This window comes from Lysobacter sp. Soil_N_51 (assembly GCF_057655755.1).
This window is the reverse complement of the sequence record NZ_JBDGLR010000004.1, coordinates 1-115,343: the sequence shown is the minus strand read 5'-3', so window position 1 is coordinate 115,343 and position 115,343 is coordinate 1. Positions and strand designations below refer to the sequence as shown.

General features: G+C 66.5%; 83 protein-coding genes (1 of these 83 running past the window's edge). 31 read left to right on the top strand and 52 right to left on the bottom strand.

All coding sequences use genetic code 11. From position 1 onward, the window contains the following. Positions 1–1,812 carry the 3' portion of a M4 family metallopeptidase gene (locus AC3A4T_RS08290; RefSeq protein ID WP_487674949.1) on the top strand. Its footprint begins 81 nt before the window's first position, so the window shows 1,812 of its 1,893 coding nt (coding positions 82–1,893); its start codon lies off the left edge, out of view; it ends in the stop codon at positions 1,810–1,812. A gap of 376 nt (positions 1,813–2,188) precedes the next feature. After that, positions 2,189–2,533 (top strand): hypothetical protein, encoded by a 345-nt coding sequence (locus AC3A4T_RS08285; protein WP_487674948.1) that lies wholly within the window; start codon positions 2,189–2,191, stop codon positions 2,531–2,533. 143 nt (positions 2,534–2,676) lie between these two features. On the opposite strand, the gene AC3A4T_RS08280 is transcribed toward AC3A4T_RS08285, so the two are convergent. The 3 genes from AC3A4T_RS08280 to AC3A4T_RS08270 form a co-directional block, all read right to left on the bottom strand. Then, on the bottom strand, positions 2,677–3,030 hold the full coding sequence (locus tag AC3A4T_RS08280) for a DUF1428 domain-containing protein (RefSeq protein ID WP_487674947.1): 354 nt from the start codon (positions 3,028–3,030) through the stop codon (positions 2,677–2,679). A gap of 66 nt (positions 3,031–3,096) precedes the next feature. Further along, on the bottom strand, positions 3,097–4,563 hold the full coding sequence (locus tag AC3A4T_RS08275; RefSeq protein WP_487674946.1) for an MFS transporter: 1,467 nt from the start codon (positions 4,561–4,563) through the stop codon (positions 3,097–3,099). Then, positions 4,560–4,799 carry a hypothetical protein gene (locus AC3A4T_RS08270; protein WP_487674945.1) on the bottom strand — a complete coding sequence of 80 codons (240 nt, stop codon included), beginning with the start codon at positions 4,797–4,799 and terminating at the stop codon, positions 4,560–4,562. Before AC3A4T_RS08270 ends, AC3A4T_RS08275 begins: the two co-directional genes overlap by 4 nt. A gap of 450 nt (positions 4,800–5,249) precedes the next feature. Between AC3A4T_RS08270 and AC3A4T_RS08265 the strand changes: the two genes are divergently transcribed. Continuing rightward, positions 5,250–7,460, top strand: coding sequence for a S8 family serine peptidase (locus AC3A4T_RS08265; protein ID WP_487674944.1), 2,211 nt, complete (start codon positions 5,250–5,252; stop codon positions 7,458–7,460). 185 nt (positions 7,461–7,645) lie between these two features. On the opposite strand, the gene AC3A4T_RS08260 is transcribed toward AC3A4T_RS08265, so the two are convergent. After that, positions 7,646–8,227 (bottom strand): YceI family protein, encoded by a 582-nt coding sequence (locus AC3A4T_RS08260; RefSeq protein ID WP_487674943.1) that lies wholly within the window; start codon positions 8,225–8,227, stop codon positions 7,646–7,648. Positions 8,228–8,342: 115 nt separating this feature from the next. Between AC3A4T_RS08260 and AC3A4T_RS08255 the strand changes: the two genes are divergently transcribed. Continuing rightward, complete coding sequence (locus AC3A4T_RS08255) at positions 8,343–8,516, top strand: hypothetical protein (protein ID WP_487674942.1); 174 nt, start codon at positions 8,343–8,345, stop codon at positions 8,514–8,516. Positions 8,517–8,523: 7 nt separating this feature from the next. Here the strand turns inward: AC3A4T_RS08255 and AC3A4T_RS08250 are convergent, their stop codons facing one another. The 9 genes from AC3A4T_RS08250 to AC3A4T_RS08210 all read right to left on the bottom strand — a co-directional run bounded on the left by AC3A4T_RS08250 (position 8,524) and on the right by AC3A4T_RS08210 (position 20,272). Then, positions 8,524–9,834, bottom strand: coding sequence for a carbohydrate porin (locus tag AC3A4T_RS08250; protein WP_487674941.1), 1,311 nt, complete (start codon positions 9,832–9,834; stop codon positions 8,524–8,526). Positions 9,835–9,919: 85 nt separating this feature from the next. Further along, positions 9,920–11,443, bottom strand: a complete 1,524-nt coding sequence (locus AC3A4T_RS08245) for a CoA-acylating methylmalonate-semialdehyde dehydrogenase (RefSeq protein WP_487674940.1) — start codon at positions 11,441–11,443, stop codon at positions 9,920–9,922. A gap of 26 nt (positions 11,444–11,469) precedes the next feature. Continuing rightward, positions 11,470–12,267 carry a 5-deoxy-glucuronate isomerase gene (gene iolB, locus AC3A4T_RS08240; protein WP_487674939.1) on the bottom strand — a complete coding sequence of 266 codons (798 nt, stop codon included), beginning with the start codon at positions 12,265–12,267 and terminating at the stop codon, positions 11,470–11,472. Next, on the bottom strand, positions 12,264–13,181 hold the full coding sequence (gene iolE, locus AC3A4T_RS08235) for a myo-inosose-2 dehydratase (RefSeq protein WP_487674938.1): 918 nt from the start codon (positions 13,179–13,181) through the stop codon (positions 12,264–12,266). Before iolE ends, iolB begins: the two co-directional genes overlap by 4 nt. Beyond that, a complete protein-coding gene (gene iolD / locus AC3A4T_RS08230) occupies positions 13,174–15,117 on the bottom strand; it encodes a 3D-(3,5/4)-trihydroxycyclohexane-1,2-dione acylhydrolase (decyclizing) (protein WP_487674937.1) in 1,944 nt (647 codons plus the stop codon). Before iolD ends, iolE begins: the two co-directional genes overlap by 8 nt. Next, a complete protein-coding gene (locus tag AC3A4T_RS08225) occupies positions 15,114–17,069 on the bottom strand; it encodes a bifunctional 5-dehydro-2-deoxygluconokinase/5-dehydro-2-deoxyphosphogluconate aldolase (protein WP_487674936.1) in 1,956 nt (651 codons plus the stop codon). The genes iolD and AC3A4T_RS08225 overlap by 4 nt, the downstream gene beginning before the upstream one ends. Before the next feature lie 40 nt (positions 17,070–17,109). Further along, on the bottom strand, positions 17,110–17,901 hold the full coding sequence (locus AC3A4T_RS08220) for an ATP-binding cassette domain-containing protein (protein ID WP_487674935.1): 792 nt from the start codon (positions 17,899–17,901) through the stop codon (positions 17,110–17,112). Between the two features lie 10 nt (positions 17,902–17,911). After that, positions 17,912–19,021, bottom strand: a complete 1,110-nt coding sequence (locus AC3A4T_RS08215; RefSeq protein ID WP_487674934.1) for an ABC transporter permease — start codon at positions 19,019–19,021, stop codon at positions 17,912–17,914. A 171-nt stretch (positions 19,022–19,192) separates the two neighbouring features. Beyond that, positions 19,193–20,272, bottom strand: a complete 1,080-nt coding sequence (locus tag AC3A4T_RS08210) for a sugar ABC transporter substrate-binding protein (protein WP_487674933.1) — start codon at positions 20,270–20,272, stop codon at positions 19,193–19,195. Between the two features lie 217 nt (positions 20,273–20,489). Here AC3A4T_RS08210 and AC3A4T_RS08205 point away from each other — a divergent pair, with 217 nt between their 5' ends. The 3 genes from AC3A4T_RS08205 (at position 20,490) to AC3A4T_RS08195 (ending at position 23,432) form a co-directional block, all read left to right on the top strand. Continuing rightward, positions 20,490–21,356, top strand: coding sequence for a MurR/RpiR family transcriptional regulator (locus AC3A4T_RS08205; RefSeq protein WP_036104288.1), 867 nt, complete (start codon positions 20,490–20,492; stop codon positions 21,354–21,356). Further along, positions 21,349–22,341, top strand: coding sequence for an inositol 2-dehydrogenase (gene iolG / locus AC3A4T_RS08200; protein ID WP_487674932.1), 993 nt, complete (start codon positions 21,349–21,351; stop codon positions 22,339–22,341). The genes AC3A4T_RS08205 and iolG overlap by 8 nt, the downstream gene beginning before the upstream one ends. Positions 22,342–22,409: 68 nt before the next feature. Beyond that, positions 22,410–23,432, top strand: a complete 1,023-nt coding sequence (locus AC3A4T_RS08195) for a Gfo/Idh/MocA family oxidoreductase (RefSeq protein ID WP_487674931.1) — start codon at positions 22,410–22,412, stop codon at positions 23,430–23,432. A gap of 127 nt (positions 23,433–23,559) precedes the next feature. On the opposite strand, the gene gyrA is transcribed toward AC3A4T_RS08195, so the two are convergent. The 8 genes from gyrA to smc form a co-directional block, all read right to left on the bottom strand. Then, on the bottom strand, positions 23,560–26,328 hold the full coding sequence (gene gyrA / locus AC3A4T_RS08190; RefSeq protein ID WP_487674930.1) for a DNA gyrase subunit A: 2,769 nt from the start codon (positions 26,326–26,328) through the stop codon (positions 23,560–23,562). Between the two features lie 932 nt (positions 26,329–27,260). Next, complete coding sequence (gene mtnA / locus AC3A4T_RS08185; protein ID WP_487674929.1) at positions 27,261–28,319, bottom strand: S-methyl-5-thioribose-1-phosphate isomerase; 1,059 nt, start codon at positions 28,317–28,319, stop codon at positions 27,261–27,263. 162 nt (positions 28,320–28,481) lie between these two features. Continuing rightward, on the bottom strand, positions 28,482–29,261 hold the full coding sequence (locus tag AC3A4T_RS08180) for a DUF3011 domain-containing protein (protein WP_487674928.1): 780 nt from the start codon (positions 29,259–29,261) through the stop codon (positions 28,482–28,484). Between the two features lie 189 nt (positions 29,262–29,450). After that, a complete protein-coding gene (locus AC3A4T_RS08175; RefSeq protein WP_487674927.1) occupies positions 29,451–30,179 on the bottom strand; it encodes a DUF3011 domain-containing protein in 729 nt (242 codons plus the stop codon). A gap of 104 nt (positions 30,180–30,283) precedes the next feature. Continuing rightward, on the bottom strand, positions 30,284–31,282 hold the full coding sequence (gene epmA / locus AC3A4T_RS08170) for an EF-P lysine aminoacylase EpmA (protein WP_487674926.1): 999 nt from the start codon (positions 31,280–31,282) through the stop codon (positions 30,284–30,286). After that, positions 31,279–33,642: an NAD-dependent DNA ligase LigA gene (gene ligA / locus AC3A4T_RS08165; protein ID WP_487674925.1), complete on the bottom strand. Its 2,364-nt coding sequence runs from the start codon at positions 33,640–33,642 to the stop codon at positions 31,279–31,281. Before ligA ends, epmA begins: the two co-directional genes overlap by 4 nt. Positions 33,643–34,232: 590 nt before the next feature. After that, on the bottom strand, positions 34,233–35,003 hold the full coding sequence (zipA, locus tag AC3A4T_RS08160) for a cell division protein ZipA (protein ID WP_487674924.1): 771 nt from the start codon (positions 35,001–35,003) through the stop codon (positions 34,233–34,235). Positions 35,004–35,257: 254 nt separating this feature from the next. Further along, positions 35,258–38,761 carry a chromosome segregation protein SMC gene (gene smc / locus AC3A4T_RS08155; RefSeq protein WP_487674923.1) on the bottom strand — a complete coding sequence of 1,168 codons (3,504 nt, stop codon included), beginning with the start codon at positions 38,759–38,761 and terminating at the stop codon, positions 35,258–35,260. A gap of 326 nt (positions 38,762–39,087) precedes the next feature. On the opposite strand from smc, the gene AC3A4T_RS08150 reads away from it, so the two are divergent. The 8 genes from AC3A4T_RS08150 to AC3A4T_RS08115 all read left to right on the top strand — a co-directional run bounded on the left by AC3A4T_RS08150 (position 39,088) and on the right by AC3A4T_RS08115 (position 54,620). Further along, positions 39,088–39,480, top strand: coding sequence for a BlaI/MecI/CopY family transcriptional regulator (locus AC3A4T_RS08150; protein ID WP_487674922.1), 393 nt, complete (start codon positions 39,088–39,090; stop codon positions 39,478–39,480). After that, positions 39,480–41,027, top strand: coding sequence for a M56 family metallopeptidase (locus AC3A4T_RS08145; protein WP_487674921.1), 1,548 nt, complete (start codon positions 39,480–39,482; stop codon positions 41,025–41,027). Before AC3A4T_RS08150 ends, AC3A4T_RS08145 begins: the two co-directional genes overlap by 1 nt. Before the next feature lie 121 nt (positions 41,028–41,148). Then, positions 41,149–42,717 carry a serine hydrolase gene (locus tag AC3A4T_RS08140; protein ID WP_487674920.1) on the top strand — a complete coding sequence of 523 codons (1,569 nt, stop codon included), beginning with the start codon at positions 41,149–41,151 and terminating at the stop codon, positions 42,715–42,717. 174 nt (positions 42,718–42,891) lie between these two features. Beyond that, entirely contained in the window at positions 42,892–43,905 is a 1,014-nt protein-coding gene (locus AC3A4T_RS08135; protein ID WP_487674919.1) for a LacI family DNA-binding transcriptional regulator, read from the top strand. Between the two features lie 1,165 nt (positions 43,906–45,070). After that, the gene (gene pgmB, locus AC3A4T_RS08130; RefSeq protein WP_487674918.1) at positions 45,071–48,106 is read left to right on the top strand and encodes a beta-phosphoglucomutase; all 3,036 of its coding nucleotides are present in this window, start codon (positions 45,071–45,073) and stop codon (positions 48,104–48,106) included. 108 nt (positions 48,107–48,214) lie between these two features. Continuing rightward, entirely contained in the window at positions 48,215–50,599 is a 2,385-nt protein-coding gene (locus tag AC3A4T_RS08125) for a TonB-dependent receptor (protein ID WP_487675189.1), read from the top strand. A gap of 527 nt (positions 50,600–51,126) precedes the next feature. Beyond that, positions 51,127–52,383, top strand: coding sequence for an MFS transporter (locus AC3A4T_RS08120; protein ID WP_487674917.1), 1,257 nt, complete (start codon positions 51,127–51,129; stop codon positions 52,381–52,383). Positions 52,384–52,556: 173 nt separating this feature from the next. Further along, positions 52,557–54,620: a TerD family protein gene (locus AC3A4T_RS08115; protein WP_487674916.1), complete on the top strand. Its 2,064-nt coding sequence runs from the start codon at positions 52,557–52,559 to the stop codon at positions 54,618–54,620. A 414-nt stretch (positions 54,621–55,034) separates the two neighbouring features. On the opposite strand, the gene AC3A4T_RS08110 is transcribed toward AC3A4T_RS08115, so the two are convergent. The 5 genes from AC3A4T_RS08110 to AC3A4T_RS08090 all read right to left on the bottom strand — a co-directional run bounded on the left by AC3A4T_RS08110 (position 55,035) and on the right by AC3A4T_RS08090 (position 60,774). Continuing rightward, positions 55,035–56,057 (bottom strand): SDR family oxidoreductase, encoded by a 1,023-nt coding sequence (locus AC3A4T_RS08110; protein WP_487674915.1) that lies wholly within the window; start codon positions 56,055–56,057, stop codon positions 55,035–55,037. 88 nt (positions 56,058–56,145) lie between these two features. Continuing rightward, positions 56,146–56,718 (bottom strand): hypothetical protein, encoded by a 573-nt coding sequence (locus tag AC3A4T_RS08105; protein ID WP_487674914.1) that lies wholly within the window; start codon positions 56,716–56,718, stop codon positions 56,146–56,148. 17 nt (positions 56,719–56,735) lie between these two features. Further along, a complete protein-coding gene (locus AC3A4T_RS08100; protein WP_487674913.1) occupies positions 56,736–58,187 on the bottom strand; it encodes a phospholipase effector Tle1 domain-containing protein in 1,452 nt (483 codons plus the stop codon). 62 nt (positions 58,188–58,249) lie between these two features. Continuing rightward, positions 58,250–58,789 carry a hypothetical protein gene (locus AC3A4T_RS08095; protein ID WP_487674912.1) on the bottom strand — a complete coding sequence of 180 codons (540 nt, stop codon included), beginning with the start codon at positions 58,787–58,789 and terminating at the stop codon, positions 58,250–58,252. 890 nt (positions 58,790–59,679) lie between these two features. Beyond that, positions 59,680–60,774 carry an ABC transporter ATP-binding protein gene (locus AC3A4T_RS08090; protein ID WP_487674911.1) on the bottom strand — a complete coding sequence of 365 codons (1,095 nt, stop codon included), beginning with the start codon at positions 60,772–60,774 and terminating at the stop codon, positions 59,680–59,682. A 119-nt stretch (positions 60,775–60,893) separates the two neighbouring features. Between AC3A4T_RS08090 and AC3A4T_RS08085 the strand changes: the two genes are divergently transcribed. The 4 genes from AC3A4T_RS08085 (at position 60,894) to pgl (ending at position 66,192) form a co-directional block, all read left to right on the top strand. Next, positions 60,894–62,282, top strand: coding sequence for a GH1 family beta-glucosidase (locus AC3A4T_RS08085; RefSeq protein ID WP_487674910.1), 1,389 nt, complete (start codon positions 60,894–60,896; stop codon positions 62,280–62,282). Positions 62,283–62,839: 557 nt separating this feature from the next. Then, positions 62,840–64,267, top strand: a complete 1,428-nt coding sequence (gene zwf, locus AC3A4T_RS08080) for a glucose-6-phosphate dehydrogenase (protein WP_487674909.1) — start codon at positions 62,840–62,842, stop codon at positions 64,265–64,267. Beyond that, positions 64,264–65,274 carry a glucokinase gene (gene glk, locus AC3A4T_RS08075; protein ID WP_487674908.1) on the top strand — a complete coding sequence of 337 codons (1,011 nt, stop codon included), beginning with the start codon at positions 64,264–64,266 and terminating at the stop codon, positions 65,272–65,274. The genes zwf and glk overlap by 4 nt, the downstream gene beginning before the upstream one ends. A gap of 171 nt (positions 65,275–65,445) precedes the next feature. After that, positions 65,446–66,192, top strand: coding sequence for a 6-phosphogluconolactonase (pgl, locus tag AC3A4T_RS08070; protein WP_487674907.1), 747 nt, complete (start codon positions 65,446–65,448; stop codon positions 66,190–66,192). 208 nt (positions 66,193–66,400) lie between these two features. Here pgl and AC3A4T_RS08065 read toward each other — a convergent pair whose 3' ends face one another. From AC3A4T_RS08065 to AC3A4T_RS08015, 11 genes are all read right to left on the bottom strand, one after another. Further along, the gene (locus AC3A4T_RS08065) at positions 66,401–69,544 is read right to left on the bottom strand and encodes a discoidin domain-containing protein (RefSeq protein ID WP_487674906.1); all 3,144 of its coding nucleotides are present in this window, start codon (positions 69,542–69,544) and stop codon (positions 66,401–66,403) included. 165 nt (positions 69,545–69,709) lie between these two features. Continuing rightward, complete coding sequence (locus AC3A4T_RS08060; RefSeq protein ID WP_036112987.1) at positions 69,710–70,546, bottom strand: carbohydrate ABC transporter permease; 837 nt, start codon at positions 70,544–70,546, stop codon at positions 69,710–69,712. Continuing rightward, positions 70,543–71,421 (bottom strand): carbohydrate ABC transporter permease, encoded by an 879-nt coding sequence (locus AC3A4T_RS08055; RefSeq protein WP_487674905.1) that lies wholly within the window; start codon positions 71,419–71,421, stop codon positions 70,543–70,545. The genes AC3A4T_RS08060 and AC3A4T_RS08055 overlap by 4 nt, the downstream gene beginning before the upstream one ends. Continuing rightward, positions 71,418–72,731, bottom strand: a complete 1,314-nt coding sequence (locus AC3A4T_RS08050) for a sugar ABC transporter substrate-binding protein (RefSeq protein WP_487674904.1) — start codon at positions 72,729–72,731, stop codon at positions 71,418–71,420. The genes AC3A4T_RS08055 and AC3A4T_RS08050 overlap by 4 nt, the downstream gene beginning before the upstream one ends. Positions 72,732–72,918: 187 nt before the next feature. Further along, positions 72,919–74,598: a glucoamylase family protein gene (locus AC3A4T_RS08045; RefSeq protein ID WP_487674903.1), complete on the bottom strand. Its 1,680-nt coding sequence runs from the start codon at positions 74,596–74,598 to the stop codon at positions 72,919–72,921. A gap of 123 nt (positions 74,599–74,721) precedes the next feature. Further along, positions 74,722–77,778: a TonB-dependent receptor gene (locus tag AC3A4T_RS08040; RefSeq protein WP_487674902.1), complete on the bottom strand. Its 3,057-nt coding sequence runs from the start codon at positions 77,776–77,778 to the stop codon at positions 74,722–74,724. Between the two features lie 102 nt (positions 77,779–77,880). Further along, complete coding sequence (locus tag AC3A4T_RS08035) at positions 77,881–78,921, bottom strand: LacI family DNA-binding transcriptional regulator (RefSeq protein WP_487674901.1); 1,041 nt, start codon at positions 78,919–78,921, stop codon at positions 77,881–77,883. Between the two features lie 308 nt (positions 78,922–79,229). Then, a complete protein-coding gene (locus tag AC3A4T_RS08030; protein ID WP_036113238.1) occupies positions 79,230–79,514 on the bottom strand; it encodes a BolA family protein in 285 nt (94 codons plus the stop codon). A 2-nt stretch (positions 79,515–79,516) separates the two neighbouring features. Next, positions 79,517–79,816: a YciI family protein gene (locus AC3A4T_RS08025; RefSeq protein ID WP_487674900.1), complete on the bottom strand. Its 300-nt coding sequence runs from the start codon at positions 79,814–79,816 to the stop codon at positions 79,517–79,519. 301 nt (positions 79,817–80,117) lie between these two features. Next, positions 80,118–81,473, bottom strand: coding sequence for an XVIPCD domain-containing protein (locus AC3A4T_RS08020; protein WP_487674899.1), 1,356 nt, complete (start codon positions 81,471–81,473; stop codon positions 80,118–80,120). Between the two features lie 160 nt (positions 81,474–81,633). After that, a complete protein-coding gene (locus AC3A4T_RS08015) occupies positions 81,634–82,035 on the bottom strand; it encodes a hypothetical protein (protein ID WP_487674898.1) in 402 nt (133 codons plus the stop codon). A gap of 769 nt (positions 82,036–82,804) precedes the next feature. Between AC3A4T_RS08015 and AC3A4T_RS08010 the strand changes: the two genes are divergently transcribed. The 4 genes from AC3A4T_RS08010 (at position 82,805) to AC3A4T_RS07995 (ending at position 88,419) form a co-directional block, all read left to right on the top strand. Then, positions 82,805–83,773, top strand: a complete 969-nt coding sequence (locus AC3A4T_RS08010; protein ID WP_487674897.1) for a segregation and condensation protein A — start codon at positions 82,805–82,807, stop codon at positions 83,771–83,773. 165 nt (positions 83,774–83,938) lie between these two features. Then, positions 83,939–85,033 (top strand): SMC-Scp complex subunit ScpB, encoded by a 1,095-nt coding sequence (gene scpB, locus AC3A4T_RS08005; protein ID WP_487674896.1) that lies wholly within the window; start codon positions 83,939–83,941, stop codon positions 85,031–85,033. Continuing rightward, complete coding sequence (locus AC3A4T_RS08000) at positions 85,030–86,712, top strand: pseudouridine synthase (RefSeq protein ID WP_487674895.1); 1,683 nt, start codon at positions 85,030–85,032, stop codon at positions 86,710–86,712. Before scpB ends, AC3A4T_RS08000 begins: the two co-directional genes overlap by 4 nt. 492 nt (positions 86,713–87,204) lie before the next feature. Next, entirely contained in the window at positions 87,205–88,419 is a 1,215-nt protein-coding gene (locus AC3A4T_RS07995; protein WP_487674894.1) for a serine hydrolase domain-containing protein, read from the top strand. Positions 88,420–88,604: 185 nt separating this feature from the next. Here the strand turns inward: AC3A4T_RS07995 and AC3A4T_RS07990 are convergent, their stop codons facing one another. Continuing rightward, on the bottom strand, positions 88,605–89,072 hold the full coding sequence (locus AC3A4T_RS07990) for a nuclear transport factor 2 family protein (RefSeq protein ID WP_487674893.1): 468 nt from the start codon (positions 89,070–89,072) through the stop codon (positions 88,605–88,607). Between the two features lie 110 nt (positions 89,073–89,182). Here AC3A4T_RS07990 and AC3A4T_RS07985 point away from each other — a divergent pair, with 110 nt between their 5' ends. From AC3A4T_RS07985 to AC3A4T_RS07975, 3 genes are all read left to right on the top strand, one after another. Beyond that, positions 89,183–89,776 carry a TetR/AcrR family transcriptional regulator gene (locus AC3A4T_RS07985; protein ID WP_487674892.1) on the top strand — a complete coding sequence of 198 codons (594 nt, stop codon included), beginning with the start codon at positions 89,183–89,185 and terminating at the stop codon, positions 89,774–89,776. 294 nt (positions 89,777–90,070) lie between these two features. Beyond that, on the top strand, positions 90,071–91,219 hold the full coding sequence (locus tag AC3A4T_RS07980) for an NAD(P)/FAD-dependent oxidoreductase (protein WP_487674891.1): 1,149 nt from the start codon (positions 90,071–90,073) through the stop codon (positions 91,217–91,219). 192 nt (positions 91,220–91,411) lie between these two features. Continuing rightward, on the top strand, positions 91,412–91,963 hold the full coding sequence (locus AC3A4T_RS07975; protein ID WP_487674890.1) for a hypothetical protein: 552 nt from the start codon (positions 91,412–91,414) through the stop codon (positions 91,961–91,963). Positions 91,964–92,242: 279 nt separating this feature from the next. On the opposite strand, the gene AC3A4T_RS07970 is transcribed toward AC3A4T_RS07975, so the two are convergent. From AC3A4T_RS07970 to AC3A4T_RS07940, 7 genes are all read right to left on the bottom strand, one after another. Next, a complete protein-coding gene (locus AC3A4T_RS07970) occupies positions 92,243–93,040 on the bottom strand; it encodes an amidohydrolase (protein WP_487674889.1) in 798 nt (265 codons plus the stop codon). A 224-nt stretch (positions 93,041–93,264) separates the two neighbouring features. Continuing rightward, complete coding sequence (locus AC3A4T_RS07965) at positions 93,265–94,941, bottom strand: type IV secretory system conjugative DNA transfer family protein (RefSeq protein ID WP_056113708.1); 1,677 nt, start codon at positions 94,939–94,941, stop codon at positions 93,265–93,267. Between the two features lie 37 nt (positions 94,942–94,978). After that, positions 94,979–95,260, bottom strand: a complete 282-nt coding sequence (locus AC3A4T_RS07960) for a hypothetical protein (protein WP_487674888.1) — start codon at positions 95,258–95,260, stop codon at positions 94,979–94,981. A gap of 46 nt (positions 95,261–95,306) precedes the next feature. Continuing rightward, the gene (locus AC3A4T_RS07955; protein WP_487674887.1) at positions 95,307–95,840 is read right to left on the bottom strand and encodes an XVIPCD domain-containing protein; all 534 of its coding nucleotides are present in this window, start codon (positions 95,838–95,840) and stop codon (positions 95,307–95,309) included. A 933-nt stretch (positions 95,841–96,773) separates the two neighbouring features. Further along, positions 96,774–97,886, bottom strand: coding sequence for an XVIPCD domain-containing protein (locus tag AC3A4T_RS07950; protein WP_487674886.1), 1,113 nt, complete (start codon positions 97,884–97,886; stop codon positions 96,774–96,776). A gap of 35 nt (positions 97,887–97,921) precedes the next feature. Beyond that, a complete protein-coding gene (locus AC3A4T_RS07945; RefSeq protein WP_487674885.1) occupies positions 97,922–98,422 on the bottom strand; it encodes a hypothetical protein in 501 nt (166 codons plus the stop codon). Positions 98,423–98,458: 36 nt separating this feature from the next. Beyond that, positions 98,459–98,866 (bottom strand): hypothetical protein, encoded by a 408-nt coding sequence (locus tag AC3A4T_RS07940; RefSeq protein WP_487674884.1) that lies wholly within the window; start codon positions 98,864–98,866, stop codon positions 98,459–98,461. Here AC3A4T_RS07940 and AC3A4T_RS07935 point away from each other — a divergent pair. Beyond that, positions 98,865–99,179 carry a hypothetical protein gene (locus AC3A4T_RS07935; RefSeq protein WP_487674883.1) on the top strand — a complete coding sequence of 105 codons (315 nt, stop codon included), beginning with the start codon at positions 98,865–98,867 and terminating at the stop codon, positions 99,177–99,179. The genes AC3A4T_RS07940 and AC3A4T_RS07935 overlap by 2 nt on opposite strands. Positions 99,180–99,323: 144 nt before the next feature. Here the strand turns inward: AC3A4T_RS07935 and AC3A4T_RS07930 are convergent, their stop codons facing one another. From AC3A4T_RS07930 to AC3A4T_RS07905, 6 genes are all read right to left on the bottom strand, one after another. After that, entirely contained in the window at positions 99,324–101,291 is a 1,968-nt protein-coding gene (locus AC3A4T_RS07930; protein ID WP_487674882.1) for an XVIPCD domain-containing protein, read from the bottom strand. Between the two features lie 76 nt (positions 101,292–101,367). Then, positions 101,368–102,147 carry a hypothetical protein gene (locus tag AC3A4T_RS07925; RefSeq protein WP_487674881.1) on the bottom strand — a complete coding sequence of 260 codons (780 nt, stop codon included), beginning with the start codon at positions 102,145–102,147 and terminating at the stop codon, positions 101,368–101,370. A 286-nt stretch (positions 102,148–102,433) separates the two neighbouring features. Next, positions 102,434–103,732, bottom strand: coding sequence for an XVIPCD domain-containing protein (locus AC3A4T_RS07920; RefSeq protein WP_487674880.1), 1,299 nt, complete (start codon positions 103,730–103,732; stop codon positions 102,434–102,436). 78 nt (positions 103,733–103,810) lie between these two features. Beyond that, complete coding sequence (locus AC3A4T_RS07915) at positions 103,811–104,560, bottom strand: hypothetical protein (protein ID WP_487674879.1); 750 nt, start codon at positions 104,558–104,560, stop codon at positions 103,811–103,813. A gap of 740 nt (positions 104,561–105,300) precedes the next feature. Beyond that, positions 105,301–105,846 (bottom strand): response regulator transcription factor, encoded by a 546-nt coding sequence (locus AC3A4T_RS07910; protein WP_487674878.1) that lies wholly within the window; start codon positions 105,844–105,846, stop codon positions 105,301–105,303. Beyond that, positions 105,843–107,051, bottom strand: coding sequence for an ATP-binding protein (locus AC3A4T_RS07905; RefSeq protein ID WP_487674877.1), 1,209 nt, complete (start codon positions 107,049–107,051; stop codon positions 105,843–105,845). Before AC3A4T_RS07905 ends, AC3A4T_RS07910 begins: the two co-directional genes overlap by 4 nt. Before the next feature lie 208 nt (positions 107,052–107,259). Here AC3A4T_RS07905 and AC3A4T_RS07900 point away from each other — a divergent pair, with 208 nt between their 5' ends. Both AC3A4T_RS07900 and AC3A4T_RS07895 read left to right on the top strand, forming a co-directional pair. After that, on the top strand, positions 107,260–107,658 hold the full coding sequence (locus AC3A4T_RS07900; protein ID WP_487674876.1) for a hypothetical protein: 399 nt from the start codon (positions 107,260–107,262) through the stop codon (positions 107,656–107,658). A gap of 344 nt (positions 107,659–108,002) precedes the next feature. Beyond that, positions 108,003–108,446, top strand: a complete 444-nt coding sequence (locus AC3A4T_RS07895; protein WP_487674875.1) for a hypothetical protein — start codon at positions 108,003–108,005, stop codon at positions 108,444–108,446. A 187-nt stretch (positions 108,447–108,633) separates the two neighbouring features. On the opposite strand, the gene AC3A4T_RS07890 is transcribed toward AC3A4T_RS07895, so the two are convergent. After that, the gene (locus tag AC3A4T_RS07890) at positions 108,634–111,408 is read right to left on the bottom strand and encodes a TonB-dependent receptor plug domain-containing protein (protein ID WP_487674874.1); all 2,775 of its coding nucleotides are present in this window, start codon (positions 111,406–111,408) and stop codon (positions 108,634–108,636) included. Between the two features lie 478 nt (positions 111,409–111,886). Between AC3A4T_RS07890 and AC3A4T_RS07885 the strand changes: the two genes are divergently transcribed. Then, entirely contained in the window at positions 111,887–113,671 is a 1,785-nt protein-coding gene (locus tag AC3A4T_RS07885) for a DUF1800 domain-containing protein (RefSeq protein WP_487674873.1), read from the top strand. 24 nt (positions 113,672–113,695) lie between these two features. Then, a complete protein-coding gene (locus tag AC3A4T_RS07880) occupies positions 113,696–115,141 on the top strand; it encodes a DUF1501 domain-containing protein (protein ID WP_487674872.1) in 1,446 nt (481 codons plus the stop codon). Positions 115,142–115,343: the final 202 nt, after the last annotated feature.

Below are 115,343 nucleotides of genomic sequence, written 5' to 3'. Positions count from 1 at the left end.
CAGGACGTCGCCAAGCTCAACCAGCAGTACCAGTCCGCCGTCGCCAAGTCCGGCGCCGCCGCCAAGGCCAACGTGCGTCACGCCGAACTGATCTCGCTCGACGCCGACTCCGGCCTGAGCCAGATCAAGAGCAGCCAGGACGCCAACGGCACCCGCAACTACCGTTATCAGCAGACCTTCCGCGGCGTGCCGGTGTTCGGCGAGCACGTGGTGGTCAGCGAAGACGCCAAGGGCAACGTGAAGACGTTGTTCGGCCGCTCGGTCGCCGGCCTCGCCGCCGAACTGCCGGCCACCGCGCCGAAGCTGAGCAGCGCGCAGGCGCTGGATCTGGCCAAGGGCGCAGCGCTCGGCAAGCGCGCCGGCGCGCTGCAGGTGCGCAACGAAAGCAGCAAGCAGATGATCTACATCGACGACGCCGGCCGCGCGCACATGGCCTATGTCGTCAACTACTTCGCCGACTCCGCCAAGGGCGGCGAGCCGAGCCGTCCGTTCGTCATCGTCGATGCGAACAGCGGCAAGGTGCTCAAGCAGTGGGACGGCCTGAATCATGCCCTCGTCGGCACCGGCCCCGGCGGCAACGCCAAGACCGGCCAGTACGAATACGGCACCGACTTCGGCTTCAACGACGTCGCCCAGAGCGGCAGCACCTGCACGATGAGCAACGCCAACGTCAAGACGGTGAACCTCAACGGCGGCACCAGCGGCTCGACGGCGTTCTCGTACACCTGCCCGCGCAACACGGTCAAGGCCATCAACGGCGCGTATTCGCCGCTGAACGACGCGCACTACTTCGGCAAGGTCGTGTTCGACATGTACAACAGCTACGTCGGCACCCCGCCGCTGACGTTCCAGCTGTCGATGCGCGTTCACTACAGCAGCAACTACGAGAACGCGTTCTGGGACGGCTCGGCGATGACCTTCGGCGACGGCCGCACCACGTTCTATCCGCTGGTGAGCCTGGACGTGTCGGCGCACGAAGTCTCGCACGGCTTCACCGAGCAGCAATCGGGCCTGATCTACTCGGGCCAGTCCGGCGGCATCAACGAAGCGTTCTCGGACATGGCCGGTGAGGCCGCCGAGTACTACATGAACAACACCAACGACTTCCTGGTGGGCGCGCAGATCTTCAAGGGCAGCGGCGCGCTGCGTTACATGGCCAACCCGCCGCAGGACGGCCGCTCGATCGGTCACGCCAGCAACTACACCTCGGGCATGGACGTGCACTACTCGTCCGGTGTGTACAACAAGGCGTTCTACCTGCTGTCGACCACCGCGGGCTGGGACACGTCCAAGGCGTTCAAGGCGTTCGCCAAGGCCAACAAGGACTACTGGACCCCGAGCACCGACTTCAACAACGGTGCCTGCGGCGTGCGCACCGCGGCGACCGACCTGGGCTACAACGTGGCCGACGTGACCGCGGCGTTCACCGCTGTCGGCGTCACCTGCCCCGGCGGCCCGGGCCCGGGTCCGGGCACGACGTACACCAACGGCACCGACTACGCGATCAACGACAACTCCACCGTCGAAAGCCCGATCACCGTGTCCGGCCGCACCGGCAATGCCCCGACCAACGCCTCGGTGTCGGTCAACATCATCCACACCTACCGCGGCGACCTGAAGGTCGACCTGGTGGCGCCGGATGGCTCGCTGTACAACATCAGCAACCGCGCCGGCGGCAGCGCCGACAACCTCAGCGGCACGTTCACCTTCAACCTGTCGAGCGAACCGCTCAACGGCACCTGGAAGCTGCGCGTGAACGATAACGCCAATGCCGACGTTGGCCGCATCGACACCTGGAGCATCACGTTCTGATTGGTACGCAACAGGTAAGGCGATGCGCATGATCGCCCTGGAAACCCCGGCTCAGGCCGGGGTTTTCTTTTGCGCGTCGCCCGCTGCTGCGCAAGCACGGTGAACAGCGATCGGCCCGCGCCGCCGGGCTGCGCGGAAGCTCAGGCGGTGTGCACGCCGCGGCGCTTCCCGTGTCCGCGCCCAGGCCCACTCCCGATCGGTGGCGGGAAACGCGTGCTATCGACTTGGTTTACGCTCCGCGCCGAGGTAATTTCAGGCGAGCGCATGAGCAGGCCAAACCGCGAAGCCAGACCCGTCTCGCGCGGCGGCGTCGCTCAGACCTCAGCTGCGCGTACAAGCAAGACAGCCCACCCCGCAAACGCAACGGGATCGTGCCATGACCGATTTCGCTTCAAGCTTCGCCTCGCTGTCCGGCATTCTTCGCAAGCACACCGCCGGCATGTCCATCAAGACGGACGAACCCGGCAATTTCTACGTCGAACTGGCCGCGGCCACACCCAAGGCGAAGCCCAGGTTTTTCGGCGCCGTGCAGACGAAGAAGTCCTACGTCAGCTATCACCTGATGCCGGCGTATGAAAATCCGTCCCTGCTGGATGGCATCAGCGACGCCCTGCGCAAAAAGATGCAGGGAAAATCGTGCTTCAATTTCACCGCGAACGAGCCGTCGCTGTTCGAGGAACTCGATGCGCTCACGAAAAGATGCGCGGCGGCGGTCGAGTGAACCGCGCCGCGCCTGAGCATTCGTTCAAGCCGGACGTGCCTGGATTCCAGCCATAACGCGGCAGCAAGCGCCTGGCATGGGTTCGCTCGCGTGCGCGCCGCCTCGCCCGGGCGAAGGCGGCGCGCCTCGCGCGACGGACAGGATCAGAACTCGACCAGCTTCTTGAAGCCGCCGAAGATCATGCGTTTGCTGTCGAACGGCGCGGTTTCGCCCTGCATCTTCAGGCGCGGGTCGTCCATCACCTGCTTGTTGATGCGGTCGCGCGCCGCGCGGGACTTGTAGACGATCCACGCGAACACCACGACTTCGCCGGGTTTGAGCTTCACCGCCTGCGGAAACGAGGTGCTCTTGCCGGGCTTGACGTCGTCCTCGACCGCTTCGACATACGACAGCGCGCCGTACTCCATCCAGATCTTGCCGGCCTGGCGCGACAGGCGCCGGTAGGCGGCGAGGTTCTGCTTGGGTACCGCCACTACGAATCCATCCACGTAGCTCATGCGTCCTCCTTCGGGCCAGGCCCGTTGCTGGGATTGAAGCCGTTCGAACTCGTTCGCGGGCCGCGCTCAATGCAACGCCGGCTGCGCGCCCTCGGCGGCCTGGTTGGCCGGCGTGCGCAGCAGCAGGCCGCCGAGCAAGGCCGCGGCCAAACCGAATACCGCACCGACCGCAAACGCGAGGTGATAGCCCTCGGCCTGGGCCGCAATCAGATCAGTGCCCGCGGCGATCCGCGACGACGTGCGCGACGCGGCGAGACTGGCCAGGATCGCCAGCCCCAACGCGCCGCCCATCATGAAAGCGGTGTTGACCATGCCCGAGGCCAGGCCCGATTCGGCCGGCGAGACATCGCTCATCGCCGCCAGCAGCAAGGGATTGAAGGCGATGCCGGCGCCGAGCCCGAGCAACAGCATGCCCGGCAACACATCGCTGACGAAATCGCCGCCAACCGGCGCGCGCGCGAACAGCAGCAGGCCGATCGTCGCCAGGCCCAGGCCGATCGCGAGCGGCCAGCGGATGCCGAAGCGCATCACCAGCTTGGCCGACAGGCCCAGCGAGAACGCCGCCATGATCAGGTTGGACGGCAGGAACGCCAGCCCGACCTGCATCGGCGTGTACTTCAACACCAATTGCATATACAACGCCGACAGGAAGAACCAGGCGAACATCGCCGCCGCCCACAGCACGCCGACCGTATTCGCCACCGCGACATTGCGCAGGCGGAACAGGCTCAGCGGCATCAACGGCGCGCTGACCCGCGATTCGATCCACAAGAACGCGAGCAACAAGGCCACCGCCACACCGAGCAGGCCGAGCGTGGTCAGCGAGGTCCAGCCGGCTTCGTTGCCGTTGACGATCGCGTACACCGCGAGCATCAGCGACGCGGTCACGGTGATCGAACCGGCGATGTCCAACTGGCCCTCGCCCGGCCCGCGCGATGCCGGCAACAGCTTCATCGTCGCCGCGATCACGATCAGGCCGATCGGAATATTGACCAGGAAAATCCAGTGCCAGCTCAGCCCGCCGGTGAGCAATCCGCCGAGCAGCACGCCGACGCTGCCGCCGCCGGCGCAGACGAAGCTGTACACGCCCATCGCCTTGGCCCGGTCGGCCGGTTCGGTAAACAGATTCATGATCAGCGACAGCGCCACCGCGGTGACGACCGCGCCGCCAAGCCCCTGCACGCCGCGCGCGGCCACCAGGAAGGTCTGGCTGCCGGCCAGTCCGCAGGCCAGCGAGGCCAGGGTGAACACCGCGATCCCGATCAGGAACACGCGGCGATGGCCGAACAGATCGCCGAGCCGCCCGCCCAACAACAGGAAGCCGCCGAAGGTCAGCAGATAGGCATTGACCACCCAGGCCAGCGAGCTTTCACTGAAACCCAGGTCGGTGCGGATCGACGGCAATGCGACATTCACGATGGTCGAGTCGAGCACGATCATCAGCGCGCCCATGCACAGCACGGCCAACGCGGCCCAGCGATGGTCGTGGGGCTTGCGCTCGGGGTGCTCGGCGGAAGGCGATGGATCGGTCATGCGCGGTGGCGTCCTGTGGTGCGGGGTCGATCGATCCCGAAACGATGCTTCGTTCGGTTCGCACGCGCATCGATTGTGGTATTCGAAGCAAGCGGGCGCGGATTGCAATTGGCTGACGATTTCGCGGCGCGACGATCGCGGTCAGTGCCGGCTCGATCCGCAGCCGCAGCCAAATCCGCGGTCGAATCCTGCACCGGCGCGATGATGCCGCGCAAAGCCGCGGTCATCTTCAACATGCCTCGCGACCGAACCCGATGCGAGCCGCGCAGGCCCGCGCAGATCCCGATCCGCCGCCGGCTTGCAGGCGACTATCGCCCGCGTGCACAGCCGCTCACAGTGTGATTTGTCATGCCTGATCCTGACCGGAATCATGCGAATGCATGTGCTCTGGCAGTCGATGGCGCCGCGGCGACACACGCGTGGTCGCATCCGCATTCAGCCACCGTCGCCATCATCATCGTGGCGACGAGCGAAACCGACACCGCGCAATCGATACGATCGCGTATCGATGCGGAATTCGCGAACGATCTCAGTTTCATCGATCGCGGGCCTGCACAATCGGAAGCTCGCGTCGCTGCCGGCCGATCGGCTCGCAGTTCGCACGCGCCTCGTTCGTGGATCGACGAGTCCGACCGGTCCCGGATCGCCCCCCAACGCCTGGGGATGCTATTGGAGAAGGATTCTCTATGCGCTACGTCAACACCCGCTCCCAACCCACCCGCTCGCACGGCCTGAGCCTCGCCATCGCCGCCTCGATCGGCCTTTGCGCGCTCGCCGTCACGCCTGCGTTCGCCGGCGAAGCCCGGCTGTCCGGCCTGGATGCGCAGCCCTCGTTCGATCGCTTCATCGTCCGCTATGTGCCCGGCAGCGCCGCGCGCGGAGCCGCGTCGGCCAAGGCCGCCGCGTTGAATCGCGCCGCCGAACGGGTACGCCGCGGCGCCCAACCGGCGCTCGCGCTCAAGACCCTGCGCTCGACCGCGCTGGCCGGCACCGATGTCGTCGTCGCCGACCGCCGTCTCGACCGCGATCAGGCCGCCGCGTTGATGCGCCGGCTGGCCGCCGATCCGCAAGTCGATTACGTCGAGATCGATGCGCGCATGCACACCACCCTGACCCCGAACGATCCGAACTACCCGTTGCAATGGGGTTACAACGACGCCGACGCCGGCATCCGCGCCGAACAGGCCTGGGACATCGGCAACGGCGCGGGCGTGGTCGTCGCCGTGCTCGATACCGGCATCACCTCGCACGGCGATCTCAACGCCAACCTCGTCGCCGGCTACGACTTCATCAACGACGCGGCCACCGCGCGCGACGGCAACGGCCGCGATCCCAATCCGAACGACGAAGGCGACTGGGCAAGCGCGGGCGAATGCGGTCCGTTCGCGGCGGCCAATTCGAGCTGGCACGGCACCCATGTCGCCGGCACTGTCGCCGCGGTCACCAACAACGGCTCCGGCGTCGCCGGCACCGCGTTCGGCGCGCGGGTCCAGCCGGTGCGCGTGCTGGGCCGTTGCGGCGGTTATCTGTCCGACATCGCCGACGCGATCGTATGGGCGTCCGGCGGCGCGGTGGCCGGTGTACCGGCCAACGCCACGCCCGCCAACGTGATCAACATGAGCCTGGGCGGCTCGGGCGTGTGCAGCGCGACGTATCAGAACGCGATCGACGGCGCGGTCGCGCGCGGCGCCACCGTGGTCGTCGCGGCCGGCAACGGCAATGTCGATGCCGCCAACGCCAACCCCGCCAACTGCAACAACGTGATCGCGGTCGGCGCGGTCGACAGCAACGGTGCGCGTTCGGTCTGGAACGCCAGCCAGCAATCCAACTTCGGCGCCCTGGTCGATCTGGCCGCGCCGGGCACCGATATCTACTCGACGCTCAACTCGGGCGCGACCACGCCCGCGGCCGCGAGTTACGGCTATATGAGCGGCACCTCGATGGCCGCGCCGCATGTCGCCGGCGTGGTCGCGCTGCTGCGTTCGGTATCGTCGCAGCAACGCACGCCGGCGCAGATCGAAAGCCTGCTCAAGTCGACCGCGACGCCGTTCCCGAGCACGCCCTCGCAACCGATCGGCACCGGCATCGTCAATGCCGCCGCCGCGGTCAACGCCGTCGCAAGCGGCGCTGCGCCCGGCACCATCGTCGGCATCGGCAATAAATGCCTGGACGTGCGCGGTGGCGCCACCGCCAACGCGAGCGCGGTGCAGGTTTTCGGCTGCAATGGCTTTGCGCAGCAGAACTGGTCGCTCGGCGACACCTACGCCAATCTGCGCGGCGTGCCGAGCGGACGCATGCTCGACGTGGTCGGGATCAATCCCGAAAACGGCGCGCAATTGCAGATCTACGATGCCACCGGCGCGAGCAATCAGGCCTGGAGCTTCACCAACACCACCATCCTCAGCCTGGGCAGCAAGGCGGTGGATGCGATCGGCGGCAGCTCCGCCAACGGCACGCTGCTGCACCTGTGGGACAGTTCCGGCGTCGCCCAGCAGATCTGGAACTTCAATCCGCAGACCGGCGCCATCACCGGCATCGGCGGCAAATGCCTGGACGTGATCGGCGGCAACAGCGCCGACGGCACGCCGGTGCAGTTGTGGGATTGCAGCGGCGTGGCCCAGCAGAAGTGGCGGCTCGGACCCGGCGGCCGCATTCTCGGCATCGGCGACAAGTGCCTGGAAGCGGCCAACGGCAGCTTCGCCAACGGCACCCAGATACGGATCTGGAGCTGCAACGGCCTGCCCCATCAGTCCTGGCGTCTGCGCGGCGAAATCCGCAGCGGGCTCAACGGCAAGTGCCTCGACGATCCGAACCTGGGTCAGCAAGACGGATCGCTGGTGCATATGTGGACCTGCCACGGCGGGCCCAATCAGCGCTGGGAATATCGTTCGAACTGAGCCGGCCGCGCGCTTGCGGCGACTGGCGACATGCGCCTGGGCGAAACGCCCGGGCGCGACGCTCAAGCGTCATCCAAAACAACACGCGCCGCCCGAGGGCGGCGCGTCTTGTTTCTGTCTTGCGCGCTCACATCGCGCGGCTCCGATCGCGCGAACGCGACGCGGATCCACCGCGCCGCGCTGGATCACTCGGCCGCGACCGCCTCGATCTGGATGCGCAGGGTCACGTCCATGTTGAAGCCCCAGTCCTTGCCGGCGGCGATGCCGAACTCATCGCGCTGGAAGCTCGCGCTGGCGTCGGCGCCGCAGACCTCGCGCTTGCGCATCGGATGCGGCATGCACTTGAACTTGTTGATCTTCAGCTCCAGCGGCTTGGTCACCCCGCGCAGGGTCAGCTCGCCCTCGACCTTGCCCGGCGCGCCGTCCTTGAAATCGGCCAGCTTGCCCTTGTAGGTCGCGGTCGGAAACTTGGCGGTATCGAACAGATCGGCCTTGTTGGCGTGCTCGTTCATCGCGTCCATGCCGAAGTCGATGCTGGTGGTGTCGATGCTGACCTCGACCGTGCCGGCCCCGGCTTTCTTGTCGAGCGTCACCGTGCCCTCGGACTTGTTGAACTTGCCGCGCCAGGTCGACAGGCCGCCCATGTGGTCGGCTTCGAAGCTGGGATAGGTGTGGGACGGATCGATCTTGTAGGTGACCGGCGCGGCGAAGGCGCTACCGGCGAACACGGCCAGCGAGGTCAGAGCGCAAAGCATCAGCTTGTTCATGAGGCGGTCCCATTGGCGGAAGTCGGGGCACGCTACCACCGCGAGCCGGCGGCTCGCAATCGTGGCGATGCGTGGTGTCATCAGCGCACTTTCACGGCACTGCCATGGCGCCACGATGCGCCGCGACAAGGCCCGCGTGAGGTTTCGATGGACGATGATGCGCCGCAATCGGAACCTGCCGCGGCGCAGTATCGCCGCGGTCGGGCGCTCGATCTGGGCGCATCCGCCGCGCCGACGCGCGGCGGCGCTCGCCCATCCCGCGTCGCCGCGCATCGGCGACGCAGGTTGAACATCGATCAGAAGTCGATATTGGTCTTCAAGCCGATGATGAACGCATCGCGATTCGCATCGGTACCGCCCGGATGACGGATGTACTGCAGATTGGGCCGCAGCGACACCGACGCGATCGGCGACCAGTTGTAGAACACCTCGGTCACGTACTCGTTGCCGTCCTTGACCGGCGCCGCCGACTGCGGGTGCAGCCGATTGAACAGACGCTGGTGATCGGCCGCGCGCGGACCGGCGTGGGTGGCGCCGAACGCCAGGCCGACGAAGTCGTTGGGGCGCTGGAACACGCCCTTGTAGGTCACGCCGAGCGCGATCTGGCGATCGGTCGCCGAAGTGTTGCGATCGGCCTGGGTCAGATTGAAGAACACGCTGGCGCCGCTGCGGTCGTTGTCGCCGCTGAGCTGTTGCCGCAACGACAGGAATCCGCCGTAACGGCTGCCGCGCTGCAGGGCATCGCCGCCGGTCAACGCGCGCGGTTGCCGGTCGCGGTCGTAGAACAGGTCGGCGCCGCCGGCGTTGCTGTACCAGCCGCCGATCTTGTAGCTGCCCGGCCGGCCGCCGAGCTTCGGTGTCCAACCGAACTCGACCGGAATCAGCGCGCCGGTGGTGCCCGACGGGAAATCGAGCTTCCAGCCGTTGCGCTCGGCGTAGGCGTCGTCGACGTACTTCGGATTGAGCTGGTAGGCGCCGATTTTCAGATAGGTGTCGGCGCCGGTATCGAGCTTGATCCGCGCCGCCCATTGGCTGGTCGGCCAGTTCACCCAGTAATCGCCGGCGATGTTGCCCGGAGGCGCGCCGCAGAAGGTCAGGCTCATGAAATCGCAGCTGAAACCGGCGAAGTCCTCGCCGACCGGCAAGCGGCCGATGCGCAGATTGGCCCTGCCGCCGAACAGGTCCTGGCTCAAGGCGAACACGGTCAGATGCCAGGTCTGGCCGCGGCCATAGACTTCCTGGATGAGCTGGTTATTGCCGATGCCGGCATCGGCGCCGAGGTTGTCGCCGCCGCGATGAGTGAACATCACCTGGAACGCGCTGCCGGTCCAGCCCCAGGTCTTGTCGAGGTCGACCACGGCGCCGAGTTTCCATTGGTCGGTGTAACGGGTCAGTTCGCGCACGCCGCCGCTGCGGTTGCGCGCGGTTTCGCTGGTGTGTCCGAACTCGAAGCTCACGCCGCGATCGGCCAGCGCGCTGCGCTTGCCGCCCCAGTCGCCGAGCAGGTACGGACTGTCCTCCCCGGCGTTCGCCGGCGCATGCGCGACGACGCCGAACAGCGCCAGCAACAAGGAAGCGTGAAGCGGATTTTTGAGTAAAGCAGGCATAGCACGCCTCCTGAAAGGCATGGGTGGGAACAAGGATCGAAGGGCGCCTATCGCGGCGCGGACCGAAATCCGCGACGCGACAGCGTCAGTGGGTCGGCATGACGAACTGCGCTCCGCCGCTGGCGCCGCCGGCCAGCCAACGTTGGGTGACGGCTTTCTGCCGGGTGTAGAAACGCACCGCTTCCGGGCCGTGCGCGTGGTGATCGCCCATCAGGCTTTTCTTCCAACCGCCGAAACTGTGGAAGGCCATCGGCACCGGGATCGGCACGTTGATGCCGATCATCCCGACCTGCACGCGATGGGCGAACTCGCGCGCGGCCAGGCCGTCGCGGGTGAAGATCGCGGTGCCGTTGCCGAACTCGTGCGCGTCGATCAGCGCCAGCGCCGCGGCGAAATCGGGTACGCGCACCACGCACAGCACCGGTCCGAAGATTTCTTCACGATAGATGCGCATGTCGGTGCCGACGCGATCGAACAGACTGCCGCCGAGGAAGAATCCGTGTTCATGGCCAGCCACGCGATGGCCGCGGCCGTCGACCACGAGCTGCGCGCCGGCGGCGACGCCGTCGTCGATGTAGGCGACGATCTTGTCGCGATGCTGGGCGGTGACGACCGGGCCCATTTCGCTGGCCGGGTCCATGCCGTCGCCGATGCGCAGCGCGCGCACCTTCGGCGCGAGCCTGGCGACCAGCGCATCGGCGGTGGCCTCGCCGACCGCGACCGCGACCGAAATCGCCATGCAGCGTTCGCCGGCGGCACCGTAGCCGGCGCCGATCAACGCGTCCGCGGTCGCGTCCAGATCGGCGTCGGGCATCACCACCAGATGATTCTTGGCGCCGCCCAGCGCCTGCACGCGCTTGCCGCGCGCGCTGCCGCGGGCATAGATGTATTCGGCGATGGGGGTGGAACCGACGAAGCTGATCGCCTGCACGTCGGGATGGTCCAGCAGCGCGTCGACCGCGACCTTGTCGCCTTGCACCACGTTGAACACGCCGTCGGGCAGTCCGGCTTCCTTGAGCAGTTCGGCCAGACGCAGCGCGGTGGACGGATCGCGCTCGGACGGCTTGAGCACGAAGCTGTTGCCGCAGGCGATCGCCATCGGGAACATCCACATCGGCACCATCGCCGGAAAATTGAACGGGGTGATGCCGGCGCACACGCCCAGCGGCTGGCGCATCGTCCAGGCATCGATGCCGTTGGCGATCTGCTCGGTGTAATCGCCCTTGAGCAATTCGGGAATGCCGCAGGCGTACTCCACCACCTCCAGGCCGCGGATCAGCTCGCCGCGCGCATCGGACAGCACCTTGCCGTGCTCGCGGGTGATCAGCGCGGACAAGTCATCCAGTTCGCGTTCGATCAGCTGCTTGAAGCGGAACATCACCCGCGCGCGCTTGAGCGGCGGCGTGCGTGACCAGGCGGGAAACGCGGCGCGCGCGGCGGCGACCGCCGCATCGACCTCGGCCGCGGTCGCCAACGCGACCGCGCCGATCACCTCGCCGCTGGCCGGGTTGTAGCAGGCGGCGCTGTCGCCGTCGCCCGCATGCGGGCGACCGTCGATGTAATGGCCGATGCGCGCGGGGCCGGCGTGTGGGGACATCTGGGCGGACATGTTCGGTCTTCCTGTCGTAAGCGGAATCAGGGCTTCATCAGCCAGTCGTGAGCGGGATCGTTCTTGAAATGCCAGACCCGGCGCGGACCGGCCATCACGTTGAGGTAGTAGCCGCGATAGCCATGCGGCATCACCACCGGGTGGTAACCGCGCGGCACCATGACCAGATCGCGATCGCACACGGCCATGGATTCGTCGAGTTCGCGATCGTCGGTGTAGACGCGCTGGAACGCGAAACCCTGCGGCGGATCGATGCGGTGGTAATAGGTTTCCTCCAGCGAACTTTCCAGCGGAACGTTGTCGCTGTCGTGCTTGTGCGGGGGATAGCTGGACGAATGCGCGGCCGGTGTCACTACTTCCACCACCAGCAGGGATTCGGCCGCTTCGGTCTGCGGCAGGATGTCGCAGACGTAACGGGTGTTGCTGCCCTGCCCGCGCACGCTGCGCTGCATCGAATCGGCGGTGATCAGCCGCAGCGGATGCCGACCCTGGCCCGGCGCGGTGGCCAGCGCCAGTTCGACGTCGTCGTGCGCGTAGACCCGCAGCGGCGTCGCCGGCGGCGCGTACACCGCGTCGGGCGAACGCGGCTCGAACACGCTCGCGCGTCCGCCGATGCGTTCGAACACATGCGCGCCCGCGCTGAGGTCGATGGTGCCGGTCAGCACCACCAGGCAGCCTTCGCGGCCCGGCGGCAGATCCAGCGCGGCACTTTCGCCGGCGCGAAGCCTCAGGCTTTCGAAACCGACATGACGCCAGCCGGCGGATTCGGGCGTGACCTGGACGATCCGCCGCCCCTCGGGCTGGGCCTTGACCAGCAGGCTCATGCGACCTCCCGCATCGCGGCGCCGTCGACCAGCGCGCGCAAGGTCCGATAGCCGCGCTCGGCATAGGCATAACTCGGCGCCACCGCCGGATCCTGCTCGGCCTCGACCACCAGCCAGCCGGCGTAGCCGTGTTCGCGCAACACGCCGATCAGCGCGGCGAAATCGATCGCGCCGTCGCCGGGCACGGTGAACACGCCGTTGAGGACCGAGTCGAGAAAACTCCAGCGGCGATTGCGCGCGAGTTTGATCAACTCCGGCCGCACGTCCTTGCAATGCACATGACAGACCCGGCCGATATGACGGCGCAGCAGCGCCAGCGGATCGCCGCCGCCGAAATAGGCATGGCCGCTGTCGAACAGCAGGCCGACTTCCTCGCCGGTCGCCGCCATCAGACGGTCGATATCGTCGGACGACTCGATGTAGGCGCCCATGTGATGGTGATAGGCCAGGCGCACGCCGTGTTCGAGCAGATAGCGGGCGAACGCGGTCACCCGCTCGCCGTAACCGGCGAACGCGGCTTCGTCGGCGAAACGCGGACGCTTGTGCAAGGCTACATCGCGCTCGCCCTGGATCGCGTCGGCGACTTCGCCGTAGACCATTACCTTGCAACCGTTGCCGGCCAACAGGCGCAGATGCCCCTGCACCGCGGCGATTTCCTCCTCGACGCTGCGCTGCGCGAGGCGTCCGGAGTACCAGCCGGAAATCACTTCCAGCCCGTAGCCGGCCATGAGTTCGCGCAGCGCCTCGGGTTCGCGCGGAAACTTGTTGCCCAATTCGAAGCCCTGGTAGCCGATCTGGCGGCCTTCGAGCAAGGCCGTCGACAACGGGATTTCGCCGCCCAGCGAGGGCAGATCGTCGTTGCTCCAGCCGATCGGGTTGATGCCGATCTTGACCGCGAACGCGCCGTCAGACATCTGAGTCCACCTGTGCGGCCGGCGGCCGCGGTTGCTGTCGTTGTTTGGCGATCTCATAACTGCGCCGCGCTTGCCGCACCGCTTCGCGCTCGGACACTTGCGGCACCGCGACTTCCCACCAGCAACCGCCGTGCTCGGTGGTGCGGCGATGGTCGGTGTCGATCGAGATCAGATAGGTGCCGCGCGCGGCGCGCGCGCGCCGCATCGCCTGCTCCAGCGCGTCGATGTCGGCGACATGCTCGGCCTGCGCGCCCATCGCCCGGGCATGCGCGGCGAAATCGATCGCCGGGGCGCCGTCGCAGCCTTGCAGGCAGTCGTCCCACATATTGTTGAACGGCGCGCCGCCGCAGGCCTGCTGCAGGCGGTTGATGCAGCCGAACCCGCGGTTGTCCAGGACCACAATAATCAGCTTCATGCCCAGCATCACCGAGCTTGCGATCTCGGCGTTGAGCATCAGATAGCTGCCGTCGCCGACCATCACCACCACTTCGCGCTCGGGCCGGGCCATCTTCACGCCCAGGCCGCCGGCGATCTCGTAGCCCATGCAGGAGTAGCCGTACTCCATGTGATAGCCGCCGGGCGTGCGCGTGCGCCAGAGTTTTTCCAGTTCCGCCGGCAAGGTGCCGGCGGCGCAGACGACAATGTCGTCGCGGTCGGAGTCCGCGCCCGAGCGTTGCACCGCGCCGATCACTTCGCCGTCGTACGGCAAGGTGCCCGCGGGCAGTTCGCGCCGGCCGGTGACGGTGTCGACGATCGCGCGCCAAGCCTGCGCCTGCTCTTGCGCGAGCGCGTTCCACGGCGCGGGCGCGCGCCAGTCCGACAGCGCCGCCGACAGCGCGTGCAGGCCGAGGCCGGCGTCGCAGATCAGTTCCGGGCCGCCGCCTTTCAAGGCATCGTGCGGGTTGACGTTGAGCGTGGCGATGCGCGCTTCGGCGTACAGCGCATTCGAACCGGTGGTGAAATCCTGCAGCCGCGTGCCCACCGCCAGCACCAGATCGGCCTGCGCGAGCAATGCGTTGGCGGCGCTGGAACCGCACACGCCGGCCGCGCCCAGTTGCAAGGGGTGATCCCAGGCCAGCGCGCCCTTGCCGGCCTGCGTTTCAGCCACGGGCACTCGGTGCAGATCGGCGAAGCAGCGCAGTTCATCGCCGGCGCGGCCGTACAACACACCACCGCCGGCGATCAGCACCGGCCGCTGCGCCTCGCGCAGTGCAGTGGCGAGCGCGTCGACATCCTCGGCCTGCGGCGCCAGCGCGCGGAACGCATGCAGGCGCGGCGCGAAGAACGCTTCAGGCCAATCCCAGGCTTCGGTCTGCACGTCCTGCGGCAAGGCCAGGGTGACCGGGCCGCACAGGGCCGGATCGGTGAGCACGCGCATCGCCCGCGGCAATGCGCGCAGCAATTGTTCGGGCTTGACGATGCGATCGAAATAGCGCGACACCGGACGCAGACAATCGTTGACGCTGACCGTGCCGTCGGCGAAATCCTCCAGTTGCTGCAGCACCGGATCGGGCGCGCGCGAAACGAAGCTGTCGCCCGGCAACAGCAGCACCGGCAGACGATTGACGTGGGCCAGCGCCGCCGAGGTGACCAGATTGGTCGAACCCGGCCCGATCGACGCGGTCACCGCCATCATGCGCCGGCGCATGCACGCCTTGGCGTAAGCGATCGCGGCATTGGCCATGCCCTGCTCGCTGTGCGCGCGGTAGGTCGGCAGCGCGTCGCGGTGTTGATACAACGCCTCGCCCAGGCCCGCGACGTTGCCGTGGCCGAAGATCGCGAACACGCCGCCGAACAGGCGCACACGTTCACCGCTGTCGGGGTCGATCGTGTACTGCGCGGCAAGGTAGCGCACCAGGGCCTGAGCCATGGTCAGGCGCACCGCGCCGCCGGAACCGGATGCCGTTGCCGACGCGGGGGAGGACGTGGCGTTCATGCGGCATGCCCGACGGTTCCGGCGGCCGGCGCGGAACGGATTTGGCGCGACCGCGCCCACAGCGCGGCGAGTTCGGCGAAACCCGCGCAGGCGCGTGCCACCAGGGCGTCGTCGTCGATATCGCCGCGCAGCCAGGCGCGCGCGGGCTCGACGAAGATGCTGCGGCCCACCGCGAAACCGCGGCAGCTGCGGCTGCGCGAGGCGGCGGCGAAACCCTCGGCCAGTTCGGCGAACGGCGCGTTCAAGCCGAGCAGCAATACGCCGCGGCAATAGGGGTCGCGCTCTTCGATCAACGCGTCCAGCGCCTCCCAGTCGCGCATAGTCAGCGGCGCCAGTTTCCACCACTGCGGACGGATGCCGAGGTTGTAGATCCGCTTGAGCGAACGCAGCACCCGCTCGCCGCCTCGCCGGCCTTCGCTGTCGGCCGGCGGTATCACTTCCAGCAACAGTTCGTGCCCGCTCGCGCGCACCGCATCGTACAAACCGCGCAACTGGGTTTCCTGCTCGATCCGGACCAGCGCATCGCCATCGGGATCGAACTGCACCAGGCACTTCACCACGTGTTCGAGCGGCCAGCGCGACAACTGCGTGCCGACGCAGCGGCCGTACTCGAACTCGAGCGGGTTGGACCCGGGCATCTCGACCGGACGGCCGATCCACCAGCGGCGGCCGGTGGCCGCGTCCAGCGCATCCTGGCCATAGGTCTCGTCGCACAGCAGACCGATCCGGCCCCGCAGATCCAGACTGCGCTCGGCGCGATCCACCGCCTGCACCAGCAAGGACTTGAGCCGCGGCAGGCGCGATTCGGGCGCGCCGCATTCGCGCGCCAAATCGAACAACTGGGTGCGATGGTCGAACGCGAACACATGCAGATCGTCCCAATGCGCGCGCGCCACGCTGACCCGGTGCAGATGGGTCAACTGTTCGTCGCGATCGGGGCGCGGCAGGCGCTCGGCGTTGGCCAGGAAATAGTCGAGTTCGGCGCGGCTCGGCATGGCCGGCGCACAGCCGTGGCGCGAAACCACCAGCGCGCCGCAGGCGTTGGCATAAGCGCAGCAACGGTCGATCGGCTCGTCGCGCAGCCAGCCCGACAGGAAGCCGGCCATGAACGCGTCGCCGGCGCCGAGCACGTTGAGCACCTCCACCCGGGTGCCGCGACAGGTCGGCGCATCGTCGATATCCGCCGGCACCGCGGCTTCGATCACGCTGCAGCCCTGCGCGCCGCGCTTGACCACCAGCAAGGCGGAGGTGACCGCGCGAACCGCGCGCAAGGCCGCGATCAGATCGCTGCCGCCGCCGGCGACCAGGAATTCCTCTTCGGTGCCGACCACCAGATCGAACAACGGCAGCACCGATTGCAGATGCCGGGTCACGCCGTCGTCGGCGATGAAACGGGTCTCACCGTCGCCGCGTCCGGTCAGGCCCCACAGCACCGGCCGATAATCGATGTCGAGCACCGTGCGCACACCGTGGCGGCGCGCGTATTCCAGGGCGCGCAGGCTGGCCGCGTGCACGCCGGCGGTCGACAGATGGGTGCCGGTGATCGCCAGTGCACTGCTGGAGGCGATGAAGTCCTCGTCGATATCGGCCGCGCTCAGCGCCATGTCGGCGCAGTTTTCGCGATGGAAGATCAACGGAAACGTGTCGCGGTCCTTGATGCCGAGCAGCACCAGCGCGGTGAGCCGATCCGGGTCGGTGCTCAGCCGGCTTACGTCGCAGCCTTCGCGCGCGAGGGTTTCGCGCAGGAAGCGGCCCATATGATCGTCGCCGACGCGGCTGAGCATCGCGCTGCGCAAGCCCAGCCGGGCCAGCCCGAACGCGGCGTTGGCGGACGAGCCGCCCAGGTACTTGGCGAAACTGGCGACGTCCTCCAGACGCGCGCCGGTCTGTTGCGCGTACAGATCCACGGCCACGCGGCCGAGGAAGATGGCATCGAGAGCGCGATCGGTCATGAGCAGGTTCCGGAAAACGGTGGGGGCCGGCGTGCGCGGTTCATGCGGCGCTGCGTCCTTCGAGCCGGTCGAACAAGGTCTGGATCTCGCTGCCGCCGGCCATCATGTCGAGCACGCGTTCCTTGCTGATCTCGTGCTTGGCGAAACTGCCCATCGACTGGCCGCGGTTGAGCACGGTGAAGCTGTCGCCGATCGGATAGGCGTGATGGACGTTGTGGGTGATGAAGATCACCGAGATGCCGCGCTCGCGCGCCTGATGGATCAGCATCAACACGTTGCAGCTCTGCTTGACCCCGAGCGCGGCGGTGGGTTCGTCCAGGATCAGCACCTTGGCGCCGAAATGGATCGCGCGCGCGATCGCCAGGCATTGCCGCTCGCCGCCGGACATGGTGCCCACCGGCTGATGCGGCGAGCGCACGTGGATGCCCATCTCGGCGAGCTTGCTCATCGCCGTATCGGCGGCGAAGTCCATGTCCATCACCGGGATCAGGCCCATCAGCTTGCGTCGCGGCTCGCGTCCGGCGAAGAAATTGCGCGCCACGCTCATCAACGGCACCAGCGCGAGGTCCTGATAGACCGTGGCGATGCCGCGATCAAGCGCTTCGCGCGGCGACTTGAAGCACACCGGCTGGCCCTCGACCAGGTAGCGGCCCTCGCTCGGGCGGTGAACGCCGGCAAGCGTCTTGATCAGGGTGGACTTGCCGGCGCCGTTGTCGCCGAGCAGGCAATGCACCTCGCCGCGGCGCAGGCGCAGGCTCACGTCCTTGAGCGAGATCACGCTGCCGAAGTATTTGCTGACGTTTTCCAATTGCAGGATGCAGTCGTCGTTCATGGCCATACCCTCACTTCGCGCCGGTCGCGCGCAGGCGGATGTAGTGGTTCAACAACACCGCCAGCAGCAGCATCGCGCCGAGAAACACGCGGTACCAATCCGAGTTGATGTCGGTGTAGGAAATGCCGATCTGGACCACGCCGAAGATCAACGCGCCGATGCAGGCGCCGCGGATCGAGCCGTAGCCGCCGGTCAGCAAGGCGCCGCCGATGACCGCGGCGATGATCGCCTCGAACTCTTTCTGCAAGCCGCGATCGGCCGCCGCCGAACCGATGTCGGCCACCTGCAGCACGCCGAACAGGCAGGCGCACAACGCGGTGACCACGAACAGGCCGATCTTGACCTTTCGCACCGGCACGCCGACGTTCTTGGCCGCGTTGGCGTCGCCGCCGACGGTGAAGATCCAGTTGCCGGTGCGGGTCTGCGACAGCACGAAACCCGCGGCCGCGGCCAGCGCGCCCCACCACAGCAAGACCTTGGGAATGCCCTCGACCACCGGCTTGCCATTGGGCAGGCGATCGATCACGCCGCTGTTGGCGAGCCATTCGAACAGCCCCGGCAAGGCCGCGCCGCGGAACAAGGCGCTGATCAGCGGATCGCGCGCGACCGCCTCGCCGACGCCGCTGACCACGGTGCTGTTGGAGAAATGCGTGGACAGCACCAGGGTCAGGCCGCGCAGGATGAACATGAAGGCGAGCGTGACGATGAAACTGGGCAGGCCGGTGCGCACCACCAGATACCCGTTGAGCCAGCCCAGCGCGGCGCAGCACACGAAGGTGAACAACACCGCCGCCCACATCGGCCAGCCCAGAAACATCGCCGGCACCGCCATCAGCATGCCGGCGAAGCCGATCATCGAACCGATCGACAGATCGAATTCGCCGGCGATCATCAGCAGGCACGCGCCGACCGCGATGATCCCCAGATAGGCGGCGACCTGCGACCAGTTCATCACGCCGTCGAGATTGAACATGCCCGAATCGCCGGCGAACACCCCGAACAGAGCGAACACCAGCACGGCGCCGGCCAGGGACCCGAATTCGGGCCGGGCCGCGAACGCGCGCCAGAAGGGGATGGGCCGCACGCGCTCGTCCTTGCGTTGGCCGGTAAGGTCGTTCATGGAAGTCGCCATGTGAGGGAACGTCGTACTCATCGGGATCTCCGTGCGAAAGCGGACGAGCGCCGTCGACGCGACCGCGGCTCCAGGCCGGCTCGCACGCGGTGATCGGACACGCCAGGCGCTACGTATTCGGCGCCAGCTATTCAGCGCCATGAACTCAGCGATAGGTTCTCAGCGGTATTGGCCCGCGTACTTCTTGATCACATCGAGCCGCTCGCGGGTGACGAAGCCGGGGCCGGAACTGACGCCGTCGGCGGTGTATACGGGCTCCAGCGCGTACTGCTTCAGCCGCGCCTGGATCTTGGGATGGGCGCGCAGCTTGGCGACGATCACCGCCGGATCGCGGCTGCCTTCGTCGTGGGCGATCTTCAGCGCGGCGATCGCCAGATAGCCCTGCAGATACGGCTGCTGGTCGATGGCGAAATTCAGTTCGCCGTCCTCGATGCCCTGCACGATGGTCGGCGACAGATCGAAGGTGGCGAAGAAAATCTTGCCGGCCAGGCCCATCTGCTTGAGCACCTGCAGGGTCGGTTCGGCCGAGTTCGGGCCCAGCGCGAGCACCGCGCCGGTCTTGGGGTTGTTGCGCAGGTAGGCGCCGACCTTGCTCGAGACCACGGTGGGGTCCACGCCGGTGTCGAGCATCGACGCGCGCAGGTCGGCGCCGAGCGCGTCGGCGAAGCCCTTGCAGCGCTCCACCGAGGCCAGATTGGTCGCGTAGTGGTTCACGCACAGGAACGAGGTCACCCCGGCGGCCTTGGCGCGTTCGCCGGCGGCCTTGCCGGCGTCGTACTCGGGCTGGCCGATGTGCATGATCGCGTCGAGTTGCCTGCTCTGTTCGCGCGTGCCGGAATTGATCGTGACCAGGGCGATGCCCTTGCCGGTGACGCGCGAGGCGGCCTTGGACAGCACGCTGAAATCGGCGATCGAGGTGGCCACGCCGGCGTAATTGCGCGCGGCCGACTGCTCGATCAGCCGCGCCATGTCGGCCAAGTCGCCGTTGGGCGGATTGCGGTAGTCCACGGCCACGCCGAAATCCTCGCCGGCATCGACGACCGAGTTCTTGATCGTGTTCCACCACGAATCCGAATCCGGCGCATGGCTGACCAGCACATAACGTTCGTTGCTGTTGCCGCTGGCGGCGCCGCTGCCGCCGGGCGCCGCCGCGGACGGAGCGTCGCCGCCGCCCGAGCACGCGCTGAGCGCCAGCGCCAATGCGATCGAAGCCGAGCGCAGGCCGAATCGCCCGTTCACAAATGCCGCTACAACGTGCATACACCCCACTCCCCTATGGGCCGGCCAGGCCGGCTACGGACCGCCGCTGCGACCGCGGAACGGCAGCAACGACTCGATGGGGGCCGAGCATAGGGGCAAGGAATTCGGTTTTGCAACCCGCAGTGCAACATTTTTAAAACTAGAATTTAAATTCCATTTCAGGCATAAAGACACCCACACCACTCCAGGAGCCCGCATGTCCACCTACCAGGGAGTCGATGAGCTGATGCAAGGCATCGCCGCCGAGTTCGACAACCTGCCGCGCCAGTTGCAGAGCGTGGCCCGCTACATCGAACAGCAACGCGCCAACCTGATGGTCCAGCGCATCAACGAAATCGCCGAGGGCAGCGGCGTGCACAGCTCGGCGGTGGTGCGCTTCGCCCAGCGCTTCGGCTTTTCCGGCTTCACCGAGATGCAGGCGCTGTTCCGCAACGCCTACACCGAGCAGGTCGCGCCGGCACGCAGCTACCAGCAACGCATCCGCCGGGTGATCGAGGACGACGGCGGGCGCATGACCAGCGCGCAGATGGCGTTGCGCTTCATCGACGCCAGCCGCCTGGGCCTGGACGAACTCGCCGCCGAATTCGACGCCGAACGCTTCCAGAGCGCGGTCGACCTGCTGGTCAAGGCCGAGAACATCTACGTGGTCGCGGTGCGCCGCAGTTTCAGCATCGCCAGCTACATCGCCTACGCCCTGCAGCACACCAACAAGCGCGTGCACCTGATCACCGGCCTGGGCGGCATGCATCGCGAGCAGATCCGCAGCATCGGCAAGAACGACGTGCTGATCGCGATCAGCTTTCCGCCCTACGGCAAGGAAACCCTGTTCTGCGCGCGGGTGGCGCGCGAGCGCCACGCCAAGGTGCTGGCGGTCACCGAAAGCGAACTCGGGCCGCTGGCCAACTACGCCGACGTGCTGCTCAAGGTGCAGGAAGGCAGCGCGTTCGCGTTCCGCGCGCTGACCAGCACGATCTGCCTGTGCCAGGCCTTGTTCGTCGCCCTGACCTACGAGCTCGAACTCAAGGTCGAAGAAACCAACCGTCCCGGGGAATACGATGATTGAAGTGGCTTTGTTCGGCGCCGGACGCATCGGCAAGATCCACGCGGCCAATCTGGCCCGTCACCCGAAGGCGCGCCTGCGTTATGTCGTCGACGTGCACGAACCTGCCGCGGCCGAGCTGGCGCACGCGCACGGCGCGCGCGTCGTCACCGCCGAACAGGCCCTGGCCGATCCGGCCGTGGCCGCGGTGGTGATCGGTTCGAGCACCGACACCCACGCCGACCTGATCCAGCGCTCGGCGCTCGCGGGCAAGGCGATCTTCTGCGAGAAGCCGGTCGATCTGGACGTCGGCCGCGCGCGCGCCTGCGCCGACACGATCGCGCGCACCGGCGTGGCCTGCATGATCGGGTTCCAGCGCCGTTTCGATCCGACCTTCCGCGCGCTCAAGCAGCGCCTGGACGCCGGCGAGATCGGCGCGCCGGAAGTGCTGCTGATCACCAGCCGCGACCCCGGCCCGCCGCCGCTGGACTACATCGCCCGCTCCGGCGGCGTGTTCAAGGACATGCTGATCCACGACTTCGACATCTTCCGCTGGATCCTCGGCGCCGAAGCGGTCAGCGTCTACGCGACCGGCGCGGCGCCGGAGTTCGCCGACATCGCCGCCGCCGGCGATCTCACCACCGCCGCGGTCACCTTGCGCACGCGCGACGGCGCGCTGTGCCAGATCAATACCTCGCGCCGCGCGGCTTATGGCTACGACCAGCGCTTCGAAGTGCTCGGCAGCCGCGGCCTGCTGCAGGCTGGCAATCAGCGCCCGACCGAAGTGGTGGCGTGGAGCGCCCAGGCGATCAGCCAGGACACGCCCGAGGCGTTTTTCCTGGAGCGCTACCGCGCGGCGTACGCGCTGGAAATCGAGCATTTCTTCGATGGCTTGAGCCACGGCACGCCGCTGCATCCGAACATCGACGACGGGATCAAGGCGCTGGAACTGGCCGAACTGGCCACGCGCTCGTGGCGCGAAGGCCGGGCCCTGGACTGCTCGATCTGAACACGACGGCGGCCCGATCGCGCGCATCGCCGCCGCGCTCATCCGACAGCGCGCCAACAGAGGTAGTCATGAGTCAGAAGTTGCTGAAAATCGGGGTCGCCGGCCTCGGCCGCCTGGGCCGGCGCTATGCCGAGAATCTCGCCAGACACGTGCCCAGGGCGCGCCTGGACGCGGTCTGCAGTCCGATCGCGGACGAAATCGACTGGGCGCGCGAGCATCTGGGCGTGCAGCGCGCCTATGCCGACTACGCCGCGATGCTGGCCGATCCGGAGCTGGACGCGGTGTTCCTGATCACCCCGACCTCGCTGCACCCGCAACAGATCGAACAAGCGCTGGACGCGGGCAAGCACGTGTTCTGCGAGAAGCCGCTGTCGCTGCAGATGGACGAATGCCGGCGCACGGTCGAGCACGCCCGGCGCCATCCGGGATTGCGCGCGATGGTCGGGTTCGTGCGCCACTTCGACGCCAGTTACCGCCAAGCCAAGACCCGCATCGACGACGGCGCGATCGGCAAACCGTTCCTGGTCTATTCGCAGACCGCCGACCTGTTCGATCCCACAGGCGCGTTCGTCAAATTCGCCCCGACCAGCGGCGGCCTGTTCCTCGATTGCAGCGTGCACGACGTCGATCTGGCGCGTTGGCTGTTGGGCCGGCCCAAGGCGCGGCGGGTTTACGCGATGGGCACGATCGCCGCGTATCCGGACCTGCAAGGCATCGGCGACATCGACAACGGCGTGGCCGTATGCGAGTTCGACAACGGCTGCATGGCCATGTTCTATGCCTCGCGCACCCAGGCCCACGGCCACGAAACCTGCACCGACGTGGTCGGTACCGCCGGCAAGCTCAGCATCGGCCGCAATCCGCGCGTGGACCGGCTCGAGATCGCCGACGCGCACGGCGTGCGCAGCCTGTCGACGGCGAACTTCTTCGAGCGGTTCGGCGACGCCTTCCTGAGCCAGTGCTCGCATTTCGTCGATGCGGTGCTCGACGATCAGCCGTTCGATCTCGACCTCGAGGACGCGGCCGAAGCCACCCGCATCGCGATCGCCTTGCGCGAATCCCTGCAGACGCGGCAGCCGGTGGACTTGTGATCGGTTCGAGCCGAGCTGCCCGCACCGCCTCTTAGCGGCCGAGGCGAGCGGCGCGCCGGTCGAATGCGAACGCAAAAGAAAACGCCGCCCGAAGGCGGCGTTTTCTCAAGGCTCATTCAAACGGCGATCAGGCGTCCGGCGTCGGTGTTTCCACCGCATCGCCGGCATCGGCCACCGGCGCGACCGGCACCTCGCCTTCGATGCCGTCCTCGACCTCGTCCAGCGACGCGTCCACGCGTTCGATGGTCTGCAAGGTCTCGTCCTCGGCCAGACGCATCAGGGTCACGCCCTGGGTATTGCGCCCGACCTGGGAGATTTCCGCCGCGCGCGTACGCACCAGGGTGCCGCCGTCGGAGATCATCAGCACTTCGTGGTGATCGCTGAGCTGGATCGCGCCGACCAGCGCGCCGTTGCGCTCGGTGGTCTTCAGCGCGATCACGCCCTGGGTGCCGCGGCCCTTGCACGGGTACTCGTCGACCGGGGTGCGCTTGCCGTAACCGCGCTGACTGGCGGTGAGGATGTCGCCGTCGCCGTCGATCACGATCATGCTCACCACCGACTCGCCCTTCGCCAGCTTGATGCCGCGCACGCCACGGCTGTTGCGGCCGGTGGAACGCACGCCACCCTTGCCGCGACGCGACCGGTCGGCGCCCTCGCCTTCGGCCACGGCTTCAACGCCGGCCTCGGTTTCGATGCCGTCTTCGCCGCTGTCTTCGGCGCCATCGATCTCGGCCGATTCCTCGACCGCGTCGGCATCGTCCTCGCGACCGCTCTCGGCGAAGCGCACGGCCTTGCCGTTGCTCGCGAACAGCATCACTTCGCGCTGGCCGTTGGTCAGCGCCACATCGACCAGGGCATCGCCGTCGTCGAGATTGATCGCGATCTTGCCGCGCGCCAGTCGATAGGCGAACTCGGTCAGCGGAGTCTTCTTGACCATGCCGTTGCGGGTGGCGAAGAACACGAAGTGGCTGTCGTCGTAGGCGCGCACCGGCAGCACCGCCTGCACCTGCTCGCCGGCTTCCAGCGCCAGCCAGTTGATGATCGGACGGCCGCGCGCGTTCGGGCCGGCGTCGGGCAGCTGATGCACCGGCAGCCAGAACACCCGGCCGGTGCTGGTGAACGTCAGCAAGGTGTCGTGGGTGTTGACCAGCCACAACTTGTCGATGAAATCCTCGTCCTTGGTCATCGCCGCGTTGCGGCCCTTGCCGCCGCGCTTCTGCGCGCGGTAGGCGCTGACCGGCTGACGCTTGGCGTAACCCGAATGCGACAGGGTCACCACCACGTCCTCCGGCGCGATCAGGTCGAGGATGTCGAGGTCTTCTTCGCTCGCGCGGATTTCGCTGCGGCGCGCGTCGCCGAATTCTTCCTTCAGATTGAGCAGTTCGGTGCGGATCACCTCCAGCAGCACGTCGGGATTCTCGAGAATCTCGATCAGGCCGCGGATGGCCTCCAGCAGCACCTTGTATTCGTCGGTGAGCTTTTCCTGCTCCAGGCCGGTCAGGCGGTGCAGGCGCATTTCCAGGATCTGCGTGGCCTGCGTCTCGGTCAGCTGATACCGGCCGTCGTGCAGGCCGAACTCGGCGGCGAGATCCTCCGGACGCGAGGCCTCGGAACCGGCCGCGGCCAGCAGCGCGCCGACCAGGCCCGGCTCCCAGGTCTTCTCCAACATGCGCTCGCGCGCTTCGTTGGGATTGGCCGAGGTCTTGATCAGTTCGATCATCTCGTCGATGTTGGCGAGCGCGACCGTCAGACCTTCCAAAATATGCGCGCGCTGACGCGCCTTGCGCAGTTCGAAGATGGTGCGGCGGGTCACCACTTCGCGGCGGTGACGGATGAAGGCTTCGAGGATCTGCTTGAGGTTCAGCAACTGCGGGCGGCCGTCGACCAGCGCCACCATGTTGATGCCGAACACCGACTCCATCTGGGTCTGCTGATAGAGGTTGTTGAGCACCACCTCGGCCGATTCGCCGCGCTTGACCTCGATGAAGATGCGCATGCCGTCCTTGTCGGACTCGTCGCGCAACTCGCTGATGCCTTCCAGGCGCTTTTCCTTGACCAGCTCGGCGATCTTCTCGATCAGACGCGCCTTGTTGACCTGGTACGGGATCTCGGTGACCGCGATCGCTTCGCGGCCGGTGTCCTGGTTGACCTCGATCTCGGCGCGCGCACGCATCCGCACCCGGCCGCGGCCGGTGCGGTAGGCGTTGATGATGCCGGCGGTGCCGTTGATGATGCCCGCGGTCGGGAAGTCCGGACCGGGGATGTATTCCATCAGCGCATCGACGTCGAGTTCCGGCGCGTTGATCAAGGCGATGGTCGCGTTGATCACTTCCGACAGATTGTGCGGCGGGATGTTGGTCGCCATGCCCACGGCGATACCGGCCGAGCCGTTGATGAGCAGGTTCGGCACCCGGGTCGGCATGACCGTGGGTTCGAGTTCCTTTTCGTCGTAATTGGGCTGGAAATCGACGGTTTCCTTGTCGATGTCGGCCATCAGCTCGTGGGTGAGCTTGGCCATGCGCGACTCGGTGTAACGCATCGCCGCGGCGGAGTCGCCGTCGACCGAACCGAAGTTGCCCTGGCCATCGACCAGCAGGTAGCGCAGCGAGAACGGTTGCGCCATGCGCACCAGCGTGTCGTAGACCGACTGATCGCCGTGCGGGTGGTACTTACCGATCACGTCGCCGACGATACGCGCCGACTTGAAATGCGGCTTGTTGCTGTGGGCGCCCAGCTCGCTCATGGCGTACAGGACGCGGCGATGCACAGGCTTGAGGCCGTCTCGGACGTCGGGAAGCGCGCGTCCGACGATCACGCTCATGGCGTAATCGAGGTAGCTGCGGCGCATCTCGTCTTCGAGATTGACCTGGATGATTTCCTTGGCGAGTTCGGCCATCAGGGTTCCGTTGCGGGCGGTGAGTCGAACAACCCGGGCGAACGGCGTCGGCGTCCCTTGCGGAACGCCGCGGATATGGCTGAAAACAGGGTCCCTGCGGGCCTGTCCTGCAGCTCGCTCGGGGCGGCATCAAAACGACAGGAAATCATAGCACAAAACCCGATTTCACGGGAGCCTGATTCCCACGCAGAAACAAGCACTTGGCGGGGTTTTTCAGCTGCATTGCAGCATTGGGCGCGGGGTGGGATTGGGGTTGTCCGCGCCGGGAGTTTTGGCGGGCGCTTGAGGCGGGCTTCAAATGGCCTTCAGCGGCCTTCGCGCGCCTGTGCTGGCAGGCCTTCGCGATATGCAGAGCCTGGGACTGGCGCGAGATGGCTGCGCGCTCAGGAGAACTGCCCAAATAATCGAGACTGCTGCGCTCAATCAATCAATCAAGACTACTGAACTCAATCAAGAGAACCGCGCACTCACCAGCCGTCATTCCCGCGTTCGCGGGAATGACGACCTCGGTAAATGACGCTGAAGCCTCTGGACTCCCGCCTTCGCGGGAATGACGATCTAAAGGCACTGCATGCCTGGCAACACCGAGGCGAGCCTGCTTAGTCAGAAGTGCTGCCGCCCTTTCCTACCGTCATTCCCACCAAGGCGGGCTCTGCTTTACTTCGGTGTAGCCGAATATCCAGCGGCTTTCACGCGATAACGTTTGAAGTCACTGGACTCCCGCGTTCGCGGGAATGACGTTCTGAAAGGATGACGGTGAAGGCTCTGGATATTCGGCTACGCCGAAGTAAAACAGAGCCCGCCTTGGTGGGAATGACGGCCCGGAACTAGCTCGCTAAAGATCCCAGCGTTCCAAGCCAACGGCAATCAAACCCAATCGCGCTGACGCCAGTCGAAACCTCAACTCGCAGCCGCCAAACAGACCGAACGCCTCACACCCCGAACGCCACTTTCATCGCCGCCGCATCCGGCCGCTCGATCACTCCGCGCTCGGTCACGATCGCGTCGATCAGCTCGTGCGGCGTCACGTCGAACACCGGGTTCCAGGCGCCGACCCGCTCGGCCGCGGTGCGGTTACCGCCGACCGCGAACAACTCGCCCGGGTCGCGCTCCTCGATCTCGATCAGATCGCCGGACGCGGTGTCCATGTCGACCGTCGACGACGGCGCGGCGACCATGAACTTGACGCCGTGGTGGCGCGCGGCGATCGCCAGCTGGTAGGTGCCGATCTTGTTGGCGGTGTCGCCGTTGGCGCAGATGCGGTCGGCGCCGACGATCACCCAACCGACCTTGCCGGTCTTCATCAGATGCGAGGCGGCCGAGTCGGCGATCAGGATCGGCGCGATGCCGTCCTGCTCCAGCTCCCACACGGTCAGCCGCGCGCCCTGCAGCCACGGCCGGGTCTCGCCGGCATACACCTGGGCGATGCGGCCCTGGGCGACGCCGGCGCGGATCACGCCGAGCGCGGTGCCGAAACCGGCGGTGGCCAGCGAGCCGGTATTGCAGTGAGTCAGCACGCCGTTGCCCGGTTCGATCAGGGCCGCGCCGAGCGCGCCCATGCGCCGGTTCGCGGCCAGGTCTTCGTCGGCGATCGCCTGCGCTTCGCGCGCGAGCACTTCGCGCCAATCCGCGCCCGCGGCGGCCAGCACGCGGCGCATGCGCGCCAGCGCCCAGGCCAGGTTGACCGCGGTCGGGCGGGCCGCATTGAGGCGCTGCATGGCCGGCTCGATCCGCGCCAGCGCGGTGGCGCCGTCGGCGGCCTCGATCGCCTTGGCCGCCAGCACCACGCCCCAGGCCGCGGCGATGCCGATCGCGGGCGCGCCGCGCACGGTCAGCGCATGGATCGCCGCGGCGACCGCATCGCTGTCTTCGCAGGACACGTACTCCACCGCGAACGGCAGCTTGCGCTGGTCCAGCAGTTCCAGGGCCTGGCCGGTCCAGCGGATCGGGCGGATGCGGTCGTAACGGTCGAAATCGATAGTGTCGTTCATGCCGTCGAGTTTAACGGATGCAGGTGTCGGGCCTGAAACATCCGCGTCGCGGCCAGGCCCATCGGACCCGCCGCCGCCATGAACGACATCGCCCCGACCTTGCGGCCGGGGCGATGGGTACGAGCGTCGCGTGGATCGAGCGCGATGGTCTATCGAACGCGATCAGTTGACCTGGAAGCGACCGCGGCAACCGTTCGACACCCACACGCCGTTGCGGTCCCAACCCCAGGTCTGGCCTTCGATGCACGGCGAACCCGAGTTCTGGCGCAGCAGGCGCACGTCGCGACGCACGCTCATGTTGCAGCGGTTCTGACGGTTGTTGTTGGACTCGCAGGAAATCTCCTGACCGCCACCGCTCCAGCCGCCGCCGTTGTTGCCGCCGCCACCGTTCCAGCCGCCACCACCGCCGTTCCAACCGCCGCCACGGGTGGCGATGAACTCACCGCGGCAACCGCCGGACACCCACACCTGGCCCGGACGCGAACCCCAGTTCTGGCCCTCGACGCAGGTCGTGCTGGACAGCTGGCGCTGCAGACGCGCGCGGTTGCCGTTGATGCTGCAGCTGCGCTGACGGCCACCGTCGGATTCGCAGCGCACCACGTCGCCGTTGCCGCCGCCGTTCCAACCGCCGCCACCGCCGTTCCAGCCACCGCCGCGGCCGAGCGCGAATTCGGCGCGGCAACCTTCCGACACCCAGATGCCGTTGCGGTCGTAACCCCAACTGCGGCCCTGGATGCACGAGGAGCTGGACAGCTGGCGGCTCAGTTGCACGCCGCCTCGCGTATCGGCATCGCAACGGCGCTGACGGCCGCCGTCGGATTCGCAGCGGATGACGCCGTTGTTGGAACCGTAATCGTTGTACTGCGGCGCTGCCTGGGCGACGCCCGCGGACAACCCCAAGCCCACCATCAGACCCAGACTGGAAAGAATGCGTGCGGACATGCTTGTGCTCCTTGTCGATTTGTCGAGGACTCTAGCCGAACCCGCTTAACGCCAGCTCAAGATTTCGTCGTGTTCGCGAATCACGTTAACGATGCGACCGTTTTGTTCATGAGGTGCTTAGTTTGCGCCCTGTTTCGCGGCCGATCTCCGCCGTTGGTCGCATGACGCATGGCCCATGACGCGCGCCGATCAACCGCCGCCGCGCCGGTAGTCGAGTTCGAATTCGGCGCGGCAACCGTCCTCGACCCATACCCCATGCGCGTCGTAGCCCCAACTGCGGCCTTCGACGCATTCGGTGTTCGACAACTGCTTGACCATGCGCACGCCCATGCCGGTTTCGCCGTCGCAACGACGGGCCTTGCGATCGCGCGATTCGCACAGCAGCAATTTGCCCTTCGCCTGCGTCTCCGGCTCGACGCCCAGCAGGCGGAACTCGCCACGGCAACCGCCGGAGACCCACACGCCGTTGCCGTCGGTGCCCCAGGATTGATTGCGCAGGCAAGGTTGTTTGGACAATTGCTGGGCCAGGACCACGCCGGCTTCGGTCTTGGCGGCGCAGTGATTCCAGCGCCCGCCGACCGACTCACACTTGATCACGCGCGCGCCGGTCCGGCTGTCGCTGCCGCTGCCGCCACGTCCGAGTACGAAATCCGCCGAGCAGCCCTGCGAGACCCACACGCCGCCGCGATCGGCGCCCCAGCTGGTGCCTTCGACGCAGGGCTTGCCGGAAGTGCGCCGGACCAGGCGCACGCCGCCGCGGGTATCGGCCGGGCAACGCACCGTCTGCTCATCCTGCGATGCGCAACGCAGCACGTCGCCGCCGAACATCCGTTCGCCGGCCGGTTCCGCGCGCGCGCCCGTCGCGCAGACCGCGGCGGCGAACGCAAACAGATGGATCGCGGCTTTCACACTGCGCATGCATGGCCCCCAGCACCCGATGCGAGCACTCTAACCGTGATCGATGAACTTGCAATCAAAAACGCGCAGTGAGCTGATCTTGTGAAGCGCGTGGTTCATCGCGGTCAAGCGCGCGTGAAATCGAAGGCCAGCACGTCGGCGATACGCGCGCTGTCGAGCATCGCCATCAGCAGCCGATCCATGCCCAAGGCGACCCCGGCGCAATCGGGAAATCCATGGGCTAAAGCGTTAAGCAAGGCCTCGTCGCGCGGCGGACACACCGCTCCGCGCTGGCCGCGCAGGTCGCGGTCGCGGTTGAAGCGCTCTCCCTGCTCAGCCGCATCGGCCAGCTCGTGATAACCGTTGGCCAATTCCAGCGGCCCCAGGTACAGCTCGAAACGTTCGGCGACCGCGACGCCGTCGGCGTCCTCGCCCACTCGGGCCAGCGCGCATTGCGAGGCCGGATAGGCATGGATCGCCAGCAACTCATCGCGGGAAAACTGCGGCTGCAGCCGGTGGGTCATCAACAGATCGAGCCAATCGTCGCGGTTCAATCCCTGCGGATCGATCACCACCTCGCCGAGCGCCGCGCGCAACTGCGCTTCGTCGGCAACGAACGGATCGAGCCCCAGCCGATCGCGGTACAGATCGCGATACGCCACCGTGCGCAGGCGCGCATCGCGCCCGACCAGGGCCAGCGCGGCGCGCACCAGATCGGCGGCTTCCTCGATCAGACGACGATGATCCCAGCCGACCCGATACCACTCCAGCATGGTGAATTCGGGGTTGTGGCGACCGCCGGCTTCGCCGTCGCGGAACACCCGGCCGAGTTCGTAGCAGTCGCCGAACCCCGCCGCGAGCAGACGCTTGAGCGGGAATTCCGGCGAGGTGCGCAGCCAGCGCGTGCGCGGCGCGCCATCGGTGCGGCCGCTGAACTGCAGCGAGAACGAGGCGATGTTCGGATCGGTGTTGCCGGCCACTGACATCAGCGGCGTTTCGACTTCGATCACCGTGCGTTCGGCGAAGTAAGCCCGAACCGTGGCGTTGAGCCGCGCCCGCAGGCGCAGCGTTTCGAAGCTCGCCGACGGATGCCAGTCCGGCGCTTGCGAGACTGAAGGGTTCATTCGTTCTGAGCCAGGAACGCCAGCAGTTGTTCCTCGTCCCAGACCTCGATGCCGAGTTCCTGCGCCTTGTCGAGCTTGGACCCGGCTTCGGTGCCGGCGACGACGAAACTGGTCTTCTTCGACACGCTGCCGGCGACCTTGGCGCCAAGCGCTTCCAGACGGGCCTTGGCTTCATCGCGGGTCAACGCGGCCAGGCTGCCGGTGAGCACCGCGGTCTTGCCGTCGAGCACGCCAACCGAAGACGCGGAGGCCGCGGGCGTCAACGCATCGAGCTGCTTGAGCGCGTCGCCCACCCGCGTCAACAACTGCGCGTTCTCCTCAACGCTCAACCACGATGCCAGCGCCTGCGCGCTGTCGGCCGGCAATCCGGCGGTGATGTAGGCGTGCTCGGGCGCATCGCGCAGTTTTTCGGCATCGGCGAACGCGGTGGCGAGTTGCTCGGCGCGGATCTTGGTGACCTTGGGAATTTCCATGTCGACCAGCAAGGTCGCCAGGTTCAGGCCTTCGCGCAGTTTCGCCGACGGCGCATGGGTGTCGGCGATCAGCACGCCGCGTTCGAGCAGATCGTCGATCACCTGCTGATTGCCGGGCTGATCAAAGAAATGCCCGAGCGAACGCGCGACTTCGCCGCCCACGTCGGGCAGGCGCTTGAACACCGGCCACGGCAGCCCACGGATCAACTGCAGATCGCCGAGCCAAATCGCCAACGCCTTGGCCGTGCTTTCGCCGACGTGCTGGATGCCGAGCGCGAACAGGAAACGTTCGAGCGTGGTCTTGCGGCTTTGGTCGATCGCCTCGATCAGGTTGTCGGCCCACTTGGTCGCGACCTTGCCGGCTTTCACCGTCTCGGGCGTGGTGCCGTCGCGCTCGTCGGCGCGGCGCTTCATCTCGAGCAGATCCTCGAGCTTGAGCTTGAACAGGTCGGCGACCGATTGCAGATAGCCCAGGTCGGACAAGTCCTCGATGTAGCGATCGCCGAGGCCTTCGATGTCCATCGCTCGGCGCGATGCGAAGTGACGGATGGCTTCCTTGCGCTGCGCGGGGCAACTCAGTTCGCCCGAGCAGCGCCACGCCGCCTCGCCTTCCTCGCGCACGATTTCCGAACCGCACACCGGGCACGCGGTCGGCATCTGCCACTGCGGCGCATCCGGATTGCGGTGCTCGGGCACGACCCGCACGATTTCCGGGATCACGTCGCCGGCGCGGCGCACGATCACGGTATCGCCGATGCGCACGTCCAGGCGCGCGATCTGGTCGGCGTTATGCAAGGTCGCATTGGTCACCACCACGCCGGCGACCTGCACCGGCTTGAGCCGCGCGACCGGCGTGGCCGCGCCGGTGCGGCCGATCTGGATGTCGATGCCTTCCAGCACGGTGGATTGTTCCTGCGCCGGGAACTTGTGCGCGATCGCCCAGCGCGGCGCGCGCGAGACGAAGCCCATTTCGCGCTGGCCGGCGTAATCGTCGAGCTTGTAGACCACACCGTCGATATCGAACGGCAGCGAATCGCGCTTGGCGCCCATCTGCCGGTAATAGCCCAGCAAACCCTCGGCGCCGGCGACCACGCCGCTCTCGGCGCTGACCGGGAAGCCCCAGTCGCGCAATTTCTTCAAGGTCTGCGAGTGGCTCGCCGGCAAGCTGTAGTCCTCGACCACGCCGACCGCGTAGGCATAGAACGCCAGCGGCCGTTGCGCGGTGATGCGCGGGTCGAGCTGGCGCAGCGAACCGGCCGCGCCGTTGCGTGGGTTCGCCAGCACCTTGCCGCCGTCCTTGAGCGCTTTTTCGTTATAGGTCTTGAACGCCGCCAGCGGCATATAAACCTCGCCGCGCACTTCCAGCACAGGCGGCCAGTCCTTGCCGCGCAAGGTCATCGGAATCGCCTTGACCGTGCGCAGGTTGAGGGTGACGTCCTCGCCGGTGGCGCCGTCGCCGCGGGTCGCGCCCTGGACGAAACGGCCGTTCTCGTAGCGCAGGCTGATCGCCAGGCCGTCGAGCTTGGGTTCAACCGAAAACTCGGGGTTGGCGGTGTCCAGGCGCTCGACGATCTTGCGCACGAAGTCGGTCACTTCCTCGTCGCTGAAGGCATTGCCCAGCGACAGCATCGGCACGACGTGGGTGACTTGGGCGAAGGTGCCCGACGGGGTGTTGCCCACGCGCTGGGTCGGCGAATCGGCGCTGGCGAGTTCGGGATGCGCGGCTTCCAGCGCTTCGAGCTCGCGCAGCAGCCGGTCGTAATCGGCGTCGGTCAGGGTCGGGTCGTCGAGGACGTAGTAGCGGTAGTTCGCGTCGTCGAGCTGGCTGCGCAGTTCGGCGGCGCGTTGGGCCGCGTGGGCGGCATCTTGCTTGGATTGGGTCGTCACGGGCGGTTTGTCCTTGCGCTGCCGTTCGTGCGGAGCGGATGCATTTTGAACGGATTGGCCGTGATTGTGGATGCCGGGCGTGTCGCTGGGTGCGACTGGACGCCGGACGGTTACCGCGGGGATACGAATGCCTCGGCCTGGTTGCACTTGCCGGTGTGATCGCTATCGCTGGCAGGGAGCCAAGCCCACTTTGGAAAAGGGGGCGGCGCGTTGCGGCGCTTGAGGTCTGAACATAGAGCGGCGCGCAGGGGATTCGCTTTCTAGCTGCGGATAGCGCGGCGCTTGAGAGCAAAAGCAAATCCCCCTACCCCCCCTTTTGCAAAGGGGGGAAGAAACCTGGATGGGGCGATCACTTCAGGCAGACAATCGTGCCCACTTTGAAAAAAGGGGCTGCGCGTTGCGTCGCCTGAGGTCTTAGCGCAATTCGGCGCGCGGGGGATTTGCTTTTAGCTGGAGCTAACGCAGCGCCTGTGATTGAGAGCAAATCCGCCTACCCCCTTCTTCAAAAGGGGGACGCTAGAGGCGGTTGGCTTCAGGCACGGCCTGTGGCGTTGATTGAAGCGCGTATGGGCACGCGGCTCGCGTCGCGCTCACCAACGCGTCGGCTTGCTCAACGGCGGCGCTTCGCGCTGACGGTCGTAGGCGCGCAGTTCGTCGCGCAGGTGGGCGATGCGCTGGCGGCCGAGCGCGTTGCGCTGGTCGTCCAGCACCACCGCGTCGAGCAGTTCAGCCATGCGCTGGGCGGTCGGCAGCATGGTTTCCCAGGCGTCGAGCGCCGCGACCGGCGCGGGCAGGGTCAGGAAGAACGCGATCGCGGGCGTTTCCAGCGACTGGATCGCGGCCATGTCGAAACTGCCGGGCTTCATGATGTTGGCCACGCTGAACACCGGGCCGCGTTCGGGATGGCCTTCGACCAGGCGGTGGTATACGCCCATGTGGCCGTAGACCAGGCCGGCCTTTTCCGCCGCGACCACGATGTCCGGCCCGTGCAGCTTCTGCCCGGCGCGCGCGGCCAGGTACAGGGTGACGATCTTGTCGAACTCCTCGCTGACCCGACGGCCCAGTTCGCTGTTGGCCGCGTTGGCGTTGCCTTCCAGGGTCTTGTCGAACAGTTCCAGTTCGGCCTGAGTGGTCGCTTCGCCAGGCGCGCCGGTCTGGTCGAGTTCGTTCTGGATCTGCTCGCCCAGGGTCGGTTCCTGGCGCGGCCCGCTCTTGCGCGGCTCGGCGCTGCGCGCGGCGTCTTCGCGCGCGACGCGCTTGCCCTGCCCCGGCTTGCGCGGGCGGCCGAAGAATACGATCGCGCCGATCAGGATCAGGCCGGCGATCAGGATGCCGATCCTCATCAAGGTCACGTCGGACATTCGTTGCTCCTTATCTTGTTGCGGGGATTCGGGATTGGGGATTCGGGATTCGTCATGGCGGCGACGCCGACCATTGATTCCCTGCCCGCTACCGATTCCAGAAAACTATGGAGAGATGGGCATTCGTAACAACGGCGGACGCACCGACGTTCGATTGCTTACGTTGCACCAACTCAGAAAAAATTTGCTAAAGACTCGTTACGCCTTGGCGTTTGCCAATCCCGAATCCCGAATCACCAATCCCGGGTGCGGCCTCAAGCCGCACCAGCCAACCGCGTCGCTTCGGCCAGATCGACCGACACCAGCCGGCTGACACCGGGTTCGCGCATGGTCACGCCCGACAGTTGCTGCGCGGCTTCCATCGTCGCCTTGTTGTGGCTCACGAACAGGAACTGTACCTGCTCGCTCATCTCGCTGACCATCGCGGTGAAACGGCCGACGTTGGCTTCGTCGAGTGGCGCGTCGACCTCGTCGAGCAGGCAGAACGGCGCCGGGTTCAGACGGAAGATCGCGAACACCAGCGCCACCGCGGTCATCGCCTTCTCGCCGCCGGACAGCAGCGAGATGTTCGACACGCGCTTGCCGGGCGGCCGGGCCATGATCGCCACGCCGGTGTCGAGCAGGTCTTCGCCGGTGAGTTCCAGATAAGCGTGGCCGCCGCCGAACAGGCGCGGATACAGCTCCTGCACACCGGAATTGACCCGGTCGAAGGTGTCCTTGAAGCGGCCGCGGGTTTCGCGGTCGATCTTGCGGATCGCCTCTTCCAGGGTTTCCAGAGCGGTGTTGAGGTCGAGGAACTGCGCGTCGAGGTAGTCCTTGCGCTGCGCGGCCTCGGCATGCTCGGCGATCGCGGCCAGGTTGACCGGCTCGAGCCGACGCAGCTTGTTGTCGAGCTCGATGACGCTGCGTTCCCAGGTCTGCGGTTCGGCGTTTTCGTCGAGCGTATTGACCACGTCCTGCAGCACCGCACCGGCTTCGGCGATGGCCTCGGTCAGGGTCTCGGCCTTGAGCACCAGCGCCTGTTGCTCCAGGCGGCGCTGGCCGATCGCTTCGCGCTGCTGCAGCGCCTGTTCGTCGCGCTGCTGGCGGGTCTGTTCGAATTTGCGCAGGTCGTTGTCGATGCCGTCGAGCGCGCTGCGCGCGGCGGTCAGGTCCTGCTCGGCGAGCACGCGCTGTTCCAGCGCGACCTGACGTTGTTCTTCCAGCGCGACCACTGGTTCGTCGCCATCGCTGAGCTGGGCCGACAACTCGCTCAAACGCGAATCGAGCTGGCCGCGCTGGCCGCCCATGCGCTCGAGGGTCTGGCTGAGGCCGGCGATCTGGGCGCGCTGGGTTTCCAGAGTCAGGGTCAAGGCGTGCGCGGCGTCGCGCGATTCGCGCGCGGCGTTGCGCGCGGCGTCGCGCGCTTCCGACAGCGAACGGCGCTCGGATTCGAGCTGCAAGCGCGAGTCTTCCAGTTCGCCCATGCGCTCGACCGCGGCTTCCTGACGCATGCGCGCCTCGCGCGCCTGCTCGCGGCCGGCGTCCAGGCCGATCAGCAACTGCTCCAGGTCGGCGTCGATCTTCTCGATCCGGTTGCGCGCCGAATCCAGGCGGCCCTGGTGGCTTTGCAACTGGCCGGCCAGTTCGGACACGCTGCGATGGGCCATGTACAAGGCGCGCTGGGCGTCTTCGCGCTGCTGTTCGCCGGCCAGCGAGCGGTCGCGCAACTGGATCTGGGTCTGTTCGAGTTCGCGCTCGCGGGTCAGCAGTTCCTCGATCTCGACCCGCAGGGTCTGGATCTCGCGCTCGCGCAGCAGCGCGCCCTGCTTGGCCGCGCCGGAGCGCAGCACCCGCACCCAGCCGGCGCCGAGGCGCTCGCCGTTGCGGGTGATGATGGTTTCTTCCGCGCCCAGCGACGGCTGCAGCGCGCGCGCCGCGGCCAGATCGTCGGCGCCGTGCAGGCGCGCGAGCAGGCGGCGGATCGCGGCCGGGCCCTGCACCTTGGATGCCAGCGAGGTCGGCGGGTACACGCTGTCGTCGCGCTCGGGCGAGACCAGGGTCAGGCGGCCCTCGCCGAGTTCGCCGATCGCATCGACCAGAGTCTCGGGCGATTCGACCAGCACGCCTTCGATCAACTGGCCCAGCGCGCTTTCGACCGCGTTTTCCCAGCCCGGTTCGACGCTCAGGGTTTCGCCGACGCGCTGCGCCGAGTCCAGGCCGCGCGCCTTGAGCCACGTCAGCGCGGCGCCCTGTTCCTGTCCGAGTGCGGCGTGCTGCAAGGTTTCCAGCGACGACAGACGGCCGCGCGAGGTCTGCGCCTGCTTGCGCACCTCGGCGAGCTGGTTCTGGGTCGCGCGCTGCTGTTCCTGCAGGTCCGAGACCGCGGTCTTACGGATTTCCAGTTCGTCGGTCAGGCTTTCCAGCGATTCTTTCTGCAGGTCGTGCTGGCCCTGCAATTGTTCGAAGGCCTCCGACAGCGCGCCCAGGTCCAGACCGGCGCGTTCGCTGGCGAGCGATTCGCGGCGGCGGTCGGCATCGAGCGTCTGCCGGTCCAGGCCTTCGATGCGGGTGCGTTCGACCTCGGCCGCGCGCGCGGCTTCGGATTGTTCGCGGCTGTGCGCGTCCCAGCGCTGCTGCCAGTCGCTGAGTCGGTTTTCGGCGTCGCGCAGCGCGTCCTGGCGCGCTTCGTCGTCCTCGCGCATCGCCTCGATGCGCGGCTCGGCGTCGGCCACCGCGGCCAGCAGCACGTCCAGGCGCGCTTGATCGCTGCCGATGTGCTCGCCGATCTCGGCCAATTGGTTCATCGCTTCGTCGCGCGCCTTGAGCAGGCGGCTCGACATCTCGCGCTGGTGCTGGATCTGCTGTTCGATCCGCGCCAAGGCGCCGCCGACTTCGTAGCTGGCGGCCTGGGCCTTGTTGAGCTTCGCCGCGGCTTCCTCGCGACTGACCCGGCCGGTCTCCAGTTCGCGCTCGGCTTCGCGCTGTTCGGCGATCAACTGCTGCAGACGGGTTTCCTGCTGCGACAGCTTCTCGCGCTGGACCTGCAGTTTCTGGTCGAGGGCGCGGTACTCCAGCGCCTTCCATTCCACGTCCTTGATCTTGCGTTCGGCCTGGATCGCCTGGTACTGCTCGGCCTGGCGCGCCTGCCGGCGCAGGTGTTCGAGTTGCTTGCCGACTTCCTCGCGCAGATCGTTGAGGCGATCGAGATTTTCGCGGGTGTGGCGGATGCGGGTTTCGGTTTCCTTGCGCCGTTCCTTGTACTTGGAAATGCCGGCGGCTTCTTCCAGATACACGCGCAGATCCTCGGGCTTGGCCTCGATGATCTGGCTGATCATGCCCTGCTCGATGATCGAGTAGCTGCGCGGCCCCAGGCCGGTGCCGAGGAACAGATCAGTGATGTCGCGACGCCGGCATTTGCCGCCGTTGAGGTAGTACTGGCTGGTGCCGTCGCGGCTGACCGTGCGCTTGACCGAGATTTCGTTGAACGCGGCGAATTCGCCGGTGATGGTGTGATCGGAGTTGTCGAAGATCAGTTCGACCATCGCCTGCGACACCGGCTTGCGCGCCGAGGAACCGGCGAAGATCACGTCGGTGAGCGAGTCGCCGCGCAGGCGGCTGGCCGAGCTCTCGCCCATCACCCAGCGCACCGCGTCGATGATGTTCGACTTGCCGCAGCCATTCGGACCGACCACGCCGGTCATATTGGTGGGCAGGTGCAGCGTGGTCGGATCGACGAAGGACTTGAAACCGGACAGCTTGATCGTGGACAGACGCATGCGGCGTTGGGGCCTCTGGGTGCGGCGGACGCGGCCGTGAGTAGGTTGTTATGCAGGTTATCAAGTAATGCGGCCAAGTGATTGAATCGGCTGGGCCGGGCGCGGTTCTTGGCCGCGCTTACCCGGGAGTATAGCGGGCTGGCGCCGAGCTCGCCGTCGCTGCGCCATGGCGGGCCCGGGCGGCGCGCGATCTGTGCCGGCGCCCAGGGATCGCCGGCCGGCTGTTCACTGCCATGCAACGGCGACGGGATCACTACTAATTCGATAGTTGACAGACCGATCCGGGCCATGCTCCCATCAGCCAACTAATAAACCAGTAGATACTCATGGCCCGACCCGCCTCGCCCACGCTGACCCAGTCCGAGCAAGCGATCCTGGAGGTGCTGTGGGACAAGGACGAGGCCTCGGTGCGCGAGGTCGCCGACGAACTGTCCCGGCACAAGCCGACGGCCTATACGACGGTGCTGACGATGTTCAACGTCCTGGCCAAGAAAGGCTTCGTGACCCATCGCCAGGAAGGCCGCGCCTTCATCTACCGCGCCGCGATCAGCCGCGAGCAGGCCCGCACGCAAGCCCTGGATCACTTGCTGCTGCAATTCTTCGACGGTTCGCCGAACCTGCTGGCACAGCATCTGCTCGACCGGCACGACGTAGACCGCGCCGAACTAAAGACCCTTCGCGACAAGGTCAGCGCCGCCAAGGCCCGGGGGAACACTTGATGGAAAGCCACGTGATCGAAAGCCTGATCGACGCCGCGCCGGCGTTCGCGGCCCAGCATCTGTTGCAAAGCGCGCTGTTGTTCGCGTTGGCCCTGGTGTTCATGCGGATGCGGACGCTCGACGCCGAATTGCGTTCGTGGCTGCTGCTGGCGGTGTTCACGCTGGCGACGCTATCGCCGTTGGCGGCGCTGCTGCCGGGCCCGCCCTCGCCCGCGTTCGCGGCGCCTGCCGAGCAATTGGCGCCGCTACCGGACGAAGGCCCGACGCCCGACGAGGCGGTCTACGAGGCCGGGCAACGCGCCGACGTGCTGTATCTGGAAATACCGCAATCGTTTTCGACCGTGCTGGCGCTGGCCTGGGCGCTCGGCGCGCTGTGGCAGCTGATGCGTTTGGTCGAAGGCGCACGCCAGGCGCGCCGGCTGCGGCGTTCGGCGCATCCGGCGCCGGCGCTGGAGACGTTGCTCGCGCGGGAGCTGCCGCGCCGTGCGCGGATCGTGACCACCGCCATCGACGGCCCGATGGTGGTCGGCCTGCTGCATCCCATCATCCTGATTCCGCGCGCATTGGCGAACACGCTGGACACCGATGCGCTGCGCGACATCCTGCGCCACGAGATCGCGCATATCCGCCGCGGCGACCTGTGGCTAACCGCCGCGGTCCGCGCCGTGCTGGCGGTGTTCTGGTGGAGTCCATTCCTGCGCCTGATCCATGCGCGCCTGGACCTGGCGCGCGAGATGGCCTGCGATGCCCGCGCCGCCCGCGGTTGCGGTGCGCGCGTGGATTACGCCGGCTCCCTGCTCAGCAGCGCCGAGACACTCCTGGACCTGGGCGAACGGCCGGCCTGGCTGGCGGTCGGCATGCTCGAACGCCGCAGCCATCTGGCTCAACGCATCGACGGACTGATCGAGCCCGGCCCCGGCGATGAACCGCGGCGCCGGCACGCGGCGGTGGCCGTGTGCGTCGCCGTGCTGCTCGTGTTCGCAGGCGTGTCGCTGGCGAACACGCCGCGTCTGGAGATGAGCGGCCGCCATGTCGCCGAACCCGACACTCAAGTCGTCGCCCTGCTGGCGGCGGCGAAGGCCGGCGATACCGCCACGGTGCGCAAACTCGCCGGCAGCGGCGTCGACATCGACGCGCGCGTGCTCGGCGATGGCACCGCGCTGATCCAGGCCGTGAGCGCGCGCAACCTGAGCACCGTCGACACCTTGCTGGCCTTGGGCGCCGATCCGAACCGCGCCGCGCTCGGCGAAGGCAATCCCTTGATCGTCGCATCGCGGCTCGGCGCGCAGCCGATCGTCGAACGGCTGGTGCGTGCCGGCGCCGACGTCAACCGGGTGGTGACCTACGACGAAACGCCGTTGATCAATGCCGCCCGTGCCGGGCATCTGGCGACGGTCCAGTACCTGGTCGCGCGCGGCGCCGACGTCAATCTGGGCATGGTCGCCGATGGCTGGCTGGGACGCTGGCGCTCACCGCTCAATCAGGCCCGCGATCCGGCCGTGCGCGCTTATCTGATCGGTCGCGGAGCGGTCGCAGGACAGCCCTGACCGACTCGTTTTCCGCTGCATCCGTTCGAACCTTTCCGGCGCGGGCCATGACCGTTCGCGCACGGCCCCGCTTTGTCCGCATTCCCGCCCACCCACACGACCGCCACAGGGTATGACCACGATGAAATCCATGATGCTCGCCTGCACGCTGGCGATCGCTTCGCTCGGCGCCGCCGCCCACGCGCAAACACCGGCCGATCGCGACGCGGCCCAGTTGAAAGCCGCGATCGAACGCGGCCTGCGCCCCAGCATCGTCAAGGCCGGCCAGAGCATGCCGACCTGGACCCTGCAGGAGCGCATGGCGCATCACAAGATCCCCGGCGTCGCCATCGCCATCGTCAAGGACGGCAAGCTGCTCTACGCCGCCGGCTACGGCGTGCGCGAAGCCGGCACCCACGACACGGTCGACGCCGACACGCTGTTCTCGGTCGGCTCGGTCAGCAAGATGATCGCCGCGGCGACCACGCTGCAACTGGTCGCGCAGGGACGCATCGATCTCGACCGCGACGTCAACGGCTATCTGAAATCCTGGCGCATTCCGGCCGCGCCCGCGATCAAGAACCCGACGGTGACGATGCGCATGCTGCTGTCGCACACCTCGGGCCTGGGCGTGCATGGGTTCCAGGATTATCTGCCTCAGGAAACCCTGCCCACCCTGCTGCAGACCTTGAACGGAACCCCTCCGGCCAAGAACGATCCGGTGCGCCTGCAGTACGAGCCGGGAACGCGCAGCGATTACTCCGGCGGCGGCATCATGGTCGAGCAGCAGATCATCGAAGACCTGACCGGCCAACCGCTGGACGCGGTCGCGCGGACGCAGGTGTTCGAACCCGCGGGCATGCGCCGCAGCACCTACGAAAACCCGCTGTCGCCCGCGCGCGGCAACATCGCCAAGGCCCACGACGGCAACGGCGCGCTCACCGCCCTGCCGCGCGGCTGGCAGTCCTTCCCGGAGCAGGCCGCCTCGGGCCTGTGGACCAGCGCGAACGATCTGGGCGCGTTCGTCGGCGCGCTGATCCGCAGCTATCGCGGCCAGGGCGGCTTGCTGCCGCAGGCCATCGCGACCCAGATGATGAGCGAGGTCTCGCCCAGCGTGCGCGGCCTGGGACCGGAACTCAACGGCAGCGGCAAGGCGCGCCGGTTCTTCCACAACGGCGACAACGACAGCTACCACGCCGCGATCGAAGGCTATCCGGAAACCGGCTACGGCTTCGCCATCCTCACCAACGGCGAGAACGGCGGGCGCATCCGCGGCGAGATCCGCAACGCGATCTCCGATGCCCTGGGCGACGGCATGAAGCCGCCGATCCGCACCATCGCGCTGGACCTGAGCGCGCCCCTCTACGCCGATTACGCCGGCAGCTATCGCCTCGATCCGGCGATCCCCATGGATATCCGCAGCGCGCTCGCCGACTGGTTCGACGTCGACGCGATCACGATCAAGGTGGCCAACGGCGCCATCACCATGGACGTAGCCGACGGCCCGTCGGCCTCGCCGTTGCTGCCGCTGAGCCCGACCCGGTTCTTCGCCTCGGCCGTCGGCGCCGAGTTGGAGTTCCATCGCAATGCACGCGGCGTGGTGCATGCGGTCAGCGTCATGGCCGGCAACTCGCGCGCTTACTACCGCCGGCAAGTCGCGCCAGCGGCGGGCGCCGGCGCCTCGCCCGATCGCAATCGCCCGAAGCCTTGAGCGCCGACGCCGCGCCGCGGCGCGCATGCGACCATCGCCGCGCGCGGCAAGTGCATTGAGCGACCGCGTGCGTGTTTCGTGCCCGCGGTACGCCCGCTTTCGCAGCCGCGACGCGCGACGTGGTACATAGGCACGACCCGCCTTCGATCGCGATCCTGGAACGATCAACCCCGTATGAGCCGACCGCGCGCATCCAATCCGGCCCGCAAGGCCGGCGAACACCTGACCATGGCCGACCTGGCCGAACTGGCCGGGGTTTCGGCGATCACCGTCTCGCGCGCCCTGCGCGACAGCCCGCTGGTCAATCCGGAAACCCGGGCGAAGATCAAGGAACTGGCCGAGCGCGAGGGGTATCAGTTCAACATCAGCGCGCGCAACCTGCGCCTGCGCCGCAGCATGACCGTGGCGGTGGTGGTGGAAATGAAACCCACGATCGAACGGCAGATGTCCGGCCCCTACCCCCTCGATCTGCTCGGCGGCATCAGCCAGGAGCTGACCTCGGCCGGCTACAGCGTGCTGCTGACCTCGCTGCAGGGCGGCGCGCTGCCCAGCGTGCAGGCCGCCGATGGGGTGATCCTGCTGGGCCAGGGCGCGCACGAAGACGCCATGCACGAGGTGCGCCGCTGGGGCCGACCGATGGTGGTGTGGGGCGCGGTCAGCCGGCACGAGTCGCAGATCGTGGTCGGCAGCGACAATCATCTCGGCGGCCGCCTGGCCGCCGAACGTTTCCTGGCCCTGGGCCGGCGTCGGCCGGTGTTCCTGGGCGACAGCGCGCACGGCGAATTCGCCGAGCGCCTGGAAGGTTTCCAGCGCACGCTGGCCGCGCACGGAATCGAGCCGTTGACCCCGACCGTGGCCAATTTCACGGTCAGCGCGGGCGCGCAGGCGGTACACGCCCTGCTCGATCAGCACCCGCAGTTCGACGCATTGTTCGCGGCCAGCGACCTGCTGGCGATCGGCGCGATCCGCGCCTTGATCGAACGCGGCCGGCGCGTGCCCGACGACGTGTCGGTGATCGGCTACGACGACACGCCGCTGGGCGCGACGTATCTGCCGCCGTTGACGTCGATCCATCAGAACTTCGTCGATGCGGGGGTGTCGTTGGCGCGCAAGATTCTGGCGCTGATCGAGGGGGAGCCGGCGCAGTCGGAGATTCTGCCTACGCATTTGGTGGCGCGGGTTACCTGAGGCGACGTCGGTTGTGGGGTTTGGCGACGCGCCAGTGGTTTATCGGAAGTAGACGGTTGCGACGTTGATGCGGATTCGCGGTCGCGGCTTGTGACCGAAGGAAATCCGGTAGGACGCCGCTCCTGCAGGTAGATGGCGTGGCATCAACCTCTGCTCTGCTTTAGCTCGAGTCTGAGGCCGCGCAGTTCACCCAGCGCTGCAAAGCCACTAACTCGCGTTAGCAACAGCTCACCCGAAGGGCGGCGTGCAGGATGCACGCCGTGCGTCACCGGGACATGGATGTCCCGTGTGGCGCATGCCTGCGTCAGCACCGCACGCGCGGGCTTTTGATCCACAAAAAAGCCTTTTTCTTTGGTTACCTTTTGACCGAAGGGAATCCAGACAGACTTTTGTTGCTTTAGACAAAAGAAAGTGACCCGCCGCTTTAGTGGCGGAAGCTTTTGATCTGGCTTCAGCTTTGAAAGCTTCGAAGCTTTTAAGAGCCTTTGAAGCCAGAGCCAAGATCAACAGCTTTCGTCCGCAAGCGGCCGAGTTACTTTCTTTTGTCAAAAGCGACAAAAGAAAGCTAACCAAAGAAAAACGCTTTTTTGTGGGTCAAAGGCCCGCAAGATCGTTGCAAACGCGGGCATGCGCCACACGAGACATCCTGTCTCGGTGGCGCACGGCGCACATCCATGTGCGCCGCCCTACGGGTGTGCTTTTGTTCTCGCGAGTCAGTGGCTTCGCAGCGCTGGATGAACTGCGCGGCTTCGAGCGAAAGCCGCATGGCCTCCCTGTAGGAGCGGCGCAAGCCGCGACCGCGAACCCGCATCAACGTCGCAACCGCTTATCGCCGACAGACCTCCCCACTTCACCCCGCGCGAAATCGGCACTCCGTCATGCTGCAACGCAGCGACGAAGCCGATGCCATACGACGGCACACGCCACGATTTTTGCGCATCGCAACAATTCTTAACCATCTGATCCGACGCGATAAATCGTGGATCAACCGCGACCTCCGAAGGCCTCCAGGCACACCGACGCGCCCGCCGTCCAAGCCCGGTTGTTATCGGTAACTTGACATCGATAACAATCAATCCCTACGGTCCGCCACCAAGACAACACCGCGCACCATCGCAACCCGCCGCATCCCCGATGCCGCCCACCCCGCTTTCAGGCCTTACGCGTGACCCCGAACCCCGCTCCCGCGACATCCGCATCACCCCAAGACACCGACGCCTGGCGCCTGCGCCAAGAGCATCACGACCCTGCGCTGCGTCGCCGCGACGAAACCCTGTTCGCCCTGGCCAATGGTTCGCTCGGCGTGCGCGGCGGGTTCGAGGAAGCCGACGGCGGCAGCGACGGCAGCTTCCTGGCCTCGGTATTCGAAAAGCACCCGATCCACTACCACGAACGCTTCCCGGGTTTCGCCCGCAACACCGACACCCGCCTGCCGGTCGCCGACGGTCAGCGCATCGCGGTGTGGCTGGGCGCGCAGCGGCTGGACATCGATGACGCGCAGTGGTTGGCGTTCGAACGCGAACTTGACCTGCGTAGCGGTCTGCTGCGCCGACGTCTGCGCCTGAACACCGCGCAAGGCCACGGCATCGAAATCCGCGCCGAGCGCGTGCTGCCGTTCGACAGCGGCGCGGCCGGGGTGGATCTGCTCGCGATCCGCTACACCGTGGCGTCGATCGATTACACCGGCCCCATCACTCTGGCCTCGGCGATTGAATGCGGCCACGCCGCGGCCGAACAAGGCGACGACCCGCGCATCGGCGTGGCTTCGGCCGAAGGTCTGCAATTGCTTTCGCGCCAGGCCGACCGGCGCAGCGCGGACGTGGTCCAGGCGACCCGCCGCAGCGGCGTGCGCGTGGTCTGCAGCCAGGCGCATCGTCTGGGCGAAGGCGTGAGCTTCTTTGAGGCCGAGATTGGCGAGGAGCATGTCGCCCAGCGCTATCACGCCCAATTGCAGCCGGGGCAATCGGCGACGATCGAGAAGTTCGTCGTCTACGCCACCGACACCAGCCCGCACGCGACCGACCTGCCCGCGCACGCTGCGCAGGCCCTGCATCAAGCGGTAGCGGATGGCTTCGACGCGATCGCCGCGCGCCACGCCGCGGCGCTGGCCGAGTTCTGGGACGGCGCGGAATTGTTCATCGACGGCGATGCCGCCGCCGAACAGGCGCTGCGTTTCAACCTGTTCCATCTGCTGCAATCGGCCGGCCGCGACGGCGTCAACGGCACCGCCGCCAAGGGTCTGACCGGCGAAGGCTACGAAGGCCATTATTTCTGGGACACCGAAGCCTTCATGCTGCCGGTGATGGCGTACACCGCGCCGGAGGTCGCGCGCGCGATGCTGCATGCGCGCTTTCTCGCGCTGGAACCGGCGCGCAAGCATGCGCGCGAGATGAATCATCCGCGCGGCGCGCTGTTCCCGTGGCGCACGATCACCGGTGGCGAATGCTCGGCGCATTACCCGTCGGGTTCGGCCGCGTATCACATCAATGCGGCGGTCGCGTATGGGCTGGGCCTGTACCTGGACGCGACCGGCGATCTGGATTTCCTGGTCGAATGCGGCGCCGAAATCCTGTTCGAAACCGCGCGCATCTGGCCGCAGATCGGTCATTTCAATCCGCGCCGCGGCGGCGCGTTCTGCATTCACGAAGTCACCGGCCCGGACGAATACACCGCGCTGGTCGACAACAACTTCTATACCAACCGCATGGCCCAGCAGCATCTGCTGCGCGCGGTGCGGGTGTGGGAGCAACTGCAACGCGAACGTCCCGAACAATCGCAGGCCCTGGCCCAGCGTCTGCAACTGGACCCGCACGAGATCGACAGCTGGCGCCGCGCCGGCGAGCGCATGTTCCTGCGTTACGACGACGCGCTGGGCATCTACGCGCAGGACGACACCTTCCTCGACAAGCCGCGTTGGCCGTTCCCCAAGCACGAGGGCGAGCACCGTCCGCTGCTGCTCGACTACCACCCACTCACCTTGTATCGCCACCAGATCTGCAAGCAGGCCGACGTGGTCATGGCGCTGGTCCTGGCCGGCGACGGCATCGGCGCGGACATCAAGCGTCGCAGCTACGACTACTACGAAGCGGTCACCACCCACGACTCGACCTTGTCGGCGTCGGTGTTCGGCATTCTCGCCAGCGAAGTCGGCCACGCCGATCAGGCGGCGAAATTCTTCGGCGACAACCTGCGCGTCGACCTGGACGATCTGCACGGCAACACCGACCACGGCGTGCATATGGCGGCGCTGGCGGGGACGTGGCTCGGGCTGGCTTCGGGCTTCGCCGGCTTGCGCACGTCCAACGGCGTGCTGAAGTTCGCGCCGACTCTGCCGCGACAATGGCGCGGTTTCGGTTTCGGCCTGCGCTGGCAAGGCCGGCGCCTGCGCCTGCGGGTCGATCGCGACGGGGTCGAATACACCTTGCTCGACGGCGCGGCATTGCGCATCGAACACGCCGGCCACGCGATCGAACTGAGCGCCGATACGCCGGTGCGGGTCGCGCTCGCCCAACCGGGCAGCCAACCCGGCGAGGACGGCAAGCTCGCGTTCCCGCGTCCGGCGCGGGCGCTGATCTTCGATCTCGACGGCGTGCTCACCGACACCGCGCAGACCCACTACCGCGCCTGGAAGCGCATGGCCGACGAAGAAGGCCTGCCGTTCGACCAGCATGTCAACGAGCAGCTCAAGGGCGTCGACCGGATGAGTTCGCTGGACATCATCCTGCGCCACGCCGGCAAGGTGCTCGGCGCCGAACAGAAACGCGCGCTGGCCGAACGCAAGAACGGCTACTACGTCGAGGCCATCGCCGAAGTCACGCCGAAGGATCTGTTCGCCGGGGTCGAGCGCGTGCTCGAACAGGCGCGCGCGCGCGGGCTCAAGCTCGGTCTGGCCTCGGCCAGCCGCAATGCCGCCGCCCTGCTCGACCGCCTTGGCATCGCCGATCGCTTCGACTACATCGCCGACGCGGCGCGGATCGCGCGGGCCAAACCGGCGCCGGACATCTTCCTGGATGTCGCCGCCGCGCTCGGCGTCGCGCCGTCGCTGTGCATCGGCGTGGAAGACGCCGCCGCCGGCGTGGTCGCGATCAAGACCGCCGGCATGGCCGCGGTCGGCATCGGCGACGCGACGACGCTCGCGCGTGCCGATGCCTGCCTGCCCGACATCGCGTCCTTCGATCTGAACGCTTTCGTTTCGCCCTGACCGCGTCGGCACGTACCGCCGCGGCAGACCGCCTTGCAGTTCAACAATCCATAACAACCGGGTGGGGAGATCACCATGCACCACGCAGCCTTCAAGCAAACCCGTCTGATGCGTTACGCGCTGTCCGCGGCGATCGCCGCCGCGCTCGCGCCAGGCCATGCATTGGCCCAGGACGCGGCCGCCGCCGCGCCGCAGGACGCCGCGCCGGCCGAAACCTCCGCCACCACCCTCGACGCGGTCGTGGTCAGCGGCACCGCGCGCTTCAAGGGTTTGCGCAAGCGCGACGCCAGCTTCTCGATCACCACCGCATCGCTCGAGCAGATCCAGGAAGCGGTGCCGCTGAGCACCGCCGACGCGCTCAAGGTCGTGCCCGGCATCTGGGCCGAATCGGCCGGCGGCAGCACCGGCGCGAACATCTTCGTGCGCGGCATGCCCTCGGAAGGCGACGCGCCGTTCGTGACCGTGCAGATGGACGGCGCGCCGCTGTTCCCGCCGCCGACCCTGTCGTTTCTGGAAAACTCCACCCTGTTCCGCATGGACGACACCATCGACCGCATGGAAGTTCTGCGCGGCGGTCCGAGCCCGATCTTCTCCAACGGACAGCCCGGCGCGACGGTCAACTTCATCCAGAAGAAAGGCGGCGAAGAACCCGCCGGCAGCGTGCGCGTGGGCGTCGGCAGCGACAGTCTGCGCCGGGTCGATCTGTTCAACAGCGGCAAGCTCGGCGAAGGCTGGTATTACAGCGTGGGCGGTTTCTACCGCACCACCGACGGCGTGCGCGACACCCAGTTCCCGGCCGACAAGGGCGGCCAGCTCAGCGCCACCCTGACCCACAGCTGGGACAAGGGCGAGATCACCGTGTACGCGCGTCACACCGACGACAAGAACGCGTTCTTCACTCCGATCCCGCTGCTCTCGCGCAACAACGGCGGCAGCCTGTCGAGCTTCCCGGGCCTGGACGCGCAGACCGGCACCCTGCTCGGCAACGACTTCCGCCACGTCACCATTCCGACCGGACCGAACGGCCAGAGCATCAGCCGCGATCTCGCCGACGGCCGTGGCATCAACCTCGACGTGTTCGGCGCGTCGATGGACTTCTATGCCGGCGACTGGACCATCAGCGACCGGGTCAACTTCGTCAGCGGCAGCGCGCCGACCAACGGCCTGTTCACCGGCGCCAGCCCGCAGACGCTGGGATCGTTCATCGCTGGATTCGGCAGCGCCGGCACCGCGACCTACGTCAACGGCGGCGGCGCGGTCGATCCGAACCAGCAGGTGTTGACCGCCGGGTTCTGGGTGGTCGACAAGGAAATCGAATCGTTCACCAACGATCTGCGTTTCAGCAAGGATCTGTTCGAAGGCAACACGCTGACGGCCGGCGTGTACTTCGCCAAGTATTCGTCCAAGGACACCTGGTATCTGGGCAACAACATGCTGCTGACCGCGCAGAACAACGCGCGCCGGATCAACCTGACCCTGGCCGACGGCCGCCAGGTCACCCGCGACGGTTTCACCGGCACCTCGTTCTTCTCGCTGCGCGGCGATTACGACGGCCAGAACACCGCGGTGTTCCTCGCCGACGAATGGCAGATCAACGACCGTCTGCGCCTGGACGGCGGCATCCGCTACGAGTGGCAGCAGGTCGACGGCACCGTCCACGACACCGCGACGGTCGATCTGGACGGCAATCCGAACACGCTATACGACAACGCCACCTCGATCTCGTTGCCGAGCAGCCGCCGCATCGATCAGGACGACAAGCATTTCTCCTGGACCTTGGGCCTGAACTACAAGCTCAACGAGACCTCCAGTGTGTTCGCGCGCGCCAACTCGGGCTACAAGCTGCCGACCTTCGATGCATTGCGCGACGGCAACAACAAGGTGCAGGAAATCGATCAATACGAATTGGGCTTCAAGTCCGGCAATTCGGTCTACGACCTGTACCTGACCGCGTTCTACAACAGCTTCACCAATTCGCCGTTCCAGGCCTTCCTCGACGACGGCACCAACTTCACCACCGCCGGCGATTCGCGCGCCTACGGCGTGGAAGTCGAAGGCGCGGTGCGGCCGATCGGCGGGCTGGAGCTTGCGCTGACTGGCGTGTGGCTGGATGCGAAGTACGAGAACTATCGCGAGTTCACCGGCAATCAGGTCATGCGCCAGCCCAAGCAGCAGTTCCGCTTCACCCCGAGCTATTTCTGGACCTTGCCGTTCGGCGATCTGAAGATCTTCGCGACTTACTCGCGCATCGGCGATCGGTTCGCCGACCTGGCCAACACCCAGAAACTGCCGTCGTACGAGACCGTGGATGTCGGCGCGAACATGCATGTCGGCGACAACTGGGAGTTCGCGCTCAGCGGCAGCAACGTGACCAACGAACTGGGCCTGACCGAAGGCAACGTGCGCGTGCCCGGCGCGGCGACCGGCGGCGTGTTCATGGGCCGGCCGATCGCGGGGCGTTCGTATCTGTTCTCGGCCGCGTACAAGTGGTGATGCCTTGAGCCCCTCTCCCGCGAAGCGAGAGAGGGGTTGGGGTGAGGGCCATGATCGCCGCGCGCCCTCATCCGCCCCTTCGGGGCACCTTCTCCCGCATGCGGGAGAAGGATTCACTCACCATGCCGTCAAAGCCCCTCTCCAGCGAAGCGGGAGAGGGGTTGGGGTAAGGGCCGATGATCGCCACGTGCCCTCATCCGCCCCTTCGGGGCACCTTCTCCCGCACGCGGGAGAAGGATTCGCTCACCATGCCGTCAAAGCCCCTCTCCCGCGAAGCGGGAGAGGGGTTGGGGTGAGGGCCGATGATCACCGCGCGCCCCTCATCCGCCCCTTCGGGGCACCTTCTCCCGCACGCGGGAGAAGGATTCACTCACCATGCCGTCAAAGCCCCTCTCCCCCGAAGCGGGAGAGGGGTTGGGGTGAGGGCCCATGATCGCCGCGTGCCCTCATCCGCCCCTTCGGGACACCTTCTCCCGCACGCGGGAGAAGGATTCAAAATACGCGATAGATGATCCGCCGGAGCCTGCATGACCGCCAACACTTCCAGTCGCCGCCTGATGATCGTGGCGATGATCCTGACCTACATGATGTTCGGGATCCTGCTCAACAGCGTGGGCACGGTGATCCTGCAGTCGATCCAGGGCTTCGGCATCACCAAAAGCGACGCGAGCATCCTGGAAGCCTTCAAGGATCTCCCGATCGCGGTCGTCTCCTTCCTCACCGCCGCATTGATGCCGCGACTGGGCTACCGCCGCGCGATGATGCTGGGCCTGGGCATCGTCGGCGTCGCCTGCGCGCTGATGCCGCTGCTGTCCTCGTTCTGGATGACCAAGGTGTTGTTCATCGCCACCGGCGTGGCGTTCGCGCTGACCAAGGTCTCGGTGTATTCCTCGATCGGCCTGTTGACCGAGGGCAAGCAGGCGCATGCCAGCCTGACCAGCATCATCGAAGGCTGGTTCATGGTCGGCGTGCTCGCCGGCTACTGGATCTTCGCCTGGTTCATCAACCCCGATTCGCCGGCCGACCCGGTCTGGCTGCGGGTGTACTGGCTGCTCGCCGCGGTGGCCGCGCTGATCGTCGCGTTGCTCGCGTGTTCGCGCATGGACGAATCGGCCGCGCGCGACGGCCACGCCGCCGCCGATTCGTTTCTCGACATGTTCCGCCTGATCGCCCAGCCGCTGGTCGCCGCGTTCCTGGTCTCGGCGTTCCTGTACGTGCTGATCGAACAGAGCGTGGGCACCTGGCTGCCGACCTTCAATCGCGAAATCCTGCACCTGCCCACGACCATGAGCGTGCAGGCCGCGAGCATCTTCGCGGTGTCGCTCGCGTTGGGCCGGCTCGCCGCCGGCCTCGCGCTGCGGCGCGTGCCGTGGCACTGGTTGCTGATCACCTGCGTGGTGGCGATGGCGCTGCTGGTGATCGTGGCCCTGCCGCTCGCCGGTCAGGCCCAGCCAAGCGACGACATGACCTGGGCGCGCGCACCGCTCGCCGCGTATGTGTTCCCGCTGATCGGATTGTTCATGGCGCCGATCTATCCGGCGATCAATTCGGTCGTGCTCAGCTCGCTGCCTAAATCGCGGCATGCCGCGATGACCGGCCTGATCGTGGTGTTCTCGGCGCTGGGCGGCACCACCGGTTCGTTCATCACCGGCCAGCTGTTCGCGCGCATCGGCGGCGGCACCGCGTTCTATCTGTCGCTGCTGCCGATGGCGCTGTTGCTGCTGGCGATCGCGATGCTCAAGCGCCAGTCCAATCGCGCCGAACGCGCGATCGCGGCCGCTTGAGCACACGCGCCGTTCGCGACCGACCATCGGCATTCTGTTTCTCCCAGGGCTGGGCTATGCTCGACCTCGTGGCTATGGGCGTCCTTCCTTCTACTTGAAACTAGGGTGCCCGCTTCCCACACAGCCCGCCTCACGGCGGGCTTTTCATTGAGGACCTCGCGGAGGCACGGCGCATGAATGGAATCTACCTGCGGCGACGCGGCAAGCTGTACGTCAAACCCGGCGACGGCGGCGTCAGCGCGGCCGAAGTGGCGATGGTGCAGAAGGAAACCGAAGCGCTGGGTTACGTGCTGTCCGAGGCGGTGGTCGAACGCCTGTGTACGCTCTCGATCGAGCAACTCACCCAGGTGCTGCGCGAACTGCGCAAGCATCTGGCGCCGATGACCGGCGCGCACCGAAAGCACCGGCCCTTGTTTCCGGATTTTCCGAACGGCTCGATGATGCTGGCCGAGGCCGAGCTGTATCTGCGCGCGGTTTACCACTACCTCACCCATCGCCGTCTGCATCTGCAGCAGCCGATGGAAACCACGCCGCTGCTGCACGGGCGCGAGCCGCGCGAAATCGACCTGGGCAGCGCCGAAGATTTCGAAGCCATCTGCACCCGGCTGGCCAAGGCGCCGACCTCGCTGTCGGCGCAGGACAAGACCGACCTGTTGTGGTTCATCAAGCAGTACCAGGCCCAGGTGTTCCGGTTGCTGCCCGAACAGATTCCGTTCAAGGAAAACCTCGCGCTGATCGGCGCTGGCTTGCTGCGCTACGCACCGGGCGCGGCCACGAACGAATTCATCGCAACCCGATTCAAGACCGCGACCGACCTGCTGCGCCTGGCCGTAGCCTTGAACGACGGCGATGTTTCGCTGGCCGAACCGACTCGATTCAAGGCGATGAAGCGCACGCAACGACGCCTGCTGCTGGACGGGCTGGAAGCCTGCGGCGATCCGACCGAGGACATGCGGCGTTGGCGCGAACGCTGGAAGCGCCTGGGAGAAGTGCTGCATCCGGGCGACTACCGCGAACGCTGCCCGAACACCTGGCGCGCGTTCCAGGTGCTACGCGAGGACCTGCCGTTCGAGAGCTTCAACAGCGCGATCGAACGCGAACTGGAGCAAGGCCGCACCGATGCGGTCGCGCAGCGCTTGCGCGCGCGTCCGGGCGAACTCGCACGCCGGCTCGATCACCTGCTGCGCGGCGACCTACCGGCGCGGGCCGTGCTCGATCACTTCCGCGCCGTCGCCGAACGGGTTTCCACGCCGGTCCTGCTGCAGGCCTTGAGCCAGTTCGAACATCGCGGCGAATCGGCATTACGCACCTTCTTTCCGAAGGGTGACGCGGCGCGCGCGTGGACGCTGCACGATCGACGCGCTCCGATCGACGCGCGCGTCTTGGCCGATGTCATCGCGATCTGCCGCGATGCCCTGCGCAGCCGTTTCGCCGAACGCGCGCCGCTGGGGCGCTGTTACATCGACCCGGCCCTGGCCGACATGCGCGTACCGCTGGCCCAACGCTCGGCCTCGCGCGCGCTGCGCACGCTGGTGCGCGGCAGCCGCCTGCCGCTGCCCGACACCCGCTTCATCCGCCTGTTCCTGTGGTGGACCAACGGCCGCGAGCGCACCGACATCGACCTGTCGGCGGCATTCTTCGATCGCGATTTCGTGTTCCGCGACGTGGTCGCCTACTACAACCTCAAGGGTTACGGCGGCCATCACAGCGGCGACATCGTCGACGCGCCGCAGGGCGCGTCCGAGTTCATCGATCTGGACCTGGCGCGCTTGCGCGAGCTCGGCCTGCGCTTCGTCGTGGTCAGCATCCACAGCTTCACCAACCAGCCGTACTGCGACCTGCCCGAGTGCTTCGCCGGCTGGATGGCGCGCGGCGATGCGAACTCCGGTGAGCCGTTCGAAGCGCGCACGGTCGAGGATCGGCTGGATCTGGCCTCGAACCAGCAAAGCTGCCTGCCGTTCGTGCTCGATCTGCAGACCGATCAGATCCTGTGGACCGATATCGGCCTTGGCGGTTTCCCGCGCTGGAACAACGCCGCCAACCACCTGTCGGGCATCTCGCTGATCCTGCGCGCGATGACGGCGCTGGCAACGCCGGATCTGCGGACCTTGTTCGAATTGCATGCGCAGGCGCGCGGCGAACTGGTGGATACGCCCGAACAGGCCGATACGGTGTTTTCGATGAGCGAAGGCATTACCCCGTTCGATGTGGATCGGATTCGCGCCGAGTTCCTTTGAGCGCTCTCATGCAGGAGCGGCCTGAGCCGCGACCGCGGCAATGCGGCTACGGCGCGGGTCCCCGCAGCCGGCGCCGTTGTCGAGATTCCGCGGTCGCAGCTTACGCAGCTCCTACAGTCGGATACGGGGCCCCCGTCCGCATCGGACGCAACGCGGGACCGACTTCGCATGGCCTACCTGTAGGAGCGGCGTAAGCCGCGACCGCGCAGTGGCCGTTCGCGACGGATACAGGCCATCGGGCATTGACGACGCGTGCGGATGGATGGTCCGGCCGTCGACGTGTGGTGACCGGATCGATGCGCCTTGCGCCGGCTGGCGTGGGTCGCGGTCGCGGCTTACGCCGCTCCTACAGGGGGCGGCCGAGCTGCATCTGGTTTGAGGTTCGATGCAACGCGAACTGATGCAAGCCGCGACTCAAGCGTTTCGCTTCAACGCGATCAGGCTCTGCGCGGTCGCGATCAATGCGTCCTCGCGCGGCCGCGGCACCCAATCCAGCACGCGCTGGGCCTTGGCGCTGCTCGCGTTCTTGCGCTTGCCCAGGTCCGGGATCACCTGCCGCACCGCCGGGTCGCGCAACGCGGCCAGGCGCACCATCCAGTTCGGCACTTGCCGAGTGGCCACTTTCGCCGCCGCGGCGCCCAGATGGCTGCGCAGGGTCTGGGCCATTTCCTGCACCGACATGAAGTCGCCGGCGACGGCCAGGAAGCGTTCGCCGTTGGCGGCCGGATCGGTCATCGCGCGCAGGTGCAGGTCGGCGACGTCGCGCACGTCGACCGCGCCGAAGTGCAGTTGCGGGCAACCGGGCAAGCCGCCGTCGAGCATGCGCTGGATCAGGCCGATCGAGGTCGAATAATCGGGCCCCAGCACCGGGCCGAACACGCCGACCGGATTGACCACCGACAATTCCAGCGGCCCGCCCTCGCGTTCGATGAAGTCCCAGGCCGCGCGTTCGGCCAGGGTCTTGGATTTCGGATAGGCCGCTACGTCGCCGCTCAAGTCCGACCACACGGTTTCGTCGAAAGGCTCGGTACGACCGGGATGGCCGTAACCGATCGCCGCGAACGACGAGGTCAGCACCACCCGCTTGACCCCGGCGTCGCGCGCGGCGCGCAACACCCGCAGGGCGCCATCGCGCGCCGGCACGATCAGGTCGTCTTCGTGTTTGGGCAATCCGGGCGGGAACGGCGAAGCCACGTGCAGCACGTAATCGCAATCGGCAACGGCCCGGTCCCAACCGGCGTCATGTTCGAGATCGGCGACGACGAACGACAGCCGATCGCCCGGATCGACTCCGGCCTTGCGCACCATCGCCCGCACCGCGCTTTCGCGCTCGAGCGCGCGCACGCTGGCGCGTACGCGATGGCCCGCCTGCAACAACTGGACGATGCAATGGCTGGCGATGAAACCCGAACCGCCGGTGACGACTACGGTGGACATCGGCGCTGTCTCGCAGTGAGCGGCACCAGGATTAAAGCCGGCACGAGGATCGAAGCCGGCGCGATCGCGCGGCGACCGGCATGCGCGATTACTCCGCCCCCGCCGGCTCAAGCAGCACGTACTCGCCCTTGGCCCCGTAGGTCTTGCCGGCGCGCGCGCACAGCGCTTCGCCGCAACGAGTCAAGGCGCCCGACTGGGTCGCGTACAGGATGTCCTTGGCGAACTGGGCGCGCTCGATCTCGCGCATCGACTTGCGCATGAAATACCAGCTGCTGCCGACCGCCAGGATCGAGCCGACCAGCAAGGCCGCCACGCCCTTGTAGATCAGCCCCTGTTGCGAGCGCAGCAGGCCGATGTGCTGGTCTTCGAGCGCCTTGGCCGCGCGTTCGGCGAGTTCGGCGCTTTCGCGCAACTGGGTACCGATCGGACCGAAGGTCTGATCGACGCCGCGGCCGATCGCCTCGCGGGTCTGGTTCTGCACCGCGTTGATCAGCTGGTGGGTGAGTTCCTGCGCCCCGGTGCCCATGCCCTGCGCGGTGCGATGCAGTTCGTCGGCGCTGCGGTCCACATGCTGGACCGCGCGTTCGCTTTGTTCCTGCATGTGCTGGGCGAACACCGCCAGATCGGCGGCCAATCGTTTCAGGTCTTGCGCGTCCTGCACTTCGTTCTCCGTCAGGGTTACTGACCCGGCATGCGCGGCTGCATGCTGGGCGGTTGCTGCTGCTGGTGCGGCGGTTGTTGTTGCTGCGGCGGTTGCTGTGGCTGCGCCTGCTGCGATTGCTGTTGCGACGCCGCCTGGGATTGCTCGGCCTTCATCTGCTGGTATTGCTCGCGTCCGTTCTGCAGCCAGGCCTGGCCCGCGTCGGAGCGCGCGTGGTCCTGCGCCGCGGCGCGGAACGCGCCGTCGTCGCGATTGCGCGCGGCCTCGGTCAGGCGGGCGAAGGTGCGATCGATGTCGCTGCCTTCCTGCGCCGCCGGTTGCGGCGTCGCCTGCTTGCCCGGGGTATCGCCGATCGGCACCGGCCGGCGCTCGAAGCGGCCGTCCATGCGCTCGTCGATCGGTTCCTTGCGGGTCGGATCGGCGACCGAGTGATCCTTGACCTGCTGCTTGCTCGCGACGACGTCGGTGTGGTCGCGCTGACCGTCGCGGAAATCGCGGGTGGTGTAGAAGAACTGATGCTTGTCGGACCGGTGCACGACGTTGAGTGTCGGGTCCTGCGGTTCGGCGCGCTTGTCCAGGAACGGCTTGTCGCTGAGCCCGTTGAGGTAATCGGTCATCAGGTTGCCGCTGCGGATCGACAGGCCGTTGAGCTCGTAGCTGCCGCCGATATTGCTGTGCGCGCCGCCGACGGTGACGTTGAGGAAGCGTTTGTCCTCGCTGAAACCCTCGCGCAGGATGCTGGTCGACTTGAACAGGTCGCGGCGTTCGTCCTCGGCGGTGATCTGGAACGCCGACATCACCGACGGCGGCAGGCGCCGGTCGTGATTGCGCGGCTCGCCGGTGCCGACCGGGTCGAACAGACCGACCGCCTGCGGCACCTGCCCCGGCGCCACCAGCGGCGGCTTGCTGAACTCCACGCCGGTGATGTTGCCGTCCTTGTCCTTGCTGTAGGTCGCGCCGCTCGGGTCCTGGATGCCTCGCTCGTGGACCAGTCGCGCGAACGCGGCCTCCTGCTCGGCGCCGCGGCTGAAACCGATCCCGGCCACGTTGATCTGCGCCTTCGGGTCCTGGTCGAGCCATTGCTTGGACTGCTCGGTGAACTGCCGGTACATCTGCTCCACGCGCGGCTCGAAGGTGCGCCCGCTCATCTGATCGCGGGTGCTCTTGAGCCAGCCGTCCTGGGTGCCCGGCCCTTCCACGTAGCCGTAACCGATGTTGCGGTGCATGCCGGCTTCGAGTTGCTGCACGACCCCGGCCACGTTGGTGTGGTTCTTGGGGTCGTCCTTGTACATGCTGTTGCCGGTGCCGTCGAAGGCGGCAACGAACAAGCGCGCATGCGGATCGCTGGAATCGAGCATCAGCGGCGCGCGCAGTTGCGACAACTGGCCGCTGGCCTGCACGTAACTGTCGAGGTCGTGCTGGTCGGCGGGATAGGTCTTGACGCCGTCCGGATTCTTTTCGCCGCCCATCGCAAACTCTCCTTAGCGCTGCGGTTGTGGTACTGCCGGGTGCTGCGGCTCGGGGCTGCGGCTCAGTAGGTCTGACTGAAAACCTGGATCAGGTCGGCGCGGTAATCGCTGTTGGCATTGCCGGGATCGCGCGGCGCCTTCAACGGGATGAAGGTGCGCATGTAGACGTTGATGGTGCGGTCGTCGACTTCCAGGATGATTTCCGGATCGCCGATGCTGATGCCCGGCGCGATGTCCTCGCGCGCGACCTCGTGCCGCACCAGCCGGTCCTTGAAGATCTCGCCGATGTCGATGCGCGCGCTGTGTTCGCTTTGGTCCTTCGAACGCCAGGTGACCTCGGCCGGCGGCGGGAAGTTGACGATGTCGATGTGGCCGGCCTTCATCAGGCTGCGGTAATCGGCGCCGAACGATTCGGTCGAGGCGCTGAGCTTGGTTTCGTCGGGCTTACCGTGCGGAAAGCCGTGGTAGACGATGCGGCAGCCGTAGGTATCGAAGCAGTAGGCGCCGAAGCGGTGACGCTCGAAACGCAGCGGCCATTCGGCCGAGGTGCCCGCGTCGGTGTGCGCGGCGGCGGACGGGCTGGAGGCGGCGGACGTAGACATGGCGGTTTGACATCCTGTTGCGGCAAATAGGGCAAGCATCGCGGCCAGGGCGCGCGCGCGGCGGGCATGCGCCTGCCGGCGATGCGGTTCGCAACGCGGCACGGCATGACGGCGACGGCGGCCGGTCACGGATTGACTGTCCATCTGGGTCCCTTCGCTGGCTCCGGCACACTAGCATCGGCTCGTGGGCGAACCCACTGTACGGATAGCTCCCCTTCCGTACTGCGCTGCGATGTGCTGGAGCACGAGGCTGGAGTTTGCACGCAATCGGCGATAAGACTCAACTAATGTGCCGATCTTTGGCTTCGCGCTCTAATGCTTGTGAGCATTTGAGTGGCGGGTTTGCGCTGGCGGCGCGGCGATCGGGCGGTTCTGGGCCCGACCGTGCGGGAACGGCAGCGGGCCGGGTCGGCGAAGTGGTGGGTTCTTCGGTGCGAGGAATTTGCGACCAATTGCACTGTTTCGGTTGGCTGTGGCGCGGTGGTCCCGCAATCGGATCACTTGCTACGACCACCCTACGCCTACCCTGCAGCCGCAGCTCATCATGTAACCGCACTTTTATCAGCACATGACCGCGCTTCCTCAAGTCGTCATTCCCGCGAAGGCGGGCTCCGCTTCACTTCGGCGGAGCCGAACATCCAGGGACTTTCGTGCGAAAGGGCATGAAGTCGCAAACGTTGCACTTCAATCTTTCGGTTATCGCGTTGCCTGCATGAAAGCAGCGAACATATCGACTTCGAACGTTCTCGCATGAAAGGCACTGGATGTTCGGCTCCGCCGAAGTGAAGCGGAGCCCGCCTTCGCGGGAATGACGGGCTGGGAGTATCTCGGCAAAACCGAAACTCATCCCTCCTTGAAAGGGCCCGCCGTACTTACTACCGGGCCGCCCCCTACAACCGCAACTCACTCTCCCGATCGAAGAAATGCATCCGTTCCGCCGAATACGACAGATGCACCGTGTCGCCGACCTTCGGCAAGTGGAACGGCGGCAGGCGCACGACCAGGTCGCAGCCGCCGCAGCCCAGGTTCAAGAAGGCTTCGTTGCCGACCGGTTCGACCACTTCGACCTTGGCCGGCAAGGTGTCCGGGCCGGCTTCGGCCGGATGCATGTCTTCCGGGCGCAGGCCGATCATCAGTTCGCGGCCCAGGTAACCGCGCACTTTTTCCAATAGTTCGCCTTCCGGCCGCAGACGCAGTTCGACGCTGTCGGCGATGCGCAGGTACAGGGCGCCTTCGCGTTCGACCACTTGGCCCCATAAGGTGTTCATCTTCGGGCTGCCGAGAAACGTCGCCACGAACAGATTGACCGGCCGGTTGTACAAGGCCATCGGCGTGTCGATCTGCTGGATCTTGCCGTCCTTCATAACCACGATGCGATGGCCCAGGGTCATTGCTTCGACCTGATCGTGGGTGACGTAGATCATGGTGGTCTCGAGCTGCCGATGCAGGCGCGCGATCTCGACCCGCATGGTCATGCGCAGCTTGGCGTCGAGGTTCGACAGCGGCTCATCCAGCAAAAACACCTGCGGCTTGCGCACCAGCGCGCGACCCAACGCGACGCGCTGACGCTGCCCGCCCGACAACGCGGCCGGCTTGCGGTCCAGCAGCGATTCCAGTTCCAGGGTCGCGGCCGCGGCCTTCACTCGCTCCGCGATCTCGGCCTTGCTCGCGCCGCGCAGTTTCAGGCCGAAGCCGAGGTTCTCGGCCACGGTCATGTGCGGATACAGCGCATAGCTCTGGAACACCATGGCGATGTCGCGATCCTTCGGCGGCATGTCGTTGACCACCCGGTCGCCGATGCGCAGCTCGCCCGAGCTGATCGACTCCAGCCCCGCGACCATGCGCAACAAGGTGGATTTGCCGCAGCCCGACGGGCCGACCAGCACCAGCAACTCGCCGTCGTCGATCTCGAAACTGGCGTCGGCGACGCCGACGTAACCGTTCGGATAGACCTTGCGCAGCTGCTGCAGAGTGACCTTCGCCATGAATTCTCCCGACAATGCGATCGAGGCGATGCATTTGTGCCCGCCGTGGGCTATTCTGCCATGTAACCGTTTTCATGCACGCCCGCTTCCAATTCGATTGGCTCCGGAGGCCACGACGAATGACCGATTCACGCTTTGCCGCCGACCGCACCTTCCCGAACGGCTTTCTGTGGGGCGCCGCCACCGCCGCGCACCAGATCGAAGGCTCGCCGATGGCCGACGGCGCCGGTCCCAGCATCTGGACCCGCTTCGCCCACACCCCCGGCATGACCCTCAACGGCGACACCGGCGATGTGGCCTGCGACCACTATCGACGCTGGAAAGAAGACATCAAATTGATGAAGGAGCTGGGCCTGCAGGCGTATCGCTTCAGCGTCTCGTGGTCGCGCATCCTGCCCGAGGGCACCGGCCGGGTGAATCAGGCCGGCCTGGATTTTTACTCGCGTCTGGTCGACGAACTGCTGGCCAACGGCATCGAACCGCTGCTGACCTTGTACCACTGGGACATGCCGGCCGCGCTCGACGACCGCGGCGGCTGGCTCAACCGCGACTGCGCCGACTGGTTCGCCGAGTACGGCCAGGTCATGTACCGCGCGCTCGACGGCCGGGTCAAGAAGTGGGTCACGCTCAATGAGCCGTGGGTGATCACCGACGGCGGCTATCTGCACGGCGCGCTCGCGCCGGGCCATCGCAGCCGCTTCGAAGCGCCGATCGCCTCGCACAACCTGATGCGCGCGCACGGCGCGGCGGTGCAGGCCTATCGCGCCGAAGGCAAGCACGAGATCGGGCTGGTGGTGAACATCGAGCCCAAGTACGCGGCCACCGATTCGGCCGAAGACGCCGCCGCGGTCAAGCGCGCGCACGCCTACATGAACGAGCAATACCTCGATCCCGCCCTGCTCGGCACCTACCCGCCGGAACTGCGCGAGATCTTCGGCGAAGCCTGGCCGGAATGGCCGCAGGCCGATTTCGACCTGATCAAGCAGAAGCTCGACTTCATCGGCGTCAACTACTACACCCGCAGCGTCACCAAGGACGCGATCAGCTACCCGCTCAACACCGGCGTGGTGCGGCAGCCGTCGGGCACCTACACCGAGACCGGCTGGGAAGTGTTCCCGCAGGGCCTGACCGACACCCTGACCTGGGTCAAGGACCGTTACGGCGACATCCCGATGTACATCACCGAGAACGGCGCGGCGTTCTTCGATCCGCCGGTGGCCGAGCCCGATGCGAGCGGCGAACGCCGCGTGCGCGATCCGCTGCGCATGGACTACCTGCAAAAGCACATCGGCGCGATCCACGACGCGATCCAGGCCGGCTGCGACATCCGCGGCTATATGGTGTGGTCGCTGCTGGACAACCTGGAATGGTCGCTGGGCTACTCCAAGCGCTTCGGCGTGGTGCATGTGAACTACGCCACTCAGGATCGTACGCCGAAGGACAGTGCGCGTTGGTATTCGAAGGTGATTGCGAGTAATGGCAAGTTCCTGGAAGAACCGTTGCCTTGAGCCGGGATTCGGGATTCGGGATTTGGGATTTGAGAATCGGGAATCGGGAATCGGGAATCGGGATTGTCGGCAGCGTTTGGGATTGATATCGAGAGTCGCAGGTCAGGCTTCGATAGCCGGGACACGGCGAATCCGACACTCGACATCGCATCCCTAAGGAACGTCATCCCCGCGAACGCGGGGATCCAGCGACTTTCGTGCAGGTCGCGACAAAGACACTGGATTCCCGCGTTCGCGGGAATGACGAAGTGAGGGGTTCGCGGGAATGACGAATTGAAGAGTCCCCGGAAATGACGAATTAAGGCCTCGCCGCAATAACGTCACCCCACCGGCTCCACCACACGTTGCCACCCCATCCCGCGCCCTGATCCCACCAAGACCGATACCGCCGACACCCCCAAACCCCGCACCAACCGACATCCATAACAACGAATACTCGCCCCGACCCCGAGCGGCGATATGCTTGGGGCCCGAGCCGGGAGCCCTTCCCGGCGCACGATCGAACGCAGTTGCCGCGCCCGATCGCGGTTTCCCCCACTTTCAGAGCTCGCGGTTCCATGCACGACACCCTGCTGCTGTTCGGCGCCACCGGCGATCTCTCCCAGCGCTATCTGTTTCCGTCGCTGGTCCATCTGTGGCGCGATCGGCTGCTGCCGGCCGGGTTCCGCATCGTCGCGGTCGGCCGCCAGGAGTTGTCCGACGACGACTTCCGCGCCTGGCTGCGCGAGCGCATGGCCGGCGAGATCGCCGACGATCCGACCGTGGCCGATGAACTGCTGTCCAAGATCGCCTACGTCTCGGTCGATCTGCGCGACGAGACGTCGATCGCCGCGGCGCTGTCGAAATACGCCGACCGGCCGAGCGTGAGCTACCTGGCCACGCCGCCGGACCTGTTCGTGCATTGCGCCAACGGCCTCAAAGCCGCGGGTTTGCTCGAAGGCGAATCCCGGTTGGTGCTGGAAAAACCGATCGGCCGCGACCTGGCCTCGGCGCGCGAGATCAACGCCGCGCTGCGCGCGTGTCTGGACGAATCGCGGATCTTCCGCATCGATCATTACCTGGGCAAGGCGGCGGTGCAGAACCTGCTCGCGCTGCGCCTGGGCAACACCTTGCTGGAGGCGGTGTGGGAACACCGCTGGATCGAATCGGTCGACATCCTGGTCGCCGAAACCGCCGGCGTCGACGGCCGCGAAGGCTATTACGCCGGCTACGGCGCGCTGCGCGACATGGTCCAGAACCACATGCTGCAATTGCTCGCATTGATCGCGATGGAGCCGCCGGCGGTGCTCGACGCCGACAGCATCCGCGACGAAAAGCGCAAGGTGCTGCGCGCGCTGCGGCCGATGAGCACGGAGGACGTCGCGACCCGCACCGTGCGCGGCCGCTACGGCGCCGGCGTGGTCGAGGGCCGCGCGGTCAAGGGCTTCGTGCATGAGTCCACGGTCGAGACCTTCGTCGCGGTGGAGACGTATATCGATAATTGGCGCTGGGCGGGTGTTCCGTTCCGCCTGGTGACCGGCAAACGCTTGGCCGAACGCGCGACCGAAGTCGTGGTCTCGTTTCGCCCGACCTCGCACTGGCTGTTCGAACGCCCGCGCCGCGGCCGCGAACGTCCCAACCGCCTGCGCATGCGCCTGCAACCCGACGAAACCATCGAGCTGGGCCTGATGGGCAGCCTCGCCGCGCCGGAATGGGGCGCGATGGAGCTCAAGCCGATGTCGCTGGATCTGTCGATGTCGGGCTCGCCGCAGCGGCGCATCGCTTACGAGCGCCTGCTGGTCGACGCGCTGCGCGGCAACCAGACCCTGTTCGTGCGCGACGACGAAGTCGAAGCGGCGTGGCAATGGATCGACAGCATCGAAGGCGCCTGGAGCCAGACCGAGCAACCCGCTCTGGACTATCCGGCCGGCTCGTGGGGCCCGGCCGAGGCCGAACGCTTCCTGCCGCCGACCAATGGCTACAAGTCCGGCGGAGGTTCGGCATGACCGGCGCGCTGCTGGCGGACATCGGCGGGACCAATGCCCGCTTCGCCCTCGCCTCGTCCGATCCGACCGTGCCGGCGCTGTTGCCCGACAGCGTGCAGGTTTTCTCGGTCGCCGACTTTCCGTCGTTGGCCGACGCCGCGCGGCATTACCTCGACCGCATCGGCGCGAGCCCGGCCGATGCGGTGTTCGCGGTGGCCGGGCGCGTCGATGGCGACGAGGCGCGAATCACCAATCACCCGTGGGTGATCTCGGCCGAACGCACCCGGATCGCGCTGGGACTGACCCAACTGCGTTTGGTCAACGACTTCGCCGCGCAGGCGATGGCGGTGTCGCTGCTGCAACCGTCCGACGTGGTGCCGATCGGCGGCGTGCGCTGGAACGGCTGGAGCGGCGACGGCGACCGCACCTACGCGATCATCGGCGCCGGCACCGGCCTGGGCGTGGGCGCGCTGCTGCGCCGCGACGGCCGCTATTACCCGCTGCAGACCGAGGGCGGCCACGTCAGCTTCGCCCCGGGCACGCCGGAAGAAATCGAAGTGCTGCAACGCCTGTCGGGCGAATTCGGCCGGGTCTCCAACGAGCGTCTGCTCAGCGGCAGCGGCCTGGTCAACCTGCATCGCGCGCTGAGCCAGATCGCCGGCGAAGACCCCGGCCCGCTGCAGCCTCAGGACATCACCGCGATGGCGCGCGAGGGCGACGTGCGCTGCCTGCGCGCGATCGACGTGTTCTGCGCGGTGTTCGGCGCGGCCGCGGGCGACCTCGTGCTGACCCTCGGCGCGTGGGACGGCGTGTTCCTGCCCGGCGGCCTGGTGCCCAAGCTGATGCCGTGGCTGGCGCATTCGGGCTTCCGCCAGCGTTTCGAGCACAAGGGCCGGTTCTCGCCGACCATGGCGCGGGTGCCGACCCTGGCGGTGACCCATGCGCAACCGGGCCTGCTCGGCGCGGCGGCGCTGGCGGCGCGGCACGCGCCGGCGGCGGTGCCTGCGAGCGAGATCAGCGCGGGCTGAGCGGCGCTGATCGCGGCAACGCGGCAACTTGCGGACTCTGCGGGAGGGAGCTTCAGCCTCGAAGTCTTTATGTGGGTGGGGCTTCAGCCCCGACGCTTTTCGCTCAGATCGCCAAAGCAAACACCAGATCCGACGACACGGCCTTAAACAACCCCATGCGACGATGGACGGATGCTCGACGACTCCGCCCCCGTCCCGCACGATCCCGCCCTGCCTCAGGCCGCGCCGTATCGCTGGCATGCGCATCGCAGCGTCGACACCTGGATCTGGGCCAGCGCGGTGGCCATCGCGGCCGAACTGCGGCGCGATCTCGCACGGCGTTCGCGCGTCCGCCTGCTGCTGTCGGGCGGCACCACCCCGGCGCCGGTCTACCGCGCCCTGTCGCGCGCGCCGCTGGATTGGGCGCGGGTCGATATCGCCCTGGTCGACGAACGCTGGCTGCTGCCCGACGATCGCGACAGCAACGCCTGGCTGGTGCGCCAGCACCTGCTACGCAATAACGCCGCCGCCGCGCGCTTCGAAGCCTTGACCGCGCCCGGCCGCAGTCTCGAGGAAGCGGTCGCCTTCGCCAACGCGCACGCGCGCCAGAGCGCCAGCGCGGCGGTGCTCGGCATGGGCGAGGACGGCCACACCGCATCGCTGTTTCCCGGCCTGCCGGGCCTGGATCGGGCGCTGGCGTCGAAACAGCCCTATGTCGCCATCGACGCCACCACCGCGGCAGGCGCGAAGCAATGGAGCAAGCGCATCAGCCTGACCCCCGCTGGCCTGGCCTATGCGCAATCGCGCTTCCTATTGATCCAGGGCAAGGCCAAGCGCGAGGTGTTCCGTCAGGCCCTGGCCAGCGGCGATGCGACGCGTTGGCCGGTGCTGATCGGCATGCAGGGCGACGTCGGTCTGGACGTGCATTGGTGCGAGTGACGAAATGAGGCCGTGGGTGCGTGTCGACGGCCTGAGACCTCGCGACACGGATACCTGACGACATCCAACGACGAAGCCGCGACTCCCGCCTTCCCACCGATGGCAACTGCGGCGCATTCGATCCAAGCCCCTCTTCCATCCACTACTGAACCCCTCCCCCGCGCGCGGGAGAGGGGCTGGGGTGAGGGCCACCGCGCAATGCGCCGCCCTACTCCATCTCCACCACCACCCGCGCCGGCACCCGTTCGATCTTCAATTCGCCATCCACCCACGCACGTTCGCGCCCATCGACCCGGGTCTTGCCCGGCGCGCGATCGAACGGCCACTTCACCATCACACCGCCCGGCGGCGGTTGCAGGCCGGGCGACAACTCCAGCGACACGCGCTTGCCGTCGCGCTTGAATCGATAGCCCAGCGCGCCATACGGCGTGCGCAAGGCCTCGACCGACACGCCCTCGCCCTCCAGCCACGCCGCCGGCACGCCGGCCGCGATCACCAGCGCCTGATCGACATCGCGGGTGTAGGCGAACATGTCCAGCGCCGAGCGCACATAGTCCGACTCGACCCAGGCATGCGGCAGATCGCCGACGAAGAACGGTTTGCGCGGCGTGCGCGAAACCACCTCGGCCCACTGGTTCCATCCGCGCGGCTGCTGATCCTTGAAGAAGAAATCCAGCGCCTCGTGAGCGCGATCGCGCCAACCCAGACGGACGAAACTGCCGATCGTGCGCAACTCGTACGGCGTGTAGTCCTTCCACTCGCGGCGCCCGTCGCGGCGATCGACGAACTCTTTCCAATAGCGCTCGAAGGTGTTGTTCAACAAGGTTTGCGGCAACAGGCCCTGCTCGCCGCCGGGCGCGAGCGCGATCGTGGTCGAGGTCGCATCGAAATCGCCGAGTTCGGCCGCGCCGGGGATGTAGTCGATGCGGTGCTGCCGGGTGGCCGATTCGATCGAACGGTACAAGTCCTCGCGGAACTGATCGCGCGACGCCGTGTAAGCCTCGACCGCCTCGTCCTCGCCCAACCACTTTGCGATCTCGACCGCGTCCTTGTAACCGCGCAAGGCCCAGAAATTGTCCCAGTACGAATGCATCGGCTTGGCCGAATAGCCCTCGTGACTGATCGAGGCCGGCATCATGCCGTAGAACGCCGGATTCAAGGCGCGGTTCGCATCGGTGCGCTCGCTCAGCCGCAGTTCGTCCATGTAACGCACCGCGCCTTGCACGTGCGGCCACATCGCCTTGAGCAGTTCGCGATCGCGGGTGTAGCGATAGACCTCGGCGACGGTGAAGATCAGCTCACCGTGGCTGTCGTTCTCCGGCACCGGATCGCTGCCGCGGTCGTCGACGCAGCACGGCACCTTGCCGTTTTCGAACTGATACGGCGCGTACCAGCGCAGGAAGTCCTCGGCCACGTCCTCGCGGCCCATGCGCAGCAGGCCCTCGCCGATCATCGCGCCGTCGCGGATCCAGGCGCGTGCATACGAACGCGTGCCCGGCTGCAGGCGCGGGCCTTCGCGGCTGATCAGCATATGCGCCAGCCCGGTGCGCAAAGTGTCGACCACGTGCTGGCCGGCCGGCGGCACGCGCAGCTTCACCCGGTCGAGTTTGTCGCGCCACATTCGCGCGGTCGCGTCCTGCCACTTGATCGCATCGGCGGGATCGAAGCTGGGCAACGACGCGCCCGGATCCTGCGGCAGATAGATGAACACCTCGCGGCTTTCGCCCGCGGCCAGACGCATCGGATACAACATCGCGCCGGAGGCCAGACCATCGGGATCGGTCACCTCGGTCGCGGCGGACGAGGTCCGTCCCGAGCGCAGGCGCCCGACCACGTCGCCGCTTTGCAAGCTCGACACCAGCGCACCCGCCACCGGCGTCAGCGATTGCACGCCGGGATTGCCGTTGACGGTGGCCAGGCCATTGCCGACGCCATCGCGGGTCTCGTCGGCGACATCGATGCGCAACTGACGAATATGGCTGACCCCGCCGGTGGTGCTCAGGAACTGGGTCGGCGGATTGACCTGCAAGGGCCGCACCGCCAGCGCCAAGGTCAGCGCTTGCGTCTGCCTGGTGGTGTTCTGCACGCGATAGCGGGCGACGATCTGTTCCTGCCCCTCGAATTCGGGCGAAAACGCGGTGACGGTCAACTTCAGATCGCCGGCGTCCCAATGCACACTCGGGATCGGCAGATAGCCGTCCTGCAGACTCTGGGTAATCGCCACGTCGGCCCAGGTCTTGAGTTCGCGCGTGGTTCCGTTTTCGCGCAGCAACAACGGCTCGACGCTGAAACCGGCCTTGTAGACCTCGATCGCGCCGTCCTCGCCGATCAGCCCCTGCTGCAGGCCGCCGTCGGTGCCGACGATGGTCCAGTAGGGTTGCTCGCCGCTGAAACCGCGCGGATAGTCGCCGCGCGGCGCGCGCTTGGCCAGTTCCTTGACGAAATCGTTGGGCGTGGCCGCGAACGCCAGCGGCTGCACCGTCAGTTCGGCCAGACCGAAGCCCAGGCCGAGACCGCGGATCGGCACCACGCGCAGATAGCGCGCTTCGGCCTCGGGCAAGGCGATCAGATCGGTGCCGCCATCGCCGTGATCGACACGCCCCGCATTCTCCCGCCACTGCCGGCCGTCATCGGACAGATCGATGCGGTAGTCGGACGCGAACTCATCGTCGGCCCATCGCAGCACCACGCCACCGAACTCGCGCACGCGGCCGAGGTCGAGCGTCAACGCCGGCTCCGGATCGGTTTCGAAACCGGCGCGCCACGCGGTGGCCGGATCGCCGTCGATCGCGTAGTCGGCGCGGCTGCCTTGCGCGGTCGTGGTGGCGACGACGGTTCCGGTCAACGGCGCGCCTTCGTCCTTGGCCAGTGGTTGAAACGTCAATTGATCGAAACACACCGAGCCCTTGCCGCCGGCGCTGTTGTAGATCGTGAATTCGAGCTTGGCGCTCTTGCGCAACACCGGATCGGGCGCCGGCCCCCAGGCGCGGCTGATATGCCGCTGCTTGTAGACCACCGGCGTCCATTGTTTCGGATACTCGTACTTGGGCCGGTTCACCCACCACACGTTGTCGCCGCTGGCATCGACCAGCTTGAACTGCAGATCGTTGGCCGGCGAATCGCCGCGCATCTGGAACGCGAACTGGTAATTGTCCGGATACTGCAGCGGCAATTCGCGCTGCAGGCCGGCGTAACCGGACACGCCGTTGAAGTCGTAGTCCAGGCACAGCGCGCGGCCGTGGCTGCCGTCGACCGGGCGCAGGCTCGCGCTGACCTGATTGGACGTCACCACCGTCCACGGCTTGGCCGATTCGAAATCGTCGAGCACCCGCGGTTTCTGCGCGAACGCCATGCCGCTGCTGCAACACAACGCGAGCAACGACGACCAGGCCGCTCCCGCAAAAGCCTTGGCGGCGCCTGGATGCCCTGCGGCGACAACCCGCGCCACGACCGATGGGTAGCGTTCCGACATCGACTTCACTCACCTTGTTCGCGCCGCATCATCGCGGCAGACGGTTCAACCCTTGACGCTGCCGACCAGCAGACCTTGCAGGTAGTGGCGTTGCAGCACCAGGAACAGCAACAGCACCGGCACCACGGTGACCACCGAGCCGGCCATCATCATTTCGTTGTCCTGCACGTGTTCGCGCGACAGCGAGGCCAACGCGACCGGCAAGGTCTGCAGGTTCTCGTCGCTGAGCACGATCAACGGCCACATGAAATCGTTCCACGCGCCGAGAAAACTGAAGATCGCCAAGGTCACCAGGATCGGCCGCAACGCCGGCAGCACGATCTGGAAGAAGATGCGCAACTCGCCGGCGCCGTCGATGCGCGGCGCCTCCAGCAATTCGTCGGGAATCGAGCGCGCGTACTGACGCACCAGGAAGATACCGAAGATCCCGGCCATGCCCGGCACCACCGCGCCGGCATAGCTGTTGATCAGACCCATCTGCTTGAGCATCAGGAACAGCGGCATCATCGACACCTGCGCCGGGATCACCAGCGCCGCGAGCAACACCCGGAACACCCGCTCGCGTCCGCCGAAGTCGAGCTTGGCGAAGGCGTAACCGGCCAGGGTGTTGAGCAGCACCGCGATGATCGTGACCAGGGTCGAGATCAGAAAACTGTTGAACAGGTAGCGCCCCATGCCCATGCGCGCGAACAGTTCGTGGTAGTTGTGCAGGGTCGGACTGGACGACCACAGCGGCGGCGGAAACGCGCTGGCCTCGCCGGGCTGCATCAGCGAGACCGCGAACATCCACAGCAGCGGCGCCAGGCTCAGCGCAGCCAGGCCGACCAGCAGGCCGTTGACGATCGCTTTGGCCAGCCAGGCCGGCATCCCGTCGCGATTCATTCGACCCCCTTGCGGCGCGCGATCCACATCAAACCGCTGGTCGCCACCGTCATCAACACGAACAACAGGAACGCCACCGCCGAGGCGTTGCCGAGGTTCCACCACTTGAAGCCTTCCTCGTACATCAGGTACAGCACACTGACCGTGCTTTGCAGCGGCCCGCCCTGGGTGATGACGTAGGGTTCGGCGAACAACTGGAAGTAGCCCGCCAGGGTCAGGATGCTGACCATCAACAGCACCGGCCCGAGGATCGGCAAGGTGATGTAGCGGAACTGACGGCCGTGACTGGCGCCGTCGATGCGCGCGGCTTCGTACAGGTCTTCCGGAATCGCCTGCAGACCGGCCAGGAAGATGATCATGTTGTAGCCGAAGTTCTTCCACACCGCGAACAGGATGATGCTCGGCATCGCCCAGTGCGGGTCGCCTAGCCAGTCGACCGGATCGATCCCGACCCACGACAAGGCCCAGTTCACCAGGCCGTAGCGGGTATGGAACAAATAGCGCCAGATCACCGCGACCGCGACCACCGTGGTCACCACCGGCGCGAAGAACGCGGTGCGGAAGAACGGCTTGAAGTAGCCGAGCTTGGAATGCAGCAGCAGCGCCGCACCTAGCGACACGCCGATCGACAGCGGCACACCGACCACGACGAAATACATGGTGTTGCCGAGCGCGCGCCAGAACAGCGGGTTGTTGAGCAGGTTGATGTAGTTGTCGAAGGCGACGAAGCGCAGGTTGTCGATATGCGCCAAGGCGTAAATATCGAAATCGGTCAGGCTCAGCGCCAGCGCGGCCAGCACCGGCAGGCCGAAGAACAGGCCGATCACGGTCAAGGCGGGCGCGGCGAACACCCAGCCGGCGGTGGACGGTTTCATCCGCCCTCCTTGCCCGCGACGGGTTTGCCCGCGACCGGCGCGACCGTGGGTTTGATGGTCTGGTGATCGAGCATCCAGCGGCGCTTTTCCAAAATGCGGTCGGCGCGACGATCGAGCTCTTCCGCCGCCTGATCCACGCTGACGCGCCCGTTGGCCAATTGTTCGCCGACCAGTTTGATCTCGGTCGCGATGCGCTCCCACTCCGGCACTTTCGGCGCCGGCCGCGCGCGTTCGAGCTGATCGCCGAATGCGCGCGCATACACGTCATTGGCCAGGGCCGGCGTGGCCCAGGCGGCGCGGCGCGGCGGCAGGTTACCGGTCAGGCCGTGGAAACGCACCTGCACTTGCGGTTCGGACAGGTACGAGATCAGTTTCCAGGCCGCGTCCTGGCGCTTGGAACTGCGGAACAGCACGAAGCTGGCGCCGCCCGCGACCGAAGCGCCCAGGCCGTGTTCGCCCGGCAGCGGCATGGTCATCCACGAGGCCTGTTGGTCCGGCGGCAGGCGTTTCTTGAATTCGGCGATGTTCCAGGGGCCGTTGACGTAGAAACTGAAATAGCCGCGGCCGAATTCGTTCCACACGTTGGCGATCTGGGTGTTGCTGGCCAGCGGCGCCCACTTGTTGTCGAACACTTCGCGATAGAAGCTCAGCGCGCGCTTGAACCCCGGGCTGCGGAAATTGCCGTAACGCCCGTCGTCGCGCAGCAGCGGATCGGGCGACTGGATGCCCAGGTTCAACAGCGGCTCGGCTTCGTTGAGCGGCAGCAGCGCGGCATAACGGTCGGGACCGACCTCGCGCTTGATCGCGGCCATCGCGTCTTTCCATTCGTCCCAGGTCTGCGGCGGCCGGGAGATTCCGGCCTGCTTGAGCAGATCCTGGCGATAGAACGGCAATCGCGTTTCCACGTACCACGGCACCGCATACACGGTGCCGCCGATCACCCCGGTGTCCCAGGCGCCGGCGAAATAATCGCGGCTCTGCAAGCCCGGCGTCTGCGCCAGGCGCGGATCGAGCGGGATCAAGGCATCGAGCAAGGCGAACTCGGAGACCCAGGTATTGCCGATCGCGCACACATCCGGCAAGGCATCGCCGGCGAACGCGGTCAATAGCTTCTCGTGCGCGGCGGTGATCGGCAGTTGCTGCACTTCCACCCGAATGCCGGGATTGCGCCGCTCGAACTCCGGGATCAGCTGAGTGACGACTTCGCCCTCGTAGCCCATCGCCCAGAACCGCACCAGTTCGCGCCCATCGTCTCGCCGCGAGCAACTGCCGAGCAGCACAACCGCGCATACGAGAATCGAACCTCGCAACCACCCGTAGCCCGCGCCACCACCAAGCCCACCGCGAAACAGTTCCCCCCTTTGCAAAAGGGGGGCTACGGGGGATTCGCTTCTAGCAACAACGTCGCGAGAACTCCCAGTGGGCAAACGCCGCCTGAGCGAGCCCCACAGCGCCCGCACACGCCCGGCCGCATAAGCCGCCACCACGCTCATGCCGTCATTCCGGCTTCGGCGCATTCTGCTTCACCGGCGCATTGGTGCGCCCGGAGCGCGACTCGGCTTCGCCCAGCGCGCGCGCCGTGGCCGGGTCCATGGTGCCGGCCGGCCGGGCATTGGCCTTCGCCGCGCCCTCGCCCGCCTTCTTGTCCTTGCCGTCCTTGCTGTCCTTTGCGTCCTTGCCCTGCGCATCCGCCGGCGTCAGCCAGCCGCCCTTGAACCCGGCGCGCTCCAGGCCGCTGCGGATATAGGGATTGCGCTTCATCACGTTCCAGACGAATTCGTTGCGGTAGTTGCTGATCATCGCCAGGATCGGGCCCTGATCGATGCCGATGTAATCGCTGGCGACCCAGCCGTGATCGGGCACCAGGCGTCCGGTCTTCAACGGAATGTCGTAGTTGAAGCTCGGATTGAACGAATCCAGGAAGCCGTAGCTGGAATAGATGTACTCGCCGTAACGCTCGTGCATCGCCACCGTGGTCGGAATCACGATCTCCGGCGCGAACGGCAAGGACGCGATCGCCGCGGTCGGGGCGATGGTGCCGTCGTCGAAATTCTCGCGCAGGCCGGCGCCGCGCGCCGAATAGTGGCGGAACTGACGCTGCTCGCCGCGGTATTCCTGCAAGGTCTGCTGCGGCCCGTCGCTGGCGGTCAGGCCCCACAGCTCCGGGCCGTAGCCTTCCCACTTCATCGGGTTGGCGATCGCATACGCGCGCTGCGCGTACGCGGCGCGACGGCTGTTCTCGAAATAATCGATGCCGCGTTCGCGAATGTACTCGTCCTGGATGCCGCGGAAATCGATCCAGACATGGCTGTACTGATGGCCGAACAAGGGACCGAAGGCGAGGAATTCCTCACCCTGATACACGCCCCACACGTCGTTGTAGGTGCGCGTCCACACCGTCCACGCCTCCGGCTCGACCGGATGCGACGGCGAACCCAGCGCCAGCACGTACAGCAGCATGGCCTCGTTGTAGCCCATCCAGTCGTGCTTGATGAAACCGCTCTCGGGGAACCAGCCCATCGAGATCAGCGGCTTGTTCTGCTGCAGCCAGGTCCAGTCCACGCGCTTGTACAGCGTGTCGGCGATGTCGCGGATTTCCTTCTCGCGCGGGTCGTCGCGATCGTAATACGACTGGGTGAACAGCACGCCCATCATCAACAGGCCGGTGTCCACGCTCGACAGCTCGACCCAGCTGTTGAAACGCTCGCCCTTCTGCATGTCGAGGAAGTGATAGTAAAAGCCCTTGTACGCGCCCTTGCCGGTCGGCTGCGGGCCGCTGGGCAGGTCGCGCAGGAATTTCAATGTGGTCAGGGTGCGATCGACCGCCTGGGTACGATTGACCCAGCCGCGCTCGATCCCGATCGGATACGCGGTCAACGCGAATCCGATCGAGGCGATGCTAGCGAACGGCCGCGACGGATAACGGTCGGGCGTCAGCCCGTTTTGTTCGTTGGTGGTGTCCCAGAAAAACTGGAACGTGCGTTTTTCGATATCGCGGAACAACGGCGGCAGTTCCAGCCGTTCCTGCTTGAGCGGTTCGATCACCACCGGCTCCGGACTGACGATGGGCTGGGTCTGCGATTGCGTCTCGGGTTTCTTGCATGCGGACAAAGCGAGCAACAACGTGCTCAGAACAGCGAATGAGACTGCACGTGTTGTCGGCTTGGCGCGTTGCATGAAACTGGAAACCCCTGTGTTGTGGTTGGAACCGAATGCCGGTGACGCTATCTGTGACCGGCGAAGCGGGCCATGGTTCTTTGCCGATGCCGGCCGTCCGCGAACGGACGGCCGGCATGTGGGTTACCAGCTGAAGCCCATCGACAGCTTGAACGTGCGGGTCGGCAGGATGATGCCGTCCTGGTGATCGCCGAAATTGGCGTTGGGCGCGTTCAAACGGCCGGCGAAGGTGTCGTACTGGTTGTAGTTGCGCGCGTCGGTGACGTTGAGCACGTCGCCGCGGATGCGGAACTTGATGCCGGCGCCGGTATCGAACTCCTTGGTTACCGCCAGATCGAGCTGCTTGAAGCCGATGGTCTTGTCGGGCTTGAACTGATCGGTGAAGCAGAAGTTGTCGTTGGGACCGGACTGCGAGCAGTTGACGAAGTAGTAACCGGTCGGGCTGGCCAGGGTCATCTTGCCGGAGAAGGTCAGGCCCCACGGACCATCGTAGATACCGGTCGCGACCAGGCGATTACGCGGCACGCCCTTGGCGTCGTGCCAGCCGAACCCGGACAGGTTCGGATGATCGAGCGAGAACGACTCGCCGTTCTCGCGGTTTTCCTCGGCATCGGTGAAGGTGTACGCGAGCGTCACACCCCAGCCCGACTCGCGCGTATACGGCTTGTCGATCTTGACCAGCAGCGAGTTGGCGCGGGTTTCGATGCCGTTGATGCCCAGGATCAGGGCGCGGCCGAATCCGGGAATGCCGGCGCCGAACGGCGCGCCCCACACCGCGTCGGGCGCCGGATAGAACGAGCCGTCCGGATTGCGATTGCCCAGCACGAACGCGAAACCGTCCTTGCTGACGATGCGCGACACGCCGATATCGGTCTGCCATTCGGTCTCGCCGATCATCACCGCGTTGCGCATGCCCAGGCTGAACTGATCCGAGTACGGCGTCTTGAGGTCGTTGTTGAGCAGGAACACTTCGCGGCCGGTGTTCGGATTGGCGGCGACCAAGGCTTCCAGCGCCTCGCGGCTCAGCAGCCCGGGATTGAAGGCCAGGCAGTCGCCGACACCCGGCGTGCACGCATGACCGGGCTGGTTGAACCGGAACGAATAGGTCGGGAACGTACCCTTGGTGGTTTCCAGCTGCAGATTGTTGAAGATGTTGCGGTCGTAGGCGCGACCGGCACCGCCATAGATCACATGCCGCTGGTCGGCGTTGAGATCGTAGGAGAAGCCCAGGCGCGGCTGGAACGCGTCCTTGAAGTTATCGCGTTCGCGGCCGGTGCTGATGTAGTCGTTCAGATCGACGCCGCCGCGCGCCAGGGTCTGGCGATAGGTCTGCCCGGACGGCGCGCGCGGATCCTGGCTGTTGAGCGCATTGATCACGTCGTTCGGCGTGCGGTAGTCGGTGTAGACGTCGCTGGTCTCGTAGTCCCAGCGCACGCCGAGGTTCAAGGTCAGCTTGTCGTTGACCTCCCAGTCGTCCTGGATGTAGATGCCGAACTGCTTGTTGTTCGACTTGACGCTGCCGTCGGCGATTCCCGGCAGACCGGCGCCGAAGCGCACCAGGTACGGCGAAGCCAGATCGCCGTTGATGTCGTAGAAGAACTGCGGGTTGAACGGAATCTGCTCGGTCGCGCTGATGTCGATGGACTTGTACTTGATGCCGGTCTTGATGGTGTGGCTGCCGTGCCACTGCAGACCGGTGAAGGTCAGATCGTCCTGGAACGAATAGCCCTTCTGTGCCTTGTTCTGGAAATTCTCGCCGGGGCCGGCGTTGAGCACGCGCTTGTCGCCGGTCGAGTTGATGTCGGCGCGGGTCAGCACGTAGCCGTTGCCGAACGAATTGGCGCGCGGGTTGTAGCTGGCGTCCTCGTAGGTGACGTGGGCATCGTTGAGCCAGCCGTCGCCGGTGTACTGGTAACGCAGGTCCAAGCGCTTGTCGCTGTTGTCCTTGGCGGTGCCGAACGGAACCGTGCTGATGCCGTCGACGCCGGTGATTTCGGTTTCGTCGCGGTACTTGCCGGTCAGTTCGAAATAGTGGTTTTCGCCGACGGTCAAGTCGACCTTGCCGAAGTACAGGTCTTCCTTGAACGGCGCGTTGACGCCGCCGACCAGCGACTGGAACTGCGCCGGCAACTGCGCGGCGGTCACGCCCTCGCCCGGCTTGATCGTGAACGGCGTGTTGTATTCCTTCGCCTCATAGGCGACGAAGAAATGCATCTTGTCCTGGATGATCGGGCCGCCGAAGGAGATGCCGTACTGCTCTTCCTTCGAGTCGGTCTTCCTGCCGGACTTGTCCTCGGCCGGAGTCGGCGAACGCCACTTCTCGGAGGTGTGGTCCCAGAAGAAATCGCCGTGGAATTCGTTGCTGCCCGAACGGGTCACCGCGGTGATCGCGGCGCTGCTGAGCTGGTCGAACTCGGCCTTGTAGTTCGAGGTGATGACCTTGTACTCGCCGATCGCCGACTGCGGGAACGGATTGCCGCGGGTGTCGTCCTGGCCGCCGACGCCGCCGGGCAGCACATAGTTCTTCTGGCCCACGCCGTCGATGTAGACGTTGACGCCGTTGGAGCTCTGCGCGCCGCTGCGGATCGAGGTCGAGCCGTTGCCGGACTGCACGAACTGCACGCCCGGCACGGTATCGGCGAAGGCGAGGAAGTTGCGCGTGCCCTGCGGCAGCGATTCGATCTGCTTGTTGGAGATGTAGGTGGCGTTCTCGGAGGTGCGCACTTCGGCCAGCGCCGAGGACGTCACCGTGACCTTGTCCAGATCGGTCGCCTCGCCCGCCGGCGCGGTCTCCGCGACGCCGCCGGTCGAAAGATTCAAGGTCGCCGACTGGCCGACCGCGACGGTGACGTTGCGGGTATTGCTCTGGCCATCGGCATTGACGTCGATGCGGTAGGTGCCCGGCGGCAGGCCGGCCAGGGTGTAGTTGCCGTCGGCGGCGGTCTGCACCTTGCGCACCAGGCCGCTGGCGGTGTTGGTGGCGGTCACGCTGGCATTGGCGGCGGGACCGGCGTCGCCGCTGATCGTGCCGCGAATGGTCGCGGCGGTGCTTTGCGCCAGGGCGACCGGCGCGGCCATCGCCAGGCAGCTGGCGAGCGCGCAGGCCAGCAGGTTGCGGCCGGTGTCGAAGCGCAAGCCGGATCTGGGGCGGTGCGGGGTTTGCGGATTGATCTGATTCATGAGCGTTCCTCCCTCCAAGGAGCACGTACTGCAAGGTTGCGTGGTGGTGCGGCTGTTCTGGTGTAATCGCTTACACGCGCGACCAAATTTTTTTCGACGCGATCAGGCACCGCCCCCTCGGCGAACTCCCGACTCGCGCACGATCAATTCCGGCCGCAACGGCTCGCTACGCCGCGGTTCTTCTGGGTTGTGTTGCGATTCCTGCACGCCGGTGTCCGCGCTCAGTCGCGTCAGCAGCAGACGCGCCGCGCGGGCCCCCAACTCGGCGATATTGACCCGCATGGTCGTGAGCGTCGGGTGGACGTAACGGGCCAGCGGAATGTCGTCGAATCCGGCCAGGGCGATGTCGCCCGGCACGTTGACACCCGCTTGTACGAACGAAAACAGACAGCCCAACGCCATCATGTCGTTGGCCGCGAACACCGCATCGGGCCGTTGCCCGGCGGCGAGCAAGGCCTGTCCGGCGGCGTGGCCGGAGGCTTCGTCGAACGCGCCCGGCAGCACCCACTCGGACGAATCCGGCAGCAGACGCGCGAGCGCTTCGCGGTAGCCGCGCAGGCGCTCGTGGGCGTCGAAATTGTCTTCGGGGCCGGCGATGAAGGCGATCCGGCGATGGCCGCAGGCGATCAGATGCTCGGTCATGGCCTGGGCGCCGCCGTAGTTGTCCACGCTCAGCGACAGCACGTCCGGCGATGCGTCCTGGGTGTTGATCAGCACCACCGGCAACGCCGAGGCGAGTTCCTCGACGATCGACACCTGCGCGGCGGCATACGGCGACATCACCAGCAAGCCGTCGACCCGGCCGCGCATCGCGCGCAAGGCGGCGACTTGTTCGTCCGGTCGGCCGTGATAGCTCGACACCAACAGATGCAGACGGTGTTCGCGCGCGACCAGATCGACGCCGCGCACCAGTTCGGAAAAGAATTCGCCGTGCAGATCGGGCAGGACCACGCCGAGGGTGTGAGTGCGCCGGCTGCTGAGGCTGCGGGCCGCGGCATGCGGCGTGTAGCGCAGGTCATTGGCGACCGCGAGCACGCGCCGACGCACGTCCTCGGCCACGTTGCCGTGACCGTTCAAGGTCCGCGATACGGTCGCCACCGACACTTGGGCCGCGCGGGCGACATCTTTGATCGTCACGCTCACCACTGTCCTGGCCGCCCCTCGCGGTTGGAAAGTGGGACGACTGTAAACGTTTTCAGGAAGGAGTGTAAAGCGCTTGTTATGTAAAGCGCTTAGGGCGTCCGCGCTGGACCGCGGCGTGCTGCGATGCAGCACGAAGTGCCGTCATGGTCGGCAACAAACACGCCATGCGCTGTGCAATGGCGTGCTCGGTGCGCTCTGTCGATGCGCATACCGAGCGCATGCCGACGCGAGCGCGATCGTGTCACCGTCGGCGATCGCAGGCTCCGACCGACGTCGCATTCCGCGCATCGCCCCGCCCGATCCAACGCTTACGACCGCGCCGCTTCCTCGGGCGTATGCGCGCTGATCGACAGCGCGTGGATGTCGGTGGTCATCAACTCGCCGACCGCCGCGTACACCGCGCGATGGCGCGCGATCGGAGCGAGTCCGGCGAACGCCGCGCTGACCACGGCGACGCGGAAATGCCCGCGCCCGTCCTGGGCGCCGGCGTGACCGGCATGACGATGGCTTTCGTCTTCGATCTCCAGCGCGGTCGGCGCCAACGCGGCCTCGATCGCCGCGCGGATCGCGGCGACGCGCTGATCGCGCGGCAAGCTCACGGCAGCACCTTGCGGAACGGGCGCACCTCGACCCGCTCGTACACGCCGGCGGCGACATACGGATCGGCGTCGGCCCACGCGCGCGCGGCCTCCAGCGATTCGAACTCGGCGACGATCAGGCTGCCGCTGAAACCGGCCGGACCCGGGTCTTCGGCATCGATCGCCGGGCACGGGCCGGCGAGCAGCAGACGGCCTTGATCGCGCAACGCGGTCAAACGTTCAAGATGCGCCGGGCGCGAAGCGCCGCGCTTGGGCAGCGCGTCGGGGAAGTCGTAGCCTTCGATCAGATACCACATAAGCCCTCTTCGCGAGGCGTCGCGCGCGGCGGCGCCCCCTGTGAATTCCAGCGATGGCGGCCGCCATCGTCGCCTGCGTCAGGCGTGCTCATGATACATCCGCATACCTCCGTGCTTGCGCGTCGATCCGGACCGGATCGGCCGGCTCGAGGCGTCATCGCAAAGGCAACGCACACGTCGCCTGTTGGTCGTCGTGGACGAATGCAGACACCTGCGACGTTACGATCGCATCGATCGCAAAAACAAACGGCCCGCATCGTCACGATGCGGGCCGTCGATAACGCGAACGCGCGAAAGCGGCTTACGCCACCATCGACTTCGCCTGCTGCGGCTGCTGCGCCGGCTGCTGGGTCTGCTGCGGCACGTCCTGCTGCAGCTTCTGGGTCGATTGCTCGATCGTCTGCTGGGTCGCCTGCTCTTTATTGACGAAGGCGCGATGGCTGGCCGGGTTGCCGAGATCGCCCTGCACCGCGAACAGGCCGGTGCCGTTGGCGTTCGGCACGACGTGGTCGATCTTGTTCAGACCGCTCACGCGCGCGTCGTAGGTCAAGGTGGCCGCGGCGCGTTCGAGCGCGGCGTGGTCCTTGAAACCGGCCTGCGGGCCGAGCTTCTCCAGACCTTCGACCGCCTGCTTGTACATCGCGTTGTTCGGATGCGCGGCGTCCGACAGCAGCGGGCCGCGCACGGCCGGATCGACGTTGCCGGGGGTCTTGGCGTCGGCGGTCTTCGGATCGGCGTGCGGGTGGGCGTGATCGGGCTGTGCGGACTTGAGCGCCTTGAGCGTGTTCGGGCCGGCGATGCCGTCGACTTCGAGCTTGTGGTCGCGCTGGAAGGCTTCGACCGCTTCCTTGGTGTGCTTGCCGAACTTGCCGTCGGTGCCGAGCGCATTGCCCTGCGCGTCCTTGTAGCCCAGCGCATTGAGCCGTTCCTGCAGCGCCTTGACCTCGGGGCCGTGCTCGTCCTTGCGCAGCACGCCGTCGGCCATCGGCGCGGCGGCCGTGGTCGAACCGGCGCCGCCCGGGCTATGCACGTTGCGGCCGTTGCCGGAGACGTTGCTGACCTGGGTCTGGCCGGTGGCGTTTTCCTGGTGCGGCGGACGCTTGTCGGTGGTGATCGCGCCGTTGGCCATGTCGCGCACGTAGCGCTCCATCTGCGGCAGGTAACTGGTGTTGATATCGATGTGGACGTGCTTGCCGAACGCGTTCGGGTTGCCGTTGTTGAAGCCGCTCTGGATGCCGAGCGGCTGGCCGTACTCGACCTGCTGTCCGACCTTCAATTCGGTATTGCGCAGGTCCATGTGGCGGTACTGCGCGATCATCTCGCGGCTGGGATCGTTGGCCGGCTTGTCGTAGATCTGGACGACGCCGTCGCTGGGGTCGATGCGGCCGATGTAGCCGTTGGCCACCGCCGGCACCTTCACCGCCGACGAGTTGCCGGCCTGCAGCACGAAATCCTTGGACACGTAGTAATCGCCGTCTCGCGAGACGGTCGGGGTGCCGGCGTAGTTGCCGAGCAGCTCTTCGCGCTCGCCGTTGACCGTGCCGTAGACGCGGCCGCGTTCGTTGCCGCGGCTGGGGTGGTGACGCTCGATGTCTTCGTAGTCGTGGACGTGCTGGACGCCGCTGCCGACCGATTCGACGATCTTGTAATTGGGCATCGTACTTCTCCTTGTCGATGAACTTCAGATTTGGGCGTGCGGGCCTGCGATGGAGTCGAGACCCGCGTTGCTGCGACTGCGTGTGCGCTGGAAATGCGCTCTAGCGATGCGATCTAGGGGATCGGTACGGCCCCGCCTGGGTCGAGCAGGCGGGACAGGATCAGCGCAGCTGCTGGGTGAGTTGCCAGCAGCCTTGCTTGAATTCGAATACGTAGGCTTCGGGCTTGCCCAGGGTCTTGGTCACTTCCTCGTCGGGCGAGAACTCGGCCTTGACGAAATCCACGCGCATGCGGTCGCCGCTGAGCGTGCGGTCCATCTTGACCCGGGCGAACTGGCCGGCGTCCTTGCCCGGTTCGTTATACGACCACTGGTTGTCGACCATCGCGATCCGGAACGGGCCGGGCGGCTCGGAACTCAGCACCTTGTTCGGGTCCTTGATGTCGCGGACCTCGACGTTCGGCGCGCTGTAGGCGGCGCGTACCGGCGCTTCATAGACGAACTGCTCGAAGAAGCTGGCGAAGCCGTCTTCGCTCTTGGTGCAGGCTTCCGCGGGCAGTTGCACGGCCGGGGCCGCGGGTGCCTCAGTGGACGCGGCGGCGGTCGGCGCGGGCGCTGCAGCCGCGGCCGTTGCAGGCGCCGCTGCGGGCGCGGCCGGTGCCGGCGCGGCGGGTGCCTCTGGTGCAGCGGCTTTACAGGCCGTCAGTGCCAACACCAATACGGCGAAGGCGGTCCTTGCTGGTTTCATGGTGCGTCCCCGGTCCCTTATTTACCCCAGACGTCAGTCTAATGCGGTTGCGGACAGATTTCGCCGTCGGCGCGGCGACCGGCATCACCGGCCGAGCAACGGTCGACCGCCCCGCCGCGCCGGCCGAACCCGACCGATCCGGGCTGAACACCCGCCCGTTGCGGACAGCCGCGCCGGTCGCGCCATTCATACCGGCGCTGGACACTGCCGCCCCCAGCCCTTACCCTAAACCTCAATTGCCGTCAGGCCGGATGCAGCAAGCCCCGTCGCGACCGGAACCCCACACCGTCGCCACGTCCGCACCCGTACTTCCCCGCACATCATCGGTGCGCCAGTACGCAGTGCATCGCTGCAGAGCACCGGTCCGCGCCCGCAACCCCCTTCAGTCTTACGCCGCCACGCCCCGCGTGTCGGGCAGGCCGGGGCCGTTCGGGCCAAGCACCCGCCTTTTATGAGTGGTCCGTAGCACCCGTAGGGACGCTTCGATCCGGTCTTGCACGACCGGACCGCGTGCGTTCCGATGCGGCCCGGCGCCGCATGCATCGTCGCAACAGCAGTGCCCACGGCCCGGAGGGGCCGGTCTCGAATGACCAACGAATCCGCGCTCGCCGCGAACCCAGCCAATGCGGAGCCCACCAACGCAGGGCCTAGCCCGGGCCCGACCGCGCCTCAGCAGCAGGAAATGCCGCTGGCCGTGGTGCATGGCCAGCCGGTGCTGCAGATTCCGCAGGACCTGTACATCCCGCCGGATGCGCTGGAAGTCATCCTGGAAGCCTTCGAAGGCCCGCTCGATCTGCTGCTGTACCTGATCCGCCGGCAGAACCTGGACATCCTCGACATCCCGGTCGCCGAGATCACCAAGCAATACGTCAACTACATCCAGGCCATGCACGAAATGCGTTTCGAGCTGGCCGCCGAATACCTGGTCATGGCCGCGATCCTGGCCGAGATCAAATCGCGCATGCTGCTGCCTCGCGCGCCCAACGAAGAAGGCATCGAGGAAGACCCGCGCGCCGAGCTGGTCCGCCGCCTGCAGGAGTACGAGCGCTTCAAGCAGGCCGCCGAAGACATCGACGCCCTGCCCCGCCAGGACCGCGACACCGTGCCGGTGCAGGCCTTCGTGCCGGACCGGGCCTCGGTCAAGCTGCCGCCGCCGGTCGACCTGAAGGAAATGCTGCTGGCCCTGCACGACGTGTTCAAGCGCGCCGAGCTGTACACCCAGCACGCGATCAAACGCGACGCGCTGAGCGTGCGCCAGCGCATGGGCGAGCTGCTGACCCGCATGAGCGACGGCGTGTTCCACCGTTTCGAATCGCTGTTCACGGCCGAGGAAGGCAAGCTCGGGGTGGTGGTGACGTTCCTGGGCCTGCTGACCCTGGCCAAGGAACAACTGATCGAGATCGTCCAGGAGCTGCCCGACGACGCCCATTCGGGCGCGACCAAGCCGCCGGCGCCGATCTACGTCAAGTCCCTGGCCCTGATGAAGGACCCGGACGAAATCGAACTGAGCAGCGAGTTCGACGACGCCGCCAACGACGACGACCGCGCCTCGTGATCGCCCGCGCCCGACTGTCCGCGTCGCGGACCTCGCCAGCGCCCGGCGCACCATCGCCACCCGCAGCATCCCGCTCGTCCGCTTCAAGCCAGAAGGGCCGGCGCTGATCCGCCACCCACGAACCACCGCACGAATCCCATTCCCGAATTCCGAATCCCGGCTCCAATGGACCAACTCCTCGTTACCCGCATCGTCGAAGCTTCCCTGCTCGCGGCCACCCAGCCGCTGACGCTGGCGCAATTGCATGCGCTGTTCCCCGAGGACCAGCCGGCCCCGGCCGACAGCGTCGAGACCGCGCTGCAGATCCTGCGCGAAGGCTGCGCCGATCGCGGGGTGGAACTGGTCGAACTGGCCTCGGGCTTCCGCTTCCAGGTCCAGGCCGACGTGCATCCGTGGGTCGCGCGCCTGTGGACCGAGCGCCAGACCCGCTACACCCGCGCCACCCTGGAAACCCTGGCGCTGATCGCCTACCGCCAGCCGATCACCCGCGGCGAGATCGAACAGGTCCGCGGCGTGGCGGTCAGCAGCAACATCATCAAGGCGCTGGAGGAACGCGAGTGGATCCGCGTGGTCGGTCACCGCGACGTGCCCGGCAAGCCGGCGCTGTTCGGTACCACCAAGACCTTCCTGGATTACTTCGGCCTCAAGCGCCTGGACGAACTGCCCCCGCTGTCGGAGCTCAAGGACATCGGCGAGCTCGAGCCGCAACTGCAGTTCGGCGGCGAAGCGATCGCCGCCGGCGGCATCGGCAACGGCGAGGACGCGGGCAACAGCGAACAGGCGAACGCCGAGGGCGAATCGCAGGACGGCGAAATCGCCGCCGCGGCCAACGACGAAGCGCCCGGCCAGGCCGATGATGACTCGCCCGAATCCGGGCAGGACGAGGCGGACGCGCAGGCCGGCGCCGCCGCAGCGGATGACGCACAAGCCAACGAAGCAACCGCCAACGAAACGTCCGATGCGCCCGGCGCCGACGATTCGAGCGACACCGCCGCCGATCCCAACACCGATGAAACCGCCGCGGACGAATCCGCCGGCGACGAGCCCCACCCCGAATCCCACGACGCCGACGAGCACGAGCCCGCCGACGCCGAAGATGCCAACGAACACACCGTCCTGTCGGACGACCCCGAAGCCGCGCCGGGCAAGCGCGCGGCGGACGCGAACGATCACGAGCAAGACCAACACGCCGTCGAGACGACGACCGTTCCGGAACTTGAGGCTGAGTCCGAAGACGACCAGCCGGAGCAACAGAAATGACTGACGAAAAACCCCGCAAGCTTTCATTGAAGCGCAGCGGTGACAGCGCGGCCCCCGAAGCGCCGCGCCTGGAAGAACGCCTGCACAAGGTCCTCGCGCAAGCGGGCCTGGGCTCGCGCCGCGCGCTCGAACAGCGCATCGCCGACGGCCTGGTCAAGGTCAACGGCGAGACCGCGCAGGTCGGCATGAGCATCAAGGGCGGCGACAAGATCGAACTCGACGGCCGCAGCTTCGTCGCCAGCGCGCTGACCGAACCCTCGCGCGTGCTGATGTACAACAAGCCCGAAGGCGAAGTCACCACCCGCGAAGACCCCGAAGGCCGGCCGACCATTTTCGATTCGCTGCCCGCGCTCAAGGGCGCGCGCTGGATCGCGATCGGCCGCCTCGACATCAACACCACCGGCCTGCTGCTGCTGACCACCGACGGTGAATTGGCCAATGCGCTGATGCATCCCTCGTTCGAGGTCGAGCGCGAATACGTCTGCCGCGTGCGCGCACCCGAAGGCCAGGAGACCGTGCCCGACAACCTGGTCGACCGCCTCGCCCGCGGCGTCTCGCTGGAGGACGGCCCGGCCAAGTTCGACGAAATCGAACGCATCGGCGGCAGCGACTCGCACGACTGGTTCCGGGTCGTGGTCAAGGAAGGCCGCAACCGCGAAGTCCGCCGTCTGTGGGAATCGCAGGGCTGCCAGGTCAGCCGGCTCAAGCGCATCCGCTACGGCACCGTGGCGTTGCCGCGCGAACTGCTGCGCGGCCACTCGCAAGAACTGGTCAACGACAAGGTCGACGCGCTGCGCGCGACCCTCGGCCTGGAAGACGGCACCCCGTCGGCGCTGACCCTGCAGCCGGTGATCGGCCAGCGCAAGGCGGCCAAGTCGACCGTGCATCTGTCCGGCAACGAGCGTTCGGCCGGCTATGTCGGCGGCCACAACACCGCCGACGAAGGCCGCGAACTGCGCCGCTTCGACCATGTGCGCGAAGACCGCAACGGCCGTGGCCGCGGCGGTCCGCGCAAGCCCGGCGGCCTGACCGTCAGCGGCGAAGCCGCGGCGCGCCAGTCGCAGAAGCCGTTCAAGCAGCGCAAGGACAAGGGCGCCAACTCGCTCCCCGACGGCAACCCGGCGGCGTTCCGCACCTGGTACGTGCCCGAAGGCGTCGAGACCGGCCCGAGCGGTCATCGCAATCCCGATGGTCGCGGCAAGAAGCCCTATGCCGGCAAGCCCGGCGGCGGCGCCGGTCGCGGCCCGGCCGGTGCCGGCGCGGGTGCCGGTCGCGGTCGTCCGCAAGGCGGCGGCTTCGGCGGCGATCGCAACGGCAACACCACCGGTGGCGGCAATGGCCCCTACGGCGAGCGTCGCAGCGGCGGTGGTCAGGGACAAGGCCAGGGTCAGGGTCAGCGCAGCTCGCGCCCCTACGGTCACCCCGGCAACGCGCCGAGCTTCCCGTCCGACCACGCCAACCCGGGCTTCACGCCGTATGGCAGCGAACGGCCCGCGCGCAACAACAACGGCCCGCGTCCGGCCGGCGGCAAACCGGGCGGTCGTCCCGGCGGCCCGGGCGGTCCGCGTCCGGCCGGCAATGCGCGTCCCGGCGGCAACCGTCCGCCGGGCGGCGCCCCGCGTCCGGGCGGTCCGCGCGGTGGCGGCCGTCCCGGTGGCGGTCGCGGTCCGCGCGGCTGAGGTCGCAGGCTGATGCGGCGCTGACGAATTCGCCGGCGATCGCAACGACTTGAAACAAAGGGCGCTTCGGCGCCCTTTGTTTTGGGCGTGGCGCTCAAGCCGCCTGGCTGCGTGCCTGCGCCGTGGTTGAAGTGACGCGGTCGCGGCTTGCGCCGCTCCTACAGATGGCTCATGCGGCTTTTGGATGTCGGTGCGGTATTCGGCGCAGCCGCTGTAGGAGCGGCGCAAGCCGCGACCGCGCCACTCCGGCATCGACGCAACCCGCATCGCAACCGCATTCCATGATTGCGACGCATGCCTTCGCGCACCCTATCGGCAAACCGACTGTCCGCATTCGGTAAAGCTCGCGCCCTACCCTGCAAACGCCTGCGCCACCTCACGCTTAACCGCAATCCCGCACGCGGCATGGCAGTGTTTCACCATCACCGCTTGTAGCCGGCGAAGCCGCAACCAGCTTCGCATTGTCTTTCCGATGGCATAGCGAATCCCCTCATGAATCTGCCCGCTTCCGCCCCGATCGAGTCGCTCGCCACACTCGAACCGCCCGTCCCCAGCCTGTTGCGCGACCGCGTCGACGATGCCATCGACCGCGCCATCGCCGAGCGGCGGCTGGTCGGCACGGTCGTGCTGATCGCCCGCGACGGCGTACCGGTCTACCACCGCGCGGCCGGACTGGCCGATCGCGAATCCGACCGGCTGATGCGCGAGGATGCGATCTTTCTGCTGTCCTCGGTCACCAAGCCCTTCATCGCCGCCGCGGCGATGAAACTGGCCGAACAAGGCCGCATCGACCTCGACGCGCCGGTGACCCAGTGGCTGCCGCAGTTCCGCCCGCGCCTAGCCGACGGCACAACACCGGCGATCAGTCTGCGCCAGCTGCTGAGCCACACTTCGGGCCTGAGCTATCGCTTCGGCGAAGCGCCCGGCGGCGATTACGACACTCTGGATATTTCCGACGGCTTCGATCAGCCCGGGCTGGGCATCGAGGAAAACCTGCGCCGCATTGGCGAGGCGCAGTTGCGCTTTCCGCCGGGCCAGGGCTTCAAGTATTCGATCGGGCTCGACGTGCTCGGCGAGGCGATGGCGCGCGCGACCGGCACGCCGCTGCCGAAACTGATCGAGGAACTGATCGCCGCGCCGCTGTCGTTGCGCGACACCGGCTTCCATATCGCCGATCACCGCCGCACCGCCACGCCGTACACCGACGGCGTCGCCGCCGACGGTTCGCGCCGGCCGGCGCGCATGCTCGACGGCGCCGTCCTGTCCTTACCCGGCAGGCTGTTGCGCTATGCGCCGAGCCGCCTGGAGAACCCCGCGTCGTATCCGTCCGGCGGCGCCGGCATGGCCGGTACCGCCGGCGACGTGCTGACCCTGCTCGAAGCCTTGCGCCAGGGCGGCGGCGCGATCCTGCAACCCGAATCGGTCGCGGTGATGATGGGCGAGCAAGTGCCGGCGCCGATCGAAGGCCTGGACCCGGGTTGGGGCTATGGCTACGGCTGGGCGGTGTTGAACGACCCGCGCGCCACCAACACGCCGCAGTCGCCGGGCACCATCGCCTGGGGCGGCGTGTACGGCCACTCGTGGTTCGTCGACCCGCAGCGCCGGCTGAGCGTGGTCGCCCTGACCAATACCGCCGTCGAAGGCATGCAGGGCGAATTCACGATCGACCTGCGCAATGCGGTGTATGCGGGCCTTGACGCGGATTGACCCGATCCCGTTGCGCCGCTCCTTGTAGGAGCGGCGTAAGCCGCGACCGCGAATCCACACCGGCGTCGTTGCTTCGTCGCATGCGACGTTGTTGCTGATACGTCGTCATGTCGTCGCAGGCGACATTGGCGTGAGTTCGCGGTCGCGGCTTGCGCCGCTCCTACAGTCGGTCCGTCCGGCAGCGATTACATCCCTAACTCACTCAGGCCCGGATGGTCGTCCGGCCGGCGTCCCTGCGGCCAATGGAAGCAACGTTCGCTCTCGGCGATCGGCCGGTCGTTGATGCTCGCCAGACGCAGCCGCATCAGCCCGTCGTCGCCGAACTCCCAGTTCTCGTTGCCGTAACTGCGATACCACTGCCCCGAATCGTCGCGCCATTCGTAGGCGAAACGCACCGCGATGCGCCGGCCTTCGAACGCCCATAACTCCTTGATCAGCCGGTACTCGAGCTCGCGATTCCACTTGCGCCGCAAAAACGCCACCGCCGCGTCGCGGCCTTCGACGAATTCGGCGCGGTTGCGCCAGCGCGTGTCCAGCGAATAGGCCAGACCGACCCGTTCGGGATCGCGCGAATTCCAGCCGTCTTCGGCCAGGCGGACTTTCTGGATCGCGCTGTCGCGCGTGAACGGCGGCAACGGGGGACGGGTTTCCATGGTCGGCTCCTTAGGCATGTAGACAGATCGGTCTACATAACGCTAATCAATGTGGACAGATTTGTCTACTTCGGATGGAAAAGGTGGATGAAGCGGTCTACGATCGCGCCATGAGCCGAAAACATCCCGCCGCCGCTCGTCTCGCCGACGCGCCATCCGCGCGCGAGCGCATCCTGCAGACCGCGCACGATCTGTTCTACCTGGACGGCATTCGCGCGACCGGCATCGACCGGGTGATCGCCGAATCCGGCGTGACCAAGGTGACCTTGTACCGGCATTACCCGAGCAAGAACGACCTGATCCTGGCGTTCCTGGACTATCGCCATCAACGCTGGATGACCTGGTTCGACGGCGCCCTGCACCGCTTCGGCGACGACGCGTCAGCGCTGCTGCCGGCGATGGCCGAATGGTTCGCCCACCCGCAGTACCGTGGCTGCGCTTTCATCAACACCGTCGCCGAACTGGGCCCGGTGCTGCCCGAAGCGGTGCAGCGCGCGCGCGAACACAAACGGCAGATGCAGGCCCGCATCGCCGAATTGCTGCCCGCGACCGAGGATCGCGACGCACGCGCGCAGGCGCTGGCGGTCGCGGTGGACGGCGCGATCGTGCGCGCGGCCTGCGATGCGACGCCGGATGCGGCGTTGGCTTCGTTGGGGATGGCGATCGATGCGTTTGCGCAGAGCAATGATCGTATTCCAGCATGAATCGTGATCTGCACCAGAGCGAAACCAAGCGACGCAAACCATTGCCCACTTTGAAAAAGGGGGCAGGCGCCCAGCGCATGTCCATTTCGAAGTATTAATCGGAGCGCGGGGATTCCCTTCTGCTTGCGGCAAAAAGCAAATCCCCCCTTCCCCCCTTTTCCAAAGGGGGGGAACAGCAAAAGCGTATTCGCATCAACCGTGAATACGCGACCGCCACACACTTCACACAGCCCCCATACGCCCTTCGTACTGCGCTCCCACACTGCGCCGCAACCCCCACGACAAGGTGCGCGCATGAATTCCGATACCGGCCGTTACGATTGCGACTTGATCGTCGTCGGCGCCAGCTTCGCCGGCGCCGCGTGCGCATTGGCCGCGGCGCGCGCGGGGCTGCGCGTGGCGGTGTTAGAGCGCAAGCGCGATCCCGGCGACAAGCTGCGCACCACCGGCATCGTGGTCAAGGAAGCCGCCGAGCAGACCTGGCTGAGCCGCGCCCCGGCCGGCTGCGTGCATCGGGTCGAACGCGTGCGTCTGTATTCGCCGAATCTGCGCAGCATGGCGCTAAGCGCGCCGGGTTATTACTTCCTCACCACCGACACCCCGCGGCTGATGCGCTGGCTGGCGCAGGAACTGGTCCGCCACGGCGTCGATCTACGCCTGGGCGCCTCGTTCACTCAGGCCGAACGCGACGGCGAGGGTTGGCGAGTCGAAGGCGTCGGTCGTTGCCGCTTCCTGGTCGGCGCCGACGGCGCCAAGTCGCGCGTCGCTGAGCGCGCCGGGCTGGGCCGCACGCGCGAATTCCTTTACGGCATCGAGTACGAATTTCCCGGCCTGTCGCTGCCCGAGTCCGGCGCCCTGCACTGCTTCGTCAGCAAGCGCTATGCGCCCGGTTACATCGGCTGGATCGCGCAGAACCCCACCGGCGTGCAGGCGGGACTGGCGCTGCGCCACGACCCCGAGCACGCACGGGTGCCCGATATCGACGGCTTCCTCGCCCGCGTCGGCGCCGCGGTCGGGCTGGACCCGGAACTGCGTCCGAGCGCGACCCGTGCCGGCCTGATCCCCTGCGGCGGTCCGGTGTTTCCGCTCGCGCGCGACGGGGTGATGCTGACCGGCGACGCCGCCGGCATCGTCTCGCCGGTCACCGCCGGCGGCATCCACTCGGCCTGGGCGCACGGCGAAACCCTGGGCCAGGCGATCGCGCTGCACGCGCTCGGCCACGGGCCGGCGCCGGAAATCGTCGCCCGCGACACCGCGCCGCGTTTCCGTCGCAAGCGCGCCTTGCGCTGGGCCTTCGACCGTTTCCAGTTCGACTGGCCGTTCGACCTGCTGCTGCATTCCGCGCCGCTGCGCTGGGCCGCCGAGCAGGTGTATTTCCACAAGCGCGGTTCGCGCGAAGGCGACGAGCCGGCGCGCGCGCCGCGCTCGTCGGAGACGTACTGAGGCAAGTGTCGCGACCTTGAGGGCTATGAGGTCGCGGGTCGAGCTGCCAAGTCCGCGGCCTCGATTCGCAGGGGCCGGAACAAATCCAGCCCCGCTCCTTCACGGGCAAGAACCGCAATCCGAACTTGGCGGCGATGCGTCGTTTTGGCGGTGGCCCGCGCGCGCGGCTCGGGGACGGCGTACATTCGGCGGATGAAGACACTCATCGCGCCCGTTGCTCTCGTCCTGTCCGCCTGGCTGTTCGCAGGCCTGTCCATCGCTCAGGCCGAACCGGCCAATGGCCTGAGCCTGCAACCCGACTCGCGCAATCGCGACGTGGTCGCGATCGTCGGCTCGCAGCGCAAGCCCTTGCTGCTGTGGAAGGTCGCCTCGATCAAGGGACCGATCCAGGGCCAGACCCTGATCGCCGACTCCGGCCCGGGCAAGGAACGCTACCTCCTGCTCTCGGTCGATTCGCGCAGCGGCACCGGCCCGGCCGACGGCCCCTGCGGCAAGGGCGTGGAAACCGATCTGATCTGGCTGGCGTTGAACGACAAGCTGGAAGTTCGCAAGAACGACACCTACCGGATCGCCTCCTGCCTGGAACCGCTGGAAGGTTTGAAGCGCGAAGACCAGCCCGACGGCTCGGTGCGCGCCACCCTGGTGCGTCCGGCGCATGGCGGCGAACCCAGTCGCACCGTCACCGTGCGTTACGACGCCAGCGATGCGGCGCAGGGGCTGCAGGTTCACGACCGGGTCAATTGATCGCGGTGCCGGGTGCCGACTGTAGGAGCGCCGCAAGTTGCGACCGCGACATCGCGCTGACGACGTATCTGCGATTCCGCGGTCGCGACTTGCGGCGCTCCTACAGCGAGTTCAGCTAAGCAATGCGATCCGTGGGCGCAAGCGCAAGGTTGCGATCACCGCGCAATTACGCGGCCCGGGAGCGATGAGGCGTCTCGCGAACTGAGCGAAGAGCGTCGGGGCTAAAGCCCCTCCCACAAAAGACCTCTCGGCTCGTTCGCGTGTGAGCCGACAGATCGCTCACGCCAGCTCGAACCGATCCCCATCCAGCATCGCCGGGAAACGCTCGCGGTGCGCGGCCAGTTCGGCGGCCTGCAAGGTGGTGGTGACCACGACTTCTTCGTCGGTGCATTCGCTCACCGCGTGGCCGAGGAAATCGATCACCGCGCTGTCGCCGGCATAGTGCAAACCGTTGCCGTCGTCGCCAACGCGGTTGAGGCCGGCGACGTAGCACAGGTTTTCGATCGCGCGCGCGCGCAGCAGGGTCTTCCACGGGTAGGCGCGCGCCGACGGCCAATTGGCCACGTACAGCAGCAGATCGAAATCCAGCGCGCCGGGGCGCTCGACATCGAAACGGTTGCGCGAAAACACCGGGAAGCGCAGGTCGTAGCAGACCATCGGGCAGATCCGCCAGCCCTTCCACTCGACGGTCAGGCGCTCGCGGCCGGCGGCATAGCGTTCGTGTTCCTTGGCGTAGCGGAACAGGTGACGCTTGTCGTAGGTCTGCAGCCCGCCGTCGGGCGTGGCGAACAGCAGCCGGTTGAACACGCCCTCGTCGGTGCGCAGTTGCACGCTGCCGGTCACCGCGGCGCCGAGCCGGGCGGCCTGCTCGCGGATCCAGGCCACGGTCGGCCCATCCATGGTTTCGGCGTTGCCGATGGCGTCGTTGCTGAAACCGCTTGTGAAGGTTTCCGGCAGCAGCACCAGGTCGGTGATGCCGCGCAGCGAAGCGAGCAGATGACCGTAATACTCGCGATTGCCGGCCGGGTCGTGCCAGCGGGTCGCGCCCTGGACTAAGGAGATACGCAGATCTTTCATGGCGGGTCGGCCTGACGTACGTGCAGTCCGCATTATGCCGCGCGGCCAGCGCGATGGATCAGGTCGCGCGTCCAAAAAGCGCGCGTCGAGGGCCTGTGCTCGGAACCCCTCGTCATGACGCCGCCGACGATTCGGGTCGGGATTGGGTTTTGAGTTGCCCATAAACCAAAACGCCGCCGCGATGAGCCATCGCGGCGGCGTATGGAGTCAGACAATCGCGCCGATCAGACCTTCAGGTCCAGCATCGGCACCGTCACCTTCGGCAACAGGCGCTGGGTGAACATCTTGTCCTGGTAGTACTTGATCTTGTCGCACTTGACCGGATGCGGAATGCCTTCGTACAGGAACACTTCGGTGTCGAAGCCCATCGCCTTGAGTTCCTGCGGCAGCATCAGCGCGCGGCGTTCTTCCGATTCGCTGCGCGAGATGTCCTTGCCGCGGGTGATGTTCTCCTTGCGCACGGTGGTGTAGCCGAGCATGTCGGAGTAGTCGTTGGCGTCCTGCTGTTCGCGCGGCGCGTAGATGATCTGCAGCGCGTGATTGGTGATGATGGTGCGCGAGATGTCCTTGCCGTAGGTCGCGTCGAGCTGCGACATGCTCTGGATGATCGGCAGCAGGCGGATGTTGTAACCGGCCATGTACGACACCGCCGAGGCGATGATGTCGACCTTGCCGATGGAGGTGAATTCGTCCATCAGCAACAGGCACTGGAACTTCAGCTCGGGGTTGTTCTGCGGCAGTTCGCGGGTGTTGAGGTTGATGATCTGGCTGAAGAACAGGTTGATGATCAGGCGGCTTTCGGCCAGCTTGTTGGGCTGGATGCCGACATAAATCGTCATCTTCTTCTTGCGCAGGTCGGTCAGCAGGAAATCGTCGGTCGCGGTGGCCGCGTCCAGCACCGGATTGATCCAGGGGTTCAGCGGTTCCTTGAACGTGCCCAGGATCGAGGCGAAGGTTTCATCGGCCTGCGACAGCATGTTGGCGAACGCCGAGCGCGCGTTGGAGCTGAGGAACGGACGCTCCGACAGGCCCTTGAGGAAGGGCTTGAGCTCGCTCTTGCCGTCGCCCGAGGACAGGCGGTAGACCGCGCCCAGGGTCGGGATCGTGCCGAACGGGAAGCCGACCTTGTTGGCGTCGTCGTAGGCTTCGAACAGGTACAGGGTGAAGGCCATGAAGGCGTTGCGCGCCTGGCTGACCCAGAATTTCTGGTCGTCCGAGCCGTCCGGATACAGCATCGCGGCGATGCTCATCAGGTCCGACACGCGGAACGCCGGATCGGCCGAGACGTAGGTCAGCGGGTTCCAGCGATGGGTGCGGCGGTCTTCGGCGAAGGGATTGAACAGGAAGATCTCCTGGCCCTGCTGCGAACGCCAGCCGCTGGTCAGGTCGAAGTTTTCCTGCTTGATGTCCAGCACCACCATCGAGCCCTGGTAGTTGAGCAGGTTCGGGATCACGATGCCGACGCCCTTGCCCGAGCGGGTCGGCGCGGCGAGGATCACGAACTGCTGGCCGCTGAGCTGGACCAGCTGGCCGTTGTACTTGCCGACCACGATGCTGGTCGGGGTCGACTTGAACATGTCCTTCTTGCTCAGGTCGCCGCCGTTGGCGAAGCGGGCGTCGCCGTGGATCGACTTCTTGGCCGGCTTGAACATCAGGAACAACAGGCCCAGGTAAGCCGCCACCAGCAGGCCGTAGCCGATGAAGCCGCCGGCCTTGATCTTGCCGGCATAGGGCTTGTACTGGGGAACGTCGAGCACCTTGAGGTAGTCGAGGTAGGTGTTCCACTTCAACGCCGCGGTGTCGATCTTCATCAACATCAACGTCAGGTATCCCGACAGATACGTCCCCGCGACAGCCACCGCCACCAGCGCCACCAGGGCGAAAATCGCTTTCCCTTTCACGTTTGTTTCCTGCTTGTGTCCCCGAACCCGCTGTCGGTCAGCGTCGCTTCCGGCCTGCCCGGAGCCCGGAAGACTCCGCCGGGCGCGATGGCGCCATCATATCCGGGCCGGCGCCGCCGCTGGCGATCATTTCTCTGACAATCCAGTCGTCGAGCCAGATCTGGGCGTCGCTGAGGGTCAGTTCCTGGCGCATTTTGACCCCCGACGACGACATCACCGCATAGGCATAGATGTCGTTGGGATCAAAGGACGCCTCGTCGGTCAGGGCCACGATCTGGTAGCGGCCCTTGGTCAATACGTGGTGCTGGTACTCGTTCATTGCAGCCTCCTGGGCCGCGCGCCGGGGTGCGGGCGCGCGGCGGGTGTCAGTCCTTGTCCTTGAACAGGCTGCGCGCCGGCGCGGATTGCTCGCGTTCGTTGCGCTCGCCCTGCTGTTGCGCCTGGGTCCCGCCCTGGCGCTGTTCCTGTTCGCGCTGGCGCTCGAGCAGGTCCTGCTCGCGATTGAGCTGGGCGAACTGCTCGCTGCTGCGCTGCATCGACTGGTTCGCCGCCTGATTGGCGTCGACGTAACTCATGCGCCGGCTCGGCGAATCGGGGTCGCCCTCGACCGCGAACGCGCGCGCGCCGTCCTTGCTGAAGACGACGTGGTCGACGCCGTGATTGCCGCGCGCGGCTTCCAGCGCCAGCGCGGCGGCGAGGTTGTCGCGTTCGCCGCTGCTGTAGTGACGCGCCATGTCCTGCTTGTCCAGGCACACGCGCGTGTTCGAAAACAGATCGTGCTGCGGATGGCTGGGGCTGCTGAGCAGATTGCGCTGCTCGCCGCGGCGCATATCGTCCAGGGTCTGACTGGTGGCCCCGGTGCCGATGCCCAGTTGTTGATCGGGTGGATTGGCGTTCATCGCTGCGACCCTCCGCTGGTTTCGTGGGCGACGCCGGCCGCGTGTCCGCCACGCCTGCCGGTCTCACCGACCTGTATATACCCGATTACCCGGTGCCTCATTACCCGCCGGCCGCGGTCGAAGCGACGACAAAGCGGCAGCGGCAGGCTCGATCTCCCTAGCGATCGAGCCTGCCGTGCCCACCCCGCCCTTGCGGGAGGAGCAGCGACTTCCCTGTCCAGGGCTCCACAGCGACTTTCAAGCCGTCCATGGCCTGCGAAGCCCCCCAAGCCGAACCGGACGACCGCCTCCACCGATGGTTGCGGGCGCCGGCTCGGACCAGCTGTCGAAGCGTCGGCGCCCCACGCGCCGCCGCCCGTTGAATTAGTGCCGCGACGCATCCGTGCGCCGCTTTCCTTGCCGTCCGGTTCGATCTCGCGATCGCGCCGGTTCCTGCAACGCCGACCAGGTTCGCCGGCCGCGGCATCGGTCGCCGCGCTGGTCGATCCTGCTGTTGATCGAGCAACGACGCGTACCGCGTCGCTGCCCGTTGAATTAGTGCCGCGACGCATCCGTGCGCCGCTTTCCTTGCCGTCCGGTCCGATCTCGCGATCAAGCCGGTTCCTGCAACACCGACCAGGTTCGCCGGCCGCGGCATCCGTCGCCGCGCCGGTCGATCCTGCTGTCGCTCGGGCAACGACGCGTACCGCGTCGCTGCCCGTTGAATAGTTGCTGCGACGCATCCGTGCGCCGCTTTCCTTGCCGTCCGATCCGATCTCGCGATCGGGTCGGTTCCAAATCGAACTCGCTACGTACTTCCACATCGGGCGTCACGGTGAAGCCGACCGCGCCGAGGCCTCCAGAATCTGTCGCCGCGACGCATCCGTGCGCCGCTCTCCTTGCCGTCCTGCCCGATCCTGCGATCGCGCCGGTTCCAAACTCAGATCGAATCCATCAAATCAAACTCATCTTCGGCGACGCCTGCTGCTGCGCCTGCTGTTGTTCCTGCTGCTGTTGCTGCGCCTGCGCCAGCTTCGGCGCGTCCTGCTGCAGTTTCTGCGAGGACTGCTCGATCGACTGATTCATCGCCTGATCCTTGTCGGCGAACACGCGCTGATGCGCCGGATCGTTGAGACCGCCCTGGACCGCGAACAGGCCGCTGCCGTTGACGCTCGGCACGACGTGATCGATGCGGTTCATGCCGCTCATGCGCGCTTCGTAGGTCAAAGTGCCGGCGGCGCGCTCGAGCTGGGCGTGATCGCGGAACCCGGCCTGCGGCCCGAGCTTCTCCAGGCCGTTGACCGCCTGCTTGTATAGGGCGTGATCGGGATGGCTCGGGCTCGACAGCAACTTGCCCTGATCGTCCTGACGCGGGGCCGCGTGCTTCATCGCTTCCAGGGTCTTCGGACCGGCCACGCCGTCGTCCTTGAGCCCGTGTTCGCGCTGGAACGCCTGTACCGCCTGACGCGTGCGCTCGCCGAAATCGCCGTCGGCGCTCAGCGCCTTGCCCTCGCCGTCGCGATAACCGAGCCGATTCAAACCTTCCTGCAAGGCGCGCACGTCCTGGCCGCGCTCGCCGGCGTGCATGACGCCGTCGTTGGGCTTGTGCTGCTCGGTGCCGGCCTGGTTCGCGCTACGCGCACCGGTGGTCTGGCGCTGATTCCAGAACTCTTCCGGATTGAGGTTGCGCCCTTGCGGATCCTTCAGCTGGTAATGCACGTGCTGGGCGTACTGCGCCTCGCCGTTCGGACCGCGCCCGCCCATCGTGCCGATCACCGCGCCGGCCTCGATGCGCTGGCCTTCGACCACCGACTGGCTCTGCGTGTGCAGCAATTGGTGACGGTTGCCTTCGGCATCGCGGATCGAAATCGTGCCGTAACGGCCACCGACGAATTCGACCGTGCCGGCGATCGGCGAATGGATCGAGGGATGCTCAAGATTGATCCCGGCCTGGCCGCCGACGTAATTGAAATCCGAACCGCCGTGCGGACCGCTCGCGCGATGCTCGCCGTAGTGGCCGGTGATGTGCGACGAACGCCCCTGCTGCGGCGGCAGAATCACGTTCATGATGTCCTGATACGACATATCGGTGTCCCCTCAGCTCAGAGCGAATCGTCGCGCTTGCGGTACAGCGTCCAGCACTCGCCCTTGCGGAAGAAGAACGACAGCTGGTAATCGGTGTCGGGCTTGGCCAGCATTACCTGCTTGTCGCCGTTCAATTCGGTCTGGCTTAGGACCAGACCGTCGTTCTTCTGGGTCTGGCTGCTCGGCATGACCGGGAAGGTCAGCGCATCGCCGTCGAGCATCGCGGTCACCTGCTTGGGCTCGGGATCGGCGTTGGGATCCACGCTTTCGCTCTGCAGCGGCCGCTGGGTATGCGCCTTCTGCACTTCGACATCGTCGGCGAAGGCTTTCAGGAAAACCTCGAAGTCCTGCGACGGGCAGGCGATCGCAGCGGCGGCTTTCGCCGGTGTCGCGGCCGGCGTAGTGGCCGCGGGCGCGGCGGCCGGCGCCGTCGGCGGCCCTTTGGATGCGACTTCGCACCCGGCCAGCGCCAGCGCGGCGAGCAAGGAGGACAACAACAGCCACTGATTGCGCTTCATCGATTTGAGCTTCCGTCGGATCATGAGTGGTTCGCCTTACCGGCCCAGGTCGGCCTTGAGCTGCGCTTGAAAATCGATGCGCTGATCGGGCGTGTCGAGCAGGAAATACTGCCCCGCCACGATCAGCTGATCGTCGCTCCAGCGCAGATGCTGCGCGCCTTCGGCGACCACCGCCGAGTACGCGCCCTGCACTCCCGGCACCTCCACATCGCCGCCGCCGCGCACCGCGCCGTTGCCGGCATCGAGCTTGACCACCCGCAACAAGGTCTGCGACAGCGACTGCTGCGGCTGGGTGTCCGATTGCAGCAGCACGTACAAGGCATCGTCCAGGTGCAGGCAATGGGTCGCGCGGCTTTGGTAAGTGTCTTTCGGCAATTCCAGTGTGCGCGTCCACACCGGCTTGCCCGAGGTCTGTTCGATGTAGACCACCGGCTTCTGATTCATGCCGTCCTCGTCCACCGCCGCGCCGACCACGCACTGCCTGCCGTCGCCGATCGATTCGCTTGCGTACGAGGAAAAACCCGCCGGAATGACCGTTTCGGTGGCCGCTCCGCTCGCGCTCGCCGTCGGCGCGGCCGCGGCGGCCGGCGTCGACACCGCGGGCGCGACGTCGCCATGGGTCGACGATTCGCAGGCGGCCAGCGCCAACGAAACGCCACACATGAAGATCATGGACATGCGGTGGTGCTTATTCATCGGAACAATTCATCACGGCAACGAATCCAGGCCATCGAGCATTAATAACCAAACAACATAAAACCTTTGCGACGCAGGTTGCGGAACGATCCCGATCTGCGGCGATGTCGGGATGACGCGCCCGCCGGATTGCCCGGCGGACGCGCCATCCCCAACCCGCGCCCGCGCGCCGGTTTCGACGCGCGGGACTTGACTCATGCCGCGATCAGACCAGCACCGGCTTGGCCGGCTGACGCTGTTCGGCGTCCTGCGCCGGAGCGGCCTGCGGCTTCTGCGCCGGCACGTCCTGCGCCAGCTGATGGGTCGAACGCTCCACCGGCTGGCTCACCGCGGTGGCCTTGTCGACCAGCGCGCGCTTGCTGGCCGGATCGCCCAGTTCGCCCTGCACCGCGAAATAGCCGGTGCCGCTGGCGTTCGGGACGACGTGGTTGATCTTGTCCAGACCGCCCAGTCGCGCTTCATAGGTGATGCCGGCCGCGGCGCGCTGACGCTCTTCGGCGTTCTTCAGGCCGCTGTTGGCGCCGAGCTTTTCCAGACCCTTCAACGCGTCTTCGTACATGCCGTGATCGGGGTGCCTGGCATCCGACAGCAGCGGCGACTTGTGCGCGTTCTTGAGCGCTTCCAGGGTCTTCGGACCGGCTTCGCCGTCGACGGTGAGGCCGTGCGCCTTCTGGAACGAACGCACCGATTCCTCGGTGTGCTTGCCGAAATCGCCGTCGGGCTTGAGCGCATTGCCCTGCGCGTCGCGGTAGCCGAGCTTGTTCAACGACTCCTGCAACTCGCGCACCGCGGTGCCCTTCTCGTTGCGCTCAAGCACGCCGTCGGCATTCGCCGCGGCGGTGCGGGCCGGCGCCGGGTCCTTCTTGGCTTCGGTCTTAGCCGCCGGATCCTGGCTCTGGGTCTGCTGATTGTCCTTGAGCAGCGAGCGCGCTTCGGCCAGCGGATCGGTAGCGTACAGCTTGACGCCGTTGGCCTGCTTGCGGCTGAGGTAGGTGTCCAGCGAGGACAACTCCACGCCTTCGCCGCCGCGCGACTGGCTGATCATCAGCTCGTTGCTCTTGGGATCGCGCACCACCATGGTGATGTGGTCGATGCCCTTGAAACGGCCCTTGTCCCAGCTCTTCGGACCGTTGTCCTCGCCGATGATCATGCCTTCCTTGAGCGCCTCGCGGGTGACCTCCTTGCCCTCGAGCATCATGCCCGAACGCTGCTGCGCCTTGTCGACGATCATCGCCGCGCCGTCGTTGCCGAGATTGAACTTGTCTTCCTTGCCGAAGACTTCGCGGCCGGCCTTCTTGTTGATCTCGTTCATGGTCGCGTTCTGCATCGTCGCGACCCAGCCCGAGCAATCCACATAGCCCTGGTCGGGATGCTTGCCGTCGACGCCCGGGTACTTGCCGCTCATCGCGTACTTGACGTTGTCGTACTTGACGCTGAGGTCGTGCGCGGCGGTCAGCGAGATGCCGGCGCCGGTCTGGGCCTGCGTCTGAGCCGGAGCAGTCTGCGTTTGCGACGGCGCGGTCTGAGTTTGAGTCTGGGTCGGCGCGGTCTGGGTCGGCTGACGGTTGTCGGTGATCGGCGCGATGCCCTTTTCCGGAATCGCCACGCGGTCGAACTTGGTGTCCCAGTACTGGGTGAACGTCGTGGCCATGTCGCGATCGGACATGCGCGAGAACTCGGAGTACTTATGCCCGGTCACGCGCTCGAAATCGCGCGAGCTGACGTTGTTGAGGATGTTCGAACGGGTGTCGTCGCGCGAGAAGCTTCCGGTCGCGATCGCCGACTGGATCGAGCGATAGCCCGCGCCGCCCTGCTGATGCGCCATGTACATGTCCAGGCCATCGGGTTCGGGCTTGCCCGACAGGTAAGGACGGCCGTCGCGCTCGTGGCGGTTGACCAGGGTGTTGCGATTGTCCAGGTACAGGCGCGCGGCGGCGTCGGTGTTGGCGACCGCATCGAGCTCGCGGCCGCGGATGCCGTAGGCGTCGGCGGTCGACGGCACGAACTGGAACAGGCCCTTGGCGCCGGCCGCGCCGCGCGAAGCCTGTTCGTTGAAGCTGCCGCCGGTTTCGATGTAGGCGAAGCGCATGAAGTCGTCGCGCGGGATGTTCCGCTCGGCCGCTTCGCGTTCGATGATGCCCAGGACTTCAGTGCGGGAATAGTCGCGTGCCATGTCTCAATCTCCTTATGAGTGCCGCTATGTCTTTGTGGGCCGCCGTGATCGGATCGGCCCGCCGGTGTGAATGTGTTTACTGCGCGCTGGGCTGATACTGGTTTTCGGTCGCCACGTAGCGGTATTCGAGCGCATCGGCCGGGCCGAGCGTGCGGACCTTGCCCGCCGCGACGATCCGGGTGCCGCTCATCGCGACGTGGATCAACGGCAGGTCGTCGCCATGCGGTTCGAAACTCAGCGCACCGAAGCTGCGCGCGCACGGCTGCTGGTCGTCGTCTTCGTCGCAGCTGGCGCCGTTGTCTTCGCCGGCGGCGACACTGCCCAGATACGTCCAGTGGGTCGTGTTGGGATCGGTCAGGTCGGCCGGATCGAACACGAGCAGGTCGTACGAATCCACGCGCACGCCGCCGCTCAGCGACCAGGTCGGTACCGCGAGCACGAACTTGCCGTCCGGGGTGTTGTAGGTCTGCGGCTTGCGCTTGTCGTCGATCGCGTTGCCGCGCTCGAAGGCGCCGAATTTGCCGATCGAGAACTCGGCCATCTCGAAGCCCCATGAACGCGCCGCGCCGGGCTGCGCCAGCGAGAACGTCGCCTGGCTCAGGGTGACCTGGGTGTCCGGGGTCGGATCGGCGTCCTTTTCCGCGTCGTTGTACTTTTCCGGGGTTTCGGCGACGAAACCGGTGTAGTAGCCGGCGCCGTCGAGTTCGAACGCATGGCCGAACCAGAACGTGGCCACGCTGCCGTTTTCGATCTCGTACGAGGCCGAGCCGTCGCCGGCGATGTCGTGGATGGCGTTGATCACTTCGCCCGGTGTCGGCGGCGTCGCGGCGGCAAGCATGTTGGCGATTTCAGACATGAGGAACATCCTGTTTTATGCGGTTTTTTGAACACAGCGCGCGTGGGTTGATGCGGCTTCGACCGGTTCGGCATGCGCCGCGGATACGGCGATCGGAACAGCTCAAAACCAGGCACAACGCGGGCGAGCGGTGCGGGTGTCCGACGACGCGTAAGCGGCGGCGATCGAAACCCGATGGATTCAGGGAAAGAGGCGGACGACGGATTCGAACGGCTGACAGGTCACGCGGCGACGCGAACGTCGACGCGGCACGATCGGCTGCGCGCAGGCAGCCGAGCGTTCCGCGCTACGTGCCGATGACCTTGCCGGGCTTGGGCTCTTGCGAGGCCTGAGCCAGTTGCGGCGCGTCCTGCTTGGCCTGGAAGGTCGACTGTTCGATCGGCTGACTCGCCGCCTGCGCCGTATTGGCGTGGACGCGAAGATGACCGGGATCGTTCAAGGCGCCCTGTACCGCGAACAAGCCGGTGCCGTTGGCGGTCGGGACCACGTGATCGATCTTGCTCAGACCGCTCACCTTGGCCTCGTACGTCAACGTGCCCGCGGCACGCTCGAGGTCATCGCGATTCTTGAACGCCTGCGGGCCGAGTTTTTCCAGCCCTTCGACCGCGCCCTTGAACATGCCGTGATCCGGATGGGCCGGATTCGACAGCAGCGGCGTGCGCTCGGCCTGCTTCAACGCATCGAGCGTCTTCGGGCCGGCAATGCCGTCTTCCTTCAAGCCATGGGCCTTCTGGAACGCCTGCACCGCTTCCTTGGTGCGATCGCCAAAATCGGCGTCCGCGCTCAACGCACGTCCGTGCGCATCGCGGTAGCCGAGCTTGTTGAGGCCTTCCTGCAGCGCGCGCACGTCCTGTCCGCGTTCGCCATGCTTGATCACGCCGTCGGCGGCCGCGTTGCTGCGGGCCGGCGTGGGTTTGGCGTCGTCCGGGGCCTGATTGAGGCTCTTCGGATCGCGCGTCATGTACTGGTTCAGACCATCGCGGTTGCGCGTGATGTCGTGCAGATAGTCGTAATTGCTGGTGCCGTTGGCGTCGCGGATCGCGCGGCCGCCGGTGACGGCCGCCTTGGCGCCGCCGTAGCCGGCGATGTGTCGCGCCTTGAGGAAACCGGCCACGGTCTCGGCCTTGTCGTCCTCATGCAGCACGCCGTCCTTGATCGCCTGGCGATAGGACTTGTCGCTGTTGATCTTGAAGGCCTTGTCCTGCAGATCGCCGGAGGCCTTGTACTTGTCCAGGCTCAGGCCGTCGTTCCAGTTGTGGGAATCCTGGAGAAAACGCGACATGCCGCCGCTGCTCGCCCACTTCCACTCCGCCCCGCGCACTTTCTCGGGGTCGAAGCCGTCGTGTTTCATCGCAGCGTCGAGCTTGTGCTTGTCGACATAGCCGGCATCGGACAGCCAACCGGCTCCCGCCTGGTAGCGTCCTACATAGCCTTGCTTGTTGGTGATGGCCAGATCACCGCCGTTGCTCTCGGTCAGAACCGTGGAAGCAACCAATCGTCGGGTCATCGCGGCATCCAAGCCGGCGATATTGCCCTGGTCGTACTCGTTGGCAGTGGCCACTGCCTTCTCTCGTCGATCAGCCATGACGCTGTCCTCTTGGATTGACGAAGTTATTGGGTTGTGTGGGTCTCCAGGAGACCGCGTGTCGCACTGCTTAGGGTCTTAAGACTCCTTGCACCGCATCGAGGCGATCTTCTGCGTCGGGCGATTGGTGGTGAATTCGAAGATGGTGGAGCCGGGGCCTCGATTGCCGCCGTCGTCCACATAGCCTTCAGCATACACGATTTTTGTGTTTGTCAAACTCAGCTTGAAGAACTGGTTGGCCTGGGTGTTTTCGGCCGTGGTGCCGTAATCGAGTTCGCATTGGCCCGCGATCGGCTCGACCGTGGCGCCCGCGCCGAACTGGCGCTGTAGCACCTGCTGGTAGTCCTCGCTGGCGTAAAATTTGAGCAATGTCACGGAACGGACCTGCTCGGCGGTACCGTTCAAGGTCACCCCGACCTCGCCTTCGTTGGCCTGCTTGATACCAGCCTCGGCACCGACCTTGCCGTCGGGCACATTGACCATGCCGAAGCCCGCGAGCAGCAGATTGCCGCTGCGATAACGCGCGTTGTCGGGCGCGTTGGAGTCGGGATTGTCCTGCGGCGCGGGATCGCGCCACTGCACGCCGGCGACGCGATCGAACGTCGACCAGGCCGCACCGTCTTTCGCGAGAAGTAGATCCAGTACACCTTCCAGCGGACTCATCTGCTGCTTTCCTTGCTGATCTGCGGCTGCCGGAGCGGCGGGAGACGGGGCCGGGGCGGCCGAAGAAGAGGCCGCAGCCGCGTCCGGTGCCTTATCCGGAGCTTGGCTACAGCCTACCACCAGCGACGTGGCGAGCATCAAGGCGAAATGCGCTGAGTACTTCATGGGGTCCTCGTGTGCGGATCGAGCTGTGTCGCGCTTGTACCTCAATAGCATAGACGGCCCGGGTGCCGCTGGGTGAGACGAGACAGGGCCGATGGCATGCACGCGACGTGAAGAATTAAGCGTCGTTCGCGGCGCTCGCCGGACCGAATGTCGTCACTGATCAGCCAAGCGCCATGTTCCCGCAACGCACCGGCTGTAGGAGCGGCGCAAGCCGCGACCGCGCCATAGCGTCGACATCGTTCTCCCCATGGCCTCAGGGTCGCGAGTTGCATGGCCGTACTTCGTAGCGCCTCGTTCAACGACTGGTATGAAGGCGCGCATGGCGAATCGGCGGTGGCGTTTGAACTCTCTGCGTTCGATCATCTGGACTATGCATCGCAGTGCCTTGATCGTGGCACCGAGCCGCGATGGCTCGCTCGCCACTGATTCATCGCACCCTCCTGACGTCATCCCCGCGAAGGCGGGGATGACGGCTCAAAGCAAGAGCCGCGCAGCTCGCGACCTCACAGGGCGCACTTCCCAGTTGTCGTTCCCGCGAATGCGGGCTGCGCTTTTATCTGGGCGCAGCCAAACATCCAGCGACTTTCGTGCAGAGGCGTCAAACACACTGGATTCCCGCGTTCGCGGGAATGACGGCCTAGGGGACATCGCGCGAGCGTGGACCATCCACGCAGTCGGACGGGCCACGATTCCTGACCTAGCCGTTCCCCACCCCAGTCGCCCCCTGATACAGCAACTCCCTACCCCGGCCGCTCCCGCACCGGCCGCTTGGCCAACCGTCGCTGCAAGGTCCGCCGATCCACGCCAAGCACCCGCGCCGCGGCCGAGACATTGCCGCCGCATTCGGCCAACACGCGTTGCATGTGCTCCCAGCCCTGGCGGCGCAGCGACGGCGGATCGCTCGGCGGCTCCGGCGGCGGCGTTTCCGGCGCGGATTCGAAGGCTTGCGTGAGCGCATCGATGTCGAACGGCTTGGGCAGATAGTTCCAGGCGCCGCGACGCATCGCATCGACTGCGGTGGCGATGCTCGCGTAACCGGTCGCGAGCACGATCCGCGCCTGCGGACGGCGCGCGAGCAGTTCGCGGATCAGCAACAGGCCGTTGTCGGCGCCGAGCTTGAGGTCGAGCACGATGCCCTGCGCGGCGAAATCCTCCAGCGCGGCCAGAGCACTGGCCGCGTCGTGACGCGCCTGCACGTCGATGCCGCGCCGCTGCAACAGACGCGCCAGCACCTGGCAGAACGCCAGGTCGTCGTCGACCAGCAGCATCTTCTCGGGCAGGCTCATGCCGGCGGCTCCACCAGCGGCAGATCGACCTCGGTCACGCAGCCACCGCCTTCACGTTCGACCTGACGCATCCGGCCGCGGTTGCGTTCGATGCTGGCCTTGGAAATCATCAGACCGATGCCGAGCCCAGTGCCCTGAGTGTCGCGCCGCGGCAGCGCGGTGATGCGCGCCGGGCCCGCGCCGCGATCGCGAATCGACACGATCAGCCAACCGTCGCGAAGTGCCGTCGCGACTTCGACCGGTTCGTCATGGCCGCGCCCGGCATTGGCATCGGCGGCGTTGTTGATCAGATTGATCAGCGCCTGCGGCAACGCCGCATCGACGCGGACCGCGCGATCGGCCGCGCCCGGCGTGAAGATGGCGCTGGCGTTTGGCCGCAGAAGTCGCCAGCGGTCCACGCAGGCATGCACGAAGCTGTCGGCGCTTTCCACCGTGGCCTCGCCGGCCGCGCCGCGTCGCGCCATATCGGCCAGGGCGCGCACGTGATCGCGGCAATGGCTCAGCTGCGAACGCAGCAGTTCGATGTCCTCGCGCGACGGCGTCTGCTCGCTGCCGAGCCAGTCGTCGACCAACAGGCTCATCGTCGCCAGCGGCGTGTTGAGTTCGTGCGCGGTGCCGGCCGCGAGCGAGCCCAGCGCCGACAGCGATTCGTCGCGAATCGCGCGTTCGCGCGCTTCCGACAAACGCCTGCGTTGATCGCGCACGATGGTCATGAAGCGGCTCAGCACCACCACCATGATCCCGGCCGAGAGCAGGAAATTGACCCACATACCGGTCACGTGCAGCTGGAAATCGCTGCCGTGGACATGCGGCAACGCGATGTGATGGCGCAGCAGCCAGGTGTACAAGGCCGCGGTCAGCACGGTCAGGCCGAGCATCGGCGCGATTTCCAGGCCGATCGCCGCGACCGCCACCGGCAGCAGATACAACGAGACGAACGGATTGGCCGGTCCGCCGGAGTAATACAGCAACGCGGTCAGCGCGAGCAGATCGACCAGCAACTGCAGGACCAGCGTGCGGGTGCCGGAGTCGCGATGACGCAGCCACCACAGATGGCTGGCGAGGTTGAACGCCAGCAGCGCGCCCGATATCGCCAGCAACGGACGCACCGGCACCGGCAGGTTCAGGCGCTCCACGACGAACACGACCGTGAGCATCTGCCCGGCCACCAACAGGTATCGCAGGTAGATCAGCAATTGCAGCACGGGGCCGTCCGTCAGGCGTGAGGCCGGGATTATCGCACCCGCGCCGGGTCCGGCCCTGCGGTGTTGCGATGGCGGTCACGCCGGCCTGCGACATTCGGACGCAGGCGCGGTTTTGGCGGCGGTATTCTCGTTGCGCCAGGGTCGTCTGGCGATTACAGGAATGGATCTCATGGAATCGAAGATCATGCAAACAACGCGATGGGCTGGCATGAAGGCCCTGCTGTGCGGCGCGCTGGGCCTCGCCGCGCTTGGCACCGGCGCACCCGCGTCGGCGCAGCCGAATCCCACCGGCACGGTGCTGCACTGCTACGTCAGTCCGAACGATCAACCGATGCCGCCGGGCAATCTCGGCCGCTGCACCTCCTTCTACCCGAGCCCGCAGGGCTATGTCGCCGATTTCGAAATCCGCAATCTGCCGGCCGGCAGCTACAGCTTCGTATGGACCTCCGACCTGGGCGTGGTGCTGCCCTGCTCCACCGTGTATTGCAGCCAGCGCTATCGCGGCGATATGGCGGTGTTCGATTTCGTCACCGTGACCTATACCAACCTTGCTACCGGCGAGGCCAAGAGCGTCAGTCGCGGCGTGAGGATCAGTGGGTCGTTGTGATGGGCGCGAATCGGTAATCTGTAAATACGTGACATTGCAGCCCAGATGCTGCGCCAGGTATCTGTGATTTCAACTTTCCTTTTGCGTCTGAAAAAGCGGGCTTAGGCCCGCTTTTTTTTGATGGCGCCAACGACGCGCGGCTTGCGACATCATGATCGATCAAAACGTCGGGACCGGCCATTCATGCGCATATCTTCGCGGCCGGGCCTCGTAAGACGCGATCCATGCCTCTGCGTTCCACGCAATCGCGACGCCTGTCAATTCCGACAGTTCGCGTGCCGCGCGACAGCCCGGCGTTATCCTCGCCCGGCCAGGTTCCTCTGGCGATCACAGGATCGGATCCCATGAAATCTAAGCTCATGAAAACAAACGGACGCACGTTCATGAACACCGCGCTGTGTGCCGCGCTCGCCCTCGCCGCGATCGGCTCCACCGCCTCCGCCCCCGCGTCGGCGCAATCGTTCCCGAGCGGGCCGATACTGCACTGCTACATCAGTCCGAATGATCAGCCGATGCCGCCGGGCAACCTAGGCCGCTGCGCGTCGTTCTCGCCGGGCCACAGCAGTTACCGCGCCGACTTCGAAATCCGCAATCTGCCGGCCGGCAGCTACACCTATGCGTGGACCAGCGAGATGGGCCTGGTGCTGCCCTGCAACACCTCGCGTTGCAGCGTGACCTACCGCGGCAACATGGCGGTCTCCGACATCGTCAATGTGACCTACACCAACCAGACCACCGGCGTGGCCAATACGCTCAGCCGCAGCGTGCAGATCAACGGGCCGCTGTAACCCGTCGAGGTGCTTTCAACGAAAAAGCGGGCCTGCGCCCGCTTTTTCTCATGTATCGAACAATAGTGAAAAGCTCCCTCTCCCGCTTGCGGCGACCGCAGGAAGTGCAAAGCTGAGAGGGCTGGGGTGAGGGTCTGCAAGCGCGGTGAATACCGAGCAGCACCACCCTCGCCGCTCCACACATTCGTCAATTGAACTTGTAATTAGCCTCCAACCAGAACTGCCGACCATACGGATCGTAGTTTCCGACCGGATAGAACGGCCAGCCGCCGCCGCTGCGATCCGCCGGCGGTCGCGAGTCGCGCAGGTTGTTGACGATCAACGACACGCTGGCCTGATCGCTCAATCGATACGACACACTGCCGTTGTAGCGGGTGTAAGGCGCGATGCGGCCGCTGCCGTCGCCGTTGGGCAGGCTGCCGTAACGCAGCGCGGTCAGGTTGCTGTTCCAGCGGCCGATGTTCCAGCCCAGGCTCGCGTTGACCTTGCTGCGCCAGTCGGTGTAGTCGAGCGAATTGCGCACGTCGATCTTGGGATCGTCGGAGAATTGCTGATAGTCGTGCTTGAGCACCAGGGTGTAGCCCAGGCGCGTGTTGAAATCGCCGAAACGGCCGGCGCTCCAGCGGAAATTGCTCTTCAGGTCGATGCCGTCGGTGCGTTCGGAAGCGGCGTTGATCGCGTTGATCAGCACCCGGCGCACCTGATCGGGCTGCACCGGCGCATCAGGCGGATTGCGGATCACCCGGCCCAGCACATCGCGGCAGTTCGGCGAATTGATGTCGCGCGGTTCGCCGCTGATGGTCTGCCCCAGGCGGCAATCGGCTTCCTCGCGCAGGATGCGGCTGCTGCTGAGGTTGGTGACCTGATCGTCCAGGCGGATGCTGTAGTAATCCACCGACACATCGAAATGATCCGACGGCGACCAGACGATGCCAAAACCGTAGGACTTGCCGTTTTCCGGCTTCAGATTGGGATTGCCGGCGCTGGTGTAGTCGATCGCCAGGCCCGAGTAATCGCAGTCGTCGAAGTCCTGGCCGGCGGTGCGGCAGCGCCAGTAGTCGGTCATGCCCGGGTTATAGCCGCGGGTCTCGGCGGCGAAAATGTAGTTCATGTCCGGCGCGCGGAAACTGGTCGCGGTGGTCGCGCGCAGCAGCAGGCTTTCGATCGGGCGGAATTCCAGGCCGACGTTCCAGGTCGCCTTGCCCGACCTGCGGCCGGCGAAACGGAATTCGTCGTAGCGCGCGGCGGCCGACGCGGTCAGGGTGCTGAAGATCGGTACGCTGATCTCGCCGCCGACCGCATAGCGGTCGCGCTCGCCCGAGGCGCTCACGCCCGCGGTGGTGTTCCAGAAGGTGCCGTCGCCCAGGCGCGGATCGGGCAGATTGCGATAGCCCTGGTTGCCGGCTTCGATCACGCCGGCAAAACCCACCGGACCGGCCGGCAGATCGAACAGATTGCCGTTGACGGTGAAGCTCAGGTTCTGAATCCAGGCGGCGTTGTCGCTTTCGTAGAAACCGGTCAGGCGCTGGTAGTCGGCCGGAGTCAGTGGCGTGTAAAGACGCGCCGGATCCGGGTTGTAGATGCCGATGCCGGTCGAGGTCGTGCCCAGGCGCGGGCCGAGGTAGAACTCGTTGATGCCCGACAGGAACTGGCGGCGCTTGGTCAGGTTCTGATAACGGCCGCGGTTGTAGGCCAGTTCGTAATCCCAATCCGACTCGCCGAAACTGCCGCGCACGCCGGTGCTGAACGACCACGAGCGCTCGAGGAAGCGATTGTTGTTGGCATGCGCCGAACCGATTTCCTCCGGCGCGATGCGGCGATACCAGATCTCGTTGAGGCCGGTGGCCCGATTGAGAAAATAGTTATTGTCCGAGGTCCAGCTCGGCGCGCGGGTGTTGTTCTCGATGCTGGAAATGCCCAGTTGCAGATCGGCGAACACGTCGGTGCGATCGGACACGTGCCAGGTCAGCGAGCCGTAAGCATCGGCGTTCTTCTTCTGGGTTTGCACGGTCCAGAACGCCGGCGAAGCTTCGTTGCTGCCGCAGTACCAGCCCTGGCGCGGGTTGTTCACGCGCGCGGTGGACCCGTGATACAGCCCGCCGAGGGTGTTGCAGTTCGCGCCCGGATCGATGTAACCGTTGGTGCGCGCATTGCGGCGGAAACCGACCTGGGTCGGCAGCAGCGGATCGCCGGCCGGCTTGTCGAGCAGCGAATCCATGAAGTCGCGTTGATCGCCCCAGATCGCTTCGCGGTGCGACAGCTCGAGGCCGTACACCGCATCGATGCGGTCGTTGGAATAGCCGCTGACCACTTGCAGGCGCTGGTTCTGGCCGCCGCCGGCCTCGGTGCCGCCGACGCGCAGATTGACGTCGGTGCCGTCGAACTTGTCCTGCAGGATGATGTTGACCACGCCGGCCACCGCATCGGAGCCGTACACCGCCGAGGCGCCGCCGGCCAACACTTCGATGCGCTTGATCAAGGCGCTGGGAATATTCGCCAGATTGACCACGTTGACCGAGCCTTCGTAGGCCAGCGGGTAATCGGCCAGACGCCGGCCGTTGACCAGCACCAAGGTGTGATTGGGGCCGAATCCGCGCAGATTGATGGTATTGGCCGCGGGCGTGAAGGTGTTGCCGAAGTCCTCGCCCTGCACTGAGCCGGTGTTCTGGGTCAGCGCGCTGATCGCGTCGAACGCGCTGCGATAACCCTGCGCGTCGATGTCCTGCTTGCTGATCACGGTGACCGGCGACGGCCCTTCCAGGGTCGCGCGCGGAATGCGCGAACCGGTCACCACGACTTGATCGAGCAAGGTCGCCGGCTGGCCGTTATCGGAGGCGGCCTGGGTGGGCGTGCGTTCCTTGGCGGTCTGCGCTTGCGCGACGGCGGAGGCGAAAAAAGCCGGCAAGGCCAACGCGACGAAGACGGTCAACGGACGGCGTCGCAGCCGGGAAGTGGCGTGCATGAATATTCCTTCGAAAGGGGGAATTCGCGCCGGCGGGTTGTGATCCCCACGCCCATCGTCGCGACGTTGCACGCATCTTTGTTGCCCCGCAGCAAACGCAGAAATGAAGGCGCGGTATCTGCATATGGCGACGGGGCATTTGCGTCGCGCGTTGCAGTCTGCCGAACACGCCGCAGCGGGCCTGTGCGCGCGGACACGAATCGCGGCGAACGCGCGGACGCGACGCGCGCGCTCAAGTCGACACAATCGGCAAAGCGACACAGTGCGTCGTTCGACTCGCGCGCACTGCCGGCGTGATCGCGCGCACGCACGACCCGTTATGCGCGGCCGCGAACGTGTCGCAGATGTAAACACCGCGTTGAGAACAGTGACGCAGCGCATGCCGACACGCGGCGATCTGTGACGCAACCGGGGCTTTGCCGCTTGCCGGCCGACATAAGCTCGCGCTCCCCGAGCCACCACAACAAAGGAGTGCGCCATGACCCGCTCCATGTCCGTCCCGGAAATGTCCGCCTCCGAACAAGCGGCGATCCGCAGCCATCTGTTGCAGCGCTATGGCGCGCTTGGCCGCGCCACGCCGTCGCAGGCGGCGCGCAACAAGCTCGACAGCGCCATGGACAGCGCGCGCGTCACCGCGCCCGATGCGCAGGCCTGGCCGGTGATGCCGTTGCCGTTGGACCTGCCGCGTCCGTCGCTGGCGATCCGCGTGCTGGGCAATCTGAGCTACGGCGCCACGCCGCAATCGATCGCGCAATTCAACGCGCTCGGCAGCACCGATGCGCAGCGCCTGGCCAACTACGTCGACTGGCAGCTCGACTGGGCCGCGATCGACGACAGCGCGGTCGAAACCCGCCTGACCAATGCCGGCTACACCACCCTGGGCAAATCGCTGACCCAGTTGTGGAACGATCACGTCAAGGCCGATCCGACCTATGACGTGCGCATGCGTCCGGCCTGGGAATCGCAGCGCGCCGCGTTGGTGCGCGCGGTCCATTCCAAGCGCCAGCTGCGCGAGATCATGGTCAATTTCTGGCACGACCATTTCAACGTCACCGCAAGCGACTACGACGCCGGCCCGGTGTACGTGAGCTATCAGCGCGACGTGCTGCGGCCGCAGGCGTTCGGCAACTTCCGGGTGATGCTCGAGGAGGTCGCCAAGAGCACCTCGATGCTCTACTACCTCGACAACGCATCCAACACCCGCGCCGGCCCGAACGAGAATTTCGCCCGGGAATTGCTGGAGCTGCACACCCTCGGCGCCGAACATTACCTGGGTTTCATGGACCCGTTCCAGGTGCCGCCGGATGCGGAAGACCCGAGTTATCCGGCCGGTTACACCGACATCGACGTGTACGAAACCGCGTCGGCCTTCACCGGCTGGTCGGTCAAGAACGGGCATTGGCAGTACCCGGCCGAGAACGACGGCAGCTTCGTTTACCGTCAGGCCTGGCACGACGCCGGTCCGAAATTCCTGCTCGGCCGCATGCTCTATCCCGAGCAGCCGGCGCTGAAGGACGGCCGCGACGTGCTCGATCGTCTCGCCAGCCATCCGGGCGTGGCGCGCTTCATCTGCAAGAAAATAATTCGCCGCTTCGTCAGCGACACGCCCGATCCGGCGCTGGTCACCAGCGCGGCGACGATCTTCCGGCAGAACTGGCGCGCGGCCAATCAAATCGAACTGACTCTGCGGCATATCCTCACCTCGACCGCGTTCGCGCAGACCTGGGGCGCGAAATCGCGGCGGCCGTTCGAAGCGGTGGCCGCGGCGATGCGCGCGCTCGGCAGCGAGTGGACGCTCAACGTCGGCACCGCGAAGAGCGACGAATTCGCCTGGCGCATGGGCTTCACCGGCCACGCGCCCTACGACTGGCCGGCGCCGAACGGCTATCCGGATACGCAGCAGGCGTGGTCGGGTTCGAGCAGTTACGCGATGACCTGGAAGATCCTCAACTGGCTGACCGAGACCAGCGACAACGGCGTGCCGCTGGCGCCGATCCTGGCGACCACGCGCGCGCAGGTGCCGTCGTGGACCGCGACCAAGCTGGTCGACTTCTGGTGTCAGCGCATCCTCGGCTACGCACCGACCGCGGCGCGCCGTCAGACCTTGATCGCCTTCATGGCCCAGAACGGCGACCCGGCCAGCTACGTGATCACCGACACCAACACCTGGGCCGCGACCGATCTCAAGCGGCACTACAACCAGGAACGTCTGCGCAGCATGGTCTCGCTGATCCTGATGTCGCCCGAATTCCTCAGCCGCTAGCCGTAACTCAGCCAGGACGCCGACATGACCCTGACCCGACGCGAATTCCTCAAGGGCACTTGCGCCACCGCCGCCGCAGGCGCGGTGGGCGGACCCGCCCTGCTGTTCGCCGATTCCGCGTTCGCCGCGCCCAACGGCCACGACACCGTCGTGCATCTGTTCCTGCGCGGCGGCCTGGACGGCCTCAACCTGGTGGTGCCGATCGACGGCGCCGACCGCGGTTTCTACGAGCAGGCGCGGCCGAATCTGGCGATCGCCGCGACCGGCACGTACGGCGCGCTGCCGCTCACCCTCGCCAGCGGCGCGGGCACCGGCTTCGGCCTGCATCCGTCCGCGAGCGGCCTGCGCGATCTGTGGAACGCCGGGCATCTGGGCATCGTGCATGCCTGCGGCTTGTTGACCAGCGTCACCCGCAGCCACTTCGACGCGCAGTTGTACATCGACCTGGGCACGCCCGGCCAACAGGGCATCGGTAGCGGCTGGCTCGCGCGCGCGATGAACACCCAGCCGAAGTTGAACGGCGCGGAAAAACTGCCGGCGCTCGGTGTCGGCGCGCGGCAACCGGTCGGACTGCTCGCCTCGGTGCAGGCGCTGACCATGGCCAGTCCGTCCGACTTCGCGCTCAATGCCGGCGCGTGGTCGTGGCAGACCGTGCGCGCGGGCGCGCCGACCGGATTCGCCGGCGTCAACGAAACCCTGGCCGCGCTGTGGAACGGCAGCACCGCGCTGGAACTGGGCGGACAACGCGCGGATCGCGCCTTGAAAGTGATCGCCCAGCAGACCTACAGCGCGCCGCCGACGGGCTGGCCGACCGGCGCCTTCGCGCAGCAGATGTGGACGATCGCGCAATCGGTCCAGTTCAACCTGGGCCTGCACTACGCGACGCTCGATCTGGGCGGCTGGGACACCCACGACGGCCAGGGCACGGCCGGCAGCGGCTATCACTACTACCAGAACAAGATCGCCGAACTGTCGCAGGCGCTGTCGGCGTTCTACGCCGCGCTCGACGCCAGCGGCCACGCCGGACGCGTAACCGTCGTGGTGCAATCCGAATTCGGCCGGCGCGTGCGCGCCAACGCCAACGGTGGCACCGACCATGGCTACGGCAATCCGGTGCTGGTCTTGGGCGGCGCGGTCAACGGCCGGCGTTTCTACGGTTCGTGGTCGGGCCTGGATCCGGAGATCCTGTCGCCGCATTTCGGCGACGTGCCGGTGACCACCGATCATCGCCGGGTGTTGTCGGAGATTCTCGTCAAGCGCATGGGCAATGCGAATTTGTCGACGGTGTTTCCCGGTTACAGCGGCTATGCGCCGTTGGGGATCGTGCGCGATTTCGGCGCGGTGGCCAAGCCGATGCCGGGCATCTCGACGGAGTTGCGGGCGCGCTCGGCGATGGCGGCGCAGCCGCGGGTGGATGATCCGGATTTGCTGGAACGGTTGATGCGCTACATGCGTGAGTTGGTGGACTGAGGTCCGGCGCGACGCGTGTGCGGTCTTCTGGCTTTTGCTTCGGCCTTGGCTTTGGTTTCGCTTCGGCTCCGCTTTAGCTTTAAGCCCCGATTTCCTCCCGCACATCCAGCGCTGCGAGGCTTATAACTCGCGTTAGCAAACGCACACCCGAAGGGCGGCGTGCAGGATGCACGCCGTGCGCCACCGGGACATGGATGTCCCG

Bases quoted from the DNA above. Each gene is read 5' to 3' on its own strand.
- AC3A4T_RS08285 (WP_487674948.1), top strand. From the start codon at position 2,189: ATGACCGATTTCGCTTCAAGCTTCGCCTCGCTGTCCGGCATTCTTCGC.
- AC3A4T_RS08280 (WP_487674947.1), bottom strand. From the start codon at position 3,030: ATGAGCTACGTGGATGGATTCGTAGTGGCGGTACCCAAGCAGAACCTC.
- AC3A4T_RS08275 (WP_487674946.1), bottom strand. From the start codon at position 4,563: ATGACCGATCCATCGCCTTCCGCCGAGCACCCCGAGCGCAAGCCCCAC.
- AC3A4T_RS08270 (WP_487674945.1), bottom strand. From the start codon at position 4,799: ATGTTGAAGATGACCGCGGCTTTGCGCGGCATCATCGCGCCGGTGCAG.
- AC3A4T_RS08265 (WP_487674944.1), top strand. From the start codon at position 5,250: ATGCGCTACGTCAACACCCGCTCCCAACCCACCCGCTCGCACGGCCTG.
- AC3A4T_RS08260 (WP_487674943.1), bottom strand. From the start codon at position 8,227: ATGAACAAGCTGATGCTTTGCGCTCTGACCTCGCTGGCCGTGTTCGCC.
- AC3A4T_RS08255 (WP_487674942.1), top strand. From the start codon at position 8,343: ATGCGCCGCGACAAGGCCCGCGTGAGGTTTCGATGGACGATGATGCGC.
- AC3A4T_RS08250 (WP_487674941.1), bottom strand. From the start codon at position 9,834: ATGCCTGCTTTACTCAAAAATCCGCTTCACGCTTCCTTGTTGCTGGCG.
- AC3A4T_RS08245 (WP_487674940.1), bottom strand. From the start codon at position 11,443: ATGTCCGCCCAGATGTCCCCACACGCCGGCCCCGCGCGCATCGGCCAT.
- iolB (WP_487674939.1), bottom strand. From the start codon at position 12,267: ATGAGCCTGCTGGTCAAGGCCCAGCCCGAGGGGCGGCGGATCGTCCAG.
- iolE (WP_487674938.1), bottom strand. From the start codon at position 13,181: ATGTCTGACGGCGCGTTCGCGGTCAAGATCGGCATCAACCCGATCGGC.
- iolD (WP_487674937.1), bottom strand. From the start codon at position 15,117: ATGAACGCCACGTCCTCCCCCGCGTCGGCAACGGCATCCGGTTCCGGC.
- AC3A4T_RS08225 (WP_487674936.1), bottom strand. From the start codon at position 17,069: ATGACCGATCGCGCTCTCGATGCCATCTTCCTCGGCCGCGTGGCCGTG.
- AC3A4T_RS08220 (WP_487674935.1), bottom strand. From the start codon at position 17,901: ATGAACGACGACTGCATCCTGCAATTGGAAAACGTCAGCAAATACTTC.
- AC3A4T_RS08215 (WP_487674934.1), bottom strand. From the start codon at position 19,021: ATGAACGACCTTACCGGCCAACGCAAGGACGAGCGCGTGCGGCCCATC.
- AC3A4T_RS08205 (WP_036104288.1), top strand. From the start codon at position 20,490: ATGTCCACCTACCAGGGAGTCGATGAGCTGATGCAAGGCATCGCCGCC.
- iolG (WP_487674932.1), top strand. From the start codon at position 21,349: ATGATTGAAGTGGCTTTGTTCGGCGCCGGACGCATCGGCAAGATCCAC.
- AC3A4T_RS08195 (WP_487674931.1), top strand. From the start codon at position 22,410: ATGAGTCAGAAGTTGCTGAAAATCGGGGTCGCCGGCCTCGGCCGCCTG.
- gyrA (WP_487674930.1), bottom strand. From the start codon at position 26,328: ATGGCCGAACTCGCCAAGGAAATCATCCAGGTCAATCTCGAAGACGAG.
- mtnA (WP_487674929.1), bottom strand. From the start codon at position 28,319: ATGAACGACACTATCGATTTCGACCGTTACGACCGCATCCGCCCGATC.
- AC3A4T_RS08180 (WP_487674928.1), bottom strand. From the start codon at position 29,261: ATGTCCGCACGCATTCTTTCCAGTCTGGGTCTGATGGTGGGCTTGGGG.
- AC3A4T_RS08175 (WP_487674927.1), bottom strand. From the start codon at position 30,179: ATGCGCAGTGTGAAAGCCGCGATCCATCTGTTTGCGTTCGCCGCCGCG.
- epmA (WP_487674926.1), bottom strand. From the start codon at position 31,282: ATGAACCCTTCAGTCTCGCAAGCGCCGGACTGGCATCCGTCGGCGAGC.
- zipA (WP_487674924.1), bottom strand. From the start codon at position 35,003: ATGTCCGACGTGACCTTGATGAGGATCGGCATCCTGATCGCCGGCCTG.
- smc (WP_487674923.1), bottom strand. From the start codon at position 38,761: ATGCGTCTGTCCACGATCAAGCTGTCCGGTTTCAAGTCCTTCGTCGAT.
- AC3A4T_RS08150 (WP_487674922.1), top strand. From the start codon at position 39,088: ATGGCCCGACCCGCCTCGCCCACGCTGACCCAGTCCGAGCAAGCGATC.
- AC3A4T_RS08145 (WP_487674921.1), top strand. From the start codon at position 39,480: ATGGAAAGCCACGTGATCGAAAGCCTGATCGACGCCGCGCCGGCGTTC.
- AC3A4T_RS08140 (WP_487674920.1), top strand. From the start codon at position 41,149: ATGAAATCCATGATGCTCGCCTGCACGCTGGCGATCGCTTCGCTCGGC.
- AC3A4T_RS08135 (WP_487674919.1), top strand. From the start codon at position 42,892: ATGAGCCGACCGCGCGCATCCAATCCGGCCCGCAAGGCCGGCGAACAC.
- AC3A4T_RS08125 (WP_487675189.1), top strand. From the start codon at position 48,215: ATGCGTTACGCGCTGTCCGCGGCGATCGCCGCCGCGCTCGCGCCAGGC.
- AC3A4T_RS08120 (WP_487674917.1), top strand. From the start codon at position 51,127: ATGACCGCCAACACTTCCAGTCGCCGCCTGATGATCGTGGCGATGATC.
- AC3A4T_RS08115 (WP_487674916.1), top strand. From the start codon at position 52,557: ATGAATGGAATCTACCTGCGGCGACGCGGCAAGCTGTACGTCAAACCC.
- AC3A4T_RS08110 (WP_487674915.1), bottom strand. From the start codon at position 56,057: ATGTCCACCGTAGTCGTCACCGGCGGTTCGGGTTTCATCGCCAGCCAT.
- AC3A4T_RS08100 (WP_487674913.1), bottom strand. From the start codon at position 58,187: ATGGGCGGCGAAAAGAATCCGGACGGCGTCAAGACCTATCCCGCCGAC.
- AC3A4T_RS08095 (WP_487674912.1), bottom strand. From the start codon at position 58,789: ATGTCTACGTCCGCCGCCTCCAGCCCGTCCGCCGCCGCGCACACCGAC.
- AC3A4T_RS08090 (WP_487674911.1), bottom strand. From the start codon at position 60,774: ATGGCGAAGGTCACTCTGCAGCAGCTGCGCAAGGTCTATCCGAACGGT.
- AC3A4T_RS08085 (WP_487674910.1), top strand. From the start codon at position 60,894: ATGACCGATTCACGCTTTGCCGCCGACCGCACCTTCCCGAACGGCTTT.
- zwf (WP_487674909.1), top strand. From the start codon at position 62,840: ATGCACGACACCCTGCTGCTGTTCGGCGCCACCGGCGATCTCTCCCAG.
- glk (WP_487674908.1), top strand. From the start codon at position 64,264: ATGACCGGCGCGCTGCTGGCGGACATCGGCGGGACCAATGCCCGCTTC.
- pgl (WP_487674907.1), top strand. From the start codon at position 65,446: ATGCTCGACGACTCCGCCCCCGTCCCGCACGATCCCGCCCTGCCTCAG.
- AC3A4T_RS08065 (WP_487674906.1), bottom strand. From the start codon at position 69,544: ATGGCGTTCGCGCAGAAACCGCGGGTGCTCGACGATTTCGAATCGGCC.
- AC3A4T_RS08060 (WP_036112987.1), bottom strand. From the start codon at position 70,546: ATGAATCGCGACGGGATGCCGGCCTGGCTGGCCAAAGCGATCGTCAAC.
- AC3A4T_RS08055 (WP_487674905.1), bottom strand. From the start codon at position 71,421: ATGAAACCGTCCACCGCCGGCTGGGTGTTCGCCGCGCCCGCCTTGACC.
- AC3A4T_RS08045 (WP_487674903.1), bottom strand. From the start codon at position 74,598: ATGCAACGCGCCAAGCCGACAACACGTGCAGTCTCATTCGCTGTTCTG.
- AC3A4T_RS08040 (WP_487674902.1), bottom strand. From the start codon at position 77,778: ATGAATCAGATCAATCCGCAAACCCCGCACCGCCCCAGATCCGGCTTG.
- AC3A4T_RS08025 (WP_487674900.1), bottom strand. From the start codon at position 79,816: ATGTGGTATCTGATCGAAGGCTACGACTTCCCCGACGCGCTGCCCAAG.
- AC3A4T_RS08020 (WP_487674899.1), bottom strand. From the start codon at position 81,473: ATGCCCAATTACAAGATCGTCGAATCGGTCGGCAGCGGCGTCCAGCAC.
- AC3A4T_RS08010 (WP_487674897.1), top strand. From the start codon at position 82,805: ATGACCAACGAATCCGCGCTCGCCGCGAACCCAGCCAATGCGGAGCCC.
- scpB (WP_487674896.1), top strand. From the start codon at position 83,939: ATGGACCAACTCCTCGTTACCCGCATCGTCGAAGCTTCCCTGCTCGCG.
- AC3A4T_RS08000 (WP_487674895.1), top strand. From the start codon at position 85,030: ATGACTGACGAAAAACCCCGCAAGCTTTCATTGAAGCGCAGCGGTGAC.
- AC3A4T_RS07995 (WP_487674894.1), top strand. From the start codon at position 87,205: ATGAATCTGCCCGCTTCCGCCCCGATCGAGTCGCTCGCCACACTCGAA.
- AC3A4T_RS07990 (WP_487674893.1), bottom strand. From the start codon at position 89,072: ATGGAAACCCGTCCCCCGTTGCCGCCGTTCACGCGCGACAGCGCGATC.
- AC3A4T_RS07985 (WP_487674892.1), top strand. From the start codon at position 89,183: ATGAGCCGAAAACATCCCGCCGCCGCTCGTCTCGCCGACGCGCCATCC.
- AC3A4T_RS07980 (WP_487674891.1), top strand. From the start codon at position 90,071: ATGAATTCCGATACCGGCCGTTACGATTGCGACTTGATCGTCGTCGGC.
- AC3A4T_RS07975 (WP_487674890.1), top strand. From the start codon at position 91,412: ATGAAGACACTCATCGCGCCCGTTGCTCTCGTCCTGTCCGCCTGGCTG.
- AC3A4T_RS07970 (WP_487674889.1), bottom strand. From the start codon at position 93,040: ATGAAAGATCTGCGTATCTCCTTAGTCCAGGGCGCGACCCGCTGGCAC.
- AC3A4T_RS07960 (WP_487674888.1), bottom strand. From the start codon at position 95,260: ATGAACGAGTACCAGCACCACGTATTGACCAAGGGCCGCTACCAGATC.
- AC3A4T_RS07955 (WP_487674887.1), bottom strand. From the start codon at position 95,840: ATGAACGCCAATCCACCCGATCAACAACTGGGCATCGGCACCGGGGCC.
- AC3A4T_RS07950 (WP_487674886.1), bottom strand. From the start codon at position 97,886: ATGAACGTGATTCTGCCGCCGCAGCAGGGGCGTTCGTCGCACATCACC.
- AC3A4T_RS07945 (WP_487674885.1), bottom strand. From the start codon at position 98,422: ATGAAGCGCAATCAGTGGCTGTTGTTGTCCTCCTTGCTCGCCGCGCTG.
- AC3A4T_RS07935 (WP_487674883.1), top strand. From the start codon at position 98,865: ATGCCGTCCTCGTCCACCGCCGCGCCGACCACGCACTGCCTGCCGTCG.
- AC3A4T_RS07940 (WP_487674884.1), bottom strand. From the start codon at position 98,866: ATGAATCAGAAGCCGGTGGTCTACATCGAACAGACCTCGGGCAAGCCG.
- AC3A4T_RS07930 (WP_487674882.1), bottom strand. From the start codon at position 101,291: ATGGCACGCGACTATTCCCGCACTGAAGTCCTGGGCATCATCGAACGC.
- AC3A4T_RS07925 (WP_487674881.1), bottom strand. From the start codon at position 102,147: ATGTCTGAAATCGCCAACATGCTTGCCGCCGCGACGCCGCCGACACCG.
- AC3A4T_RS07920 (WP_487674880.1), bottom strand. From the start codon at position 103,732: ATGGCTGATCGACGAGAGAAGGCAGTGGCCACTGCCAACGAGTACGAC.
- AC3A4T_RS07915 (WP_487674879.1), bottom strand. From the start codon at position 104,560: ATGAAGTACTCAGCGCATTTCGCCTTGATGCTCGCCACGTCGCTGGTG.
- AC3A4T_RS07910 (WP_487674878.1), bottom strand. From the start codon at position 105,846: ATGAGCCTGCCCGAGAAGATGCTGCTGGTCGACGACGACCTGGCGTTC.
- AC3A4T_RS07900 (WP_487674876.1), top strand. From the start codon at position 107,260: ATGAAGGCCCTGCTGTGCGGCGCGCTGGGCCTCGCCGCGCTTGGCACC.
- AC3A4T_RS07895 (WP_487674875.1), top strand. From the start codon at position 108,003: ATGAAATCTAAGCTCATGAAAACAAACGGACGCACGTTCATGAACACC.
- AC3A4T_RS07890 (WP_487674874.1), bottom strand. From the start codon at position 111,408: ATGCACGCCACTTCCCGGCTGCGACGCCGTCCGTTGACCGTCTTCGTC.
- AC3A4T_RS07885 (WP_487674873.1), top strand. From the start codon at position 111,887: ATGACCCGCTCCATGTCCGTCCCGGAAATGTCCGCCTCCGAACAAGCG.
- AC3A4T_RS07880 (WP_487674872.1), top strand. From the start codon at position 113,696: ATGACCCTGACCCGACGCGAATTCCTCAAGGGCACTTGCGCCACCGCC.